Origin of the sequence: Microbacterium daqui (assembly GCF_050408675.1) — a bacterium.
Lineage (GTDB): Bacteria > Actinomycetota > Actinomycetes > Actinomycetales > Microbacteriaceae > Microbacterium.
Genome location: NZ_JBNTKF010000005.1, coordinates 55740 through 169813 on the forward strand (window position 1 = coordinate 55740; position 114074 = coordinate 169813).

Consider the following 114074-nt stretch of genomic DNA (forward strand, 5'->3'; position numbering starts at 1 on the left):
TTGACGAAGGCGTCGACCTCGTCGAGCTCGGCGTCGGTCATGTCTGCCGGGTAGTCCATGCAGTTGTACGCGTTGAACGCCTCGGTCGAGTTGTCTGCGTAGGAGCCAACACCCTCGCGGCCGTTGTACACGTCGGCGAGGTACATGAGCGTGTCGCCGATACCCTCTTCAGCATCGGTCAGGCCCTGCCGCAGCACCGGCCACCAACCCTCTTGATACATCGCAGAGACGACACCCGTGAACGCGGAGTCGGCACCGAGCTCGCGCCCGTCCGCAAGCTTGAGCGGGCGTGCGTCGAGTTCGGCCAACAGTTCGCTGAGGTCAGCCAGGGCCTCATCAACGTCGCCACTGTACGGGCAGTCCTTCGCAGCGAGGCACCCCTCCATAAACGCGCGCAGGGCGCTTTCGAATCCGACGGCCTGAATCTTGCCGACGTCAGCGCTCGGAATGCCCGGGTCGATCGCACCGTCCAGCACGAGGCGTCCCGCGCGCTCGGGGAAGAGCTTCGCGTACGTGGCGCCGAGGAACGTGCCGTAGGAGAACCCGATGTAGCTCAGCGTTTCGTCGCCCAGCACACCGCGCAACACGTCAATATCGCGCGCCGAGTTCTCCGTCGTGATGTGTTCGAGCAGTTCGCCCGTGTTGTCGGCGCAGGCTTGAGCAAAGCTGGCAGCGTTCGCGTCGACTTCTTCGACCCATGCGTCGGTGTTGCGCTCGTTCTCCGGAATGTCGTACAGATACGCATCCATCTGCAGTCCGTCAAAGCACTTCACAGCCGTCGACGAGCCGACACCACGCGGGTCAAACCCGATGATGTCGAACTGGGCACGCAAGTCTTTCGAGAACACGTACGTGGCAGCCGTCATGACGAAGTCGAAGCCGCTACCACCGGGGCCACCGGGGTTCATCAGCAGCGACCCCTGTGCCTCACCTGACGATGCCCGCAGGCGCACAACGGCGATCTCGATGTCGCCGGCCGACGGGTCGGCGTAGTTCATCGGTACCTGCACCATGGTGCAGTCCATGTCTTTGTTGTCTTCGCACTGTTCCCACTCGAGGGTCTGGCCGTAGTACGAGACGAGCTCTTCGGCGACACCAGTGGTCACGGGCGCCTTGGTGGGAATCGGGGTGGGCCCCGCCGTGCCGCCCTCCTCAGGAATCATCGCGTACATGCAACCGGACAGCGCGAGCGCACTAATTGCAACACTGGCGATTGCGGCACCCCAGCGCCTCATGACCTTGGTTTTCACGGTGTCCTTCCGGTCGTGATCGTCACCAGCAAGCTCTCCAGCGCGAGCAACGGAGCGGCATTCTGTTCGATCGCGTCTCGCGTATCAGCAATGGCATCGAGTACCGCGAGTGTGCGCTCCGGCGGCCATGCCGATGCGACGAACGAAATGTCGCCCTCCAGCTCACGATTGATCATGTCATCCGTGCGGCCAAACTGACAGAGCACAACATCACGAAACAGCGACTGCAGGTCGGTCAGCACACGGTCAATGCCGTCGCGCACGCTACGAGTGGCGCGCTTCTTCTGCTCGTCTTCCAGCGCTTTCACCTGCGACCGCACGGCAGGCGGAACCGCGGCGCCGTCAGTAATACCGGCGGTGCGCAAAAGTTCGGCGTATTCAGCCGCATCTCGCTCGGTCGTCAGCGTCTTCGCGTCGTCGGTGGCAGCCTGCACAATCGCCGCAGACACCTCGACAACGTCGGCGACCGTGCGCGCACGCAACGTGTCACGCAGCGTCTTCTCCCGACGCTCACGCGACACGGGGTTCGTGGCAAGGCGCTGTGCCATGCCAATGTGGCGTTGCGCGTGGCGGGCGGACTGCTCGGCGACTACCAGATCAGCCCCCGTGCGGCGAACGATCAACTCCGCAACATCGGCGACATCTGGTTCCGCCAGCCGCACCATGCGCACGCGCGAGCGAATCGTCGGCAAGAGGTCGACGTCGCTTGGGGCACACAAAATCCACACCGTCTCGGGTGGCGGCTCTTCAAGAGCCTTCAAAATCGCGTTGGATGCCTGCTCGGCCATGCGGTCAGCATCTTCAATAACGACAACACGGTGGCGGCCAACGGAAGGCGCCAAATAGCTGCGCGCGGCCGCCGCACGCACCTCTTTCACCGGAATAATGACACCCTCGGTGCGCAACCGCACCAGGTCGGGGTGCGTGCCGGCGAGCACCTGCTGAATCGTGTGGTCATCGCCCGGGTCACGCGCGATGAGCGTCGCTGCGAACGCATACGCGAGCGTGGAACGACCGGAACCAGGAGGACCAGTAATAAGCCACGCGTGCGTCATCTCCGCCGGATTCGCCGCCGCATTCTTGAGCTGCTCGACAGCGGCAGGCTGCCCCCACACAGCAGCCCAGGCGTTATCGGCGTGAGTATCAGGCGCGGAAGTCATGCTCCCAGCCTAGACGGCACCACTGACAGCCCGCCGACTTCTGCACAGACCCTCCCCACCCATCTCGTGTCCTGGTTCCGGAACCGCACGACCGTTACGCACGATCAAAATCGGTACGCACGCAAAAAGTGCCACACCAGCCACTTCAGTCACAGCAGTCACACACGTGCGTGCATAACGGTCGTTGCACGTCGAAGTGGGGCGGAACCATGGGTTCGGGTGACGACGTGAGCTGGCGGCGGGGGCAGAAGCTGGGGCGGTCGAGCGTCAGTCGCGGGCGAGAGCTGCTTCGATGCGGGCGCGAATCTGGTGCGCGATCTCGCCTGCGGGTTGCTCGGCGTCCAGCACGACGAAGCGCTCGGGTTCCGCCGCGGCCAACGCCAAGTACGCTTCGCGTACCCGGGTGTGGAACTCCAGCTTTTCCGCCTCGAGGCGGTCGAACGGCTTATCGGCAGCGTCGAGACGCAAACGCGCAACGGCCGGGTCGATATCGAGCAATACCGTCACGTCGGGCAAGGCGCCTTCGGTAGCCCACAGCGACAGGTCGCGCACTTCGGTGCCGTCGAGCACGCGTCCGGCGCCCTGGTAGGCGACCGACGAGTCGAGGTAGCGATCCTGCAGCACGATTTCGCCACGCTCGAGCGCTGGACGTACGACCGTTGCGACGTGGTGCGCACGGTCGGCGGCGTACAGCAGGGCTTCGGCGCGCGGCGCGATGTGGCCACGGTGGTGTAGCACGATGTTGCGAATCAGCTCGCCAACCTCGCTACCGCCCGGCTCACGGGTGTGCAGCACGGTCGGGCCGAGAGTCGCCAGCCACGCCTGTAGCAGCGCCGACTGCGTGGACTTGCCCGAGCCGTCGCCGCCCTCGATCGTGATCCAGAGCCCGCGAGTCACTCGCTCTCAGCTGCCTTCTTTGCCGGAGCCTTCTTGGCAGCCGCAGCCTTCGTGGTCGTCGAGTTCGTCGCGGTGGTCTTCTTCGCCGCCGTGGCCTTGGCCGCCGTGGCCTTAGAAGCCGTCGTCTTCTTCGCTGCCGCCGTCTTGGTGGTCGTGGCCTTCTTCGCCGGAACCTTCTTGGCCGTCGCACGCTTCTTGACCGGACCCTTGGCGCGCTTGTCAGCAAGCATCTGCACGGCCTTTTCGAACGTGATGTCGTCCGGCGTCTCACCGCGCGGAATCGTCACGTTCGTCTCACCGTCAGTCACGTACGGGCCGAAGCGGCCGTCGCGCACACGAATCGGCTTGCCAGAAACCGGGTCAGCCTCGAACTCTTTGAGCGCGCTCGATGCCTTGCGGGCGCCGTACTTGGGCTGGGCGTACAGCTCGAGAGCTTCTTCGAGCGTGACGTCGAAGATCTGCGATTCGGTCTGCAACGAACGGGAGTCCGTGCCCTTCTTCAGGTACGGGCCAAAGCGACCGTTCTGCGCCGTGATCTCGTCACCCGATTCGGGGTCAAGACCCACAACGCGCGGCAGGTCGAGCAGCTTGAGAGCCGTCTCCAGGTCGATCGTGTCAACGGCCATCGACTTGAACAGGCTACCGGTGCGGGGCTTGGGCTCGTCGGCCTTCTTCTTGGCCTTCTTCGGAGCCTCAACAACCTCACCGGTGGCTTCGTCGACAACCTCTTCTTCCGCCGGCAGGAGTTCCTGCACGTACGGGCCGAAGCGGCCGTCCTTCACGACGATGAGCTGACCGTTAGCGGGGTTCTCGCCCAGCACACGGTCGCCAGCGATCGGCGCCTCGATGAGCTCCGTCGCCTTCTCAGCGGTCAACTCGTCAGGTGCGAGATCTTCCGGAATGTTGATGATGCGCGGCTTCGCGTCAGGCTGTGCCGGATCAACAACTTCGAGGTACGGTCCGTAGCGACCGAAACGGAGGGTCGAGTTCTCGGTAATCTTCGTCGCGTTCAGCGCGCGGGCGTCAATGTCGCCGACGTTATCGACAACGTGACGCAGACCCACGTGCTTGTCTGATCCGAAGTAGAACTCTTTGAGCCACTCCACACGGTTCTGCTCACCGCGCGAAATCGCGTCAAGGTCATCTTCCAGCGCAGCCGTGAAGTCGTAGTCAACGAGCGAGCTGAAGTTCTCTTCGAGCAGGCGCACGACGCTGAAGGCCATCCAGCTCGGCACGAGGGCCTGGCCGCGCTTCGTGACGTAGCCACGCTCGATGATCGTGTCAATGATGCTCGCGAAGGTCGAGGGGCGTCCGATGCCCTTTTCCTCAAGCGCCTTCACGAGCGAAGCTTCGGTGTAACGCGGCTTCGGCGTGGTCTTGTGACCCTTCGCCTCAACGTCACGCACCGAGACGGCGTCGCCAACGGTGAGAGCCGGCAACGACTGGTCAGCGGCTTTGTCAGCATCGCCGCGCTTTTCGTCCTTGCCCTCTTCGTAAGCCTCCAAGAACCCCTTAAACGTGTAAACGGTTCCGGATGCCGTGAACTCCGCCTTCTTACCGCCAGCGGCAACCGCAACGGTCACCGTCGTGGTCTCAAACTTGGCGTCAGACATCTGGCTGGCGACGGTGCGCTTCCAGATCAGGTCGTAAAGGCGCTGCTCATCGCGGTTGAGCTCAGAAGCCACCTCAGCGGGCGTGCGGAACACTTCACCCGACGGGCGAATAGCCTCGTGCGCCTCTTGCGCGTTCTTGCTCTTGCCCTTGTAGACACGGGGCTTCAGCGGAACCGCGCCATCGCCGTAGAGCGAAACAGCCTGCGTGCGGGCGGCGGTGATCGCCTGCGCCGACAGCGAAACCGAGTCGGTACGCATATAGGTAATGAAACCCTTTTCGTACAGCTTCTGCGCGACCGACATCGCGTTCTTGGCGCTCAGGCCAAGCTTGCGGCCAGCCTCCTGCTGCATCGTCGACGTCGTGAATGGCGCGTACGGGCTGCGGGTGCCGGGCTTAGCTTCAACCTTGGTCACGTCGCCGGAACCAGCGGCTGAGATGGCATCCGCAAGTGCGGTTGCTTCGGCTTCGGTAAAGACCAGAACGGCCTTCTTCAGCTTGCCGTTCTCGTCGAAGTCAGCGCCGCGGGCGAGCGGCGCACCGTCAACGCGCACGAGGCGAATGCGAAACTGGTTGTCATCCTTCGCGGCGTCGGCGTCGACGTCCCAGTAGCTGGCCGAGACGAACGCCATGCGCTCGCGCTCACGGTCAACGACCATGCGGGTCGCGGCAGACTGCACGCGACCAGCGGAGAGGCCGGGCTGCACTTTGTACCAGAGCACAGGGCTGACATCCCAGCCGTACAGGCGGTCAAGAATTCGACGCGTTTCTTGCGCGTCAACGAGCGCGGTATCGAGCTCGCGCGTGTTGTTGACGGCGGCCTGAATCGCGTCTTTCGTGATTTCGTGGAACACCATGCGGCGCACCGGAACCTTGGGCTTCAGTGTCTCCAGCAGGTGCCACGCAATGGCTTCACCCTCGCGGTCTTCATCTGTTGCGAGGAGAACTTCGTCGGCATTCTTCAGGGCGCGCTTAAGTTCTTGGACCGTCTTGGTCTTACGGTCGCTGACGACGTAGAGCGGGTCGAAGCCGTTCTCGATGTCGATGGAGTACTTGCCGTATGCGGCCTTCTTCTCCGCCGGAATACTCTTCTTATCGGCCAGGTCGCGAATGTGACCAACCGAGGAGAGCACCTCGTAGTCGTCGCCGAGATAGCCCTGAATTGACTTCATCTTCGTCGGGGACTCAACGATGACGAGCTTCTTGCCGTTTGCCAAGAGTGTTCCTTCCTCCGAGTGCACACCATACACGCCCACTCCTTGCCATCGACAGGGAATGTTGTGAGCGCAATGCGGGTCTCAGAGCCTTGAGTGGCTTGCGCGACGACCCGTTTTACGATGCACAGGACGCAGAGAAACAATAAGTCGTCTCGTCACACCTTACGGCCAATCGCTGTGTGACAGCATCACAGGCGCTAGTTTGGGGTCATGCTCGCCGTGCTACGAACCTGGGGACGCGTGCTAGTCATGCACGGCCCGGCGCTCGTTGCCGCCTACCTCATCGGGCACACGGCGCACTACATTCTGGTCTGGGCGTCGGGCATGGTGGGCGCCTACTCTTCGTTCGCGCTCGTACTGATTGCGCCGCTCGCGGTGCTCTCGAAGCTGTTGGCATTCGTCGCCATGATGTTGATCACGCGCGATTCCCTCCCGCAGTTGAATCGGCTGGCTCCCACCGCGGGGCGCTCAGCCCACGACCGCAGGATTGGGTTTAGCGAGGCGGTTCTCTCCTCGGTCATCCCGTTCTTTGCCTTTTACTATGCAGCCGGGTTCTTCCGTGAAGACCTGTCGCGAATTCTCACCATCTCGCAAAACCAGGTGATGATCGGCGCCGGCTCTGACACCGGCAACGCGACGCAGTTCGACGTCACCCCCGCGCTGCTCATCTTGCTCGTCACATGCTTCGCGCTGAAACAGGCGTGGGAGAAGGTCAAGAACAAGCTACCCAGCTGGACGCGCGTTCCCGCGGTCTACCTCGATGTGGTGTGGGTTCTCGTTCTCATCTACGGCGCTTCGGCGTTCACCGTGGCGATCGAGGATTGGATTGGCTCTCGCGCGGTCGTGCAGTGGACGCACGACTTCGGTGACTGGTTCGCGGTCAGTATTCCGGCGATCGCAGTCATCTGGGAGGCGATCGTGCAGGTCGTCACCGTCATTCTCAACCTCAGTGTTATTCCGCTCGCTTGGCTGCTCATCGCCGGCGTGGTGTTCGGCGAAGTGATCGCGGTACAGCGCCCGAAGATGGAGCGCATCACCCGGCGCTACGACCGCCTAAACGCCGGTGCGAAGCGCCGCCTTCGCGATACCGCCGGACTCGCGAGCAGCCGCGTTCAGCCGATCCTCGAAGCCGGCACGCTGCTCTTCCACGCGGGCCCCATCCGCATCGCGTTCTACCTTCTGCTGTCGCAGGCGTGGCTGTTCCTCGATCAGACGCTTGCCGCTGGCATCCCGCGCCTTTTCGGCGCGCACGCGTGGGAGTGGTGGGTCATGTTCCTGCCGCTCATCTCCGTGATTCCGGTGCTGATCTCGGAGCCCATCCGCATCGCGCTGATCGCGGCAGCCTATGACGATGTCTTAGCCACATCGCGGCGCGGTGGCGCACGCAACGCACCTGCTGGTTCCGGAACCACGGCTCCCGTCGCAGACAGCATGGTTGCGCCTGCGGGTCAGCGGGAGAAAGCCACCTCGACAGGCTGAGCCGGGTCGAGGAAGACGAGGGTGAAGTCGCCGGTGAGGCCCTCTGGAATGAGGAACACCAGGTACTCGTCAGATTCTTCACTCGGCGAGCCAACGCAGTTTGAGGTGAAGCTGGCGTCGCCGGTGAGACCCAACTCCATCGACGTTGGACGGAAGACGAGAGCCGGGTCACCGTTGTGCCGCAATTCGACGTGACAGTTGTAGGTGGCTTCTTCGGGCGCATCCGCCTCGACGGCAATGAGAACGACTTCGACGCCAGCCATGGGCTCTTCGGTCGCTGGTCGTTGAAACGAGACGCTCATGTCGGTGACAGTCGTCTCTTCTAGCTGGAACGTGTCACTGATATCGACGTGCTTGGCCGTCCCGCCGGTCTCGATGACCGTCGGGCGGATGGCGATCAGCCAGACCGCGACGATGAAAGCAATGATCGCGATCGGCAGGGCGATGAGCGCCCACCGATTCGCACGCAACCACGTCGACATGTCAGTACCCCACCACTGCTGATTCGATTTCGACAGTCGCCACCTGCTCGGCATCCGAAAGATCGATCGTGAAGGCGAGGTAGGTGTCGGCGTTGTCGACGTCCCATCGCGATCCCAGCCGCAGCTCCGCCGTTTCGCCAGCTACTGGTTCCGGAATCTCGAAGGCGAGGTAGCCGCGCGTCGGTGCGGCGACAAAAATGCGGGCGTCTTCCATGCTGTTGCGCACGCGATCTGACGGTCGATACTCGTTACCGTCGATGTTGAGGGTGGCGTGCTTGATCGAGCCCTCAGTTTCGTCGGTGAGGGATTGCGCGGTGACGCCGATGACGACCCAGATCGCGCCGTCGCTTTGCGGGAAGATATCGGAACCTTCGGTCACCTCGTCGGCAAGGGTCACATCGGTGACGGTGACAGTCACGCTGCGGTCGGCGATTTCTTCACCGATGACGCCCGTGATGGCGAAGCCATCGCGCCACGCCACTTCTTGCGGGGTCACAAGGGAGATCAGCCACGCGCCGGCGAGCAGGGCGAACGCAACGCCCCAGGCAATCAGGCCCTTCACTGTGCACCGTTTTCATCGGTGATGGCGAACTCGCCAATCGCAACGGTCTCGAGTGTCTCGTAGTAGCCGTCGGATGTGTCGCGCAAGAACTTGTTGGGTGTGTATTGGCTGGGCGCGAACACGATGGTGAGGGTATCGCGATCGGTCAGCGGCTCGGTCGCGAGAACCATGATGTCGTACGTTTGCGTGAGGTTCGGGCCGAGCTGAACCGACGCGTCGCCATCTGCTGTGCGCACCGAGGGGTAGTCGAGTTCAATACCTTCGTCGATCGCGATGGCGTTCACCCCGTAGGTGGGGTTTTTCAATGTTCCGGCCGTGAAGAGTTCGGTCACCGGGTAGGTAGTGTCAAACGTGTTCGTCACGGTGACCCGCAACGTCAAGAACTCGCCGCCGTCTTCGTTGGCGTCGCCGTAAAAGTCGGTCGCGCTGAGTCGCACGCTGTCGATCGTGACGTCAGCGATGCCGAGGTGAAGCACTTCGCCGGCCTCGGCCGTAGCGTAGGTCTTACCGCCATCTTTGAGGCCACCGAACAGCGCGATCACGCCGATGGCGACGGCCGCTGCGAGCGCGAGATACATCAGGGTCGGCACGCGATCGAAGGCTACGCGCACCCGCGACCGCGGTGGCGGCTGTGGCTGCGGAGCCGGTGCTTCGGTGAGTGTCACAACGCACAGCATATGACGCGTTGGGGTGGGGCGAATATTCGTACATCGGTCTAGCGGTGGCTCCGGTACGGCCGGAGCCTCTCTGCCGCTCACCCAAGCACGCTCATGGGGTCGATGAGGGCTCCGTTCTGTTCGAGAGTGACGTGTACGTGGCACCCAAATGCGCGGCCGGTGTCACCTTCAAGCGCGATCAGCTGGCCGGAGGTAACAACATCACCGGAGTTCACGAGAATGCCGTTGTTCTGGATGTGCGCGTAGCCGGTGACGAGGCCATCGCCGTGATCGATCCGCACCTGATTGCCGTAGCCGCCGGCATCCCCGGCGCTGGCAATGGTTCCGGACCGTGCCGCATAAATCGGTGCCCCACACCCGGCCGCGAAATCGACGCCCTCGTGCATCGTGGAGGCGCACCCCGACGCGTCGCACTGCGCCTCGCGCTCCCCATAAGGCGACGTGATCTCACCGTCGCTCGGGCGCACCCAACCAGCGGCATTCATACCGAGGCTGCCCGCAGGAGCACCCGCCCGCGCAGCGGCGGCGATCGGGAACCCGGCGAACGTGTCGTTCACGCTCACGCGCACCGTGGTTTCGTCTACCGTGCACTCGGCAAGCACAGCACCATGCGCCGCAGCGATTCGGGCGGCGTTGTCGCACGGCACCCCGGGTGCGAAGCCCAGTGCAGAGTCGGCCGCCGCGAGCGCTGCCGCATCGGCGGCCGCGCTCAACCGTTGTGCTGTTACCGCCGCTCCCCCGGCTGTCACGACACCCAACGCCATCGTGCTGACGACGGCCATGGTTCCGACGCTCATGATGACGCTCACTAGTGACCTCCGGCGAGTGCACAAGCGCGGGCACTGAGGGTGAGCGGAACCACGACGGTCGCCGCTGCTGACGCAGTGACGCACACGGCACTGCCGTCGAACGCGATGTTCATGGCGGCACCGGGTACGGCTGTGGCGATCGTAGACTCCGCACGCGCAATGTCGTCATCACGTGCGATGAGGCGGGCCGCGTCGGCGGCGGCATCCTGCAGCAGGATTTGCTTGCCCTGCGCAGAGATCAGGGCCGACATCACCAGAATCGCCACCATGATGGCGGGGAGCGCGATCGCGAATTCAGCGGTCGCACTCCCCCGTTCTGTTACCGCGAGCGCACGCACGCGCGGCCACCATCTCATGTCACGGGTAGCGATGGTTACGGCACGGTCAGTGCGCGTTCGACGAGGTCGGTGAGAATCTGCTTCACCTCTTCTGAGCGCATGATGACGACCAGAAGCCCAGCGAGCGCGACCGCACCAAGCGTAGCGATCGCATACTCTGCGGTGGCCGCGCCGGTCTCGTCGTGCGCAATGAATCGCGCCCGGGCGTGCAGGGCACTCGTTCGATCTCTGATCCCCCGGCGCGTGGTCGGGGCGGGGCCCGTCGAATCGTGCGACGGCGCTGTGATGTCTGTCATGACATTCCTTTCTGTCGTGGGCACGGTTATGGGTGGGCACGGTCATAGCGGCACCTCGGTGCTCGTGATCACGCTGAGCATCATCGGCGCAACGCCCAGGAGGAAGAAGGCTGGCAGCGTGCACGCCCCGAGCGGAAGCAGTAGCCGCGTGGCCAGGCGCGTGGCGCGGAGTCGGCCAGCGGTGCGTGCTCGCGCGACGATCGCAGCCGCGCTCGCCCGCAACAGGTCGGCCGCCGGCACTCCGGCGATTGCCGACAACCGCAAGATGTGCGCGGTGTCGTCGTCGCCGTCGGCATCGCCGAGATCAACATCGTCAACTAATTGCTGTGCTCGTGTGGGCGACGCGCCTCCCGCGAGCGCAATCGAGAGAAGTTCTGCGCGGAGGCCCGGAACCATGGTGCTGGGTGCCGCGGCGGCCACGATGCGTCGGGTCCACCAGCGGGCAATCAGGATCAAACTCACCCCGAGCACGAGACACGCAACGCCGATTGGATTGGTCACGAGGATGGCCGCAGAGTTGAATCCCAGGGCGACTCCCATGAGCACCGACAGTGCGGGCAACCACATCATGAGTCGCGCGGTGGATGCGGGCTCGGCCAGGGCGATACGCACGTCGTCGGCGGCTTCGCGGGCATCGTTTGCGACGGCGACAATCGAGCGCAGTGCGGGCGAAACCGGAGCTCCGACTGCCTTCGCTATACGCCACGCGCTCGCGACCCATTGCCACGAGCCGGCCTCTGTCTCGACGGCATCGGCCACGGCAATGCCATCGCGGATGCGCCCATTAATACGTCGCGCGAGTGCGCCCATCGGGTCGTCGTCGTCACAGGCTTCCGCAATGTAGGAGAAGACGCGCTCCGGAATGGCGCCGGATTCCAGCAGCACGGCGATGCGCAGGGTCGTGGCGGCAACGTCGGCGGTGTCGTTAGGCCGCATAGTCACCACGCCTTCGCGTCATCATGTCTCGCGGCCCACTCGGTGCCGCCACGGTCGCTTCGGCCTGAACCACTGGTTCCGTTCGCCGAACGACAAGATGGCCGTCTTCCACCGCGAATGAACCGATGGCTTCGATGCGCCGGACTCCGGCGGATGATCGCGTGAGGTGCACCACGAAATCCATGGCGCTCACCACCTGTCGAGCAAGCGCGCCGGCGTCGAGGCCAGCGAGTGCGCCCAACGCTTCGAGTCGCGCTGCCACATCACCCATGCTGTTGGCGTGAATGGTTCCGGCGCCGCCATCGTGGCCGGTGTTCAATGCGCTGAGCAGCTCACGCACTTCGGCGCCACGGCACTCGCCGATAACGAGCCGATCGGGTCTCATGCGCAACGCTTCACGCACCAATTGTGCGAGCGACACCGCGCCGGCGCCCTCGACTGTGGCTTGTCGAGATTCCAAGGCGACGTGATGCGGATGCTTCAGGTGAAGCTCCGCCACATCTTCGATCGTGAGAATGCGCTCCGACGCCGGAGCCTCACTCAACAACGCCGACAGAAGTGTGGTTTTACCGCTGCCGCCCGCACCCGAGATCAAGAAGTTTGCGCGCCGCTCGACGGCGTCGCGCAGCCAGGCACCTTCATCTAGTGTGAACATGGCGGCCGCAGCCAGCTCCGCGAGATTCTGCCCAGCCATGCGTGCCACGCGAATCGAAATCGTGGTTCCGTCAACCGCAATCGGCGCGAGCACTGCGTGCACCCGCACACCGCCCTCCAGCCGCACGTCAACGCACGGGTGCGCGTCGTCGATGTGGCGATCGCCCGCGGCCATGAGCGCCACGGCGAGGTCACGAACTTCCCGCTCGGAGGCACCCCATGACTCGTCTTTTTCACTCCCCCGGCCTCGGTCCACGAACAGCCCGCGGGCACCATTAATAAAGAGATCGGTGACATCGGGGTCGTCGAGGTAACGCGACAGCGGTTGCAGGACGCGGGCACGCGGCGGAGCGGGAGCAGCCACATGCTCGGCGCGAATGACGAATGCTTCAACCATGCCGTCGAGGCTAGGCAGCGCCTCCTCAGTGCGACGGCAATTTGTCGAGGTTGTGCACGCTTCGCCTGGATGCCACACCTGTGGAGGAAACGGAGTTGGCGGCGCTCCAACCGGGGGAAGTGGAGCGCCGCCGCAGCAATGACCGGGGTTTGGGGGAACCAGGGGTCATTGCGATGCCGGAATCAGATCGTTCGGCTCTTCGACTATACGTCCATCGCCCCTCTTCGTCTGTGACCTGACGTCACACGACGGGCCCATCTGACTAGCACGTTGCGCACTCGTTCGCGCCGAATAGCGGCCGTCACAAACGCCGACTCTCGACTTTCGGCAGTAGTCGCCACTCGGCGGCGTCGATAAATTCACCACATGCCGCGAGGAAGCGGCGTTCGTCATTTTCGCAAAGGAGCGCACGCGAATGAGCAGTCAGATCGATCACCTGTTGAACGAAACCCGCAAGTTTGCACCATCCCCAGAGTTCGCCGACAACGCGATCGCGAACCAGGAGCTGTACGCAGAGGCCAGGGCCGACCGGGAAGCGTTCTGGGCCGATCAGGCTCGCGAGCTGCTGACCTGGAGCACCCCGTTCACGCAGACGCTGGACTGGACGAACCCGCCGTTCGCAAAGTGGTTTGCCGACGGCAAGCTCAACGTCGCGTACAACTGCCTCGACCGCCACGTTGAAGCCGGCAACGGCGACCGCGTCGCGCTGCTGTTCGAGGGCGAGCCGGGTGACACCCGCGAAGTTACCTACGCGCAGCTCACCGACGAAGTCAAGCGCCTCGCCAACGTTCTCACCGACCTCGGCGTCGGCCAGGGCGACCGCGTTGCGATCTACCTCCCGATGATTCCCGAGGCGATCGCCTCGATGCTCGCCGTGGCACGTCTCGGCGCCATCCACTCGGTTGTCTTCGGTGGTTTCTCCGCCGACAGCCTTCGTTCGCGCATCGATGACGCCGGAGCAAAGGTCGTCATCACCGCAGACGGCGGCTACCGCAAGGGCCGCGTTTCACCGCTGAAGCCCGCCGTCGACCAGGCTCTGGCCGACCGTGGCAACGGTGAGCAGGCGACCGTCGAGAAGGTTCTCGTCGTCAACCGTTGCGGCAACGAGGTGCAGTGGACCGAGGGCCGTGACCTCTGGTGGAACGACCTGGTTCCGTCTGCCTCCAACGAGCACGTTGCTGAAGGCTTCCACTCCGAGAACCCGCTGTTCATCCTGTACACGTCCGGAACCACGGGAAACCCCAAGGGCATCCTCCACACGTCGGGTGGTTACCTGACGCAGGCAGCGTTCACGAACCGCACGGTGCACGACCTCCACCCCGAGACCGACGTCTACTGGTGCACCGCCGACATCGGCTGGATCACCGGCCACACCTACGTCACTTACGGCCCGCTGGCCAACGGTGCGACCCAGGTGCTCTACGAAGGCACGCCCGACAGCCCGCACCCGGGTCGCTGGTGGGAGCTCGTCGCAAAGTATGGCGTCACCATTCTCTACACGGCACCGACCGCTATTCGCTCGTTCATGAAGATGGGCCGTCAGGTTCCGGAACAGTTCGACCTGTCGTCGCTGCGTCTACTCGGCTCTGTTGGTGAGCCCATCAACCCCGAGGCGTGGATGTGGTACCGCCACGTCATCGGCGGCGACACCGCCCCCATCGTTGACACGTGGTGGCAGACCGAAACCGGCGCGATCATGATTTCGGCGTTGCCCGGCATCACCGAGACGAAGCCGGGTGCTGCTCAAGTCGCGCTACCCGGCATCTCGATCGATGTCGTCGATGAAAAGGGCAACGACGTCGGTGACGGCAACGGTGGCCTGCTGGTCATCACGGAACCATGGCCCAGCATGCTGCGCGGCATTTGGGGCGACCCGGATCGCTTCGTTGAGACGTACTGGAAGATGTTCCAAGACAAGGGTTACTACTTCGCTGGCGACGGCGCACGCCTCGACGATGACGGCGACATTTGGCTGCTCGGCCGCGTTGACGACGTCATGAACGTGTCTGGTCACCGCTTGTCGACCGCTGAGATCGAGTCGGCACTCGTCGGCAACGAAGCGGTCGCTGAGGCTGCCGTTGTTGGCGCTTCTGACGAAACGACCGGCCAGGCCGTGGTGGCCTTCGTCATCGTCAAGGAGAGCTACCTCAAGTTGCACCAGGCCGAGGGTCTCGCGCAGAACCTGCGTCTGTGGGTTGGCGAGCAGATCGGCCCGATTGCTCGTCCGCGCGACATCTACATCGTTGGAGAACTGCCCAAGACCCGCTCCGGCAAGATCATGCGTCGCCTGCTCCGCGACGTCGCAGAAGGTCGCGAGGTTGGCGACACCACGACGCTGGCCGACACCGCGGTGATGAGCACCATCTCCCGTCAGGTGAAGTAACAACGTAAGCAAGAGAGCCGCGGAACCATATGGTTCCGCGGCTCTTTTGTGTTGCGTTTAGTTCGTGGTGAAGATGACTTCAACCTCAACCGGTGCGTCGAGCGGAAGCACCGGAACACCAACGGCGGAGCGAGCATGGGTGCCCTTTTCGCCGAAGATTTCGCCGAGCACTTCACTCGCGCCGTTAATGACGCCGGGCTGGCCGGTGAATTCCGGAACGGAAGCCACGAAGCCGGTAACCTTCAGCACGCCCGTGACGTTGTCGACACCACCGGCAACCGCTGCGGCTGCGGCGAGCGCGTTCAGCGCGCTCTGACGGGCGTACAGCTTGGCGTCGGCAGCCGGCACCAGGCCATGACCGTCGCCAACCTTGCCGGTAGCGGGCAGTGTGCCCGCAACCATCGGGAGCTGGCCCGAGGTGTAGATAAGGTGACCGTCAGCGATGGCCGGAATGTACGCGGCAACGGGAGCGGCGACACCGGGCAGTTCGATACCCAGTTCAGCGAGGCGTGCAGAAATCGTCATGCTCACGCCTCAAACTGCTTGGCTGCGACGGCTGCCGATGCGAGGCCGGCGTTCTCGGGGCCCGCGCTCGAGACCGGACGCTTGAAGTAGGCCACGAGGCCGCCTTCGGCGTTCGTAACTACCTGCACAAGCTCCCAGCCCTGCTTGCCCCAGTTATTGAGGATCGCGGCGGTGTTGTGAATCAGTAGCGGCGTGGTGAAGTACTCCCAGGTCGTCATTGTTCTCCCGACTCTCATTCACCCGTGGGCGGATCCCCAGGGTTTTCAATTACGATCAAGCCTATGCCTGGAAAGAATCGCACGTTTAAAGGTGTGCTCGGAGGAGTCCTCGGATTCACCGCGTTGAGCGCCCTCGCCGGTCTTTTGTTGACCGCAACGATCACTCCCGCGATCGCCCTCACGAGCACGGCAGCGTCCAGCGTCATCACCGTGTTCAACAACATTCCGGGGTTCCTCGCGATCGACAAGCTCATGCTGCCGACCGAGATTTATGCCACGAACAAGCAGACCGGTCAGCCGCAGCTGATGGCAGAGTTCTGGGAGCAGAACCGCATTCCGGTGACCTATGACGAGGTATCGCCCTACATCGTTGACGCGCTCCTCTCGTCAGAAGACCCGCGCTACTTTGAACACGGCGGCATCGACATGATCGGTACCGTACGAGCGCTACTCTCCAACGCTTCCGGCGGTGAGACGCAGGGTGGTTCTTCGATCACGCAGCAGTACGTCAAGAACGTGCTCATTCAGCGCTGTGAGGCCGAAGAAGTCACGCAGGAGGCCAAGGACGCGTGCTGGCTTGAAGCAACCAACGCTGAAAAGGCCGAGGGCTACAAGCGCAAGGTTCAGGAGCTGCGTTACGCCATAGCCCTCGAACAGCGCTTCTCGAAGGAAGAAATTCTTCTCGGCTACCTCAACATCGCCAACTTTGGTGGCGTGACCTACGGCATTGAGGCCGCAGCGCAACGCTACTTTGGCGTTTCTGCCGCCAACGTGACGATCGATCAGGCAGCGATCCTCGCCGGGATGGTGCAGAACCCGAACTCGTTCCGTATCGACCGCCCTGAGTGGGAAAGCAACGGCGAGGCGACGAACTACGCGGAGACGAAAGAGCGTCGCGACTACGTGCTGTGGCGCCTGTACGACGACAAGAAGATCACCAAGGCTGACTACGACGCCGCGGTCGCCCTGCCGATCACGCCGAACATCCAGCCGCAGGTCACGGGCTGTGTCACTGCCTATGACGCTGAGTACTTCTGCCAAATGGTCAAGATCCAGATGCTCAATGACCCCGCCTTCGGCGCAACGCCCGAAGAGCGCCAGCTGACGCTCGACCGTGGGGGCCTGAAGATCTACACCACGATGGACTGGGATCTGCAGTGGAACAACATGCGCACCATGCAGTCCACCGCCCCCGCCACCGTTGATGGTATTGCCAGCTTCGGTTCTGCCATCGTGAACGTCGAAGTCGGAACCGGTCGCGTGCTGTCGATGGTGCAGAACACGAAGTTCAGTGAGGCCTCGGCCGATGCCGCAACCCCCGGCGTTACGAGCCTCGTTTACGGTGCCGACCAGCGATATGGCTACGGAACGGGTATCGGCTTCCCCGCGGGCTCAACGTTCAAGGTCTTCACGGTGCTCGAATGGCTCAAGGAGGGCCGCTCGATTCGCGAAGTATTGAACGGCAAGAACCGCAAGGCTTGGACCGTCGGGTGCGGCACCGACAAGTGGAAGTTCGACCCGCCCAAGATGGTGCAGAACTACGCTGGCGCTCCGGGCTACACGGGTGACGTGGTGCGCTTCACACGCGACTCCCTCAACTCCGGCTTCTTCGCGATGGCAGAGAAGCTCGACATGTGCAAGATCGCCCAGACTGCGATGGACCTCGGCGTCTACAACGGCAACTACTGGCTCGGCACCGCTACGACGACGGAAGCCAACGACCTCGTTCCCGCCGGCACGGAATACAACGTTTACTTCAAGAAAGACGGAACACCGAACTTCGTTCTTGACGACAACGGTGAGGTCGTACTGAACGATGAGGGCTACCCGGTCACCGAGCCCGGCGCGCTGACCCCCATCGATATGACAACCGGCCCGTTCTCGGTGCTCGGATCTCACAATGTGTCGCCGCTCGCGATGGCTAACGCGTACGCAACGATTGCTGCTGGCGGCACGTACTGCGAGCCGCGCTTTATTGAGCGCGTCACCGACGCCGACGGCACCGATCGTCCGGAGCTCGTACCGGCTGCCAAGTGCACCCCCGGTGTAATCAGTCCCGAGGTCGCGTCAACCGCAATCGTGCCGCTCAGCGCCGTTATGAACGACGGAAACGGTACGGGTCGCAGCGCTAACAACTGGGACGGCGTTCCGGTGTTCGGCAAGACGGGTACGCACGAAGAGTTCCAGACGTGGATGGTGCAGTCCAGCTCCAAGGTCGCAACAGCAGCCTGGGTAGGTAACGCTGAGGGCGACAGCGACATGACCGGCATCTGGCTCGACGCTGGCAAGCTCACCGACCTGCGCTACAAGCTCTCCCGCGAGTCGCAGGGCGTTGCTAACTCGCTCTTCGGCGGCGACGCCTTCCCGCAGCCCGACCCCAACCTCTCGCGTCAGGTCTACAAGGACCTGCCGAACGTTGTCGGCATGAGCGTCGCTGACGCCGAGAAGGCCCTCGAAGACGCTGGCTTTAGCGTTACCGTGGGCCCCGAGATTCCGGGTAGCCAGCCCAAGGGCATCGTCGAGCAGCAGGATCCGGGTGCCGGTTCCGTTGTCGCCGGCTCGACGGTCACGATCTCCCCGAGCGACGGCAAGGGCGGCACCGTTCCTGACGTCTCAGGTATGTCGGTGAAGGACGCGAAGTCAACTCTCATCAACGCTGGTTTCACGAGCATCCAGGAGTCGTGTGTCGAGAAGGACGACGCTCCCAAGGAGGGCGAAGTCACCGCGCAGTCCCCTGGTTCCGGAACCGTCGCAACAAAGCAGACACCGGTGTCGATCACGTACGAACGAGAAAAGTGCAAGTGAGTTCATCTCGAAACACCGCACGCCGTGTGGTTGCTGCGGCCGGCATCGCTGGTGCCGCCGCAGCGACCTGGGGCTTCGGTATCGAACGCCACCTGTACACCCTGCGACAGCACACGGTAGCGATTCTGCCGCCGCGCACCGATCCGATCCGCATTCTGCATCTGTCGGACGTGCACATGGCACCATGGCAGGGCCGCAAGCAGGCGTGGCTCGCCTCGCTCGCGTCGTTGCGCCCCGACCTCGTCATCAACACGGGTGACAACCTGGGCCACCAAGATGCCCTCCGCGGCATCAAGGCGGGCTTTGCGGGCCTCGCAGGTGTTCCGGGGCTCTACGTACACGGCTCGAACGACATCGTCGCGCCACGCCCCCGCAACTGGCTCAAGTACTTCGCGGGCCCGTCTGAGCCGGGCGAAGGCCCGGTCGAGACGCTCGACACCGGCGCACTCGATGAATACTTCACCGACGCACTCGGTTGGCACCCACTAAACAACGCGGCTGCCACGCTTGAAGTGCGCGGCCACCGCATCGGCGCGTTTGGCGTCGATGACCCGCACGTCGGTCGCGACCGCATGGACATGGTTCCGGAACTTGCGGCGAGCGTCGCCGACACCGAACTGAAGTTTGGTGTCGCCCACGCCCCGTACCGCCGCGTGCTGGACGGACTCATGGCGGGCGGCGCCGATGTGCTGTTCGCCGGCCACACACACGGCGGCCAGGTTCGCATGCCGGGCTTTGGCGCGCTCGTCGCCAACTGCGACATTCCGCTGCACCAGGCACGAGGCCTCTCCACATGGCACGACGACAGCCGCGCTATCCCTCTCAACGTCAGCGCAGGCGTCGGCCACTCGATCTACGCTCCGGTGCGCTTTGCGTGCCGTCCGGAAGCCTCACTCATCACCCTGGTTCCGCGTTCCGCCTAACAACGAAGGCTGCGGAACCACAAAGCTGCTGAGCAATTTGTTTTGCAGTTTTCGGCCGGTGCGGTTTGGTTTTCGCGGATGGTCGACCCACAAGTGGTCAAGAGCGGCGCAGAACATGGGCTAGACTAGAACAGTTGTCACGGGGTATGGCGCAGCTTGGTAGCGCGCTTCGTTCGGGACGAAGAGGCCGCAGGTTCAAATCCTGTTACCCCGACAATAGTGAAAGGGCCGGATCAAATGATCCGGCCCTTTTGCGTTCCTCGCTGTGCCTTTGGGCGGGCGCGCTCAAGTTCAGGCGGCTGGCTACAGCGTGACAATCGCCGAATAGAGCGCCGCACCCCGCTTCGACGGCAACCCCCCAGGTGCCGTCGATAAGATGGAGCGGTTCTGCCCCCCTGACCCGGAAGAGTTATGACGACACCGCTACTGGTCGCCTTCGACCTTGACGACACTCTCGCCCCTTCGAAGACCGCGATCGATGCCCGCATGGGTGCGTTGCTTTCGGCACTCAGCCAACACGTTGAGGTGGCCATTATTTCGGGTGGTCAGTGGGAGCAGTTCAACAGTCAGCTCGTCGCTAATCTCCCTGCCGCCACCGATGTGACACGCATCCACCTGCTTCCCACGTGCGGCACGCAGTACTGGCGCCACGATGGTTCCGCCTTCGCCCCTCTGTATGCCGAGAACCTCACCGAGGCTCAGAAAGCCGAGGCTCTGCGTATCGTCGAGACTGAGGCGCGTGCGCTCGGCCTGTGGGAGGCGGAACCATGGGGCAACATTCTCGAGGACCGCGGGTCACAGATCACGTTCTCAGCTCTCGGCCAGCAGGCTCCGCTTGACGCCAAGAAGGCCTGGGATCCGGATGGCTCGAAGAAGGCGCGCTTGCGCGATGCTGTCGCCGTGCACTTGCCGGAGCTCGAGGTTCGCTCCGGCGGTTCGACCTCGATCGACATCACCCGCAAGGGCATCGACAAGGCCTACGGCATGAACAAACTGGCCGCAGCCACCGGCATTTCGCTCGACGACATGCTGTTCTACGGCGACCGCCTCGACGAGGGCGGCAACGACCGCCCGGTGCTCGACATGGGCGTCGCGTGCGTGAGCGTTGAGGGCCCGGCAGACACCGCCGATCACCTCGATGTACTCATCCCCCAGCTCTCCTAGTTTGTGAAAAGACAACGGCGGCCAGATCACTCCTGGCCGCCGTTTGATTATTAACCGTTGTAACCCTGCGGGTTCTTGGTTTGCCACGTCCAGTAGTCGCGGCACGCGTCGTCAATCGTGAGCTGTGCCTTCCAGCCGAGCTCGCGCTCCGCCTTCGACGGGTCACAGTACGTCGCAGCGACGTCGCCTGGGCGGCGGCTCTTGATGTTGACGGGGAGTTCGCGGCCAATGGCGCGCTCAAACGCGGCCACGACGCCTTTCACGCTCACCGGCTCGCCGGTACCGAGGTTGTAGACCGAGTAGCCGGGCTGTGCCTGTTCGAGAGCAACCACGTGGCCGGCAGCAAGGTCAACAACGTGGATGTAGTCACGCAGGCCGGTGCCATCGGGGGTGTCGTAGTCGTCACCGAAAATACCGACCTCGGCGAGCGTGCCGATCGCGACGCGTGACACGAACGGCATGAGGTTGTTGGGGATGCCGGCGGGGTCTTCACCAATCAGGCCCGATGCGTGCGCACCAACCGGGTTGAAGTAGCGCAGCACGGTGACGGCGAGTTCGGGCGTGACAGCGGCGACGTCTTCGAGCACCTTCTCGTTCATGCGCTTGGACTTCGAGTACGGGTTCGACAGGTCCACGCTTGTCGTCGACTCCTCCGTAAACGGAAGATCCGCAGGGTCGGAGTAGACGGTTCCGGTGCTGGAGAATACGAACGATTTGAGGCCACGCTCCAGGCCGACGCGCAGTAGCGCAAACGTGCTGTCGAGGTTGTTGGAGTAGTACTTCAGCGGCAACTGCGTGGACTCGCCGACAGCCTTGTGCGCTGCAAGGTGGATGATCGAGTCAAACGGGCCGAACTCGTCAAAAACACGCGCGACGGTGGTGTCATCCTTCGCGTCGCCGACGACGAGCGGAGCTGGCTTGCCGGTGATCTCCGCGACGCGCTCGGCGGCGACAGCCGACGTTGCCGACAGGTCATCAAGGAGAACGACCTCGTGACCTGCGTCAAGCAGGGCAACGGCCGTGTGAGTGCCAATGTAGCCGGCGCCGCCGGCGAGAAGTACGCGCATACCGCTAGTTTAGTTGGCGAAACTTGGTCGCCTCGTCTTATTCCAGACCGTACTGCAACAGCACGCCACCAGATTCTTCGAGGTAGCACGCACCGCACAGCGATTCGTAAGTCACGAAGTGTTCTTCGCGCACCGCTGCTGTTGCCGCATCGATCGCGACCTGGTCGCCGTCGAAGATGAAGCGCCCGCCGATCACGCGACCGTTGAACACGGCTTTGCGGCCACAGCGGCAAATCGTCTTGAGCTCTTCGAGCGAGTGCGCAATTTCGAGCAGGCGCCGCGAGCCGGGGAAGGCCTGCGTGCGAAAGTCGGTGCGGATGCCGTAGGCCAACACCGGAATGTTGTCGAGCACGGCGATGCGAAACAGATCGTCAATCTGTGCGGGTGTGAGAAACTGCGCTTCGTCGACGAGGAGGCATGCGACGCGGTGTTCGCCCGGAACCAGAGCGTCAGCGGCATTCTGTGCGAGGCGGTCACGCTCGGCCGAAATGACGTCGCGCGCATTGTCGTCGGCGGCGAGCAGAATGTCGACTTCGCGCGTCATACCGAGGCGCGACTCCACCTGGCTGGCACCCTTGGTATCGATCGCCGGCTTCACCAAAAGCACGTGCTGGCCGCGCTCTTCATAGTTGTAGGCCGCCTGCAAAAGTGCAGTCGACTTCCCGGAGTTCATCGCGCCGTAGCGGAAGTACAGTTTGGCCACCAGACGAGTCTACAAAGGAGTCGGGCTGGGCTCCGCCGCGACCGGCCACGGCGGCCCGAAATAGCAACGAGCCCGCCCCTATTACCGGAGCGGGCTCGTCATAGCGTGAGTGCTTAGCGGTTGATGTTCAGTGCCTCAGCAGTAGCCGAAACAACCTTGTCGGCTTCGGCCGGCTTGTCGTTCAGCGTCTCACCGTACGTGGGGATGAGCTCCTTGAGGCGCGGCTCCCACTCGGCAGAGCGGTCGGGGAAGCACGTTTTCAGCAGGTCGAGCATGATCGACACGGCGGTCGATGCACCCGGCGATGCGCCGAGCAGGCCGGCGATCGAGCCATCGTGGTGTGCGATGACCTCGGTACCGAACTGCAGCTTGCCACCCTTCATCACCTGAGCACGCTGACCAGCGTTGAGAAGAACCCAGTCTTCATCCTTCGCGGTCGGCATGAACTCGCGCAGCGAGTCGACCTTGCCCTTGTGCGTCTTCATCAGTTCGCTGACGAGGTACTTGATGAGGTTGAAGTTCGTGAGACCAACCTTGATCATGCTGAAGACGTTGTGGAAGCGAACCTGCGTGATGAGGTCCATCATGTTGCCGTTCTTCAGGAACTTCGGCGTGAAGGTCGCGAACGGGCCAAACAGAATCGAGGTCTCACCGTCGACAACGCGGGTGTCGAGGTGCGGCACTGACATCGGCGGGGCACCAACGGCGGCCTGCGAGTAGACCTTGGCCTTGTGCTGCGCAACGATTGCCGGGTTCGAGGTCTTCAGCCACTGGCCACCGATCGGGAAGCAACCGTAGCCCTTGATCTCGGGGATACCCGAGCCCTGCAGAAGCTTGAGGGCCCAGCCACCGGCACCAACGAAGACGAACTTCGCGTTAATCGAACCGGGCGTACGGCCGAGCATGTCGCGGAAGTTCACCTTCCACGTGCCGTCTTTCTGACGCTTGAGCTTACGAACCTCACGGTTCGTGTAGAGCGTCGCGCCCTTGTCGGTCATGTTGTCGAACAGCTGGCGGGTGACGGAACCAAAGTCAACGTCCGTACCGGCAGGAACGCGGGTAGCGGCGAACGGCTCGCCAGCGACACGCTTCTGCATGAGCAGCGGTGCCCACTGGTTGATGACGCGGCTGTCTTCGCTGTACTCAATACCGGCAAACAGCGGCTCGTTCTTGAGCGCTTCGTAGCGGGTCTTGAGGTACTTGACGTCTTTCTCGCCGGTGACGAAAGTCATGTGAGGAGTCGGGTTGATGAACGTGTCGGGCGTGCTCAGCATGCCCTCTGCCATCAGCGTCGTCCAGAGCTGGCGGCTCTGTTGGAACTGCTCGTTGATCGAGATGGCCTTGGCCGCGTTGACGGAACCATCGGCTGCTGCCGGCATGTAGTTCAGTTCGCAGAGGGCGGCGTGACCGGTGCCCGCGTTGTTCCACGCGTTCGACGATTCTTGCGCCACGTCGGAGAGTCGTTCAAAGACGACGATCTTCCAGTCCGGCTGAAGCTCTGAGATAAGGGTGCCAAGGGTGGCACTCATCACTCCGCCACCAATAAGAACGACGTCTACAGTTTCACTCACCCGACTAGTTTAAGCCGTCCGTGCGCTCACCTTTGCCCGGGGGCGGGTTCAGGCAGGGGCCAATTGATGCGAACGGTAAGAACTCCCCTTCTTTCGACAGTGTTTCGTCGCGCCCTGAGCTGTTGCGGTTTACCTCTCGTTGTTGCATTCCACGTCGATTTGCGCCACGAACTGGTTAAACAATCGCGCCGAGCCCGAAGGCCCGACGCGATCGTCATGAGTATTGCGGCTTACGAAGCGAGGCGCTTCGCGACGACCTCGGCAATCTGCACTGCGTTGAGCGCGGCGCCCTTGCGGAGGTTGTCGTTCGAGATGAACAGAACGAGGCCCTTGTTTTCGGGGGCCGACTGGTCAGCGCGGATGCGGCCAACGTAGCTCGGGTCGTTGCCGGCGGCCTGGAGGGGCGTCGGAACCTCTTCGAGCGTCACACCGGGAGCGCCAGCGAGAATCTCGCGGGCACGGTCGGGCGTGATGTCGTCGGCGAACTCGGCGTGGATCGACAGCGAGTGGCCGGTGAACACCGGAACACGCACGCACGTGCCAGCAACACGGAGGTCGGGCAGGCCGAGAATCTTGCGGCTCTCGTTGCGGAGCTTCTTTTCTTCGTCGGTCTCATTGAGTCCGTCGTCGACGAGGCTGCCGGCGAGCGGAATGACGTCGAACGCGATGGGTGCGACGTACTTCTCCGGCTGAGGGAAGTCAACGGCGCTACCGTCGTGCACAAGGTCGAGCACATTCTCCTGCGCCAACACTCCCTCAACCTGGCCGAGGAGCTCCTGGGCTCCGGCGAGGCCCGAGCCACTCACAGCCTGGTACGTCGACACGATGAGGCGCTCGAGGCCAGCGGCTTCGTGGAGCGGCTTGATAACCGGCATAGCCGCCATCGTCGTGCAGTTGGGGTTTGCGATGATGCCCTTCGGCGGGTTGACCGTCTCCTCGGGGTTCACTTCGCTCACGACGAGCGGAACCTCCGGGTCCATGCGCCACGCGCTGGAGTTGTCAATGACAACAGCACCGGCTTCAGCGAAGCGCGGGGCGTGTGCGCGGGAGCCGGTGGCACCGGCCGAGAACAGCGCGATCTCAATGCCTGCTGGGTCGGCGGTCGCAACATCTTCAACGATGATCGACTGGCCACCAAATTCAATGGCCTTACCTGCGGAGCGGGCAGTCGAGAAAAGACGCAGCTCGCGAATTGGGAAGGCGCGCTCCTGGAGAATCTCACGCATCACGGTGCCGACCTGACCGGTCGCGCCGACGATGGCAACGGAGAATCCAGATTCTGAAATACGCGTCATGTCGAGTCCTTCGATGGGGGAAGTGGACGCGCCAGGGCCGACGCGTTGCCACGTTCGGCGATCATTGCCGTTGGCTGATCTTACAACCGCCACGTGACCGCCTCTCGCCGTGTGACGCCGAATGGCCGCCAGTCGGGCGAAAACGTACCCATTTCGCAGGCGAAACACATTCATGGGAATGGAACCAGTGGTTGTGTGGTTGCATCAATCATGAAGAAAATCGGCTTCCTCTCCTTCGGGCATTGGACTCCTCACCCCGAATCGCACACGCGCTCTGCGAGCGACATGCTGCACCAGGCGATTGACCTCGCCGTGGCGGCGGAAGAGATTGGCGCCGATGGCGCGTACTTCCGCGTTCACCACTTCGCCCGCCAACTAGGCTCGCCCTTCCCGATGCTCGCCGCCATTGGCGCGAAGACCTCGAAGATCGAGATCGGTACCGGCGTTATCGACATGCGCTACGAAAACCCGATGTACATGGCCGAGGATGCGGCGGCCGCCGACCTCATTTCTGATGGCCGCCTGCAGCTCGGCGTGAGCCGTGGGTCACCCGAGCAGGTCATCGACGGCTACAAGTATTTTGGCTACGACGCCCCTGAGGGTCAGACGATGGCTGACGTTGCGCGTGCGAATACCGAAACGTTCTTGCAGGTGATCGACGGCGCGAAGTTTGCTGAGCCGAACCCGCGCCCGATGTTCCCGAACCCGCCGGGGCTACTCGGTATTGAGCCGCAATCCCCCGGCCTCCGTGACCGTATTTGGTGGGGCGCCGCGTCTAACGCCACCGCCGTGTGGGCTGCCGAAGCGGGCATGCACCTGATGAGCTCGACGCTGAAGGCTGATGAGAGCGGCAAGCCGTTCCACGTGCAGCAGCGCGAGCAGATCGAGCTGTACCGCGACGCGTGGAAGGAGGCCGGACACCAGCGCGACGCACGCGTTTCGGTGAGCCGCTCCATCTTCGCCCTCACCACCGACGAGGACTACCGCTACTTCGCCTTCGACCGCGACACCGACGACCAGATCGGCACGATCGGCGGCGACCCCATCGGTCGCGCAATCTTCGGCCGCTCGTTCGCGGCAGAGCCCGAGGCACTCATCGAACAGTTGCGCGGCGACGAGGCCATCGAGGCCGCAGACACCCTGCTTTTGACGGTGCCGAACCAGCTCGGCGTGGCGTACAACACCCACGTCATCGAGTCGATTCTCAAGGACGTCGCCCCGGCCCTCGGCTGGCGCTAGCCTCGCAAACGCAACGAATGCGGGGTCGGAACCACGGGTTCCGACCCCGCATTGGTTTTGTGCGCGCGAGTGCGATCTTGCTCTTTAGCACGAGAAGTAGAGCGACCGCCGCCATCGCGCGAGATTAGACAGTCACGAGATTAACCGAAAGTGTTACGATGTAACACAGGAGGCTGACATGGCTACAACAACCGTAACTCTGCGTCTCGCGGAGTCTGAGAAACAAGTACTTGCTGATTATGCAAAGACCTTTGGTATGAGCATTTCTGAGTTCGTACGCAGTGCAGCACTCTCACGTATCGAAGACGAACTGGATCTGGTCGCGTGGGAAGACGCGAAGCGTGAGTTTGACGCTGACCCTAAGACGCTGACAGCCGACGAGGTCGCGGCGAAATACCTTTAAATGTGGCATCTCCTTTATTCTCAACGAGCCGACAAACAACTCAGCAAGCTCGATCCAGGCGTTCGCCGCATCATCGTTGCCTGGCTGAATAAGAATGTCGACTGCTGTGACGACCCACGCGCACAGGGTAAGGGCCTCACCGCCGGACTCTCAGGCAAATGGCGTTACCGCGTAGGCGATTACCGCGTGCTCTGTGAGATTCGCGATTCTGAACTCATCGTGCTTGCGATCGAGATCGGGCATCGACGCGATATCTACAAAAGACCCTGAACGCAATGCATTGCGGGGTCGGAACGACTGGTTCCGACCCCGCAATCATTTTGTGTGCAGCGCGCTACTCGTCGCGGTGGGCGCCGATGGACGGCGCGACGGTGAACAGGTTCGGGGCAGCGAAGCCGGCGTCGGCGAACGCGGTGAGAACCGCGGCCGATACGGCGTCGACGGCACTGGCCTCGATAAGCGCGATGCCCGCACCACCAAAGCCACCGCCGGTCATGCGGGCTCCGATGGCACCGGCCGCGAGCGCCGCATCGACGGCGGTGTCGAGCTCGGCGACCGAGATCTCGAAGTCATAGCGCATCGATGCGTGCGAGGCCACCAACAGGTCGCCGATCGCGCGTGCACCCTCGGCGCGCAGCACCTCGACGGTGTCGAGCACGCGCTGGTTCTCGGTGACGATGTGGCGAACGCGGCGGAACGTCACGTCGTCCATCAGTTCGGCCGCCCGATCAAGGTCGGCGACCGAAACATCGCGCAGCGCCGAGACACCCATGATGGCCGCGCCACGCTCGCACGCGTCGCGGCGATCGCGGTAACCGCCGGTCGCGTGTGCGTGCTTGACGTGCGTGTCGATGACCAGAATCGCGAGGTGCGCTTCGGCCATGCCGAGCGGCACCAGTTCGCTCTGCAGCGATCGGCAGTCCAAGAAAACCGCCGCGTCGGGCTCACCGAGCATCGATGCGGTTTGGTCCATGATGCCGGTCGGCGCGCCAACGGCCTCGTTCTCAGCCGTGCGCCCGATGCTCGCGAGTTCCTTCGCACTCAACCCCAGGCTCCACAGCTCGTTCAATGCCGATGCTGCGGCGCCTTCGATGGCCGCCGACGACGACAACCCGGCACCGACCGGAACCTCGGAGGCGATGGCAATGTCGACACCGGGTACGTCGATGGCGCGGTCGGCAAGCAACGCCCACGCGACGCCCAGCGGGTAGGCGGCCCACTCCGGAACGGCGGGAGCGGAACCAGCGGGCGTCGGAAAGAGGGTGTTCAGCTCGGCAAGAGCCACCTCGACGGGCTCATTGGTGAAGGTCGAGGCCACGCGAATGCGCGCGTCGTCGCGCAGGCCGACGGCGGCGACCGTGCGGTGCGAGATCGCGAACGGCAGCACGAAGCCCTCGTTGTAGTCGGTGTGTTCGCCGATGAGGTTGACGCGGCCGGGTGCCGACCAGAGGCCGACCGGCTCGTGTGCCGTCATGTCTGTGAACAGCGCCGAAGCGGCGTCGTGCGGGGTGAGGGCGGGTTGAGTCACGGTGTTGCCTTGCAGGTTCGGGTTCGGGAAGGTCACACGTGCGCGCGCTCGATGGCTTCGCGGATGCGCTGCGCACCCTGTTCGGGCGTCACTTCAGCTGCCCACGCCCACATTGCAGCTTCGGAGCCGGCCAAGAACTTCAGCTTGTCAGCCGCGCGGCGCGGGCTCGTCAGCTGCAGGTGCAAGCGCACACTGTCGCGGCCGACGTTGACAGGCGCCTGATGCCAGGCCGCGATGTACGGCGTCTGGGTGTCGTACATCGCGTCGACGCCGCGGAGCAGGCGCAAATACAGGGGCGCGAGTTCATCGCGTTCGGCCGTCGTGGTTTCCGCGAAGTCGGCGACGTGGCGGTTGGGCATGAGGTGAACCTCGAGCGGCCATCGCGCGGCGAAAGGCACGAATGCCGTCCAGTACTCCCCCGCAAAAACTATGCGCTCTGACGCGCGTTCGAAGTCAAGAATGCGCTGGAACAGGTCGGCACCCGTGCGCTCGATGCCCTCGAGGGTGCGCGCCGTGCGCGGTGTCACGTACGGGTACGCGTAGATCTGGCCATGCGGGTGCGGCAGTGTCACGCCGATCGCCTCACCGCGGTTTTCGAACGGGAAGACCTGCTGCACGCCGGGCAGTTTCGACAGCGCGGCGGCGCGATCCGCCCACGCTTCGATCACGGTGCGCGCACGTGTCACGGTCTGCGTGCCGAACGAACCGGAGTGCTCAGGGCTGAAGCACACGACTTCGCAGCGGCCGATGGCGTTGCGCGTGCGGCCGAGACCGAGCTCGGTGAGGTCATCGAGCCCGAGCGGCGGGTTTCCGGCTGCCGGGGCGATTCCGGTGGCTTCCAGCAGTGCAGGGCCAAACGCCGGGGACTTGTTCTCGAACACGGCAACGTCATAGAGCGACGGAACCTCGGAGGGGTTGGTAGGCGTCTGCGGTGCCAGCGGGTCTGCGTCAGCCCCCGGCATCATGACGCGGTTCTGGCGGTTCGCGGCGACCGTGATCCAGTCGCCAGTGAGCACGTCGAGGCGCATTGATGAGACCTCGGGGCGCGGGTCGAGCATGCGCGCGTCAACATTGCGGTCAGGGCCGAGCGTGGTGTCGGGGTCATCAAAATAGATGAGCTCCCGGCCGTCTGCCAGCGTGGTCGCACGGCGAACGATGCCACCGGGGAGAGTGCTTGTCTCCTGACGCGTGTTCACGTCAACATGGTTCCACATTCTGCGTGATAACGTCAACATGACCGGATGCACGGGGAAGGGACACCGGTGACTTCAGACATCAATTCGCCGTCGAGCACGACGGCGCCCACAGGGCGCGTCTCCATGGCCATGGTCGCCGCCCGCGCTGGCGTCTCGGGCCAGACCGTTTCGCGCGTCGTCAACGGTAGTCCGCGCGTCGATCCCGAAACCCGTGCGCGCATTGAGAGTGCCATGGCCGAGCTCGGCTACCGTCCGCACCGCGCGGCACGCGCCCTGCGCACCGGCCGGTCGCAGACGATTGGCCTCGTCCTCACAACGCTCACCACGTTCGGCAACTCCCGCATGCTGCAGGCGACCGCCGAGGCCGCGGCCGAACGCGGCTACGCTCTCGTGCTCGTCACGGCTGCGAACGGGGTGGACGCGGCGTTCGCGGCGCTCGCCGAGCAGGAGGTTGATGGCGCGATCGTGCTCAACGAAGCCTCCGCCCAGGTCGCGGCCGACGCACTCCCCCACGGCCTGCGGCTCGTCATGGTCGATGCCCCGCACACGGTGGGTCTCACTGTGGTTCACAGCGATCATGCCGGCGGCGCTTTTGCTGCCACGACCCACCTCCTCAAGCGCGGCTACGCATCGGTTCATCACCTCGCTGGCCCCGCCGATTCGTTTGCTGCCATCGAGCGCGAGCGGGGCTGGCGCAAGGCGCTGACTGCGGCAGACGTCGAGGTTCCGGAACCAGTGCGCGGCGACTGGAGCGCTGAATCTGGATATGAGTCGGGTACGGCCCTGAGTGCAGCTCCGGCCGTCTTCTGCGCGAACGACCAAATGGCGCTGGGGTTGTTGCGTGCTTTCGCCGAACAACGCCGTGGCGTGCCCGCCGACGTCGGTGTGATCGGCTTCGATGATGTTCCGGACGCCACCAACTACCAGCCGCCCCTCACCACGATTCGGCAAGATTTCGCTGCCCTCGCCCACCGCGCGGTCGACGCACTCATTGCCGACATCGAAGGCACAGAGGCCGCATCAGCCGAAGCTATCGTCGCGACAACGCTGATCGAGCGCGAGAGCACGCGCTGACATGACGCGCATCGTTCTTGCCCCCGATAGTTTCAAAGGCACCATCACGGCCGCCGATGCCGCGATTGCACTCGCTGCCGGCTGGGCATCCGTCGACCCAGATGCGGAGTTTGTGTACCGACCGATGGCGGATGGTGGCGAGGGAACCGTCGCTGCCTTTGCAGCCGCGGTTTCTGGTTCCGCTCTCCAGCCGATCACGGTGACCGGTCCTGCGGGCGGCCCTGTCGAGACTTCGTGGCTTCTCTTGCCGGACGGCACGGCGGTGATCGATCTCGCGTCAACGAGCGGAATTGAACTGCTTGACGAGCTGCTGCCGTGGGACGCGGACACGACCGGGCTCGGGCAGGCCATCGCTGCCGCACTTGATCATGGCGCGACGCAGATTGTGGTGGGCATCGGCTCGAGTGCGTCGACGGACTGCGGAACCGGCATGCTGTCGGCACTGGGAGCTCGCTTTCTTGATGTCGACGGCGCATCGGTTCGGCCCGGAGCGTGCGGTCTCGGTGACATTGCGACTGTCGACCTTTCTGGGCTCCGCACCGTGCCCGACGTTCGCGTGCTGACCGATGTGACGAATCCCCTCGTCGGGCCTCGAGGTGCGGCTGCTGTGTTCGGCCCGCAGAAGGGGCTGACCGGCGAGGAAATTCCGGCAGTCGACGCGGCGCTGGCACGATTCGCTGACCTGCTGGGGCTTGACGCTTCGCTACCCGGCACCGGCGCTGCCGGTGGCGTCGGGGGCGCGTTGCTGGCGTGGGGTGGCACCCTTACTCCGGGCGCGTCCGCCGTTGCTGAACTCATCGGGTTGCGCGAGGCGATCGCCGACGCCGATGTCGTGATCACCGGCGAGGGGTCGTACGACGGCCAATCGGGTGATGGCAAGGTTCCGTCCTTCATCGCGGCGCTCGCTCAGGCGCTCGGTGCCGTGCCGATGCTCGCCGCGGGGCGTATCACTGCCGACGCTAACACCACGATCTTCACAGAAGCCGTGTCACTCACCGCACTTGCTGGTTCCGCCGATCGTGCGCTTGGCGAGCCCGCCCACTGGCTCCACGAAGCTGGCCAGATGCTTGCCCGAGCGTTTCGGAGCTGAATGCGAGGAGGCGCGCCTCAAATCGTGAATGTCGACGGCAACCGATACTGTCGAAATCGTGTCAATAGTGCGTGATGAGCGGGTGCGCGCCGCAAGATCCCTTCCGAGTCGCCCCTCACCGAATCGCCGCTGGCGCCCACCCGTGCGACGCCGTCGCCAGCGCACACCGTGGTTTGTGAAGGCGCTGGTTGTTTTTGCCATCGCCGTGGCGGCGCTCATCGTCACCCGACTGTTGGTGCCGAGCGATTCGACTCCGCTTGCCGAGCCCACGCCGATGCCCAGCATCACCGCCCCTGGCGCACTCCCCACACCGCCTTCTGACACAATCGCCTCCGGTTCCGTCGCCGACCCGGCCGCCGCGATTGCCGCACTCGACGCGCTCGCACTGGCCGACGGCAACTCCGCGCCGGACTATGACCGCGACCTGTTTGGGCAACGGTGGGCCGATGTCGACCGCAACGGGTGCGACACCCGTAACGACATGTTGGCGCGCGACCTCGCGGATCCCTCGTTTAAACCAGGCACCCGTGACTGCAAGGTACTGACCGGCACGCTGACTGACCCATATTCCGGCGCATCGATTGAGTTCGTAAACGGGCCCGATACGTCACCCCGCGTGCAGATTGACCACATCGTGGCGCTGGCCTGGGCCTGGCGTCAGGGCGCACACGAGTGGTCACCCGAGCAACGTGAAACGTTCGCCAACGACCCGCGCAACCTACGAGCATCAGGCGAGGCAACGAACCAGGCCAAGAGCGATTCGGGTCCGTCACGCTGGCTACCGCCAGCACCCGAGTTGCAGTGCCGCTTCGTCATGGAGTGGGCCTCGGTCGTCGTTGACTACGACCTTTCCATTAACGCCGACGATCGGGATGCCGCTCAGCACGTGCTCCGCTCGTGCCCGGCCGCCTAACCAGGCCCGAGAACGACGAATGCCCCGCCAATCGGCGGGGCATTCGTGTTGAGTCTTAGCGACCGGTGCCGGCGTGAACGACAGCTTCGGTCTCGGCGTCGAGACCGTAGGCGGTGTGCACGGCCTTCGCGGCGGAGACGATGTCATCGGCGCGCAGCACGACCGAGATACGAATCTCCGACGTTGAGATCATCTCGATGTTGACGCCTGCGGTGCTCAGCGCTTCGAACAGCGTGGCCGAGACGCCGGAGTGCACGCGCATACCGGCGCCCACAACCGAGAGCTTGCCGATCTGGTCGTCGTGCACGAGACTCTCGAAGCCAACCTCAGCCTGGTCAGCGGCAAGCGCGCGCAGTGCGACAGCTGCGTCAGACTTCGGAACCGTGAACGAAATGTCGGTGCGGTTAGTGGCTGCCGCCGACACGTTCTGCACGATCATGTCAACGTTGGCACCCGACTTCGCGACGATCTTGAAGATCTCTGCGGCCTTACCCGGAACATCAGGTACACCGGTGACCGTAATCTTGGCCTGGCCGAGATCGGTGGCGACTCCGGCGACGATGGGCTCTTCCATGTCAGCTCCCTCGATGTAGTGGGGAGGCTTCTGCCCCTCCCCAAGAACGTATGTGCCTTCGTTCGACGAGAACGTCGAACGAGCGTGAATGAGAACACCGTGGCGACGAGCAAACTCGACGGCACGAATGTAAAGAACCTTGGCGCCGTTGGCGGCGAGCTCGAGCATTTCTTCGCTCGAGACGGTGGCGAGCTTGCGGGCGTTCGGAACCACGCGCGGGTCGGCGGTGAAAATACCGTCAACGTCGCTATAGATTTCGCAGACGTCTGCGTTGAGCGCGGCGGCAAGCGCAACGGCCGTCGTGTCAGAACCGCCACGGCCGAGCGTCGTGATGTCGCGGGTATCGCGGTTGAAACCCTGGAAGCCAGCGACGATGACGATGGCGCCCTCATCGAGCGCTTCGCGTACGCGCACCGGGGTGACGTCGACGATGCGGGCCGAACCATGGTGCGAGTCGGTGATCATTCCGGCTTGGCTGCCGGTGAAGGAGCGCGCTTCGAAGCCCATCGAGTGAATCGTCATGGCGAGCAACGCCATCGAGATGCGCTCACCGCTGGAGAGCAGCATGTCGAGTTCACGCGGTGCTGGGATGGGGGCCACTTCGTGCGCGAGCTCAAGGAGCTCATCGGTCGTGTCACCCATCGCGCTGACGGCAACGACCACATCGTGCCCGGCACGGCGGGTGTCGACAATGCGCTTAGCGACTCGCTTGATGCTCTCGGCATCCGCAACGGATGAGCCGCCGTACTTCTGCACGATCAACGCCACTATGACACTCCTGAGTTTGGTGAGCACTGTGCTCAGTTCTCACCAGTTTACGACCGCCCACATGCTCGAATTGCCATGTGACGACTCGGAGCAGACGTACCCTCGCGCCGCAACTAGCCCAGCGGCGTGGGGTCTGGTTCCGGAAGCACGGCTTCTTTCTTCTTGCCGCCCATCGCGGCCAGCCAACACCCGAGCAGCACGATCGGCGCGCCGATCAGGAGCTCAACACCGAGATGCTCACTGAGAATAATCACGCCGGCGACGAGCGCCACGATCGGGTTTATGTAGGTGAACAGCGGCGCGTTGACGGGGCCGACCTCTTTGATGAGCGCAAAAAAGAGGATGAACGCTATGGCCGTGCAAATGACACCCAATAGCACCAGGGAGATCGTCGCTTCCGTCGTTGGCACCTCATGCTGCGTCATGAAAGCGATCGGGAGATACGCGATGCCGATCATGAGCAACGACAGCGTAATGGAGCCGAGGGATGGCACCTCGTTGAGTTTGCGCGCAACGATGAACGGCGCGATTGCGTACATCACGGCAACGAGGAGCACCTCGCCGGCAGCAAGTAACCAGTCACCACCACCGGAAACGCCGAGACCAGGAACCAGCACAATGACGGCAACACCAATGAACCCGAGCACAAGCCCAGCAACGCGGGTTGGTCTCAACGCGCCGCGCTCGCCACTCAACAGCGCGATGATGGTCGCCCACAGGGGCACAGTCGCCACGAGCAACCCGGTGAGACCGGACGGCAGACTCTGTTCAGCGTGACCGAGCAGGAAGAACGGGCCTGCCATTTCGACGAGGCCGAATGCGAGTACCCATTTCCAGTGCTTGAGGGCGACGCGAAGTGCCCCACTGCGAATCGCGAACGGCAACAGGATGGCCGCTCCGATGAGGGTGCGACCGGCGACAATTGCGCCAGGCGAGTAGGAATCGACGGCGATTTTGATCAGGAGGTACGGAATACCCCAGATCGCGGCCATCGCGAAGAAAAGCAGCCACCCACGTTTCGTGAACGACCGAGACATGTCAGATCGCTGACCGGCGGCCCTCGAACGCGCGGCCGAGAGTCACCTCATCGGCGTATTCGAGGTCGCCACCAACGGGAAGACCCGAGGCGAGACGTGTGACCTGAATGTTCATGGAGTTGAGGAGGCGGCTGAGATACGTCGCCGTCGCTTCACCCTCGAGGTTGGGGTTGGTCGCGAGGATGACCTCTTGCACGACGCCGTCGGCCAGACGCCCCATGAGCTCGGTGATGCGCAGGTCATTTGGCCCGCGGTTCGCGATCGGGCTGATGGCACCGCCGAGCACGTGGTAGAGCCCCCGGAACTCGCGCGTGCGCTCAATCGCGGCGACATCCTTGGCATCTTCGACGACACAAATGATGGTCTGGTTGCGGCGAGCGTCGCGACAAATGGCGCACCGGTCTTGTTCGGAGACGTTTCCGCAGATGTCGCAGAATCGCACGCGGTGACGCACTTCGGCGAGCAGTTCTGCGAGGCGGGACACGTCAAACGATGGCGTCTGCAGAATGTGGAACGTGATGCGTTGCGCCGACTTCGGGCCGACGCCGGGGAGACGCCCAAACTCGTCAATCAGTTCTTGAACAATGCCGTCGTACATCAGTTAAACCTCGTCGGTGGGTTGTACGTATCTTCGCGCACAAAGGTCGCGCCGAGAACCTGGCGCACGACTGCTTCGCCATACCGTTGTGCGCCGCCGGTCATGAGCGGGCGCGAGCGCACGGTGGGTGCCGGACCACGCTGTTGAATCGCTTCGTCGTCGTCATCGCCATCCGGGTCATCGGGCTCGAGCGGCGATTGATCGCCGTCATGGGGCGGGGCGACAGGGCGGGAGAGTGCGTCTTCCGGCTCATCATCGACGGCCAGCGGCGCGGATGCTCCGCCCGGGATCGCAACCACGGCCCACTCTGTGACCGGTGCGGCGGGCGCTACCGCTGGGGCGACGCCCCTAGCTGGTGCGGCAACCGGTGCCGACTGGCGTAGTTGCGACATCGGCTGCGGCGCCTGCGGACGGCGCCAACCGTCGTCTGGCGGCAGTGACTCCGGGTCGTACGGGGGTTCGTCGTCGTGCCAGCCGTCAGCCGATGGAGAAGGCTCCGATGGCGACTCACGCGGCGGGTGCTGTGGCGCGAAGGCGCTCTCGTGCTTGGCAATGTACTTCACCCGCACTCCGAGCACATCGACAATCACCTGGCGCAGGTCTTCGCTGACACCGGCGCCGGCCTTCAGCTCCTTGAACTTCGCGAGGTCGGGGTGATTCACGAACGCGAGCGTCAGCACGTCGTTGTCGAAGTGCATGATGCGCGCGTTTGCCACCACCATCCAGGCGTGGCGGCTCTTCGTCTGCAGGTCGTTCAGAATCTGGGGCCAGGCGGCCTCGATCGCAGCCCGCGAGACAGGACCAGCCGGAACCACGGGTGCGGCGGGAGCAGCCTCCGGCTCTGCGAGTGGAGCGGGCTCGGCGATCGGCGCTGGCGTCGGCTCAGGCACAGCCACCTGCTCGGGCTCGGGCTCAGGAATCGGCTCCGACTCAGCAACCGGCTCTGGCTCTGGTATCGATTCCGGCGCAGCCTCGGGTGCTGCCGCGACCGGCTCAGCTGCACGCACAGGTTCCGGCTCTGGCGAAGCGACGGGCTCCGCCGGAATGGGCGCCGTGGGTGCTACCTCCGCGGGAGCTACTGGCGTCGCCGCAGGGGCCACAGCCACTACCGGTGCCGCCGCTGCTGGCGCGGCCGTTGCCGGGACAGCCGGCGCAGCGGCTGCTGCTGGCGCGGCAGCTGGCGCTGCCGCTGGCTGGCCAGTGACCGCGCGGTGGCGGGCATCGGCCGAGAGCACACGAGCCACCAACAGTTCCAGGTGCAGGCGCGGCGAGGTCGCGCCAGACATGTCGTCCAGCGCCTTACTCACGACATCTGCCGTCTGCGACAGCCGGATGGTTCCGTATGCCATCGCCTGCTGCGTCATGCGTGCCATCTCGTCTTCGGCAACGCCGCGCAGCACGGAGCTCGCTTCAGCACCGGTCGCCGAAATAATGATGAGGTCGCGCAGGCGCTCGAGCAGGTCGTCAACGAAACGACGCGGGTCTTGCCCCGTTTGGATGACACGGTCGACGGCAGAGAAAGCCATCGAGGCATCCCCCGTCGAGAAGGCGTTGATGACGTCATCGAGCAGTGCCGTGTGCGTGTAGCCGAGCAGCGCAACAGCACGCTCGTACTCAACCGTGTTGTTCTCGGAGCCGGCAATGAGCTGGTCGAGCAACGACAGCGTGTCACGCGGCGAGCCGCCACCGGCACGCACGACGAGCGGGAGAACGCCAGGGTTGACTGTCACGCCCTCTTGCGCGCACAGCTCTTCGACGTACTCGAGCATCGCAGCGGGCGGAACCAGACGGAACGGATAGTGGTGCGTGCGCGAACGGATTGTGCCGAGCACCTTTTCAGGCTCGGTCGTCGCGAAGATGAACTTGACGTGCGGCGGCGGCTCTTCAACGAGCTTGAGCAGCGCGTTGAAGCCCTGCTGCGTCACCATGTGCGCCTCATCAAGGATGAAGATCTTGTAGCGGTCGCGAGCCGGCGCGAACACCGCACGTTCGCGTAGGTCGCGGGCATCGTCGACACCGTTGTGGCTGGCGGCGTCAATCTCCACGACGTCAAGGGATCCGCTGCCGCCGCGCGCGAGTTCAACACAGCTGTCGCACACACCGCACGGGGTGTCGGTGGGCCCTTCGGCGCAGTTCAAACAGCGCGCGAGAATGCGCGCAGACGTGGTCTTGCCACAGCCACGCGGACCAGAAAACAGGTAGGCGTGGCCAACCCGGTCAGCCCGCAGAGCAGTCATCAGCGGGTCGGTCACTTGGGACTGACCGATCATCTCTGCGAACGTCTCGGGACGGTAGCGGCGGTATAGAGCGGTGGTCACCAAACCAGCCTACGGGGTGGCACCGACATCGGCCGCGCCGGTTCCACAATCACCCGGTATATAGAGTCGTCGGCGTGTGGTGATGACCCTCGTCGTTGATCGCGTCCATCAACGTGATCGGCGTAGTTGAGGTCGGTACCGATACCGAAATAAGCGAGCCATCTTCTAGTCGCTGGTCTTCGAGTTCGCGTACCGACGGGCGACCAGCCCGATCGGGGCCCTGGCCGTCGAGCGGAACCACGACGTGGCCACCAGCGGGCGCGACGTAGCGCTCACCGCGCACGTGGAAGACCACGTCTCCGCCTTCGCGAACCGTTGCCGTCAACGTTTCAGCGGTGATGACGATGTCGAGCGTGCTCTGCGCCCAGCGCAACGGGAAGCGCAATTCCGGCCACGTGGCCGGCAATCGCGGGTCAAACGTCAGCGCACCACGGTGATCCCGCATGCCGCCGAAACCGCTCACCAGCGCGAGCCAGATACCGCCAGCCGAAGCGACGTGCACGCCATCCGAAGCGTTGTGGTGCAGGTCGGCCAGGTCGACGAAAAGGGCGTCGGTGAAGTACTCCATCGCCAGGTCGCGGTAGCCCACCTCGGCCGCCAATATCGACTGCACAACGGCCGACAGCGTCGAGTCTCCGGTCGTGAGCGGGTCGTAGTAGTCGAAGTCAGCGTGCTTCTGCTCGGGCGTGAACTGATCGCCCTGCAGAAAGAGCCCCAACACGACGTCGGCCTGCTTGAGAACCTGGAACCGGTAGATCACGAGGGGGTGGAAGTGCAGGAGCAGCGGGCGCTTGTCGGCGGGCGTGTTCTCGAGGTCCCACACCTCCTTTTCCAAGAAGGCAGAGTCTTGCGGGTGAATACCCAGCGCGTCAGAGTAGGGAATCGACAGGGCATCGGCAGCCACATCCCACGCATCAGCTTCGGTGGGGTCAAGCTTCAGCCGATCAGCCATGCGCGCGTACGCATCGGGATCCGCTGCCGCGAGCGCGCGCACGCTCTCGGCGGCATAGCGCAGGTTGAAGCGGGCCATGATGTTGGTGAACAGGTTGTCATTGACGACCGTGGTGTACTCGTCGGGCCCGGTCACGCCATGAATGTGGAAGGAGTCGTGACCGTTGAAGGAGCGCCAGAACCCGAGCGTCGCCCACAGACGTGCCGTCTCCACGGCAATGTCGATGCCCTCGTTAAAGAGGAAGTCGGTGTCACCCGATGCCCGCACATACTTTGCCAGCGCATACGTCACGTCAGCGTTGATGTGGTACTGCGCGGTGCCCGCGGCGTAGTACGCCGAGGCCTCTTCACCGTTGATCGTGCGCCACGGAAACAGTGCTCCTGCCTCGTTAAGTTGACGCGCACGCTTGCGCGCCGACGGCAGCATGAGCGAGCGCATTCGCAATGCGTTGCGGGCCCACATCGGTGAGGTGTACGCCATAAACGGCAACACGTAGACCTCGGTGTCCCAGAAGTAGTGGCCGGAGTAGCCGCTACCGCTCACGCCCTTCGCCGCAATGCCCTGAGAGTCGGCGCGTGCCGCCGCCTGCGCAAGCTGCAACAGGTTCCACCTCACGGCCTGCTGCAGTGCATCTTCGCCGACAATCTGTACGTCGGAGCGCTCCCAAAACGCGTTCATCCACACGGCCTGGGCGCGGAAGACGGCGTCGGCACCCGACTCCATCGCGCGGCGCAGGGTGCGACGCGCACGGTCGATGAGTTCGCGCGTAGGAACCGACCGCGACGAGTGATATGACAAGAATTTTGTGACCGTCGTCGCCACGCCTGCCTTAGCGTCGACGTGAAAAACGACCTTGGCGGCGTCGCCCTCGGCGAATCCGTCGGTGGCGTCGACGACGTTGTCGGTTTCAACGACGTGGTCAGCCACGACTGCGAGGGTCATGCCGGAGCGCGCGACGCGGTACGAGAGCGACAGCTGCGTGCCGTTGCGGTGGTGTTCTTGCGGCAACAGAATGCGCTCCGCGAAACGCTCCGCCTTGCGCGGGTCAAACGACGCGGTGCCGTGTCCGGAGGGCTTGGCACCATAAACGTCGCCGCCGTCCTGTCGATTAACGACCTGACTGCTGATCACGACCGAGGCGTCATCGTCGAGCACGGTTACGCTGATCTGCTCGAGGGCGAGGTGGCGCTCGTCAAACGACACGAGGCGATCCATGTCGATGACGACGTTCTTGCCCGAGGGGGTGCGCCACAAAATGTGCCGGTGGAGCACGCCCTCGCGCATGTCGAGCGAGCGCTCGTATTCGCGCATTTCGGCAACGTCAAGGGTCAGCGGCTCGTCATCGACGTAGACACGCATGATCTTGCCGTCGGGGGCATTGATGATCGTTTGGCCGACCTCGGCGAAACCGTATGCCTGCTCTGCGTGGCGAATCTCAAACGTCTCGTGGAAGCCGTTGATGAAGGTTCCGTGTTCGTGCGCGTGTCGCCCCTCGGGGTGGTTGCCGCGCATCCCCAGGTATCCGTTGCCGATGGCAAACATCGTTTCGGTGACACCTTCGTCAGCACCCGAGTACCGGGTCTCTACGAGGCGCCACGGGTCGACCGGAAAACGGTCGCGATCCATCATCATGCTGGGTGATTCCTTGTCGAGTGAAGCGGAACAAATTCTGCGAGATCAGAGACAACGATTGTCGCGCCGTGGTTGAGGAGTGCTTCGGCACCAGCGCCGCGGTCGACACCGACGACGAGGGCCATCCCGGCGGCCGCCGCCGAGGCGACGCCGCTGTGCGCGTCTTCAAACGCGGCAATGCGATCGGGCGCGATACCCAGGTCGTGCGCGCCGCGCGCAAACATGTCGGCCGCGGGCTTCGACGCCAGGTTGTCGTTCTCGGCCACGATGCCGTCGACAATCGTCACGAAACGGTTCGCGATGCCGGCAGCCGCCAGCACATCGCGGGCGTTCTTCGAACTCGACACCACGCCGAGCGGGTAGCCCTGAAGCTCATCAAGCAGCGCAAGCGAGCCCGGGTAGGGCTTGATGCCCTGTTCGTTCAGAACGCGAGTGAACACTTCGTTCTTGCGATTGCCAATGCCACAAATCGTGTCTGCGGTCAGCGGGTCGCTGGGATGCCCCCACGGCACTTCAACATCACGCGAACGCAACAGCGATGCGACACCGTCGTAGCGCTTCTTGCCGTCGACATAGCGAAAGTAATCGTCGTCGGTATACGGCGGCGCAATATCCCAGTCGGCAAACAGCTCATCGAACATGGCTTGCCACGCACGCATGTGTACTTCGGCGGTCGGCGTCAGCACCCCGTCGAGGTCAAACAAAAAGGCGTCGAATGACGTGAGATCGGGCAACGTAGACACGGCACCTCCGAATCGTTGTGGGACGATCCAGCGTAACCGTGTGGAACGTTCCAGGTCACTCAGGAAGTGGCTTGGAGCGTCTGTCGCGCAATCTCGAGTTCTTCGTTGGTCGGAACCACGAGTACGGTCACCGGGGAATCGTCCGTCGAGATGACGCGAATGCCGGGAGCACGCTCGTTGTTGCGCTTCTCATCGATGATGATGCCGGCCCATTCCATGTTCGCGAGCGCTTCGGCGCGCACGGGTGCCGCGTTCTCACCAACACCGGCCGTGAACGAAATCACGTCCACGCCGCCGAGCTGTGCGAGGTACGAGCCGACGTAGGCACGCAGGCGATGAACATAGACGTCGAATGCGAGGGTTGAGATCTCTTCGCCCGCCGCGCGGCCAGCCAGCACATCGCGCATATCGGCCTTGCCGGTCATACCCAGCAGACCACTCTTCTTGTTGAGCAGGTGGTCGAGGTCGTCAATCGACATCTCATGGCGACGGTGTAGCTGAAACAGCACGGCCGGGTCGATATCGCCCGAACGTGTCCCCATCACGAGACCCTCGAGGGGCGTGAAACCCATCGACGTGTCGATCGAGACGCCACCCTTAACCGCACACATCGACGCACCGTTGCCGAGGTGCAGCACGATCTGCTTGAGCTCGGCGTTGTCACGCCCCACGTACTCAGCCGCAGCCCGCGACACGAACTTGTGGCTGGTTCCGTGGAATCCGTACTTACGAATGCGGTGCCGACGCGCAATCTCGGTGTCGATCGCGTAGGTGTAAGCCGACGGCGAGAGCGTCTGGTGGAACGCGGTGTCGAACACGGCGACGTGCGGGACAGAACCAAAGGCCTTGCGAGCCGCGACGATACCGGCGAGCGCGCCCGGGTTGTGCAGTGGCGCAAGCATCGACAGGTCGTCAATGTTGATCTCAACGAGCGGCGAAATGACGGTCGGCTCGAAGAAGCGGGCGCCACCGTGCACAACGCGGTGGCCGACAGCGATCGGCGGAAACTCGCTGAGCGACGGGCCATCGATAGCGAACGCGTCGAGCATGGCCTGGAAGCCCGCGGTGTGGTTGGGGATCGGCTGCTGACGCTCAATCGTCTGCTTGTCGATCGTGGGAGCCGCCTCCCCCGGTTCCGCACCAAAGTATTTCGTGTGGGTCGTGGTTCCGAGCCCCTCACCAATGCGCTCGACGAGGCCGGCGGCCAAAACGCGCTCGGTGTTCATGTCGAGCAGCTGGTACTTGAACGAGCTGGATCCGCTGTTGACGACGAGTACGGTACTCACGTTTTGTCCTTAACCCTGTGCCTGAATGGCGGTGATCGCGACGGTGTTGACGATGTCGGCGACGAGGGCGCCGCGCGACAGGTCGTTGATCGGCTTGTTGAGGCCCTGCAGCACCGGGCCGATCGCGAGAGCGCCAGCCGAGCGCTGCACAGCCTTGTACGTGTTGTTACCGGTGTTGAGATCGGGGAACACGAAGACCGTGGCCTGACCGGCAACGGGCGAGCCCGGCATCTTCTTCGCGGCGACCACAGCATCGGTGGCAGCGTCGTACTGAATCGGGCCTTCGACGAGCAGTTCGGGTGCCCGCTCGCGTACCAGGACGGTGGCCTCGCGTACCTTGTCGACGTCGGCTCCGGAACCAGAGTCTCCGGTTGAGTAGGAGAGCATCGCGACGCGGGGGCTGATACCGAATTGGCTCGCCGTGGCCGCCGAAGAGACGGCAATGTCGGCGAGCTGGTCGCTCGTCGGGTCGGGAATGACGGCGCAGTCACCGTAGACGAGAACGCGGTCAGCGAGCGCCATCAGGAACACGCTCGAGACGACCGAGGTCTGCGGCTTGGTCTTGATGATTTCGAAGGCCGGGCGAATCGTGTGGGCGGTCGTGTGTGCCGCACCCGACACCATGCCGTCAGCCAATCCCAAGTGCACCATCATGGTTCCGAAGTATGAAACATCGGTGACGGTGTCGGCGGCCTGCTCGAGTGTGACGCCCTTGTGTGCGCGCAATTGGGCGTATTCCGCGGCGAACTTCGCGACATATTCGGGGTCGAACGGGCTCACGATGTGAGCGCCGTCGAGCGAGATACCAAGCTCGGTCGCGCGGGTGGTGATCGCGTCAACGTCGCCGAGGATCGTGAGGTCGGCCATGTTGCGGGCCAGCACGGTGGATGCTGCGCGCAGCACGCGGTCGTCGTTGCCCTCGGGCAACACGATGCGCTTGCGGTCGGCTCGCGCGCGCTCCACGAGCGCGTACTCGAACATGAGGGGCGTCACGACGTGGGGCTTAGCGAGGCCGACGGCTGCGGCGAGCGCGTCTTCGTCGACGTGTTCGGTGAACATCGCGATGGCGGTGTCGTAACGGCGCTGGGCTTCAAGCTCCATGCGGCCGCGGGCGTTCATCACGCGCACGGCGGTGTCGAACGTGCCGAGGTCGGTCGTGATGATCGGCAGCGGCGACGAGAGGCCTTCGAGCAGGCGGGTGACTTCAGCGGGAAGTTCGAACGGGCCATTAAGAATCACGGCGCTCATAGTCGGGAAAGTGCCCGACTCGTGCGCGAGGAGCGTGGCCAGCAGCACGTCGGTGCGGTCGGCGGCGATCACGACGACAGCGTCAGGCGTCAGGCGTGGGAGCACGTTGACCATCGACATACCGGCGACGACGACGCTGAGAACCTCGCGGGTCAGTAGCTCCTGGTCGCCGCGGATGAGCGCGCCGTCAACGGCACGAATAACGTCGCGCACCGAGGGTGCCACGAGCGTGCGGTCTTCAGGAATGGCCCAGACCGGAACGCTGCGGCCGAGATCAGTCTCAATGGTCCGCGCCACGGCACCGGTGATCTCGGCGAGGGCGTCGGGGTCGGCACGGTTCACGATCACGCCGAGGAGATCGGCGCGATCAGAGGTGAGCTCGGTGACGGCCAGATCTGCTGCCTGCGCAACCTGCAGCGCACTCCGCGCCGTCGTGGTTCCGAGTCGTTCTGCCTGCGCCTGCTGGTCGCGGCCACCGAGCACCAGCAGCACGGGGGCACCGAGGTTAGCGGCGATGCGGGCGTTGAAGCTCAGCTCGGCCGGGCTCGACACATCGGTGTAGTCGCTACCGAGAATGACAACGGCATCGCACTGCGCTTCGACAGCCTTGAAACGCGCGATGATCGTCGCAAGCGCAGCCTCGGGGTTCGCACGCACGTCGTCGTACGTGGTGCCGATGCAGTCGTCGTAGCTGAGGTCTGCACCGTCGTGAGCGAGCAGCATCTCCAGCACATAGTCGGGCTCAGTCGTCGAGCGGGCAATGGCGCGGAACACTCCCACCCGGGGAGCCGATCGAGCCAGCGTGCGAAGAACGCCGAGTGCGATCGTCGATTTTCCGGAGTGTCCTTCGGCCGATGAGATGTAAATGCTCTGAGCCACGCTCTAACCCTACGCTTGCGGCGGTGAGGCGAACTGCATAAAAAGAAAGGGCGCCGAAGCGCCCAGGAGTCTCCGAAGAGTCGCCTCGAAAAAATTAAGACCCTCCGCGCACCCGGCAGAGCCTGGTTACCCTTGCTACGTTTCCGTCCTGGGGGAGTTGGCCTGGATACCGCCGCGCGGAGAGCTACGTCTATCTTACAGGCTTCTGACAGTGCTCTTGTCCGCACCCTCGGTTTGCGTGTTCGCGCTAGCATCGAGCAAACGAAGACGTTGAACCGATGGGTGGCCGGATGCAAGACTCTGAAGCACGCGAACTTTTAACCCCCGAGGAGTTCCGCGCGCTCACGGCGGCGATCACCGATTCGGTTGGCACCGTCATCGACGGCAAACCCGGCGCGCTCAGCGCGGCGCTCGTGTGTTTGTTGGCCGAGGGACACCTGCTGATCGAAGATGTTCCGGGCGTCGGCAAGACGATGCTCGCGCGCGCTCTCGCCTCGTCGATGGACGCGGTCGTGCGACGAATTCAATTCACGCCCGATTTGCTCCCCGGCGATGTGACGGGCGTGTCGGTGTTTAATCCGGTTTCGCGAGAGTTCGAGTTCAAGCCCGGCGCCGTGTTTGCCAACATCGTGATCGCGGACGAGATCAACCGCGCTTCACCGAAGACGCAGTCGGCGCTTCTCGAAGCGATGGAAGAGCACCAGGTTACCGTCGACGGTGAGACACACCAGTTGCCTGCGCCCTTACTCGTCGTTGCGACGCAGAACCCGCTGGAGATGGAGGGCACCTACGCGCTGCCCGAAGCCCAGCGCGACCGCTTCATGATGCGCCTGTCGATGGGGTATCCCGACGCGAACGCCGAAATGGCGATGCTGCGTCAGCGCGACGTGCGCAACCCGCTCGAGGGCATTAAGGCGGTTGTGGATGCCGCGACGGTGCGACGCCTCATTTGGTTCGCACGCAACATTCACGTCTCCCCCGTCATTGAGTCGTACGCCGTGCAACTCATTCAGGCGACCCGCACACACCCTGAGGTGCGCCTCGGCGCGAGCCCGCGCGCCACCCTGCAACTCGTGCGTGCTGCGAAAGTGTGGGCGGCTCTGAACGATCGTGCTTTTGTCATTCCTGATGACATCACCGACCTGTTGGAGCCGGTACTTGCTCACCGCCTGATTCCGACGCGCGCGGTCTCGGGTGCCCGCTCCCGCTCGACGACCGATGCGGTTGCCGAAATTCTGTCGTCGATCGCACGCACGACGCCGGTTCCCATCGCCACCAAGAGCTGACATGCAAACCCGGCTGGCGCTCACGTTTCGCGGATGGTGCGTGCTCATCATTGGCGCAATCACGGTGTGGGGCGCGACGCTTATCGCGCTCCCCGATCTCGCCTACATCGGGTGCATTTTCCTCGCCATTCTCGCCGCGGCGGCAGCCTGGCAGGTTATCGGTCGCAAGGCCGGCGACCTCAGCCGCAGCGTGTCGACCGAAATACTCGCCGTCGGCCATGACTCCTCGATCGAAGTTCAGTTTCGCGCCCAGGCACTCATGCCGACCCCCGTTGGCCAGTGCACCGACACGTTGCCAAAGGCCCTGCGGGGCGACACCACCGGCACCCTTCCCTCGATCGGCTCGACCCTGCGCCGCGGCGTGCAGACGCTCACGGTGCGGTACCCGGTGACCGGCGTGCAGCGCGGCGCACATAAGGTCGGTCCGCTGCGCGTGACCATCAGCGACCCGCTGGGCTTGGTGCGTCGGCACACGTCTCTCGGCGAACCGACGCCCGTCACGATTGCCCCTGCCCTGGTTCCGCTCGCCGCTCTCCCCATCTCCGCCGGAGAATCAGGCGGATCCCTCCACTCCAGCACGTCGCACCTCGGTGAGGGTGCCGACAACTTGATCGCCCGCCCGTATGCGCCGGGCGACTCGATGCGCCGCATTCACTGGCGTGCGACCGCGCACCGCGACCAGCTCATGGTGCGGCAGGAGGAGAAAGAATCGACTCCGCGCGCGATCGTCATTCTTGACCGGGCGGTCACGCGTTGGTTGCCGCAGGCGGGCCAGTCGGAGGCGAAAGACCCCGCCTTTGAGACGATGCTGTCGATGTGCGTCTCGGTCGCCGCACGCCTCATGTTTGAGGGGTACCTCGTTCACATTTGTGACCAAGATGGCACCGAACTGTGCGACCCGCTCGCCGATGACGTTGATATTCCGGGCATGCTGGGCGCATTCGCGACGCTCACGACACACGGCGCTGACCGATGGGATCAGCTGCGCACGCTCGCCCCCGAAGGGGGTGCCGGGCCCGTCGTACTCCTCACCCGTGGCGTGACGGTCGATGAGGCAGCGGCGATCGCCCCGTTGGCGCACTCCTCCACCTTTGCGGTGTTGTTCGCCGCCGACGCCGATGAGCACGCGCTCGACGAGTGCCACCACGCTGGCTGGCGCACGAGCGCTGTCGCGACGGCGGCGGTCGATAAGCGTGACGACGCCGTGATCGCGTCATGGCTGACGGCTCTGGAACAGGGGGCGTCGCGTGTCGATTAGTGAAGCGGAACCACGGGTTGCTGCGGCGGCGCTACCGCCACGGGATGCGGGCGCCGGAACCAGTGGTGCGGGTGTTCGTGCGGGTGCTGGCTTTGGTGTTGCGCCGCGACGCTCGAAGCGGTCGACCCCTGACCTCCTGCTGAGCTTGCTGGCCGCTGCCCTCCTCGGTGCCGGAATCTTCACGCTGCTTGGTCCGATCGTGATCGGCAGCTGGCTCTTCCTGTCGCTCGTCGTGATCATCGTGATGTTTGGCGCGGGGTATCTGCTGCGACGCCTGCGTGTTCCGCTCGCCGTGGTTCCGTTCGCGCAGCTCATCGTTCTGACCGGCACCCTGACATTTTTGCTGTTGCCGGTGACGTCGTTGTTCGGCGTTATTCCGACCGAGCGCACGCTCGAAGCGGTGCAGTGGCTGGCACCGCAGGCCGTGAACGACATCGTGTTTGGCGTGGCCCCGATGTCCGCGTCGGAGGCGCTCACGTTTGCGCTGGTCACGGCCGCCGGCCTGTTAGCGATCGTGCTCGACGTTCTCATCGTGAGTTCGCGCTTGCCGATTCTGGGTGGCGTGATCGTGCTGATTATCGGTCTCATTCCGCCGCTGATTGTTCCGGGCCCGGTCAATCTGAACGCGCTCATCCTCACCGTCGTGCTGATGTTTGTGACGACGCGACGCGTCACTGCCCTCGCGGAGCGGCGCATTTCACCGCGTGCTGAGCGTGGTGGCCCGGCGGCTTCGGCTGCGATCATGGTGGTTGCCGCGCTCGTGTTGGGTGGTGCCGTCGCACCGTTGATCGGAGGGCCCCGCTCGCAGATCATTCAGGGCTTTGGTCCGGCGCTCAGCATTTCGCCGTCGCTCAAACTGGGCGATGATCTGCGCCAGCCGCGCGAGACCGACGTCCTCACGATCTCGAGCGATCGTACTTCTCCCGCCTACCTGCGCATTTCGACGCTGAGCGACTTCAACGGCAAGACGTGGGTGGCTGACCCGACGAGTGCGATCGGGTCTCTCGCGACGCTGTCTGCCACGCCAACGGTCGAGGTCGCCTCAGACATGCGAGTGACGGAATATACGTCGTCGATCGAAGTCAAGAACCTCCAGCTCGACTGGCTGCCGCTGCCCTACCCCGCTGTCGAAATCTCCGGTTTGACCGGCGAATGGCAGGCAGGTGCCGAATCGCGCACGGTGCACAGCGACGGCGAAGGTACGACCGCCGGCAGCCAGACCTACACCGTCGTGAGCCGTGAGGTCAGGCCATCGTCCGAGCAGATTCGTGCTGCCGCCACCGGTGCCGCCCGTTTTCCTGATCTCGCCCAGGTACCCCCGGGGACGCCCGACGTTCTGAGCGAGATGGCCGCGCAACTCACGGCAGAAGCCACCAACGACTATGACCGCCTCGTCGCGCTGCAGTCGTGGTTCCGCTCCTCAGAGTTTGAGTACTCGCTTGATGCTCCCGTCGAAGACGGATTCGACGGTGACAGCATGGCGGCCATCGACCGTTTTCTCGAGGTGCGCGCCGGATACTGCGCACACTTTGCCGCCGCGTTCACGCTGATGGCGCGGTCGCTGGATATGCCGGCGCGCATTGTGGTTGGGTTCTTGCCCGGTGAATCGACGAACGATCTCGATGACGAAAACCAGCGCATTTATAAGGTGACGTCGAGTCAGCTGCACGCATGGCCCGAGGTTTATTTTGAGGGCATCGGGTGGGTCCCTTTCGAACCGACAAAGTCGCTGGGGTCACCGACGTCGTTTGCCGCGAGCCAGCCCGTTGACGCTGGCGGCACCGAAGTGGGCGCGACGGCGGCCCCGACCGAGGCTCCCGTTCTTCCAGATGAGACGGTGGCGCCGACAGTCGCGCCGACCGGCAATGCGTCGTCTGGCACGACAACGGCCCCCTTCCCGTGGCTGCCGGTACTCGTGATCGCCGCGATTGTGGTGCTCGTGCTGTTGGTTCCGGCTGGCGTGCGGGCGCTGTTGCGATCGGCGCGATCCGGGGAGATTCGTGCCGGATCGGCGGCCGCAGCTTGGCGCGAAGTTGTTGCAACGGCGTCGGACTACGGCATCGCGCCATCGGCAACAACGTCGGCACGCGAGACTGGCGCCCTGTTGGTTGAGCGCGGTGCCCCTGATGAGGCCGTCGCGTTGCTGGTGGCCGCCATCGAGCGGGCCTCCTACGGTGCCGGAACCACGTGGCAAGCAGACAACGGAGCTGACATGCTGGCGGCGGTACGAGACGTGCGTGGCGGACTCCGCGCACGCGCCGACACCGCTCATCGCGTCATCGCGTTCTGGTTCCCGATGTCACTCGTGTCGATTCCGCTGGTGAACGTGGCAGCGCGTGGCGACCGTGCGGCCGCTGCTCCTGCGTCTGGCGCCCAGGGGTCTGATCGGGTTGTGCCGCGGTGATTTTCAGCGCGCGTCGAATCTGTCGCTCAGCATTGGCCGATGTGGTTCGCCGCACCCTCCGCGACAGGGTAGGCTAGTCGAGGCTTACGCCAAGGAGAATTCGCCTAGTGGCCTATGGCGCACGCTTGGAAAGCGTGTTGGGTGTTAAAGCCCTCGGGGGTTCGAATCCCCCATTCTCCGCCAAATGTCTAACGCGTCGCCCCGCAGGGGGTGGCGCGTTAGACATTTATTGGGCAGCGTGGATTCGAACCTTGGTTGGGCCCTGCGGCCAGAGGCTCCGCGCACCGCACCCCATGGTTCCGCACCCCCTGGTTCCGCTCTCCTCCGTCACGACAGGGGGAAAATACCGCGACAGGAGGTGATTTTTCGCCCTTCCGTCCTCATCTCACGACGATTACCTCCCCTCGTGACATCAGCGCCCCCTGGCGATCTCCGCGCCCTGAAGCCCGTAGAAAACGTCGAAACCGCCGTAAGATCTCGGCCATTGTTTACGGGCTTCGCAATGTTTTGCGGGTTTCGCGACGTTGAGTCTGCGCCTGCCCCCTCCCGCGTGGCGGGGTTGTGTGACAAGATCGACGCCCAAGGCCAGGTTCAACGGTGAGGAGAACGCATGAGCGAAATGAAGATGCCAGCGGCAGTGCAGCGCATGATCGATGCCATTAACGACGGCGATAGCGATGCGTTCGTGGCTGCTTTTACGGCAGACGGAACCATTGATGACTGGGGCCGGGTGCTTTCGGGGGAGCAGGGCTTGCGTCAGTGGGCTCGCACCGATGCGATTGGCGCGAATGCCACGATGACCGTGATCACCGCGGTCACGCACGGTTCGACGACGCGTGTGCGATTCGGGTGGAGCAGCGAAGTGTTCAACGGCGAATCGTCGGGTGTTTTTGAGGTTGATGGCAATCGCCTCGCCAGCTTCACGATTCTCTCTGGCGACGCCGAACCTGCTGAATAGGTTTTAGCCTGCCTCACCGAACGGGCTCTTGCGCGTCGAAACGATGCGTGCGCCCAGCGGCATGAGCGAGACCGGAATCATTTTGAAGTCGGCGATGCCCATCGGGATTCCGATGATCGTGAGGCACAGCGCAATGCCCGAAAGGACGTGCGCAAGCGCGAGCCACCAGCCGGCCAAGATGAGCCAGATGATGTTGCCGAGAAGTGACGCGATGCCGGCGTTTTGCTTCGGAATGACCGTGCGTCCGAACGGCCAGATGGCGAACCGGGCGATGCGGAATGACGCGATGCCCCACGGAATGCCAATGATCGTGATCGACAGCAGGACTCCGGCGAGCATGTAGCCGAGGAACAGAATCCAGCCGGACAACACCAGCCAGATGATGTTGAGAATGAAACGGATCATGCGGCTATCGTTGCACGGCTTCGCCATTTTCGAGAACGTGAGACCCGTTAGTGACGCCAACATGAACAGGTGGTGACACAGACAGCGGCGGTCGGTCATGGGAGAGCTTGACCGACCGCCACTGAGGGGGTGCTATTACGAATACTGGCTACTGCGGCCGCGCGCGACCAAGAACGCGGCGGCCAGGACGAGCATTCGCGACGTAGCACCGCTGAGGCTCATCGACGTCCTAGATGTTCCCGTTACCGCGAGAGCGGAACCATCTGGTGCGTTTGATCCGTTGGCGTAGCCAGAGGGAGATCCAGCAGACGCCGTTTCAGCCGCACTGCATCACCTGTTGCGACACCATCAACGGCGAGACGGACGCTTCCGGTCACCGCTGGAACAGCGGCCGCAACGAACGGCGCGACTCGTGTGTCGCATCAACGGGCCATTCAACGCCCTTTTTACTCGTCCCCGTGATGACCGCGGTGGTTCCTTCGTTCGACCATGTGACTGCGGCATTTTCCGGCGCTGCGAATACCAGGGCGGACGCAGCCACAGTGCCAAGAGTTGTTAGTGCCGCTACACTCCCGCGGCGGCGCCGGAAGCGCGTTTTAGTCAGAGAGTTCATGGTGCCCTTGCTCGGGTCGCACGTGACCAAGTCAGGGCATCGTCAGCCAAGTATGGACTATGACCAGACACCCTATGCAATATAGAAAACGTTATAGCCGTTTTTAAGACCGAGGCTAGAGCAGGGCTCTTCGAAGTTCTGATTCAGACAGCGTCGCTCCAAATAGCGGCTTCCCCGGCTGTAACGCGTACGTCGCCGCGAGCGACCCGACCAGCACAGGGTCAAACCCCAGCGCGTCTACCCACGCCGCAACCGTGGGCCCGGCCTCTGCATCATCGGCCGCCACGGCGACGCCCCACCGATGCGGGTCACCAGAAACCCGCGCACCACCGGCCAGATCCTTGTACGCGACGTGGTTGAACGCCTTGACGACGCGCGCCCGATCAAACCACCGCTGCACCAGCACGCTCGTCGGCGTCGACGGGTCATCAAAGTCGGGCCGCGGCCCATCTGCCTCATCCCAGTGGTTCATCGGGTCAACAACGATGGTTCCGTCAAAGAGAGAACCATCGAGAACTTCAGCATCGCTGAGCGGAATCGCCAGCACCACGATGTCGGCGGCAGTCACCTCGTCGAGAGACGCCGGCGTGGCAGCAATGTCAAAGGTCTCGAGAACGCGCGCCGTGCGCGCGAGGGGGCCGGAACCATGAATCACGACCGAGAATCCGGCAGCGAGCGAAAGTCGCGCAAGAGTGCGCCCGAGCTTGCCCGTGCCGATAATCCCAATCGTTGCGCTCGAATTCATGCGTATCCCACTTCTGAACTGAAAAAGCGTGCGCGGCTCGCCGTGGAAAAGGCTCAAACTCGCCGAAACCCGCAGACATTGTCGATAATAGAAGCATGGCCTCGTCAGCTGCCGGGTACAGCGCGATCTCCAGCGAATCCCGTGTGCAGATTCTCCACATGCTTCAGAGTCGACCCCTGCGGACGATCGATGAGCTCGTAGAAGCCACCGGTCTGCACGCGAACACCGTACGTGAACACCTGCAGCGCCTCAGCGAAGACGGCTATGTCATCTCCGAGACGGAGAAACGCGAAACCCGTGGCCGCCCGCGCACGCTGTACAGTGCGGCAACCGGCGACCCCGAAGTCAGCAACCCGATTGGCGAGCGCAAGGTGCGCGAAGCGGCCGAGCGCGGCGACCTGATGCGTCGTGTCATGCCAGACACTGACAGTAGTGACCTCGATGACGAATCGTTGCACCAAATTGATGCCCTCGTCGAGAATCTGATCGACTCGGGCTTTGACCCGGTCGTCGACTCCGAAGACCTGACGATCGACCTCTCCGCCTGCGCCCACATGGGCGAACCTGGTGAGGTTCCCGCAATGCGGTGCGCTGTTCACGTCACGTTGTTGCAGGCCGTTGCCACCCAGGCGGGCGGCCCGCTCGACGTTGAGGGGCTCAACCCCACCTGCAACCCACAAGACTGTGTCATTCAGTTGCGCCGAAGGCCCGCCGAGCAGTAGTTCTTATTCACGGCCATATCGAGAACACCGTTTTCGGGCCCGGCGTACCGTAAATGTATGTGCGACTGACCCGTGTCGCGCGTTCTCGGAGGCCCCAATATGGATCTACTCGACCCACTGGCTCTCGCCCGATGGCAATTCGGGTTGACGACCGTCTACCACTACCTCTTCGTGCCGCTGACTATCGGAATGGTGCTTGCCGTTGCGATTTTCCAAACGGCATGGGTACGAACCGGCAAAATTCACTATCTGCACCTGACGCGATTCTTCGGAAAGATCTTCCTGATCAACTTCGCGATGGGTGTTGTCACCGGAATCGTGCAGGAGTTCCAGTTCGGTATGAACTGGTCAGACTACTCGCGCTTCGTGGGCGATATCTTCGGTGCTCCGCTGGCTTTTGAGGGTCTCATCGCATTCTTCTTCGAGGCGACCTTCATCGGTCTGTGGATCTTCGGGTGGAACAAGCTGCCCGCCAAGATTCACCTGCTCACGATTTGGGCGACCGCCATCGGTTCCATCCTGTCGGCGTACTTCATCATCGCGGCCAACGCATTCATGCAGAACCCGGTCGGCTACGAGATGAATGCTGAAACGGGTCGCGCCGAGCTCGTCGACTTCGGCGCGCTGATGACCAACCCGGTCGCACTCGCCGCTTTCCCGCACACGATCTTCGCCGCGTTCATGTTTGCCGCCGGTGTCATCATCTCGGTGGCCGCGTGGCACATCTCCCGCGCGCAGCACCTCGACTCGATGCGCACCGCGCTGCGTTTCGGCCTGTGGTTCATGATCATCTCGACCATCGGCGTCGTCATCACCGGTGACCAGCTGAGCCTCGCGATGTACGCAACCCAGCCGATGAAGATGGCGGCAGCTGAGGCAACGTTCAATACCGCGTGTGGTGCTGACGCTTCCTTCTCGCTGTTCACGCTGGGAACGCCAGACGGCAAGACGGAGTTGTTCTCGATCCGCGTTCCGTACCTGTTGTCGATCCTGTCGAACCAGACGCTTGACGGCTGTGTTCACGGCATCAACGACCTGAACGCTGAGTACGCAGCAACGTACGCTGGCATGGGCATCGACAACTTCGCACCGACCCTGTGGATCACCTACTGGGCATTCCGCTGGATGATCGCCCTCGGCATGGTTCACTGCCTCATCGCCGTTGCTGGCCTCTGGGTCACCCGCAAGAAGGCTAAGAAGCCCGTTGCGAAGTGGATGTGGAAGGTCGCCATCTGGTCGTACCCGCTCAGCCTCCTCGCCTCGATCGTTGGCTGGATCTTCACCGAAATGGGTCGCCAGCCGTGGATCGTGTTCGGCCTGATGGCCACGCGCGACGGTGTGAGCCCCGATGTTTCGGGTCTTGAGGTCTTGATCTCGCTCATCGCATTCACCGCCATCTACGCGGCTCTCGCGTTCGTCGAGTTCCGCCTCATCATTCGCACCGCGCAGAAGGGCCCGGACGAGACCGAACAGGCTGACGTCGACTCCAAGCCCGCCTCGGTCGTCTACTAAGAAAGGGACATCATGGATCTCAATACTCTCTGGTTCTGGATTGTCGCCTTCCTCTTCGTTGGCTACTTCGTTCTCGACGGCTTCGACTTCGGTGTCGGTATGTCGTTGCCGTTCCTCGGTAAGGACGACGTCTCGCGCCGTCAGATCATCAACACGATCGGCCCGGTGTGGGACCTCAACGAGACCTGGGTCATCGTTGCCGGCGCCTGCCTGTTCGCGTCGTTCCCGGAGTGGTACGCGACGCTGTTCAGCGGCTTCTATCTCCCGCTGCTGTTGATCCTGCTGGCGTTGATTCTGCGCGGTGTCTCGTTTGAGTACCGCCACCAGCGCCCCGACTCGAAGTGGCGCAACCGCTTCGACTGGATGATCATCATCGGTTCGGCCGTGCCGGCACTGCTGTGGGGTGTGGCTTTCGCCAACATCGTGCAGGGTGTTCCGATGAACGCTGATCACCACTTCACCGGCAACCTGTTCACGCTGCTGAACCCGTACGGCCTGCTCGGTGGTGTCACGACACTCATGCTGTTCTTCACGCACGGTGCCACGTTCATCGCGCTGAAGACTGATGGTGAGCTGCGTGCCAACGCGCAGAAGCTGGCCCTCAAGTCGGGTCTCATCACGATCGTGGTTGCCGCGTCGTTCCTCATCTGGACGGTTGTTGCTAACTTCTCGATCTGGGGTCTGATCCTGTCGGCTCTGGCGGCGGTCTCGCTCATCGCTTCGGTCTTCGCCAACTGGCGCGGCCGCGAAGGTTGGGCCTTCACCATGGGCGCTGCAACGATCGCGTTCGCTGTGTTCGCACTGTTCGCATCGCTCTTCCCGAACGTCATGCCCTCGACGACGGACCCGGCCTACAGCCTCAACATCTGGAACGCCTCGAGCACTGACTACACGCTCACGATCATGAGCTGGCTTGCCCTCATCGCGCTGCCGCTCGTGCTGCTGTACCAGGGCTGGACGTACTGGGTCTTCCGCAAGCGCATCACGCGTGCTGACATTGAGGCAGCCCCGCACCAGGCCGACGACTCGACAGAACAGAAGGTCACCGCATAAGCGGAGTGCGCCAAAACGCACTGAGGTTAAATCATCAGTAAGACAGCCCGTTCCGGGCCCGTTGACCCGCGGTTGCTGCGCCACGCGCGCAGTGCCCGCGGGTTCTTCGGCGCTCAGGCCGTCATTTCGCTCCTGTCCACCGCCGCGATTGTCGCCTTCGCATGGCTGATAACCGCAGGAATTGTGGGTGCTGTTGACGGCACCGGAACCATGGGTGCGCTCCTCGGGGTGCTGACACTGGTCGTCGTGGTGCGTGCCGCGATGGTGTGGGCGACCGAGCGCATCAGCGCTCGTGCGGCCGCCCGTGTAGGTTCGCAATTGCGCACCGCACTCATTACCGCGATCTCAGCCCGTGGTTCCGCGTGGCTGGATTCGCAAAACTCGGCGCAGCTGACGCTGACGGCAACGCGCGGCCTCGGTGCGCTTGATGCGTATTTCGGGCGCTTCCTCCCCCAGCTGGTCGCGACCATCGTGACAACGCCGATCCTGGTGGCCATCATGTGGTTTCAGGATCTTCCGACCGGCATCACGCTGATCATCACGCTGCCACTGATCCCGCTGTTCATGATTCTGATTGGCCTCGCGACGAGGGCGGTGCAGGAGAAGCAATGGAGCACGCTGCAGAAGCTCGCGGTGCGCTTTGCCGACACCGTGCAGGGCCTAGCGACGCTACGTATTTTCGGTCGTGCCGAGCGCGCCGCGACGAACGTTGAGACGTCGAGCGACGAGTACGGGCGCGCCACGATGAAGGTACTGCGCGTCACGTTCTTGTCGGGCTTCGCGCTCGAACTTCTCTCTTCGCTTGCAGTCGCGCTGATCGCCGTGTCGGTAGGTCTGCGCCTGCTGTCAGGCGACCTTGACCTGAGCGTCGGACTCTTCGTGCTGCTCCTCGCGCCCGATGCGTTCTTGCCGCTGCGCCAAGTGGGTGCGCAGTTCCACGCCGCGACCGAGGGCGTGCAAGCGACGCGCGATGTGCTTGACCTTCTGGATGAGGCGGCCGTCGCTGCTCCGCGCACGGCAGCCAAGCGCGGTGGCGACCTCGTGCTCGATGATGTGCGCGTCACGCGCGGCGAGCACGAGCTGGCTCCGGTGTCGTTTGTGGCGGATCGCGGAACCATCACGGCACTGGGCGGGGCGAGTGGCTCGGGCAAGTCGAGTGTTTTCGCCGCGTTGCGTGGCGCGGCCCCGTTTACCGGGTCGTGCACGTTTGGTGGCGTTTCGACGGCAGAACTTGATCCATCGACGTGGCTCGCGTGGGCCGGGCAAGCGCCCGTGCTGTTCGCGGGTACCGTTGCGTCAAACGTCACTCTCGGGTCAGACGCCGACGATGCGGTTGTTGCGTGGGCGTTGCGTACCGCGGGTGCCTCCGAAATTTCCGCCGATGCTGTCATCGCAGCCGATGGTTCCGGTCTCTCCGGCGGCCAAGCGCAGCGCGTTGCCGTCGCACGAGCCCTGTACCGCTGGCGCATTGGCCCGGCCGACGTCATCGCACTCGATGAGCCGTCGAGTGCGCTCGACGGCGACGCTGAAGCCGCGCTCTGGGCGGGCTTGCGTCAGATCGCCGATGAAGGCGCAACGGTGCTTTTGATTTCTCACCGTCCGTCGGCTTTTGCCCTTGCCGACGCGGTTGTCATGATGACGGAGGTGCACGCATGACCACGACCCGTGAGGTGCTTCGCGCCGCCCTGCCGAGCCGCAAAAAGTTTGCACTCGCCCTGTTTTGGGGATTCCTGTCGGCGTCGGCCGCGGTTGCCCTGCTGACGGTGAGCGGTTGGCTCATTGTTTCGTCCGCCATCGTTGACTCTTTGATCTACCTCAACGTCGCCATCGTCGGCGTGCGCTTCTTCGCGACGTCACGCGCGGTGTTCCGTTACCTCGAACGACTATCTGGGCACGATGCGGCTTTCGGGCAGCTCGCGAAAGGCCGCTCTGACATCGTGCGCCGCCTGACGCCACTCTCCCCTGCCGGCATGGGACGCACCGACCAGTCAGGCGTGCTCGCGACGCTTGTCGATGACGTTGACGAGCTGCAGAACCTGTCGTTGCGCGTCGTGCAGCCCCTCGTCGTCGGCGTTGCGGTATCGCTCGGCGCCATTGCCGTCGTCACAATCATCTGGCCGCTCGCTGGCCTCACGCTGTTCGTCTGCCTCGCGGCGGCAACCGCGATTGCGGTGACGCTCGGGTGGGCCGCCGGTGGTCGCGCGGAGCGGTCGATCGCGGACGCCCGTGCTCGACTGTCGCAGGCCGTCACGTCGTATGTGCAGGGCTTCGATGTGCTGAGCGCGTATGGCACCGAGCCCGCTGCGCGCGAACAGGTGTTTGCCGCTGATGCTGAGCTACGCACGGCGTTGACGCGCGCAACGAGCGCCCAGGGTATTTCGTCAGCCGTGGTCTCGCTCATGGCGGGGCTCGCTTCGATCACGGCGATGGCGGTCGGCACGCCCGCGGTGCTTGCGGGCACGCTTGACCCGGCGTGGTTTGCGGTGACCGTGCTGGTACCGATGGCGGTGTTCGATGTCTTCGCGACGGTTCCGGCCGCCGCGAGCGCGTGGCGCATCGTGCGCGCGAGTGCCGAGCGCATCGCCGCGGTGGTTCCGGATGACATTCCCGCGGGCATTGTCGTCGAGACCGGAGGGGCGGAACCATCGGGTACCGCGATTGCGTTGCGCGATGCGTCTGTCTCGTGGCCGGGTGGCGCTGATGTGTTGCACGGTGCCGACCTGGAGATTGCTCCGGGTGAGCGCGTGCTGATCACCGGTTCTAGTGGTTCCGGAAAGTCAACGTTGGCCTACGCGCTGGCGCGGTTCTTGGAGGTGCGCGGTTCGTTCACGATCGGCGGCACGGCTGCTGACGCGCTCTCCCCCGCGGCCGTGCGTACTCGCGTCGGCCTGTGTGAGCAGCGTCCGTACCTGTTCGACGAAGACATTCGCCAGAACCTGTTATTTGCGCGTGACGATGCGACCGACGATGAGCTGTTCGCGGTTCTGGAGCGCGTGGGTCTTGCTGACTGGGCTCGCGAGCGTGGCGGGCTGGACGCCCGCGTCGGCGAGCGCGGCGCATTGGTCTCCGGTGGTCAGGCCCAGCGCATTGCGCTGGCACGTGCCCTGCTGCGTGGGTTCGAGGTGTTGATCTTGGACGAGCCGACGGCCGGTGTGGACGGCGATACGTCTGACGCACTCCTCACCGATCTCCTAACGGCCGCGAGCGCCGACAACCACACGGTCGTGCTGATCTCCCACGTTGCCCCGCCTGCGGGGCTCGTCGATCGTACGCTGCGGCTGCGTGATGGAAAGCTCGTCGCTTAGGTCTGAGCCGAGGGGTTAGCCGAGCAACATGCCGTAGGAGGCACCGGCCGCGGATTCGAGGCGCTCAAAGCCAAGCTTTTCGTAGAAGCGCTGCGCGTTTTCGTTGTCGAGTGAGGCTACGAGGTGGAGGCCGGGAACACCCTCGGCCCGCAACTGCTCGACGAGGGTCTCGATGAGGGTGCGCCCCCACCCGCCGCCGCGCAGGTCATCGAGCAGGTTGATGTGCAGGTGCGCGGGGTAAGTCTCGGCGAAAAGTGCGGCTTCATCACGGCGGCGCTGCACGCCGTCGATCAGCGACAGGGTTTCAGCGTTCGCGTTCGCGCGGTAAACCGCGTCACGCTCTGGCCACCACGACTCGATGAACCACTTCTCGAATGCAGTCGTGTCGGGTGTGGCCACGAGATAACCCCTGGCACCGGAACCATTGTCAACGACCCACGCCCAGTGCGGGTCGCGCACGGCGTACGGCACAGCATAAATGTCGCCGAGCACGCGGTCGTCACTGTAGCGGCCGGTCGCGTCGGAACCTGATGACCCGGTCAGTAGGCAAATTCGCGTGAGCGCATCAGCGTCGCGCGGTTCAGACCGGCGCAGTGTGGCGTTCATCTTGCTCCCTCCGCAGGCGTGGCAAGAACACACCCAACATGATTACGGCAGCCCCGATTCCGATGAGCACCCCGCCAATGGTGTCAGTAAGCCAGTGCGCCCCCAAATAGGTGCGCGACCATGCCATCATCACGATCCAGAAGACACCAACGATACGCGTCACAATGTGCGGGAACAGCACCATGAGCACGACGGTCAACGTCGTGGCGTTAGCGACGTGCCCGGAAGGGAACGACCCAAAGTCGCTGGCCACCAAAATATCTTCCGGCCGGGCGCGCGCGAACAGTGTCTTCAGCGTCTGCACTAACGCGACTGACAACAGTAGTGCCGCCACGAGATACCCCGCCGACCACCACCGACGCATCAGCGCAAGCACCGCGATGATGATGAGCGGTATCGCGAGAATCGCCCGCCACCCACCGCCCACCCAGTCCAGCGCTGTCGCGATGCTCGTAAGAGCGTCGTTTCGGGCCGCGACGCGGAGTTCTATCCACCACTTATCGAGCGAATTGCTCGGCCCCATTGCGTGAACGAGCAGACCGATCAGTACGCCGACGAGGGCGAGGCCCGCGCCCCACAGTATGGTCTGGGTGCGGTGCGAAAGAGTCATTTGTCCATTGTGTCGACCGCGGCATATTTTTGCGACTTCTCCCCGTGGGCGAAGTACAGGTCACCGGTCAAGGATTCAGAAGCGCGACCGTGCGAGGCCTCACCAACGCCCACACCGACGCGATGCCGATGACCGCGCAGCCGACCATGACGATCGCCATCGTGGTCGCGGTGATGCCCGAACCGGCCGAGATCAGGCCGACGAGCGGCGAGATGAGGGCGGCGACGGCGTTGTTGCTGGCACCGAGCAGCGAGGCCGCGGTACCGGCGGCGCTGCCGTGGCGGTCGAGGGCGAGCACCTGCACACAGGGGAACGTGAAGCCACACGCCGTCATGAAGACGAAGAGCGGAACCACGGTGCCCCACAGCCCAAGGTCGAGGGCGTCGGTGATGAGGATCGCGACACCGGCGAGGAGGAGCACGACGGTTGAATACGCGAGCACCCACTGCGGCCCGAAGCGTGCGGCGAGACGGGCGGCAGCCTGGTTACCGGCGATGAGACCGACCGAATTGATCGCGAACAGGAGCCCGTACTGCACAGCGGTGAAGTCGTACGTGATCTGGAACAGGAAGCTCGACGCGCTCAGGTAACTGAACAGGCCCGAGAACGTCATGCCACCGATGATCAGTACGCCGACGTAGACGCGGTCGCTCAGCACGTTGCGGTAGCGGCGCCACACGGTCTCGTTGCCCCGGCCTTGACGGCGCTCCTTCGGCAGCGTCTCCGGCAGAAAGAAGATGGAGCACGTCACCATGACCAGGCCGTAGCCCATGAGCACCCAGAAGATGCCACGCCAGTCCATGTGCTCGAGCAGCCACGAGCCGATGAGCGGGGCGACCACCGGAGCCACCCCCATCACAAGCGCGAGACGTGACAGCATGATGACGAGGCGCTTGCCACCGAACAGGTCGCGCACGATCGCCATCGCGACGACACTACCGGCGGCCGCGCCCATGCCCTGCAGCACGCGGGCGGCACCGAGAATCTCCAGCGTTGGCGCGATGGCCGCGACCAGGCTGGCAATGATGTGCAGCGAGGTCGCCACCAGCAGGGGCTTGCGGCGTCCGATCTTGTCGGTGAGCGGCCCGACAATGATTTGGCCGAGACCGAAGCCCAACATAGTTCCGGTCAGCGTCAGCTGAATCGCTGACGCTGAGGTCGAGAAATACCCCTCCAACACCGGGAACGCCGGGAGATAAAGGTCAACCGTGAACGGGCCGAGCGCGGTGAGCGCACCGAGCAGAATGACGTAGAGCACGCGACGGCGCGACGACAGCGCGTCACCCGGGTGCAGCATGATCGGAGCCGTCGCCGGGTTCGCGCCCAGGGCGCGAATCGCGCCCGTCGACGTCGGAACAACGGAGCCCGTGGGTGCGTCGGCGGAGTCGTCAGGGTGCTGGGACGACGGGTCAGAAGTGGGGGTACTCACGGGGCTCTCGGCTTTTCAAAACTCGAAACGATTCGACGCAGTGCTGATCTATCGTACTCCGCGGGCACGTCTGCCCTTATCGCGCTCGTAATATCACGATGGCTGGTGGCGGGCTCGTCACCAGCGCAATCTATGCCTTTTCTCAGCGACACAGGCCCCGGCTCGAATACGATGACCACATGGCCTCGACTCCCCCACGCAAGAGCGGAAACCCCGCCAACAACAGCGGTTTCAACCAAGCCGCCTCGCAGAAGCAACAGCGCCAGGAGGAGCGCGCGGCAAAACTCGCTGAGTACCAGCGCAATATCGCGCGCCGCAAGCGCAACAAGACGCTGACGTGGGTGCTCAGCGGCGTGGGTGTTGCCGCCGTTATTGCATTGGTCGTCGGCTCATATGTACTCACGCCACGACCCGTCTCTTACGACATCGCTAATGGCTCGCTCACGATCGAGGGTGTCGAGACGTTCAAGCACGAAACCCTGCACACCGAAGACCCGGTTGAATACGAGCAGACGCCCCCGGCCGGCGGCCCGCACTCGTACCGCTGGCTGACATGTGCCGTGTACGAAGAGCCGGTCGCTGACGTGAATGCTGTGCACAGCATGGAGCACGGTGCAGTGTGGGTGACGTATGACCCCGAGCAGGTCACCGCTGACGATATTCAGAAGCTCAAGAGCATGACACCCGACACGTATGCGATCCTCAGCCCCTATGGGGGCATGGACACGCCGATCGCGATGAGTGCCTGGAACGCGCAGCTCAAGCTTGATTCGGTCGATGACAAGCGCATCACGACGTTCTTCGAGAACTACTGGCGCAGCAACCAGGCTCCTGAGCCCGGCGCACTCTGCGTCGAGCCCCAGGGCGGTTGGATGTAATGACCGACGTCACACCTGACGACGAGTTCGACCTCCCCGTTGAACCGCCGACACCGCGGTGGCAGAAGGTTCTCGCCCTCACGGTCGCGTTCGTCACGATCGCGGCAGGCGCCTTCGCTGTTGGTCGCTTTACGGCCTTTGATTCGACACCCGCAGCACAGGTTCCACTCGACTCTTCGGCAGAAGCGGGCTTCGCCCGTGACATGCAGACGCACCACCAGCAGGCGGTGCAGATGGCCATGATCATCTACCCAAAGACGACCGATGCGGACGTGCGGGCGATCGCCTATGACATTGCGACCGCGCAGTCGGCGCAGGTCGGTCAGATGCAGCAGTGGTTGCTGGACTGGAACCTGCCGGCTTACGGAAAAGCGCCTGCGATGCAGTGGATGGCGTCGAGCGGCGAGCACAGCGGTCACGGTGACCCGTCGCTGACACCCGAAGAGCTCAACGCGCAGATGGGTATGGCGACGCAGGCGCAGCTCGATGAGTTGGCTGCAGCATCAGGAACCCAGGCAGACTGCCAGTTTCTTGAGCTCATGATTCGCCACCACGAAGGTGCCATCGATATGGTCGACGCGATCGAAGAGCTCGGCACGAACCACAACGTGCTCGACCTTGCCGGCAAGATGGCCACGACGCAGACGAGTGAAATCACGGCGATGCAGATGCTGCAGAGCCGGTTTGGGTGCTCCGACTAACGTCGTTCTTGAACAGGTGAGGGGCTCGCGATCTGATCGCTAGCCCCTCACCTGTTGTGTCGGCGTTAGCCCTTCGTCGCACCGGCCAACAGGCCGCGCACGAAGAAGCGCTGCAGCGAGAAGAATACGATGAGCGGCACGATGATCGCGATGAACGCACCGGCTGACTGCAGGTACCACTTGTCGCCCCAACTGCCGGAGAGCGAGTTCAACGTCTGCGTCAGTGGCAACGATGTGTCTGGCGCGAAAATTGTCGCAACGAGCAGGTCGTTCCACACCCACAAGAACTGGAAGATACCGAACGACGCGATCGCGGGCATTGCCAGCGGCAGAATGATGCGGAAGAACACCTGACCGTGACCGGCACCGTCCACGCGTGCCGCCTCGATAACCTCATTCGGAATCTCCGCAATGAAGTTGTGCAGCATGAAGATCGCGAGCGGCAGAGCGAAGATCGCGTGCGCAATCCACACCGTTGCGAAACTGTGGTCGACGTCGCGCAGGGCGAGGCCCGGGAAGATCGTGACGTCGTTGATCGTGAGTCCGCGGGAGAACAGCGAGAGCAGCGGAACCAGAGCCATCTGAATCGGCACGATCTGCAGGGCAAAGACAAAGACGAAGAGACCGTTTCTGCCCTTGAACGGAATCCACGCGAACCCGTAAGCCGCGAGCGACGCGATGACGATCGGAATGATCGTCGCCGGAATCGAGATGGCGAGCGAGTTGATGAACGACTCCCCCAGCGTCAGCGAGGTTCCGCCCGCCGTCAGTGCTGAGAAGTAGTTGTCGAGCGTGAAGTTGGGGTTCGTGAATACTGTCCACCAGCCCGTCGTGGAGGACTCAGAACCCGGACGGAACGACGTCACCAACAGGCCGAAGGTGGGGATGCTCCAGAAGATCGCGATGATCGCCGCGGCAATCGTCGCCCCCTTGGAGGTCAGCCGCTTCTGCGCGGTCTTTTCATTGCGTCGGGTTTCGCGCTCGATGTCACGAGCGGAGCGATTGTCCATGACGATTGACGTTGTCGCACTCATCAGCGGATCTCCCTTTGCTTCGTGAGTTGTCTCGCATTGAAGATGATGAGCGGCAGCACGAACAGGAACAGCACGACGGCCAGGGCGGATGAGTGACCATAGCTCTGGAAGCGCTGTTGCTGGTTGACCATCTCAAAACCAAGCACCGTGGTGTCGGCGCGACCACCCGTCATCACGGCGACGATGTCGTACACCTTGAGCGACATGATCGTGATCGTGGTCAAAACCACGATGAGCGAACCGCGAATGCCGGGCACCGTGACGTTCGTGAAGCGCTGCCACGAGTTGGCGCCATCCAGGGCCGCGGCTTCGGTCTGCTCCGTCGGCACCGCTTTGATCGCGGCGGAAAGGATGACCATAGCGAAGCCCGTTTGGGTCCAGATGAACACGACCAGCAGGAACAGGGTGTTCCAAATCGGGCGGGCATCGAGCCAACTGACCGGATCACCGCCAAAGGCCGTCACGATCGCGTTGAGCAGACCGATCTGCTCGCCCTGGCGCACGTCATACATGAACTTCCAGATGATGCCGGCGCCGACGAAGGAGATCGCGACGGGCATGAAGACCAAAACCTTCAGCACCTTCTCACCGCGCGCCCGGTCAATGAAGACGGCGTAGGCAAGACCAATCGCGGTCGCGAACGTGGGCGCGAGGAGTGCCCAAATCAGGGTGTTGATGATCGACCACGTGCCCTCAGGGTTCGTCACCACCCACTGGTAGTTCTCGAACCAGACGAAGTTCTCGCCCTCCTTGTCAAAGAAGGACTGCACCACGGTGGAGATCGCCGGGTAAATGAGGCCGATTCCCAACAGAATGGCCGCGGGCGCCATAAACAGCATGAGCTGGAACAGGTAGCCGGAACCTTGGCGGGCACGCAGGTCGGCGAAGAACAGCAGGCCACCGGTCGCCAGCGCGATCGCGACGACGTAAAGAATCGCGTTGCCGTAGGGGCGGAGCAGCATGAACGCGATGAACGGAATCGCGAAGGTGGCGATCAGGCGAATCCAGAAGTACACCTTGCCGCGGCGCGGTGCGAATTCGACCAGCAGAAGAATCAAGCCCACGACAACCGCGAAGACCGCGACCACGATCGGGATCTGCACGAGCGGCTGCATATCGCCGAGCCACTGGAAGAAGGCGTTGAGCGAGAAGCCCAGCGTTCGTGGATTCGCCTCGGGGTTCGGCGTGCTCATGAGGAGCGCCACGATCAGCCCAATGATCAATACGAATCCGCCGACCACACCGGCGGTCGTTATCTTGCTGTTGTACTCACCCGATTTCGGGAGCGGTTCGGTAGCGAGACTGTGAGACATCATTACCCCTTCGGAGTGCACCTATGAACTCGAAGCCGCACCGGAGATGAGTGAGGGGCCGGGGCGTAAGGCCTCGACCCCTCATGAATCTCTGGCGTGACGACCAGACTAGTTCTTAAAACCAGCCTGGATGTCGCTCAGAACCTCATCTGTGCTCTTTCCGTCAACCCAGCTGACCATTCCCTTCCAGAAGGATCCGGAACCAACGGTTGCGGGCATCAGGTCGGAAGCGTCAAAACGCACGACCGTCGTGTCGTCCTGCAGGACCTTCATGGCCTCCGTCAGGAACTCGCTCGAAGCGAGCGTCGGGTCAGCGTTCTTGTTTGCGGAGATGGCACCGCCGAGCTTCACGCGAGCGTCAGCAAATTCCTTGCTCGCCATGAACTCAAGCACGGCCTGCGTCGCGGCGTCATCGCTGAAGGCAACAACGAACTCGCCACCAACTTCAACCTGCAGCTCGCCCTCTGTCATGCCCGGCATGATGAAGGCGTACAGGTCGCCATCGGGTGCGATAACCGGCTTCTCGCCAGACGCGGTCGTCGTGTCAAGCAGGTTTGCCGTCAAGAACGAGCCCTGGTGCGTCAACGCGCATGTGCCGTCAGCAAGCTTCGCTGCAACGTCGCCGAAAGCGGTCGTGTTGATGCTCTTGACGTCACCGAAGCCAGCGTTGACGTAGTCCGGGTTGAGGATGATCTCACCCACGGCGTCAAAGGCGCTCTTGATCTCCGGGTCGGTGAACTTCACGTCACCGGCAATCCACTTGTCGTAGACGTCGGCACCAGACTGGCGCAACACGAGGTCTTCAATCCAGTCGGTTCCGGGCCAACCGGAAGCGTCACCGGAAGCGAAACCAACACACCACGGTGCTGCGCTCGTCTTCTCCTGGATCGTCGCTGTGAGGGTGAGCATTTCATCCCACGTCTTGGGAACCTCGACGCCCCACTCCTTGAACTGCGAGGGCGAGTAGTACACGTAGCCCTTGACGTTCGCAAGCATCGGTGCCGCGTAGAACGTGCCGTCTACGGTTCCGTAGCCCTTCCAGTCTTCCGACCAGTTCTCGTCAACGAGCTTCTCGACTGCTTCTGTGGCCGCCTTTGCTTCGCCGGTACCGATCAGCGTTTTCAGCAGACCAGGCTGCGGAACAATTGCAATGTCAGGGGCAGAACCGCCGTCAACCTTCGTGACGATGTTGCCCTCAAAACCTTTATCTCCGGTGTAGGTGACCTCAATACCGGTGTCTTTTTCGAACTGAGCGAACGCTTCGTTCAGCGCTGTGTCTTCGGTGCCGGTGATACCGCCGGAAATCTTGACCGTTTCACCCTCCAGCGAGCCGCCTTCACCAGGCGCGGCACCGCCGTCTTCGGATTCGGCGCATCCTGCGAGAGTAAGTGCCGCGATGCCAGCGACGGCGACGCCAACCAGCAAACGACGTCGGGTAGGAACACCCATGTCGATCCTCCTTTCCAGCGCGAGGAGCTCTTCCTTGCGCTCCCGGTTCGATAAGGAACCGTTTCCAGCCGAATCTATTGACTGTTCCGCTCGAGCACAAGGGTTCACAACATTACGACTCTGTAACCTCTCTCGATCGCGCATGGGAGCGCTCCCGAACCGTATCGCGAACCGCAACACAGTAGACAAAACCTGGAACTGGTTCCATATTTTGAGAATTCTTCCCCTAGGCTGGTGAAGCGAATCGAGCAAGGGAGGGCATTGTGAGCGGGATTGCAGACGTTGCGCGTCGCGCGGGCGTGTCGAAATCGACCGCGTCACGAGCGCTCACCGGCAGCGGATACGTGTCGGCCGCGACGAGACAACGAGTGCGCGAAGCCGCAGATGCCCTTGGCTACGTGGCGTCAACGCACGCTGTGTCACTCGCCACCGGCAAGACCCAGACGATCGGCGTCATCGTGCCGCACGTCACTCGTTGGTACTTCGGCGAAGTCGTCGATGGCATTCAGAACGCGCTGATTGCCCGCGACCTCGACTGTGCCCTGTTTTCTGCTGAGCCCGGTTCGCTGCATCGGCAACGCATGTTCGACACGTACCTCGGCCGCCGTCGTTTTGACGGGCTGATTACGGTGGGCATTGAACCGTCCACGCGAGAACTCGAACGCATCACCACGATCGGAAAGCCCCTCGTCACAATCGGTAGCTACGACGCCGGTACGAGTGCCGTATCGATCAACGACTTTGACGCTGCCCGGCGCGCAACCGAACACCTCATCGGGCTCGGCCACAGCAACATTGCGTTTGTCGGCGGCGCCGCCGAAGGCAGCGACCACAGTTTTGGTGACACCCGTCGCTTGCTCGGATACCGCACCGCGATGGCCGAATCTGGCCTCGCTGAGTTCGCACGACACATTCCATGCGAAGTCGATATGCCCGACGGCTACGCGACCGCCGTTGACTTCCTCAGCTCCCCCCGCACGCGCCCCACCGCGATCGTGGGTGTGTGTGACGAGGTCGCGATTGGTGCCGTCATCGCGGCTCGGCGTCAGGGCCTCGGCGTACCCAATGACCTCAGCGTCATCGGCATTGACGACCACGCCCACGCCGAGATGTTCTCGCTCACGACGCTGCGGCAGAGCCCGCGCGACCAAGGCGAAACGGCCGTCGAGTTATTGACGCGGTTGATTGCCGACCCGACCAGCCCGCCCGAGCGGGTGTGGGCACCGGCCACGATGGTGATCCGCAACTCCACCACCGTTCCACCCGAGTCTGCGCGCCCCTAGCCAGCCCGTGGTTCCGGAACCACGCAACCACGCAACCACAGCCAGGCTGCCGCGGCTTGGACACAACGACCGTTATGCACGAGTTGCTGTTACTGGAGTTAATGGTGTTACTGGAGTGGCAAATGTCCACGTCAACACCGTGACGGTGCGTGCATAACGGTTGTTGATGGTTCCGGAACCAGGAACCACGGGACAAGAACGAGACTCCCGCAGAAAATGACACAGGGCCCCGGGAGAACCCGGAGCCCTGTGTAAAAACGCGAAGCGTGATTACTTAACGGTAACCGTTGCGCCAGCTTCTTCGAGGGCCGTCTTAGCCTTCTCAGCAGCTTCCTTGTTTGCGCCCTCAAGAACAGCCTTGGGTGCACCGTCGACGACAGCCTTAGCCTCGCCGAGGCCGAGCGAGGTGAGCTCGCGGACGACCTTGATGACCTGGATCTTCTTGTCGCCAGCTGCCTCGAGAATGACGTCGAACGAGTCCTTCTCTTCTTCAGCCTCTGCAGCGCCAGCGCCAGCTGCGCCTGCAACTGCAACGGGAGCAGCAGCGGTAACGTCAAACTTCTCTTCGAAAGCCTTGACGAACTCGCTCAGTTCAACGAGGGTCAGGCCGGCGAACTGCTCGAGCAGCTCCTCAGTGGTGAGCTTAGCCATGGTGGTATCTCCTAGATAAATGTGGTTTGTCGAAGAATCGGGGGCTGCTTACGCAGCTTCGGCCGACTCCAGCTTTTCGCGAAGAGCGTCGATGGTGGCAGCTGCCTTGCCCATCGTTGCCTTCATCATGCCCGCAGCCTTCGCCAGCAGAACCTCACGGCTCTCGAGCGAGGCGTACTTGTTGATCTCGTCAGCGGTGAGAGCGTTGCCCTCGAACACGCCGCCCTTGATCACGAGAAGCGGGTTTGCCTTGGCAAAGTCACGCATAGCCTTCGCGGTGGCGACAAAGTCACCGTGCACGAATGCGATTGCCGACGGACCCTTAAGGTCGTCGTCAAGCGACGTGATTCCTGCCTTGTTGGCAGCAATCTTGGTCAGCGTGTTCTTCACCACGGCGTACTCAGCGTCCTGGCGGATAGCCGTACGCAGCTGCTTGAGCTGGGCTACCGTCAGACCGCGGTACTCGGTCAGCAGGACGGCGTTGGCGTTCTCGAAGTTCTTCGTGAGCTCAACGACCGATGCATCCTTCTGCGCCATGGTCACTCCTTGATGTGTACATAACACCGCGCGGGTGCGGGGTGTCTGCCTTGACCTCACCGCAACAAAAAAGCTCCGGCGCAAGCGCACGGAGCAATCAGAAGATATTTCGTGTCACCTGCGTGGGCCTCTGCTGAGCAGTGCTTCGATTGCCATGCGAACATGACAATGACCGACGGTCTTTGGCTTCCCCCAGAATAGCCGACGCTCTCCGTCACACCAAATCGAGGCCGTGGTTCCGGCGACGCACCGCCTCAAGGTCAGAGCAACACGTAAAAAAGCGTAGCCTCGAAGGGTGACTCCTGAACTTGCTGCCCGAATCGTTGCGGACTCCCGTGACCGGGTGGCGTGGGTGCGAGCGCGCTCGCGCGGCATCACCGCGACAGACGTCGCGACGCTGTCGTCAGCGGCCTCGATTCAGCGTGCCGCCACGGCCAAGCTTGGTGGTGGCGCGCGCTTCAGCGGCAACGCCTACACCGACCACGGCCGCCGCCGTGAGCCCGAGATCGCCGGCTGGATGGCCGCGACGCACGGCATTATGTCGTCGTCAGCACTCTTCCACGCCGAGGTGGAAAAGCGTCACTTGGCGACGCCCGATGGCATCAAGCAAGACGCCGAGGGCCGCGTCACGCTCGCCGAGATCAAGACGACCAATAAGCCGTTCCGCTCAATCCCCCGCAACTACCTGCGCCAGATCTGGTGGCAGCAGCACGTGCTGGGAGCCGAGCGCACCCTGTTTGTGTGGGAAGAGCACGACAATTTTGTTCCCCTGCACGACGAACCGAAGTGCCAGTGGGTTGACCGTGATGGCGCTGAGATTGCGAAGCTCGTGGGTCTCGCGACCAACCTCATCGACGAGCTCTACAGCCGCACGACCGGCAACGTGGTTCCGCCCCGCGCTTCGCGCGAGCAATTTCGCGCACTCGCTCTCGCTGACTAATACCTCGTCGAAGCGCCGACAGCACCGACGGAGAGCGGAACCTCGGCAGCGGTCGAGAGTTAGCGCCCGGTCGTCTGCGAGATGGCTTTGCGAACTTCTTCGCGATCGTCGATGTCGATGAGCGCACCGGCAATGTCTTGCACGGTTTCGTGACCGCGGCCGGCGATCACAACGATGTCGTCAGTCGCCGCCATCGCGATCGCGGCAGCAATCGCGTCAGCACGAGGGAAGATCTCCAGCACTTCGCACCCCTCGCGAAGCTCAGCGGTGGCGCCCTCGATAACCTGGGCGCGAATCGACGCGGCATCTTCGGTGTGCGGGTCATCGTCGGTCACGATTGCGATGTCGGAGTATCGCGCAGCAATCTCACCCATCGAAGCGCGCTTGAGAGCATCTCGTTCTCCGGCAGCGCCAAACACCAAGATCACACGACCGGTGGCGGTCTGCACGGTCTCCAGCATGCGCATGAGGCCGCCCGGGTTGTGCGCGAAGTCGACATAGACGGTCGGCGACGTGTTCACGATTTCCATACGCCCCGGCACACCCTGTGAGAGTGGGCGCTGGTCGGAGTTTACGGCCGCGGCGACATCGGCCACGTCATAGCCTGCTTCGATGACCATCGCGAGCGCGAGCGCCGCATTGGAGACGTTAAACCGGCCGGGAAGCCCGACGACCGCGTCAAGCGATCGTCCGTCGCGATGCGACAGCGTGAAAGAGTGGCCGATCTCAAGCGAAACCACGCCAGAGACAACCCAGTCACCGTCATGCGAACCATCGGTGCTCACCGTGACCGCTGGCACGCCGGTCTCTGACGCCATACGCTGACCCCACTGGTCATCGACAACGACGACGGCGCGGTCAACGTGCTCGGCTTGGAACAGCGCCTTCTTCGCGTCGAAGTAAGCCTCCATCGTGCCGTGCAGGTCGAGGTGATCTTGCGACAGGTTCGTAAAGCCGGCAACTGCGAAGCGGAGACCTCCGACGCGTTGAAAAACCATCGAGTGCGAAGAGACTTCCATCACCGCGGCATCGATATTGTTCTCGGCCATGCGGGCCATGAGCCCATGCAATTGCGGAGCCTCCGGGGTCGTCATCGTCGAAGGAACATAGTCGTCACCAACGGCGATGCCGATGGTTCCGATGGTTCCGATTCCGACGCCCAGTGCCCGCAGCAGCGACGAGATCATGAAGGTCGTCGTGGTCTTACCGTTGGTTCCGGTGACACCAAAAAGTTGCGGCTGGTGTGCTGCCGTCGCATAGACCGCGGCGCTGACAGCGCCCAGCAGGCCGCGGACGTCATCGAGCACGATGGCGTTAATGCCAGCATCACCCATGAGCTTGAGCCCGGCTTCGTCGGTGACGATCGCGTTCGCGCCGCGCTCGAGCGCGGCGCGAACGAACTGTGCACCGTGTACGTGTGCCCCGGGGAGGGCGGCGTAAAGATCGCTGGGCAACACAGATCGCGAGTCAAGCGAAACGCCCGTCACGGCGACGGAACCATCTCCCACAAGTCGAGCGCCGGGCAGGGCCGTCACGATCTCTGCGAGGGTGACCGGAACCACATGGCTCGGTCGAAAGTGCCGCTCTCGATCGGCTGCTACCGCGAATACATCACGCGGTTCTTCAGCGAGCGCCACCTTGGTCCTATCTATCGGCCTTGTGAGGCGAACAGAAACGCCAACAACAAGGTTTCATCTTACTCCGACCACGCCGCAATTCCTGAGAGTCTCTGGGTTCTTGTTCAGGTAAGCCCTGGCTGGACGTTTCCTATGCGCCGCAGTTAGTTGATCTTTGTCAACGGAGTGCGATGTATCGTTGACTTTACTCAACTAATGAATGGCTAAGTCTTTACCTATGACATCTCCCGCAACTCCCCCTCAGATGAGCCACCGGCAGGTTCTCGAAGCGCTCTCTGGCCTCCTTCTCGGCATGTTTGTGTCGATGATCGCTGGCACCGTGGTCTCCACGTCGCTGCCCGTCATCGTGCACGAACTCGGCGGCGATCAAACCGCTTTCACCTGGGTCATCACCTCGACTCTGCTGACCACCGCAATCTCGACCCCCATTTGGGGCAAGCTTGCCGACCTCTTTAACCGCAAGTTGCTGATTCAGATTGCGCTCGTGATCTTCGTTGCCTCGAGCGCTGTCGCCGGCTTCTCTGACTCCGCCACCGGTCTGATCGCGGCACGCGCCGTGCAGGGTATCGGTGCGGGTGGTCTCGCCGCGCTCAGCCAGATCATCATGGCCGACATCATCAGCCCGCGCGAGCGTGGCCGCTACGCCGGCCTCTTCGGCGCGGTCATGGCGCTCGCCACGGTCGGCGGCCCCCTCCTCGGTGGCCTCATCACCGACTCGATGGGCTGGCGCTGGAACTTCTTCGTCGCCGTGCCGTTCGCCATCGCTGCCCTCATCATGCTGCAGATCACGCTGCACCTGCCCCGCCACCCGAAGCGACGCGTGCACATTGACTATCTCGGCATTGTGCTGCTGTCAGTCTCAGTATCGCTGCTGCTGATCTGGGTCACCCTGGGTGGCTCGCAGTTTGAGTGGGACTCGCTAACGTCGATCCTCATGGGCGTCGGCGCGGGCGTCGGCATCATCGCTTTCGTCCTCGTGGAGCTCTTCGTCAAGGAGCCCCTGGTTCCGATGTCGCTGTTCGGCAACCGCACCTTCACGCTGTCGGTCATCGCATCGATCGCCACGGGGCTCGCTATGTTCGGTATGTCGGTCTACCTCAGCCAGTACATGCAGATGGCGCGCGGTGCTTCTCCCACTGAGGCGGGCCTGATGACGCTGCCGATGATCGGTGGCCTGCTGATTTCGAGCATCGTTATCGGGCAGCTCATCAGCCGATTCGGCAAGTTCAAGATCTACATGGTCACCGGGTCGATCATGTTGCTGGTGGGTTCGTTCTTGCTCACCACGATCCACTACGACACCGAGTTCTGGCTGCTGTCGATCTTCATGTTCCTCGCGGGTGCTGGCGTCGGTATGACGATGCAGAACCTCGTGCTCGTCGTGCAAAACACCGCAAAGCCCGCCGAAATGGGTGTTGCCTCGTCGGGAGTCGCGTTCTTCCGTTCGGTCGGTGGCACGGTGGGTGTCTCGCTCATGGGTGCGATGCTGGCAACGCGCCTCGTGGACCTCTTCGGAACCAACGCTGAGGCTCTGAAGAAGGCTGCGGCCGCTGCCGGCAAGGAAGGCATGGAAGCGCTCAAGCAGTTGACCTCCGGAACCATGCCCGAGGTACGGCTGCTGCCCGACGGCATCCGTCAGATCGTCGAAGACTCGTACGCTCAGGCCATCGCGTTCTCGTTCTGGATCGCCGTGCCGCTGGCTCTCGTCGCCCTGATCGCCGTGATCGCCCTGCCGAACACGCCGCTGGGCCGCCAGACCAACACCGAGCGTCTCGCTGAAGACGAAGCCGCCCTCGCAGCTGTCACCGCCAATGTGCCAGTGAGCACCGGTTCCGTGCGCCTGCCGTCTGAAGCCGACATGGCAACGGAACCATCCGTCGCGTCGTCTGCACCTGGTTCTGCCGCCGATTCTTCCACCCGGAGCACATCATGACGAATGCGGAAGCACCGGACGCCTTCGAGGCGGCCATTCGGCAACTGGAAAGCGAATTCACGCACCTCATGGGGCACATCCGTCGGTCGTTCCGGGAGAACGCGAATCGCGTTTCGCCCGGGATGCTCGTCGGTACCTACAAGGTGCTGTCGTTTCTGGCATCTGATGGTCCGCTGACCGCGTCAGACATTGCCGAACGCCTCATGCTCGACAAGGGCCACCTCAGCCGCATGATTAAGGATCTCGACGAGCGCGGACTCATCACGCGAGAAGCGGACCCGACGGACAAGCGGGCGACGCTGCTGTCGGTCAGTGAGGCCGGTCGAGAGCGGTTTACCACCGCGCGCCGCCCCACCCGCGAGGGGTTGACCGTGGCGCTGAACGGCTTTGACCCGGCTGATATCGACACCGCATCGAGCGTGTTGCGGGCGCTCTACCGGCACCGATGGCCGACCGCCGACGAAGGCGCGGGTATCGCCGCGGCCGAGTCTTCACCGCCCAGCGACGCCTGAGCCTCTCGGCACATTACGCAAAAGGGATCACCCGGCTCGAATGAGCGGGTGATCCCTTTGACGTTAGGTGCGAGTTTTACGCCTGAGCGTTCTCCTGCGAAGCCTGCTGCTCGGCAATCTGGCGACGAACGTCATCCATGTCGAGGCCCTTCACAGCAGTGATGACCTGCTCGAGGCCCTCAGCCGGGAGTGCACCGGGCTGCGAGAACACCAAGATGTTGTCACGGAACGCCATCAGCGTCGGAATAGACGTGATCTGGAAGGCGCCGGCGAGCTGCTGCTCAGCCTCGGTGTCAACCTTGCCGAACACAACGTCGGCGTGCGTCGTCGAAGCCTGGTCGTAAATCGGGGCAAACATGCGGCACGGACCGCACCACGATGCCCAGAAGTCGACAAGAACAATGTCGTTGTCAGTGATGGTCGATTCGAAGTCGGCCATGGTCAAGTCACGTGTAGCCATACTTCAACGGTACCTGGCACCACCTGAGTAGGGGCGGTGTTCGGTCTCAGCACAATCGTTCCAGCGGCTCAGCCGCGCAACGCGTCGTCGCGGAACTCGTCGCCTGTGCGTCCCTCTGCGAACCGTTCGCGCTCACGCGCGCGCAGTTCGGCACGACGAATCTTGCCCGAAATCGTCTTCGGGAGCTCGGCGAACTCGACGCGGCGCACGCGTTGCCACGGCTGCAGGTGTTCGCGCGCGTACCGCAAGATGGCGACGGCGGTCTCTTCAGTCGGCTCCCATCCGGCGGCGAGCGCGACGAACGCCTTCGGCACCGCATGGCGGTCAGGATCAGGGGCCGGAACCACGGCTGATTCTGCGACGGCCGGGTGCTCCAGCAACACGGATTCGACTTCAAACGGGCTGATCTTGTAGTCGGACGCTTTAAACACGTCATCGGTGCGGCCGACGTAGCTCACGATGCCGTCAGCGTCTCTCGACGCAATGTCACCGGTGTGGAAGAAGCCGTCGCGGCACGCTTCGGCCGTCTTCTCGGGGTCGCCGATGTATTCGGTCATGAGCGCGAGCGGCTTCTGCGACAGGTCGAGACACAGCTCCCCCTCGCCCACGCCGACAACGATCTCGTTGGTCTCCGGATCAACGAGCACCGAGGGCACGCCAGGCAGCGGCATGCCCATCGAGCCGGGCTTCACCGGGCGGCCCGGAGTGTTGCCGACCTGCGCGGTGGTTTCGGTCATGCCGTAGCCATCGCGGATCGGCAGGCCCCAGGCCCGCTGCACCTGTGCGATCACTTCGGGGTTCAGCGGCTCCCCCGCACCGATGGCTTCCCGCAGCGCCTGCGGCTTGGTTCCGAGGTCTGCCTTAATCAGCAGACGCCACACCGTCGGCGGCGCGCACAGCGACGTCACGTGCTGTTCTCGCAACTGCTGCAAGAATTCAGCCGCCTCAAAGCGGTTGTAGTTGTAGGCGAGAATCGTGGCCTCGGCGATCCACGGCGTGAAGAACGATGACCACGCGTGCTTGCCCCAGCCGGGCGATGACACGTTGAGGTGCACGTCGCCGGGCTGCACGCCCAGCCAGTACATCGTCGAGAGGTGCCCGATCGGGTATGAGGCTTGCGTGTGCTCAACGAGCTTCGGGCGCTGCGTCGTACCGGAGGTGAAGTACAACAGCAGGCGGTCACTCGGGGTGGTTTGCGGGTGCTCGGCGGCGGGCGCGGGCTCCGCGTGTGCGTCGCTGAGGCTGAGCCAGCCGTCGCGCGGCGTCGTGCAGAGGCGGAGGTAGTCGCCCGGAACCTCGTCAAACTTTGCTGCGTCCTCGTCGTTGCAGATGACGGCGCGGGCCTGGCCGCGGTCGACGCGGTCAGCGAGGTCAGTCGGGCCAGCGGCTGTGGCGGTCGGCATGACGACGCCGCCGAGCTTGATAACGCCGAGCATCGTGGTCCACAGCTCGATCTGGTTGTTCAGCATCAGGATGACCGAGTCGCCCTTGCCGATGCCCAGCTTCGCGAGGTACGCGACCATCTCATCGGAGCGCCGCGCCAACTCGTCAAACGTGTACTTTTCGTCGGGCACACCTTCGGCCGCGATAATCAGCGCGGTCTTGTCGTTGCCACGTGCGATCGCATCGAACCAGTCGATGCCCCAGTTGAAGTACTCACCGACGTCGGGGAAGGAGAACTCTGCGTTTGCCCGTTCGGGCTCGCCGCGCAGAGCCAGGAGCTGATCGCGTGCCTCGCGGTACGCCGTTGTCGCGTTCGTCATTCTTCCTCCACCCCGGCGGTTCGGGGTCGCCAGTGGGTGGCACCAGCCTATGCCCGCCGACCGGTGTCGCCCAGGCCGAAAGACAGGGGTGTCGGTTATTGCTCGAGCACGGCGCGGGCGTGCTCGAGCACCGCGTCGGCGACGGCGTCGAGAAGGTCGGAGCGCATGTTCCACTGTTGCCAATACAGCGGAACCTCGACGTGAGAGTCATCGAGGGGGTGCAGTCGGCCCGCGGCTATGCCATCGTCCATCTGAAACGGGAGCAGCTGCCCCCAGCCGAGGCCCATACGAATCGCGTCGGCGAAGTCGCTCGATGCCGGTACACGGTGCCGCGGCGGCTTCGCCGGGTCAATGCCACGGGCGACGAGCCACCGCGTCTGCAGATCATCGCGGCGGTCAAAGTCGACAAGCGGCGCCCGCTCGAGTGCTTCGTTCGTGACGCCACCGGCAAACCAGCGGTCGCGGAAGGCGGTGGTAGCGATCGGCGTATACCGCATGGAGCCGAGCGGAACCACGCGGCAGCCGGCGATGGGAACGGCACGGCTGGTGACGGCGGCAACGACGACGCCCTGTTCGAGCAGCCGTTCTGTGAAGTCTTGATCGTCACGATGCAGGTCGAAGGTGACGGGAAGGTGCTCGGCGAGGGCGACGAGTGGCGGGAGCATCCACGTGCTGAGCGAATCGGAGTTCACAGCGATGGGCAGGCTCGTGCGCGCGGTTTCGTTGCCCATACCGAGCGCCGCCACGGCGTCGCGTTCGAGGTGTGCGAGTTGGCGGGCGAAGCGTACGACAGCCTCCCCCGCGTCGGTTGCGCGCACGGGGCGTGACCGCACCAGCATGACCTGCCCCGTCAGTGATTCGAGCGCGCGAATACGTTGACTCACCGCAGGCTGGCTAATGCCGAGCGCGATCGCCGCGCCCTCCATCGTTCCCTCATCGATGACGGCGGCGAGGGTGAGCGCGTGCTCCGGCGGAATCCTCATGGCCCCTCTCCCTTCAACGGTGAACTATAAGCAATGCTAATGCTCATAAAGGTTTCACTATTGGAAGTTTTCGAGACATGGTTCCACACTGAATCACATGTCGTTCTTCGTTGGCCTCGGAATCGGGCTCTCCCTCATCATCGCGATCGGCGCCCAAAACGCCTTCGTGCTACGACAGGGCGTCCGCCGCGAGCATGTCTTCACAGTGGCACTGCTGTGCGCAGTCTCCGATGCGGTCCTGATTCTGCTCGGCGTCGCCGGGGTGGGTGTCGCGTTGCAAGCCGCGCCTTGGCTCATCGTTATCGCACGGTGGGGCGGTGTGGTATTTCTCGTAACCTACGCAATCCTGGCGCTCCGCCGCGCTCTCAAGCCAGCCGAAACGGGGCTTGTTGCCACCCCGGACGCGGCACCTTCCGTTGCGACGGCCGCTCATGGTTCCGGAACCACGGTGACAGCCAAGAAATCGCTGACTGCCGTCGTGCTGGCGACGCTGGCAATCACGTGGCTCAACCCACACGTGTACCTCGACACGATCGTGTTCTTGGGGTCGGTCGCGCAGACGCAGGGCGACGGACGCTGGCTGTTCGCGATCGGGGCGTTCACCGGCAGCTTTGTGTGGTTCTTCGCTCTCGCCTATGGCGCGCGGTATCTGGGGCGGTTCTTGAGCAGTGCGCGCTCGTGGCGCATTCTCGACATCGTGATCGCGGTCTTCATGCTGGTCATCGCCGCGATCCTCGCGTTCGGTGGGTAGCTCTGCGCACGATACAACAACAAACGGCTCCCACCCGAAGGTGAGAGCCGTTTGTGTAAAGCGAATTAGATCGCGTTTACATCGAGCGGGATGCCCGGGCCGAACGTGGTCGACACAGCACCCTTCTGGATGTAGCGACCCTTCGAGCTCGCGGGCTTCAGGCGAACGATCTCCTCGAGAGCTGCCTTGACGTTGTCGTCGAGCTGCTCAGCGGTGAACGATGCCTTGCCAACGATGAAGTGCACGTTTGCGTGCTTGTCAACGCGGAACTCGATCTTTCCGCCCTTGATCTCTTCAACAGCCTTAGCGGTGTTCGGGGTAACGGTGCCGGTCTTCGGGTTCGGCATGAGGCCACGCGGACCAAGTACCTTACCGAGACGACCGACCTGGCCCATGAGCTCAGGGGTCGAGACAGCTGCGTCGAATGCGGTCCAGCCGCCAGCAACCTTCTCGATGAGCTCTGCGCCACCGACCTCGTCAGCGCCAGCAGCGATTGCTGCTTCTGCTGCCGGGCCCGTTGCGAAAACGATCACGCGCGACGTCTTACCGGTGCCGTGCGGAAGCATAACCGTACCGCGGACCATCTGGTCTGCCTTACGGGGGTCAACTGCGAGCTTGAGAGCAACCTCAACAGTCGAGTCGAACTTTGCTGAGCCGGTCTCCTTGGCCAGTGCAACAGCCTCGGTGGGCGTGTAGAACTTGCCTTCTTCGATCTTGGCAGCAGCGGCCTTAAATGCCTTGGACTTCGTAGCCATGATGTTCCCCTTAGCCCTCTACCGTGATGCCCATGGAGCGAGCGGTACCAGCGATGATCTTCGATGCAGCATCGATGTCGATCGCGTTCAGGTCGGCCATCTTCTGCTCAGCGATCGCGCGGACCTGGTCTGCGGAGATCTTTGCAACCTTGACGGTGTGCGGCGTCGACGAACCCTTGGCAACACCAGCTGCCTTCTTGATGAGCTCAGCTGCCGGCGGCGTCTTCAGGATGAACGTGAAGCTACGGTCTTCGTAAACGGTGATCTCAACAGGGATCACGTTTCCGCGCTGCGACTCGGTCGCTGCGTTGTAGGCCTTGCAGAACTCCATGATGTTCACGCCGTGCTGACCCAGAGCGGGACCAATCGGCGGAGCCGGGTTGGCTGCACCAGCGTTGATCTGAAGCTTGATCAGGCCGGTCACCTTCTTCTTAGGTGCCATTTCCTTTTCCTTTCTTCGAACGAAACTCTCGCTTCGTTCTCCCGCACTTCCGGCCGTTCCGGAACGCGGTTGCTTACACGCGCACGAATGCGGCGCACAAACCACACAAGTCTACCTCATTCGGTACCCTGCTCACGACCCACGCCGTCACTTTGCGGGCACGTGGCTCATCGACGCAAAAGGCCCCGGCAAACCGGGGCCTTTCACAAGTAAAAGTCTTAGATCATCTTGGTGACCTGGTCGAACGACAGTTCGACCGGGGTCTCACGCTCGAAGAGCGAAACCAGAACCGTGAGCTTGCCGCTCTCAGGCTTGATCTCGGAGATCGTACCGGGAAGGCCAGCGAACGAGCCCTCCTTGATCGTGATCGTCTCGCCAACCTCGAAGTCAACCTCAGCAGCAACCGAGCGAACCGGAGCGGCAACGCCGTTCTTGCCGGCAGCCTTGGCGAGCTGAACATCCTTGACCTCGACGAGCGACTTCAGCATGTTGAAGGCCTCTTCGAAGCGCAGCGGCGTCGGGTTGTGAGCGTTGCCCACAAAGCCGGTGACGCCAGGCGTGTGGCGAACAACCGACCAGGTGTCTTCGTTCAGTTCCATACGCACGAGCACGTAGCCCGGGATGCGAACGCGGGTGACCATCTTGCGCTGGCCATTCTTGATCTCGACGACGTCCTCCATGGGGACCTCGATCTGGTAGATGTCTTCTTCTACCTCAAGAGTCGACTTACGCTGCTCGATGTTGGCCTTAACCTTGCGCTCGAAGCCAGCGTACGAGTGGATGACGTACCATTTGCCGGGCAGCGTGCGCAGTTCCAGACGGAAAGCCTCGTACGGGTCAGCGTCTTCGTCGCCATCCTCGGGGCCGTCGTATGGGGTGACCTCGTCAGCGGCCTCGGCGGCCTGCTCGGCTACTTCTTCGGCGAGTGCGTCGGTGAGAACCTCGGCAGCGGCTTCCGCTTCAGCCGTCTCGTTAATGTCGAGCGCGTCGTTCACGATTGCGTCAGCCTCCGGGTCGTTGATGTCAATGTCGTCGAGGTCGCTGTCGTCGTCAGCGTCTTCGTCGTCGACGATGTGCATAGCGGCCGTCTCTGCGGCGTCGCTAGCGTGCTCGTCTGATGCGAGGACGTTGCCCTCTTGAGCCTGGTCATCCTCGCTGGACTGCTCTGCCGCGGGCGCCCAGTCGGCGTCGTCGTGAATACGTTCAGTCACTGGAATCTCTTTCGTCGATGATTGGCGGAACCCCTTCCGCCAATTGGTTCGCGAAGCGAACCGTGCGTCAGGATGGCACTCCGAAGACGACGTTGGCCATCGCCAGGAACAGCGTGTCGAGGCCAAACACCAAGGCCATCATGACGACGACGAAGCCGAGAACAACCGCGGTGAACTTGACGAGTTCTTTGCGTGTCGGCGTGACGACTTTGCGAAGCTCGGCGATCACCTGACGGAAAAACAGCGCAATACGCGCGAAGACGTTCATCTTCTTCGCTGCTACTGCACCGTTCGCCGCGAGCTCGCCGCGCGAAGCGTCATCAACCATCGTGAATGTACCTTTCGTGAGCCAGCGTGCGCTGACGCGCAGGGCGGACAGGAATCGAACCTGCAACCTGCGGTTTTGGAGACCGCTGCTCTGCCAGTTGAGCTACCGCCCTAGAGGCCTTGCGGCCTCGAGGTGAAACCTACCTTCTTCACCATGACAGGCATGGCAAAAGAATGCAGATTTCAACTGCATCCCCAAGCATACGGCATGCCAGAAGCGTCGGCGAACCAACCCGGAATCCCGCGCGCGTCGAAACCGGAACCAGCCGTCACGAACCACAGGAATGGTTCCGCCATCGCGCCCCTCCCCTCGTTGTGCACAAGACCCGCGTCGTTTCGCGTGAATGCGGCACGCCGCGTAGAGTCGAAGTTCAGATGAGAGCGCGATTTTGGGAGTGCATGTGACCTCGTCCCCGCAACAGTTTCAGGTAGACCTGCGAGGCGTTGTCGACCTGCTGAGTCGGCACATTTACTCCAGCCCACGTGTCTACCTGCGAGAACTCCTGCAAAATGCTCGCGATGCGATTACGGCGCGTCGCGATCTCGATGGCAACGGTGGTTCGATTCGCATCACGCCGATCGGCCCCGCGTCTGACGAATTCGTGTTGCGCGATGACGGCATTGGCCTCACCGCCGATGAGGTGGCCGAATTGCTCGCCACGGTCGGCCGCAGCTCGAAGCGCGACATTTTTGACCTGCCCCGGCAGGATTTTCTTGGCCAGTTCGGCATTGGCCTGCTCAGCTGCTTCATGGTGGCCGACGAGATTGTGATTCGCTCGCAGAGCGCCACGGGCGCCGCCGCCGTCGAATGGATCGGCAAGACAGACGGCACGTTCACCGTGCGGGAGTTGGCGGAACCATTGCCGGTCGGCACGAGCGTGCATCTCACACCGCGCGCGGGGCAAGATGAGCTGCTGCGCTCGGCGACCGTTCGCCGGCTGACGGAGACGTTTGGCGAGTTTCTCCCCTACCGCATCGCGATTGACCTACCCGGCGGCGGCGATGACGTCGTCAACCACGAGCCGCCGTTTCTCGACGTCGCTTCACACCCCGAAAAGGCGCTGGAGTACGGAGCCACGCTGCTGGGCACGCAGCCGTTTGACCTGATTGATCTGTCGGCGCCCGGAACCGGCTCCCGCGGCATCGGGTACGTGTTGCCGTTTATGCCACCGCCGAGCGCGCGTCAGACCAGCCGTGTCTACCTCAACCGCATGCTGTTGGGTGAGCGCATCCCTGACCTACTGCCCGAGTGGGCGTTCTTCGTGCGCGCGGTCGTGGATTCAACCGGCATGCACCCCACCGCGAGCCGCGAATCGCTCGTGGAAGATGACGCTCTTGAAGAGACCCGCGAAGCATTCGGTCAGGCGATTCGCCGCTGGGTGCTCGATCTCGGCCTCACGCAGCCGCACCGCCTGCAACAGTTCGTCGCGATTCACGAGGTTTCGCTGAAGTCGCTTGTTCGCCACGACGAGGAGCTCGCGCAGTTCATCGTGCGGTGGCTGACCGTCGAAACCACGCACGGCCGCCTCACGATTGGCGATCTCGTGCAGCGCTTCGGACGCGTGCGCTACGCCGAGACCGTCGACGAATATCACCAGGTCGCGAGTATTTCTGACGCGTCGACCGTGCTCGTCAATGGCGGATACCTGTACGACGCTGACATCGTGCGTATGTTGCCGACGCTCTACCCCGCCGTTCTTGTCGAGCGCGTCGACGTGGTCAGCGAATTCGAGCGCCTCGACCCGCCGCCACTGGACGACCGCGACACCACGGTCGCCCTCGAAGCTCGCGCGTCGGCCGTGCTCGCCGATGTCGACACCACGGTCATCGTGCGCACGCTCGACCGCCAGAGCCTGCCGGCGCTTTACGTTGCCGACCCCGAAGTGCTGCGCAAAATCGATCGCACGCGCGCCCAAGGCATTTCCGGGTCGCTGTGGTCTGGTGTGCTGGGCAAGCTCGATGAGATCACGTCGTCGATGCGGCCTGACGACACCGATCTGTCGGCCCGCCTGTGCCTGAACTGGGGCAACAAGACCGTGCGCACGCTCACCCGCGTGACCGATGACGCGGTCTTCTCCCGCACCGTGCAGCTGCTGTACGTGCAGGCGCTCCTGGCCGGTCACCGTCCACTGTCTGAGCGCGACCGCGCCCTCATGACGACCGCGCTCGCAGACCTCATCGCGCTTTCTGCGGGCGAAATTGAGCCCGATTTCCTCCCGCCTCTTGAGAACGGCAACGCATGACCACGGCCGACGACATTACCGCCCTGTTCCAGCAGATCGACCACACGCCGTGGGGTGCTGAAGAGCGTGAACTCACCGCGCGCGCCGTGGCGATGGCCGTTGAGATCGGCGACGAAGAGCTCGAGTACCGTGCCCGCATGCGCCAGACGTCATCGGCCAATCAGGGCGGCGACACCACCCTGTTGCTGAGTTCATTCGCGTGGTGCCTCGCGAAGCACGATGCTGACCCCACGCGCTTCCCCTCCGACATCGGCAACGGCGGCGCCGACCTGATGTGGCACTTCAAGTGGATGGCCTCCACCCTGCGCGCGAGCCCCGAGTTCAGCACTGAGCAGATTCAAGCGGTGCTGGACGACATGGAGGCGCACTTCCGCGCCGAGGGCCTCGGCCTCAGCGCCGTCGCGATGGCCCGCTTCGAAGATGCGTGGGGTTCTGGCCGTCTCGCTGAGGCCGAAGAACGTCGCCTCGTGCTCGAAGCAACGCCGCGCGACGACCACAGCCACTGTGATGCGTGTGGACGCAGCCAGCTCGTCGGCTACTTTGCCGATACCGACCGCGATGACGACGCCATCCGCCTCGTTGAAGAAATGATCGAGGGCGGCTTCGGCTGCGGTGAAGAACCCGAGCACGCGCTCGCCCGCTCCCTCCTCCCCTTCCTGCGTGCCGGCCGGTTCGCCGATGCCAAACGCGCACACTTGCGCAGCTACCGTCTCGCTCGCGACAACGCCGACAACCTCGGCATGGTTGCCACCAACATCGTGTTCGCCGCGATCACCGGCAACGAGGCTCGCGCTCTCGCCATGGTTGAGCGCCACGTGCGCTGGCTCGCCCACGATGCCCTCAACGTCGCCGGGCACGCCCGGGCGCTCCGTGCCTTCGGCATCGCCCTCGACGCCGTCACGCGCTCCGGCCACGGCACGAGCGTCGTTCGCGGCACGGATGCCGCCGAACTCGTGCGATTCTTCGGCGAGCACGATGGCGCATGGACAGCCGCCGAACTCGCACCGGTCGTGTGGGCACGGGCCGCAGAGATTGGTGCACGCTTCGATGCGCGCAACGGAACCACGGCTTTCGCCGATGCGCTGGCTCGCGATAAACGCGTGGCTGAGTCGCGCTTTGATGTGCCCATTCTCTCTGAAGCCTTCACTCCCGAGCCGGTAGCCCTGGTTCCGCAGACTGCAGCGGAGCGCTTCACCCGCGCGATCGAGCTGAGCGACTGGGGCGACGCCGCGGGCGCGCTCGCCGCGCTACAGGCGGCGCTCGATGACAACGATCCGAAGCACGCGGCCGATCTGCACGGCCTCATGGTGGGTGCACTGTTGGCTTCGGACCGACAGGATGACACCGCCCCGCACCTCGCGGCATACGCTGCGGCCAGTCGCGCCGACGGCCACGAAGAACTCGCTCGTCTCATCGACGACCTCGGGCTCACACTGTTCGGCGTCGAGGGCGAAGCGTCGGTTCCGCGCATGATGCAGGCGGCCGAGGCCGCCGTGTCTCCCGGCGTTCGCGCCGTCACGCTGAGCGGTATCGCGAGTGCGTACTTGCGCGACGGCAAGGTGCAGGAGGCGCTCGACATGGCGCAGCTGTCGCTTGAAGCCTTTGTGATTCACGGAGACGCCGAAGACATCGTTGATGCGCTCGCCAACGTCGCGTTCTACGCCGGCATCGCCGGTGACGCAGCCGTGGCTCGCACGGCGGCCGATCAGGGCCTCGAGATGCCCGCGGCCTCCCAGGGCCAGCGGGCGTCATTGCTCGAGATTCGCGGCCGTATTCGTGGCGGCGAAGGTGAGTTCGTCGAGGGCGCGGCCGACGCTGATGAGGCGTCGCGTCTCATCGCGCTGATCGGTGCGACGTGGGGCGCTGCTCGCGTCTCGGTTCTGGCGGGCGCGATGTACGAAGACGCCGGCATGCCCAGCGAAGCCGCGACCCGCTACCGCGTGACGCTTCGTCAGGTCGAGCGTGACGGCGACGACACGGCCGCCGTGCGGTTCCGCCTTGCGCGCGCGCTCCTTTCCGCAGGCAACGCTGGCGAAGCAGCCGAACTGCTCTCAGCCGTTCACGAAGAGGAGGCCGCGGCGGATGCCCCGGCCGCGAGCCGTGCCGAAACGGTGGCGCTCCTCGCCGAAGCGTTCGAGGTTGACGAGCAGTACGGCAACGCCGTCGGTGCGTGGGGCTACGCCGCCGATCTGTTCGAGCAGGCCGAAAGCCTGGCCGGCCGCGCTCACGCGCTGTCGATGCAGGGCCGCATTCTCGGCCAGTTTGGCGAGACCGAAGAATCAGTGGCGTTGCTCGAGCAAGCCATTGACCTGGCCCGTCACGAGCCCGACAACGTCGTGCTGCTCAGCCGCTCACTGCACCTGCTCGCGCAGACGCTCGGGGCTGTTGGTGATGAGCGTGCCCTCGCGGTGCTCGACGAAACCGAGCAGCTCGCTCGCGACAACAACGCCCCGTGGCTGATCGCTGATGTCACCGACTCCCGCGCCCGTGCGCTGGGTGCGATGGGTCAGCTCGATGACGCGATCGCGATGGCGCTGCGCGCCGCCGACAGCTACGACGCCGAAGACGATGCCCAATCCGCTGGCGGAGCCGAACTCTTCGCCGCTCGCGTGCTTGCTGGTTCCGATCGCCTGGACGCCGCCATCAGCATCTACCGCACCCTGCTCGCACGCCCGATCACCGGCACCCCGGTGCACCAGGTCGCAGCACTCGAACTCGGCAACCTCCTGACGACGCTCGGCCGCCACGGCGAAGCCGCCGAGGTACGCACCGCGCTCGACGAGTAGTCGCGGGCGCGAGCCCGGCGTTATGCAACACTGATGCCCGTCATTCCTGAGCGGCCGGCCGATTTTGTGCGGCTTAACGTATTTTCTTGATGCATAACTCTGCGCGAAGGGGCCCGTTCGGGCGCATCCGCCAACGGCTCCGCACCAAGCGCACAAAGAAGCGGGGCGGAACCATGTGGTTCCGCCCCGCTTCTTGCTTGCGTATGCGCGTTAAGCGACGCGGATGAGCTTCTTGTTGACGAACTCTTCCGTCGCGAGCGAACCCATTTCGCGGGCGGTGCCGGAGCGCTTCACGCCTCCGAAGGGCAGTTCGGGCGAGTCAGCCAGCACGATGTTGACGTAGACCATGCCCGCGTCCATCTTGTTGGCGACGCGGTCGGCCTGCTCCGGGTCGGTCGTGAAGACGTACGAGCCGAGGCCGAATGTGGTGTCGTTCGCGAGAGCGACGGCCTCGTTCTCGTCGGCGACGCGGTACACGACACCGGCCGGCCCGAAGAGCTCTTCGCCGTACACGTTCATGTCACTCGTGACATCGGTCAGGACGGTCGGTTCGAAGAACGCGCCGTCACGCTTACCGCCGGTCACAACGCGCGCACCCTGCGAAACAGCCGTGTCGATCTGCTCCTGGAGTCGCTCAGCCGCGATGAGGGACGACAGCGGGCCGAGCACGGTGTCTTCTTCGAGCGGGTCACCAACGGTGGCGGCAGCCATCTTCGCGGTGAACTTTTCGAGGAACTCGTCGTACAGCTCGTCGACAACGATGAAGCGCTTCGCGCCGTTGCACGACTGGCCGGTGTTGTCCAGACGCGCATCGGTTGCCATCTGCGCGACAGCATCGAGGTCGTCGGTCGAGAGCACGATGAACGGGTCAGAGCCACCGAGCTCGAGCGCCACCTTCTTGAGGTGACGGCCAGCGACCTCGGCAACAGCCGCACCTGCACGCTCCGATCCGGTCAGCGAGACGCCCTGCACGCGCGGGTCGGCGATGATCGTCGCTGCCTGCTCGTTCGTCGCGTACACGTTGACGTAGGCACCGGCCGGGAAGCCTGCGTCGAGGAAGATTTTCTCGATCGCCGCTGCCGACTCCGGGCACTGCGATGCGTGCTTGAGGATGATCGTGTTGCCGTTGACAATGTTCGGCGCTGCGAAGCGAGCAACCTGGTAGTACGGGAAGTTCCACGGCATGATGCCGAGCAGCACGCCGAGCGGCGCACGGCGGACAACGGCCGTACCCTCGCCCAGAATGTCGATCGGCTGGTCTGCCGTGAACTTCTCCGCGTTATCGGCGTAGTACTCGATGATGTCGGCGGCAAAGTCCACCTCACCGAGACCGCCTTCGCGGGTCTTACCCATTTCACGCACGATGATGTCGGCGAGCTCGTCGCGACGCTCGCGGTGCAACTCTGCGACACGGCGCAGTAGCGCCGCACGCTCAGTCACGGTCGAAGCGCGCGACCACCCGGTGTACGCGGAGTGGCTGAGCGTAACGGCGCTCTCAATCTCTGCGTCCGTGGCGACGGGGTAGCTGGCAACGGTCTCACCGGTTGCCGGGTTGATGACGGTGTAGTCACTCATCTCTGGTCCTTTCAGATCAGCTGACGGGGATCAGCGTGTACTTCGTCGACAGGTATTCGTGGATGCCCTCAAGGCCGCCTTCGCGGCCGACACCCGACTGCTTGACGCCACCAAACGGGGCGGCAGCGTTCGAAACGACACCAACGTTGAGACCCATCATGCCGGTCTCCAGGGCGTCAATCATGCGGTGTCCGCGAGCGAGGTCTTCGGTGAAGACGTACGACACCAGGCCATACTCGGTGTTGTTCGCGAGGCGCACGGCTTCGTCTTCGGTGTCGAAGGTGGCGATCGCCAGCACCGGTCCGAAGATCTCCTCACGGAGAATGGCGGAACCATCAGCAACGTCGGTGAGGACGGTGGGCTCGTAGAACGAGCCGTCGCCGACAACAACCTTGCCTCCGGTGGTGACAGTGGCACCGCGCGTCACGGCATCCTGCACGAGCTCGTTTGCCTTGGCGACGGCGTCGTCATCGATGAGCGGGCCGATCTCGACGCCCTCTTCGGTGCCGCGACCGATCTTCATGGCGTTGACCTTTTCGGTGACGCGACGAGCGAACTCGTCCTTGACCGAGGAGTGCACGATGAAACGGTTGGCCGCAGTGCAGGCCTGGCCAATGTTGCGGAACTTCGCCGCCATCGCACCGGTCACAGCCTTGTCGAGGTCGGCGTCTTCGAAGACGACGAACGGGGCGTTGCCGCCGAGCTCCATCGAAACGCGCAGCACGCCCTCGGCGGCCTGAGCGATGAGCTTGCGGCCCACTTCGGTCGAGCCGGTGAAGGAGAGCTTACGCAGACGCGGGTCGGCGATGATCGGGGCCGACAGCGCCGACGACCGCGACGTCTGCACGACGTTGACGACACCAGCGGGAACACCGGCTTCTTCCAGCAGCTGCGTGAAGAAGATCGTCGTGAGCGGCGTGAGTGCCGGTGGCTTGATGACGACAGTGCAACCCGCCGCGAGCGCCGGAGCGATCTTGCGGGTTGCCATTGCGAACGGGAAGTTCCACGGCGTCACGAAGAAGCACGGGCCGACCGGGCGCTGCGAAACCACCATGTGTCCGGTGCCTTCGGGGTTGGTTCCGTAGCGACCCGCAATGCGCACGGCTTCTTCACTGAACCAGCGGAGGAACTCGCCGCCGTAGTTGACTTCGCCGCGAGCTTCACCGAGCGGCTTACCCATTTCGAGGGTCATCAACAGCGCGAGATCTTCCTTGCGCTCCTGCACCAGGTCGAAAGCGCGGCGCAAAATGTCGCTGCGGGTACGCGGTGCGGTTGCCGCCCAGGCGTCTTGTGCTGCCACGGCGGCGTCGAGGGCACGGATACCGTCGGCGGGCGTCGCGTCAGCGATCGAGGCGATGACGCTGTTCGTCGCGGGGTCGCGCACGTCGAAGGTCGCGCCCGACTCGGACTCTACCCACGCTCCGTTGATGTACAAGCCAGACTTGACGCCTGCCAGCAACTGAGTTTCGCGGTCGCTCATTATTTCTCCTTGTCGGATTGGGGGGTTAGCGACGAACGCTTGCGCGCTCGCTGGGCGGTGCGTACACGTCCAGAGTCTTGCCACGGAAGAAGTCCGGGGCGCGGACGTACTGGATGATCATGATGACGACGCCCAGCAGAATGACACCCATTCCCAGCACGAACACGAGGCTCATGCCGAGCAGCTCAGCATCGCTACCGAGCTCGCCGCGCCAGGCTTCACCCATGGAGAGGATGAAGAGGCCGAGGAGCATGATGCCACCGATGAGCGGGAACAGGAAGGTAAAGAAGGTGTTGCGAACGGAGTCGAACCACTGGTGACGGAAGTACCAGACGCAGGCGAACGCGGTCACGCCGTAGTAGAAGCAGATCATGATGCCGAGGGCAGCGATCGTGTCCCACAGGGCGTCTTCGCTCACGAAGCGCATGATGGCGTAGAAGCCACCGGCAGCAACAGCCGACGCAATCGTGGCGTACCCCGGGGTGAAGAACCGCGGCGTCACCTGTGCGTACTTCTTGGGTAGTGCGCCGTAGTGACCCATAGCCAATAGCGTACGCGCCGGGCCCACCATGGTGGACTGCAGCGATGATGCCGAGGACGTCAGCACGGCAAGCGACACCAGGAAGGCGAGGGGTCCGAAGATCTCACCCGACAGGTAGAAGAACACGTTGCCACTGATGTCTTCGTTCTTGAGACCGAGACCCTCTTCACCCATGCCGGCAAACATCGTCATGCCGATCGTGAGGAGCAGGTACACGATGATGATCGACACGATCGTGAGCGCTGCGGCACGGCCGGGCGTGCGCTCCGGGTCTTTCGTTTCTTCGTTCATCGTGAGCGTGACATCCCAGCCCCAGAACATGAAGATCGAGACCGAGAGGCCGGCGACGATCATCATCATGTCGGGCACGGCGAACGGGTTGAACCAGCTCCAGTCAAACGGGGTGGCGTCGTACGCGTCGCCCTGCGATGCCCGCACGATCGCGGTCACCGAGAAGGCCACGAGTACGAGCAGCTGGAAGCCCACGAGCCAGTACTGCAGCTTCTGCGACGTCTGCATGTCGCGGTACGAAATCCAGGCGGCGACCGCGACGAACACCAGACACACCGCGACGTTGATCAACGGGTTGAGCGTCAAATCGGCGATCGCGCTGTTGCCCGTGATCTGGGCGATCAGTAGGAACAAGAAATCAACGGCAATACCGGCGAGGTTCGATAGCACGAGCACGGTCGCAGCGATCAGGCCCCACCCTGCCATCCAACCCACCCACGGGCCGAAAGCACGCGCAGCCCACGTGAACGAGGTTCCGGAGTCTGGCATCACGCGGTTGAGCTCACGGTAGCCAAACGCCACCAGCAGCATCGGAATAAAGCCGACCAGCAGAATCGCGGGAATCTGTGTGCCGACGGAGGTTGCCGCCCCGCCGACACCGGCGGTGAAGGTATATGCCGGCGCGATGCAGGAAATACCAACGACAACAGCACCAATTAAGCCAACGGTTCCGGTGCTCAATCCCTTCTGGGAAATCCCAGTCGTGACCGGATCCACCTCATTGTGGGTGTTCGACATGTCAGTTTCTTTCGTTACGGGTTCGAGGAACCACGATCATCGGGACGGGGAGAACGCGCAGCATTTTGCTGGCGGTGGAACCAAGGAAGAGGCGGCGAGGCTGCGCGAGTCGGCTGGAACCAACGATGACGACTTCGCCGTCGCTCCAGTCGAGGCGCGCGACCGCATCTTCCACGCTGCTGCCGCTCGCGATGATCGCCTCGGTCTTGACATCTGCGGGCAGTGCCTGCTGCGCCTGCTGCAGAATTTCGTCGGCGTGTGACGTGCCGGCAAGGTGCAGGGCCTGCGTGTCGAGGCTTGCGGGCATATCGATCGCGACGAGCGACAGCAGGCGCAGTTCAGCACCCGTCGCCTTCGCGAGGCCGACTGCTTCGTCGAGCAACACGTCAGCGCCGATGCGCTCCCCCAGCGCCGCCGTGAAGCGCGTGATCGGGGTGGTGACGCCGGCGTATCCGGCGGGAGCCAGGACGACGGGAACGTCGCTCGAGTGCAACAGGTCGTTGGCGACCGATCCGAGACGGTGGCGACCAAAGGTTCCGCTATTTGCCGCGCCAATCACGATGTGGCTGGCGCCGAATTCGGCCGCCGCATTCGAGAGCCCCTCGGCGAACGACTCGGCCGGGCGCACGTGTGCCGCGGTGGGGATTCCCTCGGGGACGAATGCGCTCGCTTCACGCAGCCACTGCCGAGACTGCTCGCGGATGTGATCGGTATAGCCGTCGAGGGGCGGAACCACGCCGCCGCGGGCGGTGAGCGGGGCCACCATGATGAGTTCGAGCGACGTGCTGAGTGCCGCCGCCAAGCGCGAAGCGACGGCGATCGCGTCGGCGCCTGCCGGAGTCGCGGTGTAGCCGACGACAATCGGGCGGGTCATGTGCGTGCCTTTTCAATGATCTGGTCAGCGACCAGACGGCCCATGCGGATCGCACCGTCGACGTGCTGGTAACCGGCGCCGGCGATATCGGAGCATGCGAAGTTGATTGGGCCGACGGCTGCGCGAACGTCCTTGCCGTAGCGGTGCAGACCACCGAAGTCGAAGCTGGCCGCGTACGCGCCGCGGGTCCACTCTTCGCTGCCCCAGTCGGATTCGTAGTACACGACCGGGTTCTTCGCTTCTTCACCGTAGTAGTGCGAAAGCGATTCGAGAATGCGCGCCTTGCGCTCTTCGGCCGAAAGCTCAAACACACCGTCGGCGTTCTTGTCGCTCACAAAGCCGACGAGGGTGCCGCGCGGGTCGTCGTGGTTGGTGTTGTCGTAGGCCTCGTGCGACAGCTCGTACGGGCCGAACGCGGTGCCCGACAGGCCCTGCTCGCGCCAGAACGGACGGTCATACACGGCGTGCACCTTGATGACGAAGCCCATCGACAGGTGCTGGTGCATTTGGTGCTGGCGGCGCGGGAGCGGCGGAACAAACGAGATGCGCTCGTAAAGCACGGGGGCGTGCGCGAGGATCGCGTAGCGGGCGCGCACCGTGACGTCGCCATCGGCGTGAGCGACAACACCGTCGTCGCCCCACTCGAGGGTGCGCACGGGGGCGTTCAGGAAGACGTCGTCGCCGAGACGCTCGGCGAGGTGGATCGAGACCTGCTGGAGGCCACCGACGACGCGCTTGTCGAGAATGAAGTCTTCGTCAACGAGGTTCGAGAAGCTCCCCGCGCTGGCGGCCATGAGCAGTGCCTGCAGAAGCGAGAAGGCCTTCGCGGGCTTGGTGAGCATGGCACCCGCGATGAAGAGGGCAATATTGTCTTGCGCCTCAACGTCATCGGTCTGCTGTGCGAGCCAGTCAGCGAATGTGATTTCGTCGTACTCTTCGGCCTGGGGGTGCGCCCACGGCTGGTCGGCGTCGACCTCGGCGACGAGGGCGTCGAGCTGGTCGATGAGGGCGAGCATCGCTGCCTTCGTGCCGTCGGCAACCGGGAAGATGTCGCCGGTGTAGCGGCGGGCAACGCCGTCAGCGCCCACGTAAACCGACTCACCATCGCGGTAGCGGGAATAGGTCTCCAGGCCCAGCTCTTCGATCGTCTCGATGAGGGCTTCCTGGTCGGGCGAAACCCACTGGCCGCCAATCTCCAACATCGCACCGTCGATAACGTCGGTCCAGGTGCGGCCGCCAACGCGGTCGCGTGCTTCAAGAACCGCAACCGACAACCCAGCCTTCTTGAGCTGGTTCGCTGCGGTGGTTCCGGCCGGTCCTGCGCCGATAATTACGACATCACGAGTGATATCAGTCATAGACGTTGCTCCTTTGCAATCACCGGCGCCTGTGCGGCCGGTCACGATATGCCGAGGATCCGCCCCCTCCCCACGAGTTGACGGATCCTCGGTGGCTTTTTAGTTAGCGGCGAGAGCTGCTGCGATGACGTCGAGGCCATCGTTCAGCAGCGCGTCGTCGATCGACAGCGGCGGCAAGAAGCGAATGACGTTTCCGTAGGTGCCGCACGTGAGCACGATGACACCTTCGCTCATCGCCTGCTTGGCGATCGCGCCGGTGAGCGCCGCGTTGGGGGCACCGTTCTCGTCAACGAACTCGATGCCGATCATGGCACCGTGACCGCGGATGTCGCCGATGCGCTTGTCGGTTTCGGCGAGTGCCGTGAAGCGAGCGATGAGGGTTTCACCGATCTCACGGGCGCGGGCTGCCATATTGTCTTCTTCGTAGGCTTCGATCGTGGCGAGCGCCGCAGCACACGCGATCGGGTTGCCGCCGTAGGTGCCGCCGAGGCCGCCACCGTGCGAGGCGTCCATGATGTCGGCGCGACCGGTCACGCCCGCGAGCGGGAGGCCGCCGGCGATGCCCTTGGCCGTCGTGATGAGGTCAGGAACGATACCGAAGATTTCGGAGGCGAACCACGCACCGGTGCGGGCGAAGCCCGTCTGCACCTCGTCAGCGATGAAGACGATGCCGTTCGCGCGGCACCAGTCAACAACCGTCTGCAGGTAGCCGTCGGCCGGAACAATGAAGCCACCCTCACCCTGAATAGGTTCGATGATGACGGCTGCAGTGTTCTCGGCGCCGATCTGCTTTTCAATCATCGAGATCGTCTTGGCGGCGGCCTCCGGGCCGGTCAGGCCATCGCGGAACGGGTACGACGCGGGTGCGCGGTAGACCTCGGGAGCAAACGGGCCGAAGCCGCTCTTGTACGGCATCGCCTTCGCGGTCAGTGCCATGGTGAGGTTGGTGCGGCCGTGGTAGCCGTGGTCGAAGGCGACGACGGCCTGACGACCGGTGAACTTGCGAGCGATCTTGATCGCGTTTTCGACGGCTTCTGCGCCCGAGTTGAACAGCGCGGTGCGCTTCTCGTGGTCGCCGGGGGTGAGTTCGTTGAGCTTCTCCGCGACGGCAACGTAACCCTCGTACGGCGCAATCATGAAGCACGTGTGGGTGAACTGCGCGACCTGTGCCTGTACGGCGGCGACAACCTTGGGGTGCGCGTTGCCGACAGTAGTGACAGCAATGCCGGCACCGAGGTCGATGAACGAGTTGCCGTCAGCATCGACGACGACTCCGCCGCCGGCTGCGACTGCGGCGATCGGAACAGTGTGGCCGACACCGGCGGGAACGGCTGCAGCCTTGCGGTCCAGCAGTTCCTGCGAACGCGGGCCGGGAATAGCGGTGACGACGCGGCGCTCCTGCGGGAGAGTCGGTCCGCCGACGGGGGTCTGGACTGTTGCATCGATGGTGCTCATACCGTGACTGTATGCCGAACCCCATCGAACCGCACTATCCCGCACGTATAGTTGGAGTACACCAGTTATACGAAATGGACACTCGTGGCCACCACCCCCTCCGACGTGACTCCCACCCTGCGCGCGCTGCTGAGTCGCCCGGGCTTGCACTTACGGCTGGTGGGAGACGAGAGTGCACTCCCCGCGGGTGCCCTCGATCGAGCCCTGCGCTGGGTTCACTCCACCGACCTGGCCGACCCCACGCCGTTTCTTGCCGACGATCTGCTTCTGCTCACCACGGGGACGCAGTTCACCGGGAGCACCGTGAATGAGGCGCGGGAGTACGTGCAACGAATTGCCTCCCGCGGCGTCGCCGGGCTGGGCTTCGGCACCGAAGTGGTGCGTGACGGCGTTCCTCCCGACCTCGCCCTGGCGTGCGCGGAATCCGGGCTCCCTCTGTTCGAGGTTCCGTACCGCACACCGTTCATCGCCATCGCGCGCGCGAACGCCGAGGCCGTTGCCGCCCAGACCTACGCGCGCCGCAGTTGGGCACTGGATGCGCAACGAGCCATCTCCCTCGCCGCGTTGCGCCCCGACGGGCTCGGCGCAACGGTGGCCGAGCTCGCAAAGCAACTCGGGGCGTGGGTGGCGCTGTTTGACGCCGCCGGAACCATGACACGCGAATCCCCGAGCGGCGCGTTGACCGCTGACATGCGCGGCGCGCTCAACACCGAAGTCGCCTCTGTTCTTCGGCGTGGAGCGCGCGCGGGCTCAGCGCTGACGATCGCGGGTCAGCCGTTTACATTGCAAACATTAGGCCGCGGTGGGCACCTGCGCGGCGTGATCGCCATCGCGGCGGCGGAGCTTGACCAAGAGGGTCGGAGCGTCATCACCTCGGTGATCGCGATGGCCGGGCTCGCGCTGGAGCAACACCAATCCTTGGGCCGGTCACGCGCTGCGCTGCGCGCCGGGCTCATCGATGCCCTGCATGCCAACCATGCTTCTTTCGTTCGGCGAGTTGTGCGATCGTCGGGTGACACGTTGCCATCGGCGCCGGTCATCGTCGCGGCTACCAAGGTCTCCTCACGCCTCGACGCCGTCACGGAGTGGCTCGAGCTTCAGGCCGCGGAGACCCGTGGGTCGGTGTTTTTTGGGCGACATGAAGGCGACCTCGTTGTCATTGTTCGCGCAACCGATCACGACCGCCTCGGCCAACTGGCGTCTCGGTTTGACCTCACCGTTGGGCATTCCGATGCGGCCGATTACGACACCTTTGCGGAGGCACTCGGGCAAGCGCGCCTCGCTCGAGACCGGGGTACGTCAGCGGTCACGGCTTTCGCCGAGACTCATTCGTCGGGCGTGCTCGGCACGCTCGGCGCCGAGTCGCGCGTCGTGGCGAGCACGGTGTTGGAACCGCTGTACGCAGCCGATCGGCGTGGCGCGAGCGACCTCGTTCGCACCCTGCGCATGTATCTCGAATGCAATGGTTCCGCCGAATCAACGGCTTCAGCGCTGGGCGTGCATCGACACACGGTGCGTGCCCGAATCAAGACCGCCGAGCGCGCACTCGGGGTGCAACTGGACACGTTTGCGGCGCGCGCCGAAATCTGGGCTGCATTTCTGGCCGTCGATATGCCCGGTCATTGAGCCGCCATCTTCCCTTCCACCATCGGCCCTGGCGGACGGATGCCCCCCTGGAGCAGGACTACTGCTCGACGACGAGCTCCGCGAGCAGGTCAGCCATGGTTCCGGCGAATTCGGGGCCGTGACCGGGAAAGATCCTCGATTCGGGGAGGTGGGCGAGCGATTCCAAGCTCCGACGAGCACGTTCGGGCTCATCGGTGAAGGGAGAAACCGCCACCCCCGCTCGCCCCGTCAGAACATCGCGCGTGGTGACCGCGTCGCCCAGGAAGAGAGCGTTGGCGCTCGCAACCCGCACGGCGACGCTGCCCGCAGAGTGCCCCGGAACCGCGAGGATTTCGGGATCGCCAGGCAGCGCAAGAACCGCCCCGGAGGCAACCGGAACCACGTGCGTCAAAAACCGTGTTCGCCATGCTCCGCGGCGGATGGCCGACAGCAAAAATCCGATCGACGGCGCGATGCGATACGCCGACGGGGCCGGCTTCGGCTTCGCGCCGCCCCGCGCTCGATCGGCATCGCCTTCGTGAACGAAAACATCGATGCCACACTCAATGCGGAGCTCCTCGGCTAAGCCAATGTGGTCGCTGTCGCCGTGTGTCAACACGATTCCGCGGATGTCCGATACCGAACGCCCCACGGCGCGCAACGCTTCATCGAGCGCGCGGCGGTCACCACGCAGCCCAGCATCAATGAGTGTGACGCCCTGTTCCGTCACGACCGCGTGAAACGCGACCTTGTCATCACCGATCCGAAGAATCTCAACGTTCATGATGGCTACACTACGTAGCCTTGAAGGCTAATGTCAATAGCCTTATGATGAGGTCATGCCCGCACCCATTCGCGCCTCGGAAGCCGAGATGATTCGCGCCGCGCGTGACCTGCTCGAACGCGACGGTCTCGATGGCGTGACCATGAGCGCCGTCGCCGCCGCGCTCAACATCCGCCCACCGTCCCTCTATAAGAAGGTGCGCGACCGCACCGGGCTCGTGGCACTCATCGGCGACGCGGTCGCCACCGACGTACTCACGGCGCTTGACGCCATCGCGACCGAGTCCCTGGCCCCACGAGACGCCCTGGCCGGGTATGCCCGCGCCTACCGAGCCGTCGCCGCCGACTCCCCGCGCGCGATATCACTACTCTTCACGCACCCCGCCGGAACCACGGGGCCGATCCGCGAGCTCCTTGATCGCCTCCTCGCCGCCGTCGCGCGCGCGACCGCGGGCGATCCGCTCCCGATTGCGCGCAACCTCACCGCGTGGCTGTTCGGATTCTGCTCGCTCGAGCAGGCCGGAGCCTTCCGCTCGGGCGGCAATGTCGACGAAGCCTTCGAATGGGGTCTCGCCAACGTCCTCCCCTAGCAACGCCGTCATCTGCCTGCGCCCGCACGAGCACGGCGCACCATCAGGTTTCTCGCGCAGCGGGCGATGTTCTGATCACCGACTTTTCACGGCGAGCATTCGCAGAGGGACACATGGCTAAGACAAACGCGACGGGCGCACTGATCTACAGCGAAAGGCCGAGCGCGAAGGCGCTCGGCGCTTTCATCTTCGCGAGTCGGTGGCTGCAGGCTCCCATCTATGTCGGCCTCATCCTGGCGCAGCTCATCTATGTTGTGGTCTTCGTCATCGACCTCGTCGGCCTCGTCGGCGACGACGTCATCACTCCGCTCATGGAGGGTCACCACCCTAACGAGTCGACGATCATGCTCGGGGTGCTGGGCCTCATCGACGTCGCCATGATCGCCAACCTGTTGATCATGGTGATCGTCGGCGGCTATGAGACGTTCGTCTCCAAGATCAACCTGGAAGCATCCTGATCAGCCCGAGTGGCTCAGCCACGTGAATGCCAACGTTCTCAAGGTCAAACTGGCGATGGCGATTATTGGCATCTCGTCGATTCACCTCCTCAAGACGTTCATCGAAGTGACCAACATGCACGACGGCGACGCTGCCGGCATCGAAGGCGGCGGGCACGGCGCCGGCGTCACGGCCGAGGGCGCCATGTGGCAGGTTGTCATTCACATGACCTTCATCTTCTCCGCGCTGGCCCTCGCTTGGATCGACAAGATGCCGGTCACGACCGACCTCAAGGGCCGTCTCGCTGAAGCCGAGTCTCAGCGAATCCGTAGCGAAGCGAACGTCATTGAGGCCACGCGAACGCTTCCCGCGCTCGCTGACGCGTCGCCCACCCGCACCGAGGCATAGAGGCGACCCGCTCAGGCGTTAGGCCACCAGCGCGTCGATGGCTACGGGCGTCAGCGCGGGGGTGTTGGCGCCCGAGTGCTGAGCGACAATCGCGCCCGCAGCGGAACCACGACGCAGGGCCGCCTCAAAGTCCGCACCGGTTGCGATAGCCGCAGCGAACGCTCCGCAAAACGCATCACCGGCGCCCGTGGTGTCAACCGGGGTGATCGCGAAGGCATCGATGTGAATCGGATCGGCGCCGACGCGGTATCCATCGACGCCGTCGCCGCCGCGGGTCACCACGACCATTTCGACACCCAGGTGTTGAAGCGCGTCTACGCCACCAAACTCCTCGCACTCGGTCTCATTCACAATGACGGCGTCGGCGAGCGAAAGCAGGGTGAGCGCTTCACGGTTTGCTGGCGCCGCGTTCACGATCGAAAAAGCGTCGGCCTCGGCGGCCGCCGCGAGTGCGGAAGCGACCGTTTCCAGCGGAACCTCCAACTGCGCGAGCACGACGGCGGCCCCCGCGACGGCTGCCTCAACATGATCGCCCGTGAGGTGCGAATTGGCACCCGCCGCGACCACGATCGAGTTGTCGCCGTCGGGGTACGAGAAGATGTGCGCGACTCCCGTCGGCGCGTCTGCGGTCGTCAGCATGGTTCCGACCACCCCGGCCGTCTCCAGCGTCTGCTGGAGGAATACTCCGGCATCGTCGGCACCGACCATGGCGCTGAATCGGGTCGATGCGCCCGCGCGCGCCGCAGCGATCGCTTGATTGAGCCCCTTGCCGCCCGCGTGCCGACCGAGCGCGTCACCGAGGAGCGTCTCGCCCACCTGAGGGGGCCGGGCAACACCGACAACGAGGTCAAGGTTGGCACTGCCTACGACAACAACGTCACGCGACATCGATTCTCCTTCGTCCCAGCCAGGCTAGCGCCCGCGCCGGGCCGCATGCACACCGCGTGACGTTTCAACGTCACGCTCGGTCTGCGCGATGAGCTTATCGACGGTCGCGAAGGCCACGGTCGTGCGCAGCAGATCGAGAATTTCTACCGCCATGATCTGCCCGTACAGGTCGATCGTGACGTCGTGCAGGTACACCTCGACGCGCGGCGCCCGCTCACCACCGAATGTCGGGTTCGTGCCGACCGAGACGGTCGCGTCGAACTCGCCTTCGATACCCTCGACGGTCGCGATGGCGACATACACGCCGTCTTGCGGAACCTCGTGGCGCGCGAGTTGCAGGTTGGCCGTGGGGAAGCCCAAGACACGACCACGGCCGTCACCCGGGACGACCCGCCCTCGCACGCGCATCAGTGTGTCAAGCGCGGTCATCGTCGGAACGAATCGCGCGGTAGCGGCTCTGGTGGAACAGCAGCGGCTCGACGTCTTCGAAGACCGTCACGTCGAGGATTTCGTACAGACCAATGACGTGGTCACCGGCGTCCACGGTGTTGTACGGACGGCACGTGAGCCAGAGTGCGGCACCTTCGAGCAGAACGGCGCCACCCTCGGAGGTGTTCCATACGTGGTGTGCGAAACGGTCTTCGGCGTCACGCGACGACAGCAGACGACTGAGCGGCTCTTGCGAATTGGTCAGGACGCTCATGCCGAGCTCGGGAAGGGCCGACAGTACCGGCCAGGTGCGCGACGTCTTTGCGGCGCTCACGGCGACGAGTGCCGGGTCCAGCGAGATGGAGGTAAAAGAGTTGACGGCCATGCCGACGGGGCGCCCCTCAGCGATGGCGGCCAGTGCCATGACACCGGTGGGGTACACCGAGAAAGCCCGGCGCAGGTCGTGGCTGCGCGATGCGTTTTCAGAGGTTGCAGTAGACATGGGCACTCCCGTTCATATAGTCAACATTGACTAGTTTGAAGTGTACGAATTATTTCTGGTCTTCACAACCTGAAATTAGGCAAAGTGCGCCTATACGATGGACGCATGTCAACGACGCGACTCATTGTGCTTGGTGCGGTCAAGCAGTTTCAGCCTGTCCACGGCTACTTCTTGCGGCGCGAGCTCATGACGTGGCACATCGACGAGTGGGCGCACATTCAGCCCGGCTCGATCTACAACGCTCTGCGCGCCCTTGAAGTCGATGGCTACATCGAAGAGTGCGGTGTTGAGGTCGACGGCAAACGTCCGGCGCGCACGACATACCAAATCTCCGCTGCCGGCGAGGTCGAACTGCAGCGCATGCTGCGCGAGAACCTCTGGAACGTCGCCCCGTTCGACACCCAGGGCATCATGACGATCGCGTCGTTCATGTTCGTGCTGTCGCGCCAGGAGGTCATCGCGGGGCTGGAGAACCGCCTCACCAAGATCGATGCCCTCGTGCTCACCAACGGTTTCCAGGTGCAAGACACCCTCACCTCCCCGACGACGCCGAAGTACGTGCGCGAGATCTTCGACCTTTCGACCGCTCGTCTGGTCGCCGAAAAGCAGTGGATCAGCGCCCTCCTGGAGCGCCTCAAGGCTGGCGAATACCATTTCTCGGGTGAATAGCATCGCCCGCGCCTAGCAACACCCGGAGCTAGCGCCCCCAGACATCACAAATGCCCCGGACGAAATCGTCCGGGGCATTTGCTTACGGCCTAGCTACGTCGGTAAGCCGAGCCGGGGTGTGAATCTGCCAGGTCTGGGCTGTTGGTGCCCAGCAGGCGCTCACGCAGCGTCGAGGTCTCATCGCTCATGGGACCGATGCGTCCGCGCTCACGCAGAATCGGCAGCACGTGCTCGACGAAGTCCTTCGTCGATGCCGGCGGAATAGTCGGAGCAAACAGGAAGCCATCGAGATCGCCGCCATCAGCGAGCTCAATCATCTTGTCGGCGACCTGCTCCGGCGTACCTACGATCGGGCGAGCGCCCACGCCGTGGGCGTGCCAGTCGTCCAGAACGTTGCCGACCGTCTTGTCTGCGAATCGCGCGACCTGCGTCTGCGACAGCTCGGTGTGCAGTTCCTTCATGGGCGTGTCGCGGTCGAAGCTCGACAGGTCGAGTCCGGTGAACCACGCGTACGATGCCACGGTCAATGCCGGGTCCTGCGCGTCAGCAACGGAGGCGTACTTCGCCTTGGCCTCTTCCTCGGTCGAACCGACAATCGCGGCCATGGCCCACATCACCTTGACCTCGTCTGCGCGACGGCCGTTCTTGACAGCCTCCGCACGAATAGCCGACGAGTGCCCCAGCAACTGCTCTGCGGTTCCGGAGCCCACGAAGATCGCCTCACCGTGCTTGCCGCCGAATTCGCGACCGGCCGGCGATGCACCAGCCTGGAAGAGTACCGGCGCACCCTGCGGCGAGCGCTGCGTGTTGCCGTAACCGTGCGAGCGGAAGTACTTGCCCTCGTGTGCGATGCGGTGCACCTTGCTGGCGTCGGCGAAAACGCCATTCTTGTCACGCACGAGTGCGTCGCGCTCCCACGCCTCTTCCCACAGCTTGTAGACAACCTGCATGAACTCGTCAGCCATGACGTAGCGCTCGTCGTGACCAACCATGTCAACGCCAAATGCCTGCACGGCGGTGTCTGCGGTTCCGGTCGTCACAATGTTCCAACCGATGCGACCACCCGACAGGATGTCGAGAGTCGCCATGCGACGAGCGAAGGAGTACGGCGGCTCGAGAAGAACGGAACCAGTGGCAACGAGACCGAGGCGGGTCGTCTGCGGGATGAGTGCCGCGAGGACGATCGCCGGGTCCAGACGCGGGAGGTCGAGCCCCTCGGTCGTAGCGATGTCAGGCCGGGTGCCGTTGACCTCTGCCCAACCCCACGCGTCAGCGAGGAAGAGGAAGTCGAATCCGGCATCTTCAGCCAGCTTGGCCGTCTGACCCCAGTAGTCGAGACGATCAAAGAGGTAGCGCTGGTTGTCGGGGTGACGCCACGTCGACGTTCCCGAGTCATTCGCCTGCGCGTTCTCAAACAGTCCGAGACGAAGCTGCTTGACCATGGATATTTCCTTACCTTCAGGCGGCCGTCGGTTGACGGCCCGCTGGATCTTTTAGCCCTTGGCGACGATGTCGCCTTCGGCCCACCACAGCACGCGCTTGCGTACCAGGGCGAGCACAGCGATCAGAGCGACACCCATGACACACAGCAGGGTGATAGCGCCCCACGTGACGGGCAAGTTTGCTTGGGCAGCCGACGTCGTGACGAGGGATCCGAGACCGGCCTGCTGGCCAGCCGCGACGAACTCGGCGACGGCAGCACCAACGACGGCGAGCGGCAGCGCGATGCGGAGGCCCGCGAAGACGAACGGCATGCAGCCGGGCAGGCGCAGGTCGCGGAAGATCTCCCAGCGGCTGGCGTGCAACGTCTGGAAGACGTCGAGCGCCCGTGGGTCAACGTCGCGGAGACCCGCGAGGGAGTTGACCAGCATCGGGAAGAACACCACGAGACCGGTGACGATGAACTTCGGGATCATGCCGAAGCCGAACGCCACAACGAGTGCCGGCGCGATGGCCACGATCGGGGTCACCATGATGATGATCACGAGCGGCATCACGGCGCGTTCAATGATCTGGAACTCGGCCATGATGACCGCGACCAAGAAGCCCGCGATGATGCCACCGCTCGCACCGACGACAACTTCGAGCAGCGTGACCAGGAAGTTCTGCCAGTACATGCCCGCGTCTTCGATGAGCGTGGTCGCGATCGCCTCGAGCGACGGGATAACGTACGGGTTCGTCCACGCCACGATCTGCCACAGCGCGCCCGCGATGAAGAAGGTGATGAGCGTCGGGACCCAGTTGGTCCACTTCAGCCACGACGGGATCGCCTTGGGCTGCGCGGCACGCTCTTGCGATGCAAGAGTTGCCGTTGCGGTTCCGATTTCAGGCATATGCCTTCTCCATCTGCGCGTGCAGCGAACGTCGAACGATGCCCTCGAGCTCACGGAACTCATCGGTGGCGTACGACTCAGCCGTGCGCGGGCGGGGCAGGTTGACGTCGATAATTTCAGCGATGCGGCCGGGGTGAGCGGCCATCACCACGATGCGGTCCGATAGCACGATGGCCTCGGGCACCGAGTGGGTGACGAACATCACGGACTTTTGGTTCGACTGCCAGAAGTCGAGCAGGGCGATGCGCTGCTGGTCGCGGTTGATCTCATCGAGCGCCGAGAACGGCTCGTCCATCAGCATGATGGTCGGGTCGAACACGAAGCCGCGGGCGATGGCAGCGCGCTGCTGCATACCCCCACTGAGCTGGCCCGGGAACTTGTTCATCGCCTGACCCAGGCCAAACGACTGCAGCAGTTCGGCGGGGTCGCGCAGCTGGCGACCGGCGTTGCCCTTGCGGTTGACCTTGAGCGGAACCTTGACGTTGTCGATCACGGACTTCCACGGTAGTAGGGCGGGAGACTGCGGCACGAGCCCAATGAGCTTGTCTCGCGAAGCCTCTTTCACCGACTTGCCACCGACGGTGACGGTGCCTTCGTCTTGCTCGACGAGGCCAGCCACCACCTTCAGCAGCGTCGACTTACCGCAGCCCGAGGGGCCAATGACCGAGACGAACTCGCCAGCGCCAATGGTCAGGTTGATGTCGCTGAGAACCGTGACGCGCGAGCCCGGCTTACCGAATGCCTTGCTGACGCCACGGACCTCAACGCCCGAGCTGGCAACTGTTACTTGCTCGGCCATACCAGCGCGTCTCCGTCATAGAGGTCAGCGACGAGGTCGGTGTCCATCATCTCTTCGATCGCGGGGAGGCTCTTGACGTTGCCGTACTTCTTGACGAGTTCGTACTCCGGCTCCCACATCTCAACGGTCTGCACGCCGGGGTGTCCACCCTCTGAGGTACGCACCCACTCGGACTCAACAGCCCACGTGCGAGCAAGCTGCTCACGCGGGAAGGCCGCGCCCTGGCCGTTTTCTTCAGCCAGCTCGGCGATCATGTCGATGCACTTTTCGTCATCGGTGAGGCAGAAGTCGAGGGCCTTGAGCGTTGCGCGCATGAAGTCAGCGGCAACCTCGCGGTTCTCAGCGAGGAAGCGCGAGTTGACCTCCATCACGTTGTACGTGCCCTTGACGTCGTACTCGGACGGAAGGAACTGCACGAACGGCTCACCTGCGGCCTTGAGCGCTTCAGGCTGGTTCGATGCGTAGCCAACGATGGCGTTGACCTGGTCACGCACGACAACGGTCGGGTCGTAGTTGGTCATCTTGACCATTTCGACCTTGGAGGTGTCAACGCCAGCCTCGTCCAGCATCGCCGACGCGATGGGCGTCAGGTTGATGAAGTAACCGAGGGATCCGCCCTCAAGGTCTTTCAGGCTGTCGAGCTTCTCGTTGCCGAAGATCGAGAACGGCGGGGTGGTGCCGTAGGTGGCAACCGCCGTCAGGTTCTTGCTGTTCGCGGCGGCCAGCATCACGTCAGATGCCGAGCCGAGAGCCGTGAACTGCGCCTGACCCGAAGCGACGAGCTGCTGACCGTTAGCGCCCGACGCGTTGATTTCAACGTCGAGGCACAGCTCGTCAAAGTAGCCCAGCTCTTCAGCAAGGAAGACGTCAAGCTGGCCGGCGCTAGCGGAATAGCCGTATCCGGAAATGTACGTGATCGTGCCGACAGCCTTATTCCGTTCACAGAAATCGCTGGAGGATTCTGCGCCCGTGTTGCTGTCAGCGGGGGTTCCTGCGCAAGCGGCCAGCAGCAAGCTGGCAGCGAACACGCTCGTCAGGGTGGCGACTCGGCGTCGAGTCATTCCTGAAAAGGAAGTAGCCATGGTGGTCCCTTCTCGGCCGTTCATCATTGATGGCTCTGCGAAGGTAACATAGTCAAGATTGACTAAGCAAGATCAAATTAGATTGCTTCTCACTGACTGGAACATGACGGAACCCCGGAGCAGTATCCTGGGAGCGTGAGTTCCGAGATTCCCGAGGTCGAAGTCGAAGGCGACATGATTCGCCTCGGACAGTTCTTGAAGTACGCCAGCCTGGTTGACACCGGTGGCGACGCCAAGGCCGTCCTCGCTGATGGACTCGTATTCGTCAACGGCGAAGTCGAGACTCGTCGCGGCCGCCAACTACATGACGGCGACATCGTCGACGTCGCAGAGGCGGCGATCGCCCGCGTGCGCCTGCTCGGGTAGCGCGGCGCCAGCGGCCGCCGCCGAAGCGCTACTGCGGGGCGTGGGCGGCCAAGAACTCGTAGACGTCGGTCGTGTCGACGCCGGGGAACGCGCCGGTCGGGAGGGTCGCCAACAACGTGCGCGGGGTGCGCACGTTCGGCCACGAGTGCTCCCGCCATTCGTTCTCCAGCTCCGCTGGCGCGCGACGGCAGCAGACCTCAACACCGTGTCGCGAGACCCCACGATTCTGAGTGTCACGTCCCACGAACCACTTGGTGTCATCGAATCGCACACCAACGCTCACCGAGTGCACGCCCTCGCTGGACTGCTCGACGCGGGCCGTGCACCAGTACGTGCCATTGCCGGTATCCGTGTACTGGTAGTACGGGTTGAACTTGTCTTCCACCTCGAAGACTTCACGGCTCGTCCACTTACGGCAGCACATCTGGCCTTCGATCGAGCCCAGACGATCCGTCGGAAAGTTCACATCGTCGTTCTCATAGGCCTTCGTGATGGTTCCGGATTCGTGCACCTTCAAAAAGTGCACCGGAATGTCGAGATGACGAGTGGCAAGGTTCGTGAAACGGTGCGCCGCGGTCTCGTACGACACCGCGTACGTGTCGCGGAGGTCTTCAATCGAGATGGCGCGATGCTGCTTGGCGTCTTGTAAAAAGCCCGCCGCGTGGTCTTCGGGAATCAGAATCGCACCCGTGAGGTAGTTCGTCTCCACGCGCTGACGCAAGAAGTCGGCGTAGCTCGTCGGCTCAGCGTGGCCCAAGATGCGCGACGACAGCGCCTGCAACAGCGCCGTGCGCGGGTCACCCTTCGCGGTGAGCGAGCGCGATAGGTACAGGCGTCCGTTCTTGAGGTCGGCGACGGATCGCGTCGACTGCGGCAGGTCGCCCACGTAGTGCAGCGTGAAGCCCAGGTGACCGGCGATGTCGGCAGCCGTGCGCTGCGTGATGGGGCCACCCGGGTGCCGCACGGCGGCGAGCAGCTCGCGCGCCTTCGTCTCGAGCTCGGCGAAGTAGTTGTCTTGGTCGCGCATCAGGTGACGCAACTCAACGTTCGCGCGTCGCGCCTCCTCCGGCGTTGCCGCCCGCTCATCACGCAACCGGTCAATCTCACCGTGCAGCGCAAGCATCGCACGCAGCACGTCGGTCGGCACCGTCTTGGAGATGCGGAACGAATCAATACCCAACGCGCGGAAGGTCTGCCCGCCCATCGCACGTTCGAGGGCGATCTCCATCGTGGCGCGCTCATCGAGCGTCTCGGACTCCCACAGCGTCTCCAGCGTCACACCCAGGGCCTTCGCAATCGATCGCAGCAGCGTGAGCTTGGGCTCGCGCTTGCCGTTCTCGATCATTGAGATCTGACTCGGCGCGCGATCCACGGCCGCGGCGAGCTGCTCGAGCGTGATACCGGCGGAGGTGCGTACCTGACGAATTCGGCGCCCAAGTGTGAGGACGTCCAGCTCTTCTGACTCATCTGCGAGTGTCATGCGGGCCATTCTGTCACAAGAACAGAAATATTTGAAAAGTTCTCCTTGAAATTGGTCTCACCACGGGTTGTTCTTCTCCCAGAGTGGAACCAGACCACAGCGGATCCCCCGCTTCCCCAAATGAGGAGAACACCATGAGCACCGCATTCCTCGACGACACGACGACCCGACCGGCTACCGGTTCGATTCCGACGGCTGGTCAAGACGTAGAGATCGCCGGCGAGATCCGTGAACGTTACGAAGAGATCCTTACCCCCGAGGCCATTCGCTTCGTCGCGGAGCTCCACCACCGTTTCGCTGGCCGCCGCCACGACCGCCTCGCCGACCGCATGCGCCGTCGCTTCGAGATCGGTAACGGCCGCGACCCGAAGTTTCGCAAGGACACCGCGCACATCCGCGAGGACTCCCGCTGGCGCGTTGCTGGCGCTGGCCCCGGCCTCGAAGACCGCCGCGTTGAGATCACCGGTCCGACCGACCCGAAGATGACAATCAACGCCCTCAACTCGGGCGCCAAGGTTTGGCTGGCTGACCAGGAAGACGCCACCAGCCCGACCTGGAAGAACGTCATCGAAGGCCAGTTGTCGCTGCGCGACGCAATCCGGGGCGAACTCACCTACACGAGCCCCGAGGGCAAGCGCTACGAGGTCACCGCGACCGAGACGCCCACGATCGTGATGCGCCCACGCGGCTGGCACCTGGTGGAGAAGCACCTGCGCTTCACCGACCGCCTCGGTCGCCACATGGCCATGAGTGCCTCGCTCGTTGACTTCGGCCTGTACTTCTTCCACAACGCGCACGCCCTGATCGACTCGGGTCGTGGTCCTTACTTCTACCTCCCGAAGATCGAGTCGAGCGAAGAAGCTCGCCTGTGGGACGACGTCTTCAGCTACAGCGAGGAAGCCCTCGGCATCAAGCACGGAACCATCCGCGCAACCGTGCTGATTGAGACGCTGCCGGCCGCGTTCGAAATGGACGAGATTCTGTTCGAGCTGCGCGACCACTGCGCTGGCCTCAACGCCGGCCGCTGGGACTACATCTTCTCGATCATCAAGAACTACCGTGGCCGCGGCGCACGCTTCGTGATGCCAGACCGCAGCGAAGTGACGATGACGGTTCCGTTCATGCGTGCGTACACCGAATTGCTCGTCAAGACGTGCCACAAGCGTGGCGCACACGCGATCGGCGGCATGAGCGCGTTCATCCCGAACCGCCGCGACCCCGAAGCAACGGCGCGTGCACTGGAGAAGGTTTCGGCAGACAAGAACCGCGAGGCTGGCGACGGCTTCGACGGCACCTGGGTGGCTCACCCCGACCTGATCCCCGCCGCTCAGGCTGAATTCGATGCCGTGCTCGGCGACCGCCCGAACCAGCTCGACCGTCAGCGTGACGACGTCAAGGTGAAGGCTGTTGACCTGCTCGACGTTCACATCGGTCGTCCGATCACGGCGCAGGGTGTGCACGACAACGTGTCGGTCGCGATCCGCTACGTTGAGGCCTGGCTGCGCGGCGTTGGCGCCGTTGCCATCGACAATCTGATGGAAGACGCGGCAACCGCCGAGATCTCCCGCTCGCAGGTGTGGCAGTGGATCCACCAGGACCGCACCACTGAAGATGGCACCGCCATCACCCGCGAGTACATCGAGCAGTTGATCCAGCAGACCCTCGCCGAGGTTCCGCGCACCGACGGCGACCGCTTCGACGACGCAGCCGACGTCTTCCGCGAGGTGGCAACGGGCGATGACTTCCCGACGTTCCTCACGACGGTGGCGTACTCAAAGTACCTCACGGACTAAAGCCGTAAACGAAAGCGGCCCCGGGGTTCCAGAATCGGAACCCCGGGGCCGCTTTCGTATGCCGGTTACGCCATCGGAATGGCGGTGTACAGAATCCAGGTGAGCAGGAAGCCGGAAACACCAAGGATCGTCGTGAGCGGCGTCCAGGTGCGGAGGCCATCCTTGACCGAGAGGCCGAGGTAGCGCGTGACAACCCAGAAGCCGGAGTCGTTGACGTGGCTCAGGCCCAGCGCGCCGTAGCCGATCGCAACGGCGACGAGGGCGACGTGAATCGTGTCGAGGGCGACGTGAATCGTGTCGAGGCCGAGCACCGAAACCGACGGCAGCAGGAGACCCGCGGTCGTCGTGATCGCGACGGTTGCCGACCCCTGCGCCGCACGCATGATGAGCGAGATGAGGAACGCAGCCAGCAGCAGCGGCATGCCCGAGTCAGCGAGCACGTTCGCGACAGCGCCACCGATTCCGGTCTCGGTCAGGATGCGACCGAACGCGCCACCGGCACCGGTGACCAGGATGATGACCGCAGCGGCCGGCAGCGCCGACTCCATGACCTCGCCGAGCTTCGCAGCCGACCAGCCGCGGCGAACGCCGAGGAAGAACATCGCGGCGGCGATGGCAACCATGAGCGCGAAGATCGGTTGACCGATCATCGACAGGAAGCCGTTCCAGAACGTGCCTTTTTCGAAGAGCGGTGCAACCGCCGTACCCATCATGATCATGGCAAGCGGCAGCAGAATGAGGGGCTCTACGCCGATTGAGCCGCTGTACGCCGTGCTGGCGTGCATCGTATGTATGGCGCTGATCCTCTCTGTTCCCCTACCACTAGTGGCCGGACCCGCGATTCTCATCATCTGGGTGCGAGATCGCCACCGTGCGCCGCCCCATCCCATCTCGGCTAGGAGAGCGAAGATCGGACTTGGCTTCGGTTTGGCGCTGGCGTTTATCTCCGCGGTCGGCGTCCTCTGGTGGGCGACGACAAAGACAATGTTCGCCGTCCCGCTGTTCCCGGACTTCCTCACCTCTTCCACTCCTCTAGCTCTCCTGACGATCGTGATCGCGTCGATCATCAACGCTGTGTGGAAAGAAGCGCTCTGGCGAGGCGCCCTTCTGGCTCGATTGCGTGGAGCGTATGGCGCGACCGGCGCCGTGCTCATCTCGTCAGTGGGTTTCGCGGCTGTGCACTTCTATGCGATTCCGGATGGGTGGGCCGGCGTGGCCCTGACAGGGCTCTTTGCTGTCGGCGCGGCCACCTTGTCGTTGTACCTGCGAGGGCGAATCTGGGCTGGTGTCGGGGCGCACATCGTCGCAGACTTCGTTCTACTCGGGTATCTACTGAGACTATGGTGACCACATGAATCAACAGTTCGACGAGATCGTGCAATACCTTCGCGTGCAGCTAGCGGGTAGAGGAGACGTGATCGTGGGAGATAAACAAGTTGCTCTCGTCCCCCGTGGGGAGGGTCTGGTTATCGCCCTCAGCGCGTGTGACGAAGACAGCTTGTTAATTCAGACTGGCTCTGGTCTCCGAATCGGCGTCGGCATCGACCACCCTACGAGCGCTGATGCTTTCGCCGCACCCATCATCGCGATTGTAGATGGACGGCTCGTCGAGCACCTGCCGCCGACCTTCACTCTAGACATCGGTGGGGGCGCTTCGCTCAGCACACGTCAGCCAGACGACGCCACTGCCGTTCCTCAACCCGCGTGGGGCCGATCATCATCGCTTCGGGCGTGAGCTCAATGCCGCGCTGTCTGTCAGGACACTGACGCGTGTCCGACGAAGGGTGCGTCGGTGCGGTGAACTCAACGGTAGTATCGCCGTCTCACTTATTTACAGCTTTTCGAGACATCGAAGCCGTGCTCTGAGTGAGTGCCGGCGTTCGTGTAATTCTGCAGAGCGGTGTGTCTCGGAAAGTTGTCTTGCCGTGATCTGTCTTACCCAGGTGCGCGACGGGGTTTATTGAGTCACACTGGCGGTATGAGGCTTCTGGGGTACACGCGAGTGAGCACGTCCGGTCAGGGTGCGCAGCTGCAGCTCGACGCACTCGTGTTGGCCGGCGTGCAAAAACACGACGTGTTCGCGGACGTCACGTCGGGGAGCCGGGCAGCGATCGAACGCCCCGGGATGAAGAAGCTTCTCGAGCATGCCGCCGAGGGTGACACGGTGGTCGTCTGGCGGGTTGACCGTCTCGGCCGTTCTCTGATCGACGTGCTGAATACGGTAAACCTGTTGCGCGGGCTCGGTGTGCACGTCCGGTCCATTTCGGACGGGATCGACCCTACGACCTCGACCGGGCGGCTGATGTTGAACATGCTCGCCACCCTCGCGGAGTACGAGCGGGAACTGATCGTCGAACGAGTAACCGCGGGGATAGCGGCAGCCCGACAGAATGGGACCCGGTTCGGCCGGCCTGTGTCAGACCCTGCGGTGATCGCGGACAAGCTTCAGCTGGCCAGGGAGGCGCTGGCGAAGGGACGCACCGCCGAGGACGTTGCCCGCCTGGTCGGGTGGAGCCGGGCCACTCTTTACCGTCATCAGCAGGCCGACGCTGCGCGCGGAAGCGCCGCAATGTAGGTGAGCAGTGGACGCCGAGGAGCGATGGCGGGTACTTCGACTTCATGTCGAAGACCAGGTTCCGCTCGCGGCCCTCGCCCGGGACACCGGGATCAGTGCTCGCACGTTGCAGCGCTGGCACCGCCGGTACCTGGACGACGGGATCGCGGGACTGAACCTGCAGCCCCGCGTCGATGCAGGAACCCGGCGCACCGCTGCTGAGACTGTCCTATTCATCGAACATCTCGCGCTGACGAGACCACGCCCGAGCCTTGCGACGCTGCATCGACTCACCGTGGCGGAAACAACCCAGCGGTAGACCGGTCCCGAGCTACGCGACGGTACGAGAGATCGTGCGCGCGCTTGATCCTGCGCTCGTGACGCTGGCGTTGGCGGGGCCGGCGTCGTATCGCGGCCGGCACGAACTTGTCCTCCGTCGCCGCGCTGACCGACCGAATCAAACCTGGCAGTCCGATCACACCGAGCTAGACATCCTCATCGTCGGCTCCGACGGGAAGCCGGATCGACCATGGCTGACCACGGTGATGGACGACTACTCTCGCGCGATCTGCGGATACACGGTGTTCACCGGGGCGCCATCGGCGCTGAACACCGCACTCGCGCTCCGGCAAGCGATCTGGCGAAAGACCGACCCCGCCTGGGCGATGTGCGGTCTCCCCGACATCCTGCACGTCGACCACGGCTCTGACTTCACCAGCCACCATCTCGAGCGCACCGCGATCGCGCTGCACATCCGGGTGATCCACTCGACCGTCGGCCGCCCCCAAGGGCGCGGAAAGATCGAGCGGTTCTTCGGCACCATCAACACCGAACTCCTGCCCGCGCTGCCTGGACACCTCGCACCCGGCAACCGGACACCGACGCCGGTCCTCGACCTTCCCGGGCTCGACCGCGCGATTGGTGAATTCATTGGGACCTACAACGACCGGACGCACAGCGAGCTGGGAATCTCACCGCGAGATGCTTGGGTCGCCGACGGCTGGCTGCCGCGGATGCCCGACAGCCTTCAAGAACTTGACGGGCTGCTCCTTACTGTTCCGAAGAATCGGGTCGTGCAACGCGACGGCATCCACTTCCAGGGAGGTCCGTCGGCTACGGGCTCTTCTGAGCGAGGACCATTCCGACGAAGAATTCGAAGTATCGCTGGAAGTACTCCTCGACCGTTTCGCCGGGGAGCTGTCCCAGTAGCTGCGGCGTGAGCGCCCCGAGCGAGGCCGTCCGTCAGTGTTCTCTGGCAGGACCGGGGGTGGTCGCGTCCTTGGCTGTGTCGTCGGGGTCGGCATTCTGTCGGATCTCTCGGCCCTTCTCGATGTCCTGCCGCTCCTTCTCGGCGGCCTTGTCGCTCTTGCGGGTGTCGCGCGGAGGTAGCTGGATGTCCTCCTCGGCGGCGATGCCCGCCTGCAGCTGGCGACCTCGCTCGAGCTCAGCATCGAACTCCGCGCCGAACAGCAGCGCGAGGTTCGCGATCCACAGCCAGAGCAGGAAGATGATGACGCCCGCGAGCGAGCCGTAGGTGCGGTCGTAGTTGGAGAAGTTGCCGACGTAGAACCCGAAGGCTGCGGTGGCGAGAGCGAGCACGATGATTGCCAGCAGGGCGCCCATGCTGATCCACCGGAATTTCGGCTGCTTCGCGTTTGGGGTGGCGTAGTAGAGGATCGCGACGACCAACACCACGATGAATATGAGCAACGGCCACTTGGCGATGGACCAGATCGTCTGGGGTACGTCGCCGATGCCGAGTGCGTCGCCGATCGCCTTGGTGACCGAGCCGGAGACGACAAGAATGATCGCGGCGATGACGAGCAGCACGATGGTGATGACGGTGACCAGCAGCTGGGCGGGCTTCAGCTTCCAGAACGGCCGGCCCTCTTCGATCTCGTAGATCCGGTTCATCGCACGGCTGAACGCTCCCACGTACCCGGATGCTGACCAGATCGCCAGCAGGATGCCGGTGATGAGGGCGAACCCGGCACCCGGGGACTCGGCGATCTGCTCGATCGGTCCGCGGATCGTGTCGACCGTGTCGCCGGGAGCGACCTGCTCGATGATTCCCAGCACCGCGTCGCTGGCGGCTTTCCCCTGCCCGACGACACCCAGCAGCGAGAAGATTGCAATCAGGCCCGGGAAGAGCGACAGCACAGCGTAATACGTCAGCGACGCAGCGATGTCCGTGCACTGGTCCGAGGAAAACTCGCGAATAGTCTTCCGCAGTACGTATTTCCAGGACCTCTTGTGCAGATCGTCCGGGGAATCCGGCTTGCCTGATGCTTCGGGGTCCGGGGCGTTGCGCGGGGTGGCGGGGGCTGTGCTGGTCATCGCAGGTTCCTTCGTAAAGGGACGGGCCCGTCGTCTGACGGGCCCGCCCGATTCGTGCGGGGTCAGCTGTCGGAGATGTTCTCGCGAGCGTGCTGAGCCTGGTCTTTCACGTCGCTGGCCGCGCCCTGGACTTCGTCCTTAACGGTGGCGACGGAGTCCTGCGCCGACGACTTCACGGATTCGACCGACGCCTGCAGAGGCTCCTTCAGATGCTCGCCGACTTCTTTCGCAGCATCGGTGACCTCGTCAACCAGCGGCTGCGCCTGCTCCTTCACGGTTGCAGCGAGGTCCTTCTCCTTCGATGACGCGGGGAT

Annotated in this window: 103 protein-coding genes, 3 tRNA genes, 1 other RNA gene and 1 pseudogene (2 of these 108 cut by a window edge); 42 read left to right on the forward strand and 66 right to left on the reverse strand. The window is 63.6% G+C overall.

The genetic code is table 11. From position 1 onward, the window contains the following. The 4 genes from ACQUSY_RS04720 to topA all read right to left on the reverse strand — a co-directional run. A protein-coding gene (locus tag ACQUSY_RS04720; RefSeq protein WP_428903359.1) for an alpha/beta hydrolase crosses the window boundary here: on the reverse strand, positions 1 to 1235 show its 5' portion. Its footprint begins 319 nt before the window's first position; 1235 of the gene's 1554 nt are visible here — the first part of the coding sequence; it begins with the start codon at positions 1233 to 1235; its stop codon lies beyond the left edge, outside the window. Between the two features lie 11 nt (positions 1236 to 1246). Beyond that, positions 1247 to 2410, reverse strand: coding sequence for a DNA polymerase III subunit delta' (locus tag ACQUSY_RS04725; protein ID WP_428903360.1), 1164 nt, complete (start codon positions 2408 to 2410; stop codon positions 1247 to 1249). 267 nt (positions 2411 to 2677) lie between these two features. Beyond that, positions 2678 to 3307 carry a dTMP kinase gene (tmk, locus tag ACQUSY_RS04730; protein ID WP_428903361.1) on the reverse strand — a complete coding sequence of 210 codons (630 nt, stop codon included), beginning with the start codon at positions 3305 to 3307 and terminating at the stop codon, positions 2678 to 2680. Next, a complete protein-coding gene (topA, locus tag ACQUSY_RS04735) occupies positions 3304 to 6135 on the reverse strand; it encodes a type I DNA topoisomerase (RefSeq protein ID WP_428903362.1) in 2832 nt (943 codons plus the stop codon). The genes tmk and topA overlap by 4 nt, the downstream gene beginning before the upstream one ends. 240 nt (positions 6136 to 6375) lie before the next feature. Between topA and ACQUSY_RS04740 the strand changes: the two genes are divergently transcribed. Next, a complete protein-coding gene (locus ACQUSY_RS04740) occupies positions 6376 to 7614 on the forward strand; it encodes a hypothetical protein (RefSeq protein ID WP_428903363.1) in 1239 nt (412 codons plus the stop codon). On the opposite strand, the gene ACQUSY_RS04745 is transcribed toward ACQUSY_RS04740, so the two are convergent. The 8 genes from ACQUSY_RS04745 to ACQUSY_RS04780 form a co-directional block, all read right to left on the reverse strand. Continuing rightward, positions 7584 to 8096: a hypothetical protein gene (locus ACQUSY_RS04745; protein WP_428903364.1), complete on the reverse strand. Its 513-nt coding sequence runs from the start codon at positions 8094 to 8096 to the stop codon at positions 7584 to 7586. The genes ACQUSY_RS04740 and ACQUSY_RS04745 overlap by 31 nt on opposite strands. Position 8097: 1 nt before the next feature. Next, positions 8098 to 8658: a hypothetical protein gene (locus ACQUSY_RS04750; protein WP_428903365.1), complete on the reverse strand. Its 561-nt coding sequence runs from the start codon at positions 8656 to 8658 to the stop codon at positions 8098 to 8100. Then, on the reverse strand, positions 8655 to 9323 hold the full coding sequence (locus ACQUSY_RS04755) for a hypothetical protein (RefSeq protein WP_428903366.1): 669 nt from the start codon (positions 9321 to 9323) through the stop codon (positions 8655 to 8657). Before ACQUSY_RS04755 ends, ACQUSY_RS04750 begins: the two co-directional genes overlap by 4 nt. 89 nt (positions 9324 to 9412) lie before the next feature. Then, positions 9413 to 10144: an Rv3654c family TadE-like protein gene (locus tag ACQUSY_RS04760; protein ID WP_428903367.1), complete on the reverse strand. Its 732-nt coding sequence runs from the start codon at positions 10142 to 10144 to the stop codon at positions 9413 to 9415. Further along, positions 10144 to 10500 (reverse strand): TadE family type IV pilus minor pilin, encoded by a 357-nt coding sequence (locus ACQUSY_RS04765; RefSeq protein WP_428903368.1) that lies wholly within the window; start codon positions 10498 to 10500, stop codon positions 10144 to 10146. Before ACQUSY_RS04765 ends, ACQUSY_RS04760 begins: the two co-directional genes overlap by 1 nt. A gap of 17 nt (positions 10501 to 10517) precedes the next feature. After that, complete coding sequence (locus tag ACQUSY_RS04770; RefSeq protein ID WP_428903461.1) at positions 10518 to 10769, reverse strand: DUF4244 domain-containing protein; 252 nt, start codon at positions 10767 to 10769, stop codon at positions 10518 to 10520. A gap of 51 nt (positions 10770 to 10820) precedes the next feature. Then, positions 10821 to 11714, reverse strand: a complete 894-nt coding sequence (locus ACQUSY_RS04775; RefSeq protein ID WP_428903369.1) for a type II secretion system F family protein — start codon at positions 11712 to 11714, stop codon at positions 10821 to 10823. Continuing rightward, positions 11704 to 12765, reverse strand: coding sequence for a TadA family conjugal transfer-associated ATPase (locus ACQUSY_RS04780; protein WP_428903370.1), 1062 nt, complete (start codon positions 12763 to 12765; stop codon positions 11704 to 11706). The genes ACQUSY_RS04775 and ACQUSY_RS04780 overlap by 11 nt, the downstream gene beginning before the upstream one ends. A gap of 415 nt (positions 12766 to 13180) precedes the next feature. Here ACQUSY_RS04780 and acs point away from each other — a divergent pair, with 415 nt between their 5' ends. After that, entirely contained in the window at positions 13181 to 15148 is a 1968-nt protein-coding gene (gene acs, locus ACQUSY_RS04785) for an acetate--CoA ligase (RefSeq protein ID WP_428903371.1), read from the forward strand. Between the two features lie 57 nt (positions 15149 to 15205). Here the strand turns inward: acs and ACQUSY_RS04790 are convergent, their stop codons facing one another. Together ACQUSY_RS04790 and sp36 are read right to left on the reverse strand one after the other, a co-directional pair. Then, entirely contained in the window at positions 15206 to 15673 is a 468-nt protein-coding gene (locus tag ACQUSY_RS04790) for a RidA family protein (protein ID WP_428903372.1), read from the reverse strand. A gap of 2 nt (positions 15674 to 15675) precedes the next feature. Further along, a complete protein-coding gene (gene sp36, locus ACQUSY_RS04795; protein ID WP_428903373.1) occupies positions 15676 to 15891 on the reverse strand; it encodes a Sp36 family protein in 216 nt (71 codons plus the stop codon). A gap of 63 nt (positions 15892 to 15954) precedes the next feature. Between sp36 and ACQUSY_RS04800 the strand changes: the two genes are divergently transcribed. The 4 genes from ACQUSY_RS04800 to ACQUSY_RS04815 all read left to right on the forward strand — a co-directional run bounded on the left by ACQUSY_RS04800 (position 15955) and on the right by ACQUSY_RS04815 (position 20783). Beyond that, entirely contained in the window at positions 15955 to 18696 is a 2742-nt protein-coding gene (locus tag ACQUSY_RS04800; RefSeq protein ID WP_428903374.1) for a transglycosylase domain-containing protein, read from the forward strand. After that, the gene (locus ACQUSY_RS04805; RefSeq protein WP_428903375.1) at positions 18693 to 19619 is read left to right on the forward strand and encodes a metallophosphoesterase; all 927 of its coding nucleotides are present in this window, start codon (positions 18693 to 18695) and stop codon (positions 19617 to 19619) included. The genes ACQUSY_RS04800 and ACQUSY_RS04805 overlap by 4 nt, the downstream gene beginning before the upstream one ends. A gap of 140 nt (positions 19620 to 19759) precedes the next feature. After that, a tRNA-Pro gene (locus ACQUSY_RS04810) sits at positions 19760 to 19833 on the forward strand. Between the two features lie 197 nt (positions 19834 to 20030). Further along, complete coding sequence (locus tag ACQUSY_RS04815; RefSeq protein ID WP_428903376.1) at positions 20031 to 20783, forward strand: HAD-IIB family hydrolase; 753 nt, start codon at positions 20031 to 20033, stop codon at positions 20781 to 20783. 50 nt (positions 20784 to 20833) lie between these two features. Here ACQUSY_RS04815 and galE read toward each other — a convergent pair whose 3' ends face one another. The 4 genes from galE to ACQUSY_RS04835 form a co-directional block, all read right to left on the reverse strand. After that, positions 20834 to 21850, reverse strand: coding sequence for a UDP-glucose 4-epimerase GalE (galE, locus tag ACQUSY_RS04820; protein WP_428903377.1), 1017 nt, complete (start codon positions 21848 to 21850; stop codon positions 20834 to 20836). A 37-nt stretch (positions 21851 to 21887) separates the two neighbouring features. Continuing rightward, on the reverse strand, positions 21888 to 22553 hold the full coding sequence (locus ACQUSY_RS04825) for a thymidine kinase (protein WP_428903378.1): 666 nt from the start codon (positions 22551 to 22553) through the stop codon (positions 21888 to 21890). A gap of 113 nt (positions 22554 to 22666) precedes the next feature. Beyond that, on the reverse strand, positions 22667 to 24124 hold the full coding sequence (mqo, locus tag ACQUSY_RS04830) for a malate dehydrogenase (quinone) (RefSeq protein ID WP_428903379.1): 1458 nt from the start codon (positions 24122 to 24124) through the stop codon (positions 22667 to 22669). Between the two features lie 230 nt (positions 24125 to 24354). Further along, the gene (locus ACQUSY_RS04835; protein ID WP_428903380.1) at positions 24355 to 25419 is read right to left on the reverse strand and encodes an aspartate-semialdehyde dehydrogenase; all 1065 of its coding nucleotides are present in this window, start codon (positions 25417 to 25419) and stop codon (positions 24355 to 24357) included. A 210-nt stretch (positions 25420 to 25629) separates the two neighbouring features. Between ACQUSY_RS04835 and ACQUSY_RS04840 the strand changes: the two genes are divergently transcribed. The 3 genes from ACQUSY_RS04840 (at position 25630) to ACQUSY_RS04850 (ending at position 27331) form a co-directional block, all read left to right on the forward strand. After that, positions 25630 to 26658 carry an LLM class flavin-dependent oxidoreductase gene (locus ACQUSY_RS04840; protein WP_428903381.1) on the forward strand — a complete coding sequence of 343 codons (1029 nt, stop codon included), beginning with the start codon at positions 25630 to 25632 and terminating at the stop codon, positions 26656 to 26658. A 178-nt stretch (positions 26659 to 26836) separates the two neighbouring features. Then, positions 26837 to 27061 (forward strand): type II toxin-antitoxin system RelB family antitoxin, encoded by a 225-nt coding sequence (relB, locus tag ACQUSY_RS04845; RefSeq protein WP_428903382.1) that lies wholly within the window; start codon positions 26837 to 26839, stop codon positions 27059 to 27061. Then, positions 27062 to 27331: a type II toxin-antitoxin system RelE family toxin gene (locus tag ACQUSY_RS04850; RefSeq protein ID WP_428903383.1), complete on the forward strand. Its 270-nt coding sequence runs from the start codon at positions 27062 to 27064 to the stop codon at positions 27329 to 27331. It begins immediately after the preceding gene. A gap of 64 nt (positions 27332 to 27395) precedes the next feature. On the opposite strand, the gene galK is transcribed toward ACQUSY_RS04850, so the two are convergent. Both galK and galT read right to left on the reverse strand, forming a co-directional pair. After that, the gene (galK, locus tag ACQUSY_RS04855) at positions 27396 to 28535 is read right to left on the reverse strand and encodes a galactokinase (protein ID WP_428903462.1); all 1140 of its coding nucleotides are present in this window, start codon (positions 28533 to 28535) and stop codon (positions 27396 to 27398) included. 86 nt (positions 28536 to 28621) lie between these two features. Next, positions 28622 to 29785 carry a galactose-1-phosphate uridylyltransferase gene (galT, locus tag ACQUSY_RS04860; RefSeq protein WP_428903384.1) on the reverse strand — a complete coding sequence of 388 codons (1164 nt, stop codon included), beginning with the start codon at positions 29783 to 29785 and terminating at the stop codon, positions 28622 to 28624. A 123-nt stretch (positions 29786 to 29908) separates the two neighbouring features. On the opposite strand from galT, the gene ACQUSY_RS04865 reads away from it, so the two are divergent. Genes ACQUSY_RS04865 through ACQUSY_RS04875 form a run of 3 tightly spaced genes read left to right on the forward strand, consistent with a single transcriptional unit; the run spans position 29909 to position 32862 of the window. Continuing rightward, complete coding sequence (locus tag ACQUSY_RS04865) at positions 29909 to 30859, forward strand: LacI family DNA-binding transcriptional regulator (protein WP_428903463.1); 951 nt, start codon at positions 29909 to 29911, stop codon at positions 30857 to 30859. Between the two features lies 1 nt (position 30860). Further along, entirely contained in the window at positions 30861 to 31949 is a 1089-nt protein-coding gene (locus ACQUSY_RS04870; RefSeq protein ID WP_428903385.1) for a glycerate kinase, read from the forward strand. Between the two features lie 28 nt (positions 31950 to 31977). Next, the gene (locus ACQUSY_RS04875; protein ID WP_428903386.1) at positions 31978 to 32862 is read left to right on the forward strand and encodes an HNH endonuclease family protein; all 885 of its coding nucleotides are present in this window, start codon (positions 31978 to 31980) and stop codon (positions 32860 to 32862) included. A 55-nt stretch (positions 32863 to 32917) separates the two neighbouring features. Here the strand turns inward: ACQUSY_RS04875 and ACQUSY_RS04880 are convergent, their stop codons facing one another. From ACQUSY_RS04880 to ffs, 9 genes are all read right to left on the reverse strand, one after another. Next, positions 32918 to 34204 (reverse strand): aspartate kinase, encoded by a 1287-nt coding sequence (locus ACQUSY_RS04880; RefSeq protein ID WP_428903387.1) that lies wholly within the window; start codon positions 34202 to 34204, stop codon positions 32918 to 32920. A 113-nt stretch (positions 34205 to 34317) separates the two neighbouring features. Further along, positions 34318 to 35241 (reverse strand): DMT family transporter, encoded by a 924-nt coding sequence (locus ACQUSY_RS04885; RefSeq protein WP_428903388.1) that lies wholly within the window; start codon positions 35239 to 35241, stop codon positions 34318 to 34320. A gap of 1 nt (position 35242) precedes the next feature. After that, positions 35243 to 35839 carry a recombination mediator RecR gene (gene recR, locus ACQUSY_RS04890; RefSeq protein WP_428903389.1) on the reverse strand — a complete coding sequence of 199 codons (597 nt, stop codon included), beginning with the start codon at positions 35837 to 35839 and terminating at the stop codon, positions 35243 to 35245. Next, complete coding sequence (locus ACQUSY_RS04895) at positions 35839 to 38157, reverse strand: DNA polymerase III subunit gamma and tau (protein WP_428903390.1); 2319 nt, start codon at positions 38155 to 38157, stop codon at positions 35839 to 35841. Before ACQUSY_RS04895 ends, recR begins: the two co-directional genes overlap by 1 nt. A 49-nt stretch (positions 38158 to 38206) precedes the next feature. Then, complete coding sequence (locus ACQUSY_RS04900; RefSeq protein WP_428903464.1) at positions 38207 to 40738, reverse strand: glycoside hydrolase family 65 protein; 2532 nt, start codon at positions 40736 to 40738, stop codon at positions 38207 to 38209. Further along, positions 40738 to 41484 (reverse strand): HAD family hydrolase, encoded by a 747-nt coding sequence (locus ACQUSY_RS04905; RefSeq protein WP_428903391.1) that lies wholly within the window; start codon positions 41482 to 41484, stop codon positions 40738 to 40740. Before ACQUSY_RS04905 ends, ACQUSY_RS04900 begins: the two co-directional genes overlap by 1 nt. A gap of 59 nt (positions 41485 to 41543) precedes the next feature. Beyond that, positions 41544 to 42770 (reverse strand): acetate/propionate family kinase, encoded by a 1227-nt coding sequence (locus ACQUSY_RS04910; protein ID WP_428903392.1) that lies wholly within the window; start codon positions 42768 to 42770, stop codon positions 41544 to 41546. 9 nt (positions 42771 to 42779) lie between these two features. Then, the gene (gene pta, locus ACQUSY_RS04915) at positions 42780 to 44897 is read right to left on the reverse strand and encodes a phosphate acetyltransferase (protein WP_428903393.1); all 2118 of its coding nucleotides are present in this window, start codon (positions 44895 to 44897) and stop codon (positions 42780 to 42782) included. A 92-nt stretch (positions 44898 to 44989) separates the two neighbouring features. Then, an RNA gene (gene ffs / locus ACQUSY_RS04920) (signal recognition particle sRNA small type) lies at positions 44990 to 45086 on the reverse strand. 101 nt (positions 45087 to 45187) lie between these two features. Here ffs and ACQUSY_RS04925 point away from each other — a divergent pair. The 5 genes from ACQUSY_RS04925 to ACQUSY_RS04945 all read left to right on the forward strand — a co-directional run bounded on the left by ACQUSY_RS04925 (position 45188) and on the right by ACQUSY_RS04945 (position 50803). Continuing rightward, the gene (locus ACQUSY_RS04925; protein ID WP_428903394.1) at positions 45188 to 46183 is read left to right on the forward strand and encodes an AAA family ATPase; all 996 of its coding nucleotides are present in this window, start codon (positions 45188 to 45190) and stop codon (positions 46181 to 46183) included. Between the two features lies 1 nt (position 46184). Further along, positions 46185 to 47441, forward strand: coding sequence for a DUF58 domain-containing protein (locus ACQUSY_RS04930; RefSeq protein WP_428903395.1), 1257 nt, complete (start codon positions 46185 to 46187; stop codon positions 47439 to 47441). Then, positions 47431 to 49845 (forward strand): transglutaminase TgpA family protein, encoded by a 2415-nt coding sequence (locus tag ACQUSY_RS04935; protein ID WP_428903396.1) that lies wholly within the window; start codon positions 47431 to 47433, stop codon positions 49843 to 49845. Before ACQUSY_RS04930 ends, ACQUSY_RS04935 begins: the two co-directional genes overlap by 11 nt. Before the next feature lie 93 nt (positions 49846 to 49938). After that, positions 49939 to 50028, forward strand: a tRNA-Ser gene (locus tag ACQUSY_RS04940). A 427-nt stretch (positions 50029 to 50455) separates the two neighbouring features. Beyond that, a complete protein-coding gene (locus tag ACQUSY_RS04945) occupies positions 50456 to 50803 on the forward strand; it encodes a nuclear transport factor 2 family protein (RefSeq protein WP_428903397.1) in 348 nt (115 codons plus the stop codon). A 3-nt stretch (positions 50804 to 50806) separates the two neighbouring features. On the opposite strand, the gene ACQUSY_RS04950 is transcribed toward ACQUSY_RS04945, so the two are convergent. Together ACQUSY_RS04950 and ACQUSY_RS04955 are read right to left on the reverse strand one after the other, a co-directional pair. Continuing rightward, on the reverse strand, positions 50807 to 51205 hold the full coding sequence (locus tag ACQUSY_RS04950; RefSeq protein ID WP_428903465.1) for a YccF domain-containing protein: 399 nt from the start codon (positions 51203 to 51205) through the stop codon (positions 50807 to 50809). Between the two features lie 731 nt (positions 51206 to 51936). Continuing rightward, positions 51937 to 52566: an NADPH-dependent F420 reductase gene (locus tag ACQUSY_RS04955; RefSeq protein ID WP_428903398.1), complete on the reverse strand. Its 630-nt coding sequence runs from the start codon at positions 52564 to 52566 to the stop codon at positions 51937 to 51939. A gap of 95 nt (positions 52567 to 52661) precedes the next feature. Here ACQUSY_RS04955 and ACQUSY_RS04960 point away from each other — a divergent pair, with 95 nt between their 5' ends. The 5 genes from ACQUSY_RS04960 to cydC all read left to right on the forward strand — a co-directional run bounded on the left by ACQUSY_RS04960 (position 52662) and on the right by cydC (position 59158). After that, positions 52662 to 53288 (forward strand): ArsR family transcriptional regulator, encoded by a 627-nt coding sequence (locus tag ACQUSY_RS04960; RefSeq protein ID WP_428903399.1) that lies wholly within the window; start codon positions 52662 to 52664, stop codon positions 53286 to 53288. Positions 53289 to 53387: 99 nt separating this feature from the next. Then, positions 53388 to 54800 (forward strand): cytochrome ubiquinol oxidase subunit I, encoded by a 1413-nt coding sequence (locus ACQUSY_RS04965; protein WP_428903400.1) that lies wholly within the window; start codon positions 53388 to 53390, stop codon positions 54798 to 54800. 12 nt (positions 54801 to 54812) lie between these two features. Then, the gene (gene cydB, locus ACQUSY_RS04970; protein WP_428903401.1) at positions 54813 to 55853 is read left to right on the forward strand and encodes a cytochrome d ubiquinol oxidase subunit II; all 1041 of its coding nucleotides are present in this window, start codon (positions 54813 to 54815) and stop codon (positions 55851 to 55853) included. 72 nt (positions 55854 to 55925) lie between these two features. Continuing rightward, positions 55926 to 57509 (forward strand): thiol reductant ABC exporter subunit CydD, encoded by a 1584-nt coding sequence (gene cydD, locus ACQUSY_RS04975; RefSeq protein WP_428903402.1) that lies wholly within the window; start codon positions 55926 to 55928, stop codon positions 57507 to 57509. Further along, positions 57506 to 59158: a thiol reductant ABC exporter subunit CydC gene (gene cydC, locus ACQUSY_RS04980; RefSeq protein WP_428903403.1), complete on the forward strand. Its 1653-nt coding sequence runs from the start codon at positions 57506 to 57508 to the stop codon at positions 59156 to 59158. Before cydD ends, cydC begins: the two co-directional genes overlap by 4 nt. A gap of 15 nt (positions 59159 to 59173) precedes the next feature. Here the strand turns inward: cydC and ACQUSY_RS04985 are convergent, their stop codons facing one another. From ACQUSY_RS04985 to ACQUSY_RS04995, 3 genes are all read right to left on the reverse strand, one after another. Continuing rightward, positions 59174 to 59764, reverse strand: a complete 591-nt coding sequence (locus ACQUSY_RS04985; RefSeq protein WP_428903404.1) for a GNAT family N-acetyltransferase — start codon at positions 59762 to 59764, stop codon at positions 59174 to 59176. Continuing rightward, the gene (locus ACQUSY_RS04990) at positions 59739 to 60374 is read right to left on the reverse strand and encodes a phosphatase PAP2 family protein (protein WP_428903405.1); all 636 of its coding nucleotides are present in this window, start codon (positions 60372 to 60374) and stop codon (positions 59739 to 59741) included. Before ACQUSY_RS04990 ends, ACQUSY_RS04985 begins: the two co-directional genes overlap by 26 nt. Before the next feature lie 67 nt (positions 60375 to 60441). Beyond that, positions 60442 to 61671, reverse strand: a complete 1230-nt coding sequence (locus tag ACQUSY_RS04995; RefSeq protein WP_428903466.1) for a multidrug effflux MFS transporter — start codon at positions 61669 to 61671, stop codon at positions 60442 to 60444. Between the two features lie 311 nt (positions 61672 to 61982). Between ACQUSY_RS04995 and ACQUSY_RS05000 the strand changes: the two genes are divergently transcribed. Further along, entirely contained in the window at positions 61983 to 62681 is a 699-nt protein-coding gene (locus tag ACQUSY_RS05000; RefSeq protein WP_428903406.1) for a thioredoxin-like domain-containing protein, read from the forward strand. Continuing rightward, positions 62681 to 63382, forward strand: coding sequence for a DUF305 domain-containing protein (locus tag ACQUSY_RS05005; RefSeq protein WP_428903407.1), 702 nt, complete (start codon positions 62681 to 62683; stop codon positions 63380 to 63382). The genes ACQUSY_RS05000 and ACQUSY_RS05005 overlap by 1 nt, the downstream gene beginning before the upstream one ends. Before the next feature lie 65 nt (positions 63383 to 63447). On the opposite strand, the gene ACQUSY_RS05010 is transcribed toward ACQUSY_RS05005, so the two are convergent. From ACQUSY_RS05010 to ACQUSY_RS05020, 3 genes are all read right to left on the reverse strand, one after another. Next, positions 63448 to 64416, reverse strand: a complete 969-nt coding sequence (locus ACQUSY_RS05010) for a carbohydrate ABC transporter permease (RefSeq protein ID WP_428903408.1) — start codon at positions 64414 to 64416, stop codon at positions 63448 to 63450. Beyond that, positions 64416 to 65729 (reverse strand): carbohydrate ABC transporter permease, encoded by a 1314-nt coding sequence (locus ACQUSY_RS05015; protein ID WP_428903467.1) that lies wholly within the window; start codon positions 65727 to 65729, stop codon positions 64416 to 64418. The genes ACQUSY_RS05010 and ACQUSY_RS05015 overlap by 1 nt, the downstream gene beginning before the upstream one ends. A 108-nt stretch (positions 65730 to 65837) precedes the next feature. Beyond that, the gene (locus tag ACQUSY_RS05020; protein ID WP_428903409.1) at positions 65838 to 67178 is read right to left on the reverse strand and encodes an ABC transporter substrate-binding protein; all 1341 of its coding nucleotides are present in this window, start codon (positions 67176 to 67178) and stop codon (positions 65838 to 65840) included. Between the two features lie 263 nt (positions 67179 to 67441). Between ACQUSY_RS05020 and ACQUSY_RS05025 the strand changes: the two genes are divergently transcribed. Then, the gene (locus tag ACQUSY_RS05025; protein ID WP_428903410.1) at positions 67442 to 68461 is read left to right on the forward strand and encodes a LacI family DNA-binding transcriptional regulator; all 1020 of its coding nucleotides are present in this window, start codon (positions 67442 to 67444) and stop codon (positions 68459 to 68461) included. Between the two features lie 270 nt (positions 68462 to 68731). Here ACQUSY_RS05025 and rplL read toward each other — a convergent pair whose 3' ends face one another. Beyond that, the gene (gene rplL / locus ACQUSY_RS05030) at positions 68732 to 69112 is read right to left on the reverse strand and encodes a 50S ribosomal protein L7/L12 (RefSeq protein ID WP_217338204.1); all 381 of its coding nucleotides are present in this window, start codon (positions 69110 to 69112) and stop codon (positions 68732 to 68734) included. Between the two features lie 48 nt (positions 69113 to 69160). Then, positions 69161 to 69649 (reverse strand): 50S ribosomal protein L10, encoded by a 489-nt coding sequence (gene rplJ, locus ACQUSY_RS05035; protein WP_428903411.1) that lies wholly within the window; start codon positions 69647 to 69649, stop codon positions 69161 to 69163. Positions 69650 to 69944: 295 nt separating this feature from the next. Between rplJ and ACQUSY_RS05040 the strand changes: the two genes are divergently transcribed. Next, positions 69945 to 70589: a YqaJ viral recombinase family protein gene (locus ACQUSY_RS05040; protein ID WP_428903412.1), complete on the forward strand. Its 645-nt coding sequence runs from the start codon at positions 69945 to 69947 to the stop codon at positions 70587 to 70589. A gap of 59 nt (positions 70590 to 70648) precedes the next feature. Here the strand turns inward: ACQUSY_RS05040 and ACQUSY_RS05045 are convergent, their stop codons facing one another. Then, complete coding sequence (locus tag ACQUSY_RS05045; RefSeq protein WP_428903413.1) at positions 70649 to 72226, reverse strand: UDP-N-acetylmuramoyl-L-alanyl-D-glutamate--2,6-diaminopimelate ligase; 1578 nt, start codon at positions 72224 to 72226, stop codon at positions 70649 to 70651. Between the two features lie 217 nt (positions 72227 to 72443). On the opposite strand from ACQUSY_RS05045, the gene ACQUSY_RS05050 reads away from it, so the two are divergent. After that, complete coding sequence (locus tag ACQUSY_RS05050; RefSeq protein ID WP_428903414.1) at positions 72444 to 74159, forward strand: MDR family MFS transporter; 1716 nt, start codon at positions 72444 to 72446, stop codon at positions 74157 to 74159. Further along, on the forward strand, positions 74156 to 74671 hold the full coding sequence (locus tag ACQUSY_RS05055; RefSeq protein ID WP_428903415.1) for a MarR family winged helix-turn-helix transcriptional regulator: 516 nt from the start codon (positions 74156 to 74158) through the stop codon (positions 74669 to 74671). Before ACQUSY_RS05050 ends, ACQUSY_RS05055 begins: the two co-directional genes overlap by 4 nt. A gap of 76 nt (positions 74672 to 74747) precedes the next feature. Here ACQUSY_RS05055 and trxA read toward each other — a convergent pair whose 3' ends face one another. The 3 genes from trxA to ACQUSY_RS05070 all read right to left on the reverse strand — a co-directional run bounded on the left by trxA (position 74748) and on the right by ACQUSY_RS05070 (position 77877). Continuing rightward, positions 74748 to 75131, reverse strand: a complete 384-nt coding sequence (gene trxA, locus ACQUSY_RS05060) for a thioredoxin (RefSeq protein WP_428903416.1) — start codon at positions 75129 to 75131, stop codon at positions 74748 to 74750. A 68-nt stretch (positions 75132 to 75199) separates the two neighbouring features. Continuing rightward, positions 75200 to 76894, reverse strand: coding sequence for an AMP-binding protein (locus ACQUSY_RS05065; RefSeq protein WP_428903417.1), 1695 nt, complete (start codon positions 76892 to 76894; stop codon positions 75200 to 75202). Between the two features lie 95 nt (positions 76895 to 76989). Next, on the reverse strand, positions 76990 to 77877 hold the full coding sequence (locus ACQUSY_RS05070; protein WP_428903418.1) for a LysR family transcriptional regulator ArgP: 888 nt from the start codon (positions 77875 to 77877) through the stop codon (positions 76990 to 76992). A gap of 97 nt (positions 77878 to 77974) precedes the next feature. Between ACQUSY_RS05070 and ACQUSY_RS05075 the strand changes: the two genes are divergently transcribed. After that, positions 77975 to 78628 (forward strand): LysE/ArgO family amino acid transporter, encoded by a 654-nt coding sequence (locus tag ACQUSY_RS05075; RefSeq protein WP_428903419.1) that lies wholly within the window; start codon positions 77975 to 77977, stop codon positions 78626 to 78628. A gap of 65 nt (positions 78629 to 78693) precedes the next feature. On the opposite strand, the gene rplA is transcribed toward ACQUSY_RS05075, so the two are convergent. From rplA to ACQUSY_RS05100, 5 genes are all read right to left on the reverse strand, one after another. Beyond that, positions 78694 to 79383 carry a 50S ribosomal protein L1 gene (rplA, locus tag ACQUSY_RS05080; protein WP_428903420.1) on the reverse strand — a complete coding sequence of 230 codons (690 nt, stop codon included), beginning with the start codon at positions 79381 to 79383 and terminating at the stop codon, positions 78694 to 78696. 10 nt (positions 79384 to 79393) lie between these two features. Further along, positions 79394 to 79825 carry a 50S ribosomal protein L11 gene (gene rplK, locus ACQUSY_RS05085; RefSeq protein ID WP_428903421.1) on the reverse strand — a complete coding sequence of 144 codons (432 nt, stop codon included), beginning with the start codon at positions 79823 to 79825 and terminating at the stop codon, positions 79394 to 79396. A 218-nt stretch (positions 79826 to 80043) separates the two neighbouring features. Continuing rightward, positions 80044 to 81036 (reverse strand): transcription termination/antitermination protein NusG, encoded by a 993-nt coding sequence (nusG, locus tag ACQUSY_RS05090; protein ID WP_428903422.1) that lies wholly within the window; start codon positions 81034 to 81036, stop codon positions 80044 to 80046. Between the two features lie 67 nt (positions 81037 to 81103). Next, positions 81104 to 81364 carry a preprotein translocase subunit SecE gene (secE, locus tag ACQUSY_RS05095; RefSeq protein ID WP_428903423.1) on the reverse strand — a complete coding sequence of 87 codons (261 nt, stop codon included), beginning with the start codon at positions 81362 to 81364 and terminating at the stop codon, positions 81104 to 81106. A 39-nt stretch (positions 81365 to 81403) separates the two neighbouring features. Next, a tRNA-Trp gene (locus tag ACQUSY_RS05100) sits at positions 81404 to 81476 on the reverse strand. A 282-nt stretch (positions 81477 to 81758) separates the two neighbouring features. On the opposite strand from ACQUSY_RS05100, the gene ACQUSY_RS05105 reads away from it, so the two are divergent. Together ACQUSY_RS05105 and ACQUSY_RS05110 are read left to right on the forward strand one after the other, a co-directional pair. Next, positions 81759 to 83606 (forward strand): HSP90 family protein, encoded by a 1848-nt coding sequence (locus tag ACQUSY_RS05105; protein WP_428903424.1) that lies wholly within the window; start codon positions 81759 to 81761, stop codon positions 83604 to 83606. Further along, positions 83603 to 86392 (forward strand): tetratricopeptide repeat protein, encoded by a 2790-nt coding sequence (locus ACQUSY_RS05110; protein WP_428903425.1) that lies wholly within the window; start codon positions 83603 to 83605, stop codon positions 86390 to 86392. The genes ACQUSY_RS05105 and ACQUSY_RS05110 overlap by 4 nt, the downstream gene beginning before the upstream one ends. A gap of 210 nt (positions 86393 to 86602) precedes the next feature. Here ACQUSY_RS05110 and ACQUSY_RS05115 read toward each other — a convergent pair whose 3' ends face one another. The 6 genes from ACQUSY_RS05115 to gabT form a co-directional block, all read right to left on the reverse strand. After that, positions 86603 to 87967 carry an NAD-dependent succinate-semialdehyde dehydrogenase gene (locus tag ACQUSY_RS05115; RefSeq protein ID WP_428903426.1) on the reverse strand — a complete coding sequence of 455 codons (1365 nt, stop codon included), beginning with the start codon at positions 87965 to 87967 and terminating at the stop codon, positions 86603 to 86605. Between the two features lie 16 nt (positions 87968 to 87983). Continuing rightward, positions 87984 to 89447 (reverse strand): NAD-dependent succinate-semialdehyde dehydrogenase, encoded by a 1464-nt coding sequence (locus tag ACQUSY_RS05120; RefSeq protein WP_428903427.1) that lies wholly within the window; start codon positions 89445 to 89447, stop codon positions 87984 to 87986. A gap of 25 nt (positions 89448 to 89472) precedes the next feature. Continuing rightward, positions 89473 to 91017, reverse strand: coding sequence for an APC family permease (locus ACQUSY_RS05125; RefSeq protein WP_428903428.1), 1545 nt, complete (start codon positions 91015 to 91017; stop codon positions 89473 to 89475). A 1-nt stretch (position 91018) separates the two neighbouring features. Beyond that, entirely contained in the window at positions 91019 to 91891 is an 873-nt protein-coding gene (locus ACQUSY_RS05130) for a universal stress protein (RefSeq protein WP_428903429.1), read from the reverse strand. Then, positions 91888 to 93249 (reverse strand): flavin monoamine oxidase family protein, encoded by a 1362-nt coding sequence (locus tag ACQUSY_RS05135; RefSeq protein ID WP_428903430.1) that lies wholly within the window; start codon positions 93247 to 93249, stop codon positions 91888 to 91890. The genes ACQUSY_RS05130 and ACQUSY_RS05135 overlap by 4 nt, the downstream gene beginning before the upstream one ends. A 99-nt stretch (positions 93250 to 93348) precedes the next feature. Beyond that, the gene (gene gabT, locus ACQUSY_RS05140; RefSeq protein ID WP_428903431.1) at positions 93349 to 94704 is read right to left on the reverse strand and encodes a 4-aminobutyrate--2-oxoglutarate transaminase; all 1356 of its coding nucleotides are present in this window, start codon (positions 94702 to 94704) and stop codon (positions 93349 to 93351) included. An 84-nt stretch (positions 94705 to 94788) separates the two neighbouring features. Between gabT and ACQUSY_RS05145 the strand changes: the two genes are divergently transcribed. Next, positions 94789 to 96330 carry a helix-turn-helix domain-containing protein gene (locus ACQUSY_RS05145; RefSeq protein WP_428903432.1) on the forward strand — a complete coding sequence of 514 codons (1542 nt, stop codon included), beginning with the start codon at positions 94789 to 94791 and terminating at the stop codon, positions 96328 to 96330. A gap of 58 nt (positions 96331 to 96388) precedes the next feature. Here the strand turns inward: ACQUSY_RS05145 and ACQUSY_RS05150 are convergent, their stop codons facing one another. Beyond that, positions 96389 to 97093 carry an MBL fold metallo-hydrolase gene (locus tag ACQUSY_RS05150; protein ID WP_428903433.1) on the reverse strand — a complete coding sequence of 235 codons (705 nt, stop codon included), beginning with the start codon at positions 97091 to 97093 and terminating at the stop codon, positions 96389 to 96391. Between the two features lie 55 nt (positions 97094 to 97148). On the opposite strand from ACQUSY_RS05150, the gene ACQUSY_RS05155 reads away from it, so the two are divergent. After that, positions 97149 to 97682 carry a TetR/AcrR family transcriptional regulator gene (locus tag ACQUSY_RS05155; protein WP_428903434.1) on the forward strand — a complete coding sequence of 178 codons (534 nt, stop codon included), beginning with the start codon at positions 97149 to 97151 and terminating at the stop codon, positions 97680 to 97682. Positions 97683 to 97795: 113 nt separating this feature from the next. Further along, positions 97796 to 98528, forward strand: a pseudogene (locus ACQUSY_RS05160) (TIGR00645 family protein). An 18-nt stretch (positions 98529 to 98546) separates the two neighbouring features. Here ACQUSY_RS05160 and ACQUSY_RS05165 read toward each other — a convergent pair. From ACQUSY_RS05165 to ACQUSY_RS05175, 3 genes are read right to left on the reverse strand one after another with little or no spacing between them, the layout of a single operon-like run. Then, complete coding sequence (locus ACQUSY_RS05165) at positions 98547 to 99416, reverse strand: PfkB family carbohydrate kinase (RefSeq protein ID WP_428903435.1); 870 nt, start codon at positions 99414 to 99416, stop codon at positions 98547 to 98549. A 24-nt stretch (positions 99417 to 99440) separates the two neighbouring features. Further along, complete coding sequence (locus ACQUSY_RS05170; RefSeq protein ID WP_428903436.1) at positions 99441 to 99845, reverse strand: riboflavin kinase; 405 nt, start codon at positions 99843 to 99845, stop codon at positions 99441 to 99443. Beyond that, positions 99832 to 100347 carry a flavin reductase family protein gene (locus ACQUSY_RS05175; protein ID WP_428903437.1) on the reverse strand — a complete coding sequence of 172 codons (516 nt, stop codon included), beginning with the start codon at positions 100345 to 100347 and terminating at the stop codon, positions 99832 to 99834. Before ACQUSY_RS05175 ends, ACQUSY_RS05170 begins: the two co-directional genes overlap by 14 nt. Before the next feature lie 105 nt (positions 100348 to 100452). On the opposite strand from ACQUSY_RS05175, the gene ACQUSY_RS05180 reads away from it, so the two are divergent. Then, positions 100453 to 101016: a PadR family transcriptional regulator gene (locus ACQUSY_RS05180; protein WP_428903438.1), complete on the forward strand. Its 564-nt coding sequence runs from the start codon at positions 100453 to 100455 to the stop codon at positions 101014 to 101016. Positions 101017 to 101105: 89 nt separating this feature from the next. Here the strand turns inward: ACQUSY_RS05180 and ACQUSY_RS05185 are convergent, their stop codons facing one another. The 4 genes from ACQUSY_RS05185 to ACQUSY_RS05200 are packed head-to-tail and all read right to left on the reverse strand — an operon-like array spanning position 101106 to position 105230. Continuing rightward, positions 101106 to 102458, reverse strand: coding sequence for an NtaA/DmoA family FMN-dependent monooxygenase (locus tag ACQUSY_RS05185; RefSeq protein WP_428903439.1), 1353 nt, complete (start codon positions 102456 to 102458; stop codon positions 101106 to 101108). Positions 102459 to 102509: 51 nt separating this feature from the next. Next, positions 102510 to 103349 carry an ABC transporter permease gene (locus ACQUSY_RS05190; RefSeq protein WP_428903440.1) on the reverse strand — a complete coding sequence of 280 codons (840 nt, stop codon included), beginning with the start codon at positions 103347 to 103349 and terminating at the stop codon, positions 102510 to 102512. Then, positions 103342 to 104148, reverse strand: a complete 807-nt coding sequence (locus ACQUSY_RS05195; protein WP_428903441.1) for an ABC transporter ATP-binding protein — start codon at positions 104146 to 104148, stop codon at positions 103342 to 103344. The genes ACQUSY_RS05190 and ACQUSY_RS05195 overlap by 8 nt, the downstream gene beginning before the upstream one ends. Next, entirely contained in the window at positions 104133 to 105230 is a 1098-nt protein-coding gene (locus tag ACQUSY_RS05200) for an ABC transporter substrate-binding protein (RefSeq protein WP_428903442.1), read from the reverse strand. The genes ACQUSY_RS05195 and ACQUSY_RS05200 overlap by 16 nt, the downstream gene beginning before the upstream one ends. A 135-nt stretch (positions 105231 to 105365) precedes the next feature. Here ACQUSY_RS05200 and ACQUSY_RS05205 point away from each other — a divergent pair, with 135 nt between their 5' ends. Beyond that, positions 105366 to 105596, forward strand: coding sequence for an RNA-binding S4 domain-containing protein (locus tag ACQUSY_RS05205; protein WP_428903443.1), 231 nt, complete (start codon positions 105366 to 105368; stop codon positions 105594 to 105596). A gap of 28 nt (positions 105597 to 105624) precedes the next feature. On the opposite strand, the gene ACQUSY_RS05210 is transcribed toward ACQUSY_RS05205, so the two are convergent. Then, positions 105625 to 107085, reverse strand: a complete 1461-nt coding sequence (locus ACQUSY_RS05210) for a helix-turn-helix domain-containing protein (protein WP_428903444.1) — start codon at positions 107083 to 107085, stop codon at positions 105625 to 105627. A gap of 125 nt (positions 107086 to 107210) precedes the next feature. On the opposite strand from ACQUSY_RS05210, the gene aceB reads away from it, so the two are divergent. Then, entirely contained in the window at positions 107211 to 108869 is a 1659-nt protein-coding gene (gene aceB, locus ACQUSY_RS05215; protein ID WP_428903445.1) for a malate synthase A, read from the forward strand. A 65-nt stretch (positions 108870 to 108934) separates the two neighbouring features. On the opposite strand, the gene ACQUSY_RS05220 is transcribed toward aceB, so the two are convergent. Further along, on the reverse strand, positions 108935 to 109654 hold the full coding sequence (locus ACQUSY_RS05220; RefSeq protein ID WP_428903446.1) for a GntT/GntP/DsdX family permease: 720 nt from the start codon (positions 109652 to 109654) through the stop codon (positions 108935 to 108937). A 7-nt stretch (positions 109655 to 109661) separates the two neighbouring features. Between ACQUSY_RS05220 and ACQUSY_RS05225 the strand changes: the two genes are divergently transcribed. The 5 genes from ACQUSY_RS05225 to ACQUSY_RS05245 all read left to right on the forward strand — a co-directional run bounded on the left by ACQUSY_RS05225 (position 109662) and on the right by ACQUSY_RS05245 (position 112643). Next, complete coding sequence (locus ACQUSY_RS05225) at positions 109662 to 110216, forward strand: CPBP family intramembrane glutamic endopeptidase (protein WP_428903447.1); 555 nt, start codon at positions 109662 to 109664, stop codon at positions 110214 to 110216. 4 nt (positions 110217 to 110220) lie between these two features. After that, the gene (locus ACQUSY_RS05230) at positions 110221 to 110604 is read left to right on the forward strand and encodes a hypothetical protein (protein ID WP_428903448.1); all 384 of its coding nucleotides are present in this window, start codon (positions 110221 to 110223) and stop codon (positions 110602 to 110604) included. 243 nt (positions 110605 to 110847) lie between these two features. Continuing rightward, complete coding sequence (locus ACQUSY_RS05235) at positions 110848 to 111444, forward strand: recombinase family protein (protein ID WP_428903449.1); 597 nt, start codon at positions 110848 to 110850, stop codon at positions 111442 to 111444. 7 nt (positions 111445 to 111451) lie between these two features. Then, positions 111452 to 111742, forward strand: a complete 291-nt coding sequence (locus tag ACQUSY_RS05240; RefSeq protein ID WP_428903450.1) for a helix-turn-helix domain-containing protein — start codon at positions 111452 to 111454, stop codon at positions 111740 to 111742. A 34-nt stretch (positions 111743 to 111776) separates the two neighbouring features. Beyond that, complete coding sequence (locus ACQUSY_RS05245; protein ID WP_428903451.1) at positions 111777 to 112643, forward strand: DDE-type integrase/transposase/recombinase; 867 nt, start codon at positions 111777 to 111779, stop codon at positions 112641 to 112643. Between the two features lie 22 nt (positions 112644 to 112665). Here the strand turns inward: ACQUSY_RS05245 and ACQUSY_RS05250 are convergent, their stop codons facing one another. Beyond that, entirely contained in the window at positions 112666 to 113760 is a 1095-nt protein-coding gene (locus ACQUSY_RS05250; RefSeq protein ID WP_428903452.1) for a YihY/virulence factor BrkB family protein, read from the reverse strand. A gap of 62 nt (positions 113761 to 113822) precedes the next feature. Then, positions 113823 to 114074, reverse strand: the 3' portion of a protein-coding gene (locus ACQUSY_RS05255; RefSeq protein WP_428903453.1) for a DUF3618 domain-containing protein. It continues 312 nt past the right edge of the window; 252 of the gene's 564 nt are visible here — the last part of the coding sequence; the start codon falls outside the window, past its right edge; the stop codon is at positions 113823 to 113825.

What these genes read in the sequence shown, in the direction of transcription:
- ACQUSY_RS05070 (WP_428903418.1), bottom strand. Translation starts at nt 77,877, where the DNA reads ATGAGGATTCCGCCGGAGCACGCGCTCACCCTCGCCGCCGTCATCGAT.
- ACQUSY_RS04780 (WP_428903370.1), bottom strand. Translation starts at nt 12,765, where the DNA reads ATGGTTGAAGCATTCGTCATTCGCGCCGAGCATGTGGCTGCTCCCGCT.
- ACQUSY_RS05055 (WP_428903415.1), top strand. Translation starts at nt 74,156, where the DNA reads ATGACGAATGCGGAAGCACCGGACGCCTTCGAGGCGGCCATTCGGCAA.
- ACQUSY_RS05110 (WP_428903425.1), top strand. Translation starts at nt 83,603, where the DNA reads ATGACCACGGCCGACGACATTACCGCCCTGTTCCAGCAGATCGACCAC.
- ACQUSY_RS05155 (WP_428903434.1), top strand. Translation starts at nt 97,149, where the DNA reads ATGCCCGCACCCATTCGCGCCTCGGAAGCCGAGATGATTCGCGCCGCG.
- ACQUSY_RS04960 (WP_428903399.1), top strand. Translation starts at nt 52,662, where the DNA reads ATGGCCTCGTCAGCTGCCGGGTACAGCGCGATCTCCAGCGAATCCCGT.
- ACQUSY_RS04930 (WP_428903395.1), top strand. Translation starts at nt 46,185, where the DNA reads ATGCAAACCCGGCTGGCGCTCACGTTTCGCGGATGGTGCGTGCTCATC.
- ACQUSY_RS04725 (WP_428903360.1), bottom strand. Translation starts at nt 2,410, where the DNA reads ATGACTTCCGCGCCTGATACTCACGCCGATAACGCCTGGGCTGCTGTG.
- ACQUSY_RS04815 (WP_428903376.1), top strand. Translation starts at nt 20,031, where the DNA reads ATGACGACACCGCTACTGGTCGCCTTCGACCTTGACGACACTCTCGCC.
- ACQUSY_RS05175 (WP_428903437.1), bottom strand. Translation starts at nt 100,347, where the DNA reads ATGTCTACTGCAACCTCTGAAAACGCATCGCGCAGCCACGACCTGCGC.
- secE (WP_428903423.1), bottom strand. Translation starts at nt 81,364, where the DNA reads ATGGTTGATGACGCTTCGCGCGGCGAGCTCGCGGCGAACGGTGCAGTA.
- ACQUSY_RS04765 (WP_428903368.1), bottom strand. Translation starts at nt 10,500, where the DNA reads ATGAGATGGTGGCCGCGCGTGCGTGCGCTCGCGGTAACAGAACGGGGG.
- ACQUSY_RS05135 (WP_428903430.1), bottom strand. Translation starts at nt 93,249, where the DNA reads ATGACTGATATCACTCGTGATGTCGTAATTATCGGCGCAGGACCGGCC.
- ACQUSY_RS05120 (WP_428903427.1), bottom strand. Translation starts at nt 89,447, where the DNA reads ATGAGCGACCGCGAAACTCAGTTGCTGGCAGGCGTCAAGTCTGGCTTG.
- ACQUSY_RS05065 (WP_428903417.1), bottom strand. Translation starts at nt 76,894, where the DNA reads ATGACGAACGCGACAACGGCGTACCGCGAGGCACGCGATCAGCTCCTG.
- ACQUSY_RS05200 (WP_428903442.1), bottom strand. Translation starts at nt 105,230, where the DNA reads ATGGCTACTTCCTTTTCAGGAATGACTCGACGCCGAGTCGCCACCCTG.
- ACQUSY_RS05125 (WP_428903428.1), bottom strand. Translation starts at nt 91,017, where the DNA reads ATGTCGAACACCCACAATGAGGTGGATCCGGTCACGACTGGGATTTCC.
- ACQUSY_RS05225 (WP_428903447.1), top strand. Translation starts at nt 109,662, where the DNA reads ATGGCGCTGATCCTCTCTGTTCCCCTACCACTAGTGGCCGGACCCGCG.
- sp36 (WP_428903373.1), bottom strand. Translation starts at nt 15,891, where the DNA reads ATGACGACCTGGGAGTACTTCACCACGCCGCTACTGATTCACAACACC.
- ACQUSY_RS04965 (WP_428903400.1), top strand. Translation starts at nt 53,388, where the DNA reads ATGGATCTACTCGACCCACTGGCTCTCGCCCGATGGCAATTCGGGTTG.
- ACQUSY_RS05005 (WP_428903407.1), top strand. Translation starts at nt 62,681, where the DNA reads ATGACCGACGTCACACCTGACGACGAGTTCGACCTCCCCGTTGAACCG.
- acs (WP_428903371.1), top strand. Translation starts at nt 13,181, where the DNA reads ATGAGCAGTCAGATCGATCACCTGTTGAACGAAACCCGCAAGTTTGCA.
- ACQUSY_RS05165 (WP_428903435.1), bottom strand. Translation starts at nt 99,416, where the DNA reads ATGTCGCGTGACGTTGTTGTCGTAGGCAGTGCCAACCTTGACCTCGTT.
- ACQUSY_RS05230 (WP_428903448.1), top strand. Translation starts at nt 110,221, where the DNA reads ATGAATCAACAGTTCGACGAGATCGTGCAATACCTTCGCGTGCAGCTA.
- ACQUSY_RS05050 (WP_428903414.1), top strand. Translation starts at nt 72,444, where the DNA reads ATGACATCTCCCGCAACTCCCCCTCAGATGAGCCACCGGCAGGTTCTC.
- ACQUSY_RS04835 (WP_428903380.1), bottom strand. Translation starts at nt 25,419, where the DNA reads ATGACGCGTATTTCAGAATCTGGATTCTCCGTTGCCATCGTCGGCGCG.
- ACQUSY_RS04775 (WP_428903369.1), bottom strand. Translation starts at nt 11,714, where the DNA reads ATGCGGCCTAACGACACCGCCGACGTTGCCGCCACGACCCTGCGCATC.
- ACQUSY_RS05180 (WP_428903438.1), top strand. Translation starts at nt 100,453, where the DNA reads ATGTCAACGACGCGACTCATTGTGCTTGGTGCGGTCAAGCAGTTTCAG.
- ACQUSY_RS05190 (WP_428903440.1), bottom strand. Translation starts at nt 103,349, where the DNA reads ATGCCTGAAATCGGAACCGCAACGGCAACTCTTGCATCGCAAGAGCGT.
- ACQUSY_RS05235 (WP_428903449.1), top strand. Translation starts at nt 110,848, where the DNA reads ATGAGGCTTCTGGGGTACACGCGAGTGAGCACGTCCGGTCAGGGTGCG.
- ACQUSY_RS04925 (WP_428903394.1), top strand. Translation starts at nt 45,188, where the DNA reads ATGCAAGACTCTGAAGCACGCGAACTTTTAACCCCCGAGGAGTTCCGC.
- ACQUSY_RS04850 (WP_428903383.1), top strand. Translation starts at nt 27,062, where the DNA reads ATGTGGCATCTCCTTTATTCTCAACGAGCCGACAAACAACTCAGCAAG.
- aceB (WP_428903445.1), top strand. Translation starts at nt 107,211, where the DNA reads ATGAGCACCGCATTCCTCGACGACACGACGACCCGACCGGCTACCGGT.
- trxA (WP_428903416.1), bottom strand. Translation starts at nt 75,131, where the DNA reads ATGGCTACACGTGACTTGACCATGGCCGACTTCGAATCGACCATCACT.
- ACQUSY_RS04870 (WP_428903385.1), top strand. Translation starts at nt 30,861, where the DNA reads ATGACGCGCATCGTTCTTGCCCCCGATAGTTTCAAAGGCACCATCACG.
- ACQUSY_RS05250 (WP_428903452.1), bottom strand. Translation starts at nt 113,760, where the DNA reads ATGACCAGCACAGCCCCCGCCACCCCGCGCAACGCCCCGGACCCCGAA.
- ACQUSY_RS04745 (WP_428903364.1), bottom strand. Translation starts at nt 8,096, where the DNA reads ATGTCGACGTGGTTGCGTGCGAATCGGTGGGCGCTCATCGCCCTGCCG.
- ACQUSY_RS04790 (WP_428903372.1), bottom strand. Translation starts at nt 15,673, where the DNA reads ATGACGATTTCTGCACGCCTCGCTGAACTGGGTATCGAACTGCCCGGT.
- ACQUSY_RS05195 (WP_428903441.1), bottom strand. Translation starts at nt 104,148, where the DNA reads ATGGCCGAGCAAGTAACAGTTGCCAGCTCGGGCGTTGAGGTCCGTGGC.
- ACQUSY_RS05000 (WP_428903406.1), top strand. Translation starts at nt 61,983, where the DNA reads ATGGCCTCGACTCCCCCACGCAAGAGCGGAAACCCCGCCAACAACAGC.
- ACQUSY_RS05015 (WP_428903467.1), bottom strand. Translation starts at nt 65,729, where the DNA reads ATGTCTCACAGTCTCGCTACCGAACCGCTCCCGAAATCGGGTGAGTAC.
- ACQUSY_RS04885 (WP_428903388.1), bottom strand. Translation starts at nt 35,241, where the DNA reads ATGTCTCGGTCGTTCACGAAACGTGGGTGGCTGCTTTTCTTCGCGATG.
- ACQUSY_RS04945 (WP_428903397.1), top strand. Translation starts at nt 50,456, where the DNA reads ATGAGCGAAATGAAGATGCCAGCGGCAGTGCAGCGCATGATCGATGCC.
- rplL (WP_217338204.1), bottom strand. Translation starts at nt 69,112, where the DNA reads ATGGCTAAGCTCACCACTGAGGAGCTGCTCGAGCAGTTCGCCGGCCTG.
- ACQUSY_RS05020 (WP_428903409.1), bottom strand. Translation starts at nt 67,178, where the DNA reads ATGGGTGTTCCTACCCGACGTCGTTTGCTGGTTGGCGTCGCCGTCGCT.
- rplA (WP_428903420.1), bottom strand. Translation starts at nt 79,383, where the DNA reads ATGGCTACGAAGTCCAAGGCATTTAAGGCCGCTGCTGCCAAGATCGAA.
- galE (WP_428903377.1), bottom strand. Translation starts at nt 21,850, where the DNA reads ATGCGCGTACTTCTCGCCGGCGGCGCCGGCTACATTGGCACTCACACG.
- ACQUSY_RS04955 (WP_428903398.1), bottom strand. Translation starts at nt 52,566, where the DNA reads ATGAATTCGAGCGCAACGATTGGGATTATCGGCACGGGCAAGCTCGGG.
- ACQUSY_RS05115 (WP_428903426.1), bottom strand. Translation starts at nt 87,967, where the DNA reads ATGAGTGACTACACCGTCATCAACCCGGCAACCGGTGAGACCGTTGCC.
- ACQUSY_RS05130 (WP_428903429.1), bottom strand. Translation starts at nt 91,891, where the DNA reads ATGACCCGCCCGATTGTCGTCGGCTACACCGCGACTCCGGCAGGCGCC.
- ACQUSY_RS05185 (WP_428903439.1), bottom strand. Translation starts at nt 102,458, where the DNA reads ATGGTCAAGCAGCTTCGTCTCGGACTGTTTGAGAACGCGCAGGCGAAT.
- cydB (WP_428903401.1), top strand. Translation starts at nt 54,813, where the DNA reads ATGGATCTCAATACTCTCTGGTTCTGGATTGTCGCCTTCCTCTTCGTT.
- ACQUSY_RS04985 (WP_428903404.1), bottom strand. Translation starts at nt 59,764, where the DNA reads ATGAACGCCACACTGCGCCGGTCTGAACCGCGCGACGCTGATGCGCTC.
- relB (WP_428903382.1), top strand. Translation starts at nt 26,837, where the DNA reads ATGGCTACAACAACCGTAACTCTGCGTCTCGCGGAGTCTGAGAAACAA.
- ACQUSY_RS04840 (WP_428903381.1), top strand. Translation starts at nt 25,630, where the DNA reads ATGAAGAAAATCGGCTTCCTCTCCTTCGGGCATTGGACTCCTCACCCC.
- ACQUSY_RS05170 (WP_428903436.1), bottom strand. Translation starts at nt 99,845, where the DNA reads ATGACCGCGCTTGACACACTGATGCGCGTGCGAGGGCGGGTCGTCCCG.
- recR (WP_428903389.1), bottom strand. Translation starts at nt 35,839, where the DNA reads ATGTACGACGGCATTGTTCAAGAACTGATTGACGAGTTTGGGCGTCTC.
- ACQUSY_RS04800 (WP_428903374.1), top strand. Translation starts at nt 15,955, where the DNA reads ATGCCTGGAAAGAATCGCACGTTTAAAGGTGTGCTCGGAGGAGTCCTC.
- galK (WP_428903462.1), bottom strand. Translation starts at nt 28,535, where the DNA reads ATGACGGCACACGAGCCGGTCGGCCTCTGGTCGGCACCCGGCCGCGTC.
- ACQUSY_RS04900 (WP_428903464.1), bottom strand. Translation starts at nt 40,738, where the DNA reads ATGATGGATCGCGACCGTTTTCCGGTCGACCCGTGGCGCCTCGTAGAG.
- ACQUSY_RS05220 (WP_428903446.1), bottom strand. Translation starts at nt 109,654, where the DNA reads ATGCACGCCAGCACGGCGTACAGCGGCTCAATCGGCGTAGAGCCCCTC.
- ACQUSY_RS04875 (WP_428903386.1), top strand. Translation starts at nt 31,978, where the DNA reads ATGTCGACGGCAACCGATACTGTCGAAATCGTGTCAATAGTGCGTGAT.
- gabT (WP_428903431.1), bottom strand. Translation starts at nt 94,704, where the DNA reads ATGAGCACCATCGATGCAACAGTCCAGACCCCCGTCGGCGGACCGACT.
- ACQUSY_RS05210 (WP_428903444.1), bottom strand. Translation starts at nt 107,085, where the DNA reads ATGGCCCGCATGACACTCGCAGATGAGTCAGAAGAGCTGGACGTCCTC.
- ACQUSY_RS05150 (WP_428903433.1), bottom strand. Translation starts at nt 97,093, where the DNA reads ATGAACGTTGAGATTCTTCGGATCGGTGATGACAAGGTCGCGTTTCAC.
- ACQUSY_RS04865 (WP_428903463.1), top strand. Translation starts at nt 29,909, where the DNA reads ATGGCCATGGTCGCCGCCCGCGCTGGCGTCTCGGGCCAGACCGTTTCG.
- cydC (WP_428903403.1), top strand. Translation starts at nt 57,506, where the DNA reads ATGACCACGACCCGTGAGGTGCTTCGCGCCGCCCTGCCGAGCCGCAAA.
- ACQUSY_RS05075 (WP_428903419.1), top strand. Translation starts at nt 77,975, where the DNA reads ATGTCGTTCTTCGTTGGCCTCGGAATCGGGCTCTCCCTCATCATCGCG.
- rplK (WP_428903421.1), bottom strand. Translation starts at nt 79,825, where the DNA reads ATGGCACCTAAGAAGAAGGTGACCGGCCTGATCAAGCTTCAGATCAAC.
- ACQUSY_RS04990 (WP_428903405.1), bottom strand. Translation starts at nt 60,374, where the DNA reads ATGACTCTTTCGCACCGCACCCAGACCATACTGTGGGGCGCGGGCCTC.
- rplJ (WP_428903411.1), bottom strand. Translation starts at nt 69,649, where the DNA reads ATGGCGCAGAAGGATGCATCGGTCGTTGAGCTCACGAAGAACTTCGAG.
- ACQUSY_RS05010 (WP_428903408.1), bottom strand. Translation starts at nt 64,416, where the DNA reads ATGAGTGCGACAACGTCAATCGTCATGGACAATCGCTCCGCTCGTGAC.
- ACQUSY_RS04995 (WP_428903466.1), bottom strand. Translation starts at nt 61,671, where the DNA reads ATGCTGCACCCGGGTGACGCGCTGTCGTCGCGCCGTCGCGTGCTCTAC.